This window comes from Pantoea sp. ARC270 (assembly GCF_003236725.1).
In the GTDB taxonomy this organism is placed as follows: Bacteria; Pseudomonadota; Gammaproteobacteria; order Enterobacterales; family Enterobacteriaceae; genus Pantoea; species Pantoea anthophila.
Genome location: NZ_PUGA01000002.1, coordinates 1 through 111,377, shown reverse-complemented (window position 1 = coordinate 111,377; position 111,377 = coordinate 1). Strand labels below are relative to the sequence as shown.

Annotated in this window: 113 protein-coding genes, 1 tRNA gene, 1 other RNA gene, 3 pseudogenes and 1 other annotated feature (1 of these 119 running past the window's edge); of the genes and pseudogenes, 52 read left to right on the top strand and 66 right to left on the bottom strand. The window is 56.9% G+C overall.

Annotated elements, in window-relative coordinates; genetic code table 11:
• From mrdB to lipA, 6 genes are all read left to right on the top strand, one after another.
• A protein-coding gene (gene mrdB, locus CKF42_RS02075) for a peptidoglycan glycosyltransferase MrdB (protein WP_033736585.1) crosses the window boundary here: on the top strand, positions 1-45 show its 3' end. Its footprint begins 1,068 nt before the window's first position; the window shows 45 of its 1,113 coding nt (coding positions 1,069-1,113); the start codon falls outside the window, past its left edge; the stop codon is at positions 43-45.
• A 10-nt stretch (positions 46-55) separates the two neighbouring features.
• A complete protein-coding gene (gene rlpA / locus CKF42_RS02070) occupies positions 56-1,144 on the top strand; it encodes an endolytic peptidoglycan transglycosylase RlpA (RefSeq protein ID WP_046101408.1) in 1,089 nt (362 codons plus the stop codon).
• A 132-nt stretch (positions 1,145-1,276) separates the two neighbouring features.
• Entirely contained in the window at positions 1,277-2,488 is a 1,212-nt protein-coding gene (gene dacA, locus CKF42_RS02065) for a D-alanyl-D-alanine carboxypeptidase DacA (RefSeq protein ID WP_009091510.1), read from the top strand.
• A gap of 100 nt (positions 2,489-2,588) precedes the next feature.
• Complete coding sequence (gene ybeD, locus CKF42_RS02060) at positions 2,589-2,852, top strand: DUF493 family protein YbeD (protein WP_009091513.1); 264 nt, start codon at positions 2,589-2,591, stop codon at positions 2,850-2,852.
• Between the two features lie 77 nt (positions 2,853-2,929).
• On the top strand, positions 2,930-3,589 hold the full coding sequence (gene lipB, locus CKF42_RS02055; protein ID WP_111207371.1) for a lipoyl(octanoyl) transferase LipB: 660 nt from the start codon (positions 2,930-2,932) through the stop codon (positions 3,587-3,589).
• A 169-nt stretch (positions 3,590-3,758) separates the two neighbouring features.
• On the top strand, positions 3,759-4,724 hold the full coding sequence (gene lipA, locus CKF42_RS02050) for a lipoyl synthase (RefSeq protein ID WP_009091517.1): 966 nt from the start codon (positions 3,759-3,761) through the stop codon (positions 4,722-4,724).
• A gap of 107 nt (positions 4,725-4,831) precedes the next feature.
• On the opposite strand, the gene tatE is transcribed toward lipA, so the two are convergent.
• The 4 genes from tatE to cspE form a co-directional block, all read right to left on the bottom strand.
• The gene (gene tatE, locus CKF42_RS02045) at positions 4,832-5,035 is read right to left on the bottom strand and encodes a twin-arginine translocase subunit TatE (RefSeq protein WP_009091518.1); all 204 of its coding nucleotides are present in this window, start codon (positions 5,033-5,035) and stop codon (positions 4,832-4,834) included.
• A gap of 136 nt (positions 5,036-5,171) precedes the next feature.
• A complete protein-coding gene (locus CKF42_RS02040) occupies positions 5,172-5,966 on the bottom strand; it encodes a deaminated glutathione amidase (RefSeq protein ID WP_111207377.1) in 795 nt (264 codons plus the stop codon).
• Positions 5,967-6,264: 298 nt separating this feature from the next.
• Positions 6,265-6,693: a GNAT family N-acetyltransferase gene (locus CKF42_RS02035; protein ID WP_111207370.1), complete on the bottom strand. Its 429-nt coding sequence runs from the start codon at positions 6,691-6,693 to the stop codon at positions 6,265-6,267.
• 228 nt (positions 6,694-6,921) lie between these two features.
• Positions 6,922-7,131 carry a transcription antiterminator/RNA stability regulator CspE gene (gene cspE, locus CKF42_RS02030; RefSeq protein ID WP_006118399.1) on the bottom strand — a complete coding sequence of 70 codons (210 nt, stop codon included), beginning with the start codon at positions 7,129-7,131 and terminating at the stop codon, positions 6,922-6,924.
• Between the two features lie 1,302 nt (positions 7,132-8,433).
• On the opposite strand from cspE, the gene CKF42_RS02020 reads away from it, so the two are divergent.
• A complete protein-coding gene (locus tag CKF42_RS02020) occupies positions 8,434-8,679 on the top strand; it encodes a hypothetical protein (RefSeq protein ID WP_009091526.1) in 246 nt (81 codons plus the stop codon).
• Positions 8,680-8,796: 117 nt separating this feature from the next.
• Here the strand turns inward: CKF42_RS02020 and gntT are convergent, their stop codons facing one another.
• Positions 8,797-10,113, bottom strand: a complete 1,317-nt coding sequence (gene gntT / locus CKF42_RS02015; protein ID WP_009091528.1) for a gluconate transporter — start codon at positions 10,111-10,113, stop codon at positions 8,797-8,799.
• 290 nt (positions 10,114-10,403) lie between these two features.
• Here gntT and CKF42_RS02010 point away from each other — a divergent pair, with 290 nt between their 5' ends.
• Positions 10,404-11,552, top strand: coding sequence for an iron-containing alcohol dehydrogenase (locus CKF42_RS02010; RefSeq protein WP_111207376.1), 1,149 nt, complete (start codon positions 10,404-10,406; stop codon positions 11,550-11,552).
• 54 nt (positions 11,553-11,606) lie between these two features.
• Here CKF42_RS02010 and CKF42_RS02005 read toward each other — a convergent pair whose 3' ends face one another.
• The 4 genes from CKF42_RS02005 to CKF42_RS01990 all read right to left on the bottom strand — a co-directional run bounded on the left by CKF42_RS02005 (position 11,607) and on the right by CKF42_RS01990 (position 15,869).
• The gene (locus CKF42_RS02005; RefSeq protein ID WP_111207369.1) at positions 11,607-12,443 is read right to left on the bottom strand and encodes a Cof-type HAD-IIB family hydrolase; all 837 of its coding nucleotides are present in this window, start codon (positions 12,441-12,443) and stop codon (positions 11,607-11,609) included.
• Between the two features lie 102 nt (positions 12,444-12,545).
• A complete protein-coding gene (locus CKF42_RS02000; protein ID WP_111207368.1) occupies positions 12,546-13,037 on the bottom strand; it encodes an RcnB family protein in 492 nt (163 codons plus the stop codon).
• 247 nt (positions 13,038-13,284) lie between these two features.
• Complete coding sequence (locus CKF42_RS01995; RefSeq protein WP_111207367.1) at positions 13,285-14,382, bottom strand: ABC transporter substrate-binding protein; 1,098 nt, start codon at positions 14,380-14,382, stop codon at positions 13,285-13,287.
• 200 nt (positions 14,383-14,582) lie between these two features.
• Complete coding sequence (locus tag CKF42_RS01990; RefSeq protein WP_046101403.1) at positions 14,583-15,869, bottom strand: HAAAP family serine/threonine permease; 1,287 nt, start codon at positions 15,867-15,869, stop codon at positions 14,583-14,585.
• A gap of 364 nt (positions 15,870-16,233) precedes the next feature.
• Here CKF42_RS01990 and CKF42_RS01985 point away from each other — a divergent pair, with 364 nt between their 5' ends.
• A complete protein-coding gene (locus CKF42_RS01985; protein WP_111207366.1) occupies positions 16,234-16,824 on the top strand; it encodes a hypothetical protein in 591 nt (196 codons plus the stop codon).
• 149 nt (positions 16,825-16,973) lie between these two features.
• Complete coding sequence (locus CKF42_RS01980; protein ID WP_046101401.1) at positions 16,974-18,167, top strand: zinc-dependent alcohol dehydrogenase; 1,194 nt, start codon at positions 16,974-16,976, stop codon at positions 18,165-18,167.
• Between the two features lie 69 nt (positions 18,168-18,236).
• On the opposite strand, the gene CKF42_RS01975 is transcribed toward CKF42_RS01980, so the two are convergent.
• Together CKF42_RS01975 and CKF42_RS01970 are read right to left on the bottom strand one after the other, a co-directional pair.
• Positions 18,237-18,443, bottom strand: a complete 207-nt coding sequence (locus CKF42_RS01975) for a hypothetical protein (RefSeq protein ID WP_072052702.1) — start codon at positions 18,441-18,443, stop codon at positions 18,237-18,239.
• Between the two features lie 139 nt (positions 18,444-18,582).
• Positions 18,583-19,275, bottom strand: a complete 693-nt coding sequence (locus tag CKF42_RS01970) for a DUF421 domain-containing protein (protein WP_046101399.1) — start codon at positions 19,273-19,275, stop codon at positions 18,583-18,585.
• 603 nt (positions 19,276-19,878) lie between these two features.
• Here CKF42_RS01970 and CKF42_RS01965 point away from each other — a divergent pair.
• Positions 19,879-23,640, top strand: coding sequence for an NAD(P)-binding protein (locus CKF42_RS01965; protein WP_111207365.1), 3,762 nt, complete (start codon positions 19,879-19,881; stop codon positions 23,638-23,640).
• 14 nt (positions 23,641-23,654) lie between these two features.
• On the opposite strand, the gene CKF42_RS01960 is transcribed toward CKF42_RS01965, so the two are convergent.
• Positions 23,655-23,984: a hypothetical protein gene (locus tag CKF42_RS01960; RefSeq protein WP_009091543.1), complete on the bottom strand. Its 330-nt coding sequence runs from the start codon at positions 23,982-23,984 to the stop codon at positions 23,655-23,657.
• A 352-nt stretch (positions 23,985-24,336) separates the two neighbouring features.
• Between CKF42_RS01960 and CKF42_RS01955 the strand changes: the two genes are divergently transcribed.
• Positions 24,337-25,563: an AI-2E family transporter gene (locus CKF42_RS01955; RefSeq protein WP_009091545.1), complete on the top strand. Its 1,227-nt coding sequence runs from the start codon at positions 24,337-24,339 to the stop codon at positions 25,561-25,563.
• Between the two features lie 295 nt (positions 25,564-25,858).
• Here CKF42_RS01955 and CKF42_RS01950 read toward each other — a convergent pair whose 3' ends face one another.
• The 3 genes from CKF42_RS01950 to CKF42_RS01940 form a co-directional block, all read right to left on the bottom strand.
• Positions 25,859-26,176, bottom strand: a complete 318-nt coding sequence (locus CKF42_RS01950) for a hypothetical protein (RefSeq protein ID WP_111207364.1) — start codon at positions 26,174-26,176, stop codon at positions 25,859-25,861.
• Between the two features lie 138 nt (positions 26,177-26,314).
• Entirely contained in the window at positions 26,315-26,740 is a 426-nt protein-coding gene (locus CKF42_RS01945; RefSeq protein ID WP_046101396.1) for a DUF4186 domain-containing protein, read from the bottom strand.
• Between the two features lie 12 nt (positions 26,741-26,752).
• Complete coding sequence (locus tag CKF42_RS01940; protein ID WP_009091548.1) at positions 26,753-27,025, bottom strand: cupin domain-containing protein; 273 nt, start codon at positions 27,023-27,025, stop codon at positions 26,753-26,755.
• Between the two features lie 170 nt (positions 27,026-27,195).
• On the opposite strand from CKF42_RS01940, the gene CKF42_RS01935 reads away from it, so the two are divergent.
• Entirely contained in the window at positions 27,196-28,092 is an 897-nt protein-coding gene (locus CKF42_RS01935) for a lipid kinase (RefSeq protein ID WP_111207363.1), read from the top strand.
• Between the two features lie 19 nt (positions 28,093-28,111).
• On the opposite strand, the gene CKF42_RS01930 is transcribed toward CKF42_RS01935, so the two are convergent.
• From CKF42_RS01930 to CKF42_RS01895, 8 genes are all read right to left on the bottom strand, one after another.
• Positions 28,112-28,345, bottom strand: a complete 234-nt coding sequence (locus CKF42_RS01930; RefSeq protein ID WP_009091549.1) for a hypothetical protein — start codon at positions 28,343-28,345, stop codon at positions 28,112-28,114.
• Between the two features lie 175 nt (positions 28,346-28,520).
• On the bottom strand, positions 28,521-28,970 hold the full coding sequence (locus tag CKF42_RS01925; protein WP_009091550.1) for a DUF421 domain-containing protein: 450 nt from the start codon (positions 28,968-28,970) through the stop codon (positions 28,521-28,523).
• Positions 28,971-28,982: 12 nt separating this feature from the next.
• On the bottom strand, positions 28,983-29,498 hold the full coding sequence (locus tag CKF42_RS01920; RefSeq protein ID WP_111207362.1) for a hypothetical protein: 516 nt from the start codon (positions 29,496-29,498) through the stop codon (positions 28,983-28,985).
• A gap of 59 nt (positions 29,499-29,557) precedes the next feature.
• A complete protein-coding gene (locus tag CKF42_RS01915; RefSeq protein ID WP_111207361.1) occupies positions 29,558-30,493 on the bottom strand; it encodes a cytochrome d ubiquinol oxidase subunit II in 936 nt (311 codons plus the stop codon).
• Between the two features lie 9 nt (positions 30,494-30,502).
• Entirely contained in the window at positions 30,503-31,867 is a 1,365-nt protein-coding gene (locus CKF42_RS01910) for a cytochrome ubiquinol oxidase subunit I (RefSeq protein WP_111207360.1), read from the bottom strand.
• Positions 31,868-32,226: 359 nt separating this feature from the next.
• The gene (locus CKF42_RS01905) at positions 32,227-33,192 is read right to left on the bottom strand and encodes a magnesium and cobalt transport protein CorA (RefSeq protein ID WP_009091558.1); all 966 of its coding nucleotides are present in this window, start codon (positions 33,190-33,192) and stop codon (positions 32,227-32,229) included.
• A gap of 103 nt (positions 33,193-33,295) precedes the next feature.
• Positions 33,296-34,315: a DUF481 domain-containing protein gene (locus CKF42_RS01900; protein WP_058956336.1), complete on the bottom strand. Its 1,020-nt coding sequence runs from the start codon at positions 34,313-34,315 to the stop codon at positions 33,296-33,298.
• A gap of 104 nt (positions 34,316-34,419) precedes the next feature.
• Positions 34,420-35,016, bottom strand: a complete 597-nt coding sequence (locus tag CKF42_RS01895) for a DUF1349 domain-containing protein (protein ID WP_111207359.1) — start codon at positions 35,014-35,016, stop codon at positions 34,420-34,422.
• Positions 35,017-35,211: 195 nt separating this feature from the next.
• Between CKF42_RS01895 and CKF42_RS01890 the strand changes: the two genes are divergently transcribed.
• Complete coding sequence (locus CKF42_RS01890) at positions 35,212-35,448, top strand: DUF2171 domain-containing protein (protein ID WP_003854080.1); 237 nt, start codon at positions 35,212-35,214, stop codon at positions 35,446-35,448.
• Positions 35,449-35,581: 133 nt separating this feature from the next.
• Here CKF42_RS01890 and ddpX read toward each other — a convergent pair whose 3' ends face one another.
• Positions 35,582-36,169, bottom strand: a complete 588-nt coding sequence (gene ddpX, locus CKF42_RS01885; protein ID WP_111207358.1) for a D-alanyl-D-alanine dipeptidase — start codon at positions 36,167-36,169, stop codon at positions 35,582-35,584.
• Positions 36,170-37,040: 871 nt separating this feature from the next.
• Between ddpX and CKF42_RS01875 the strand changes: the two genes are divergently transcribed.
• Entirely contained in the window at positions 37,041-37,256 is a 216-nt protein-coding gene (locus CKF42_RS01875) for a SymE family type I addiction module toxin (RefSeq protein WP_111207356.1), read from the top strand.
• 70 nt (positions 37,257-37,326) lie between these two features.
• Here the strand turns inward: CKF42_RS01875 and CKF42_RS21025 are convergent, their stop codons facing one another.
• Entirely contained in the window at positions 37,327-37,575 is a 249-nt protein-coding gene (locus CKF42_RS21025; RefSeq protein ID WP_140028199.1) for a hypothetical protein, read from the bottom strand.
• A gap of 450 nt (positions 37,576-38,025) precedes the next feature.
• On the opposite strand from CKF42_RS21025, the pseudogene CKF42_RS01870 reads away from it, so the two are divergent.
• From CKF42_RS01870 to CKF42_RS01850, 5 genes and pseudogenes are all read left to right on the top strand, one after another.
• A pseudogene (locus tag CKF42_RS01870) lies at positions 38,026-38,268 on the top strand (tyrosine-type recombinase/integrase); the annotation flags it as partial.
• Between the two features lie 252 nt (positions 38,269-38,520).
• Complete coding sequence (locus CKF42_RS01865; RefSeq protein WP_111207355.1) at positions 38,521-39,324, top strand: DUF3289 family protein; 804 nt, start codon at positions 38,521-38,523, stop codon at positions 39,322-39,324.
• Positions 39,317-39,769 carry a DUF943 family protein gene (locus tag CKF42_RS01860; RefSeq protein WP_111207354.1) on the top strand — a complete coding sequence of 151 codons (453 nt, stop codon included), beginning with the start codon at positions 39,317-39,319 and terminating at the stop codon, positions 39,767-39,769. The genes CKF42_RS01865 and CKF42_RS01860 overlap by 8 nt, the downstream gene beginning before the upstream one ends.
• Positions 39,770-39,947: 178 nt before the next feature.
• Positions 39,948-40,232: pseudogene (locus tag CKF42_RS01855) on the top strand (glycoside hydrolase family 19 protein); the annotation flags it as partial.
• Between the two features lie 254 nt (positions 40,233-40,486).
• Positions 40,487-40,750: pseudogene (locus tag CKF42_RS01850) on the top strand (tyrosine-type recombinase/integrase); the annotation flags it as partial.
• A gap of 15 nt (positions 40,751-40,765) precedes the next feature.
• Here the strand turns inward: CKF42_RS01850 and CKF42_RS01845 are convergent.
• Positions 40,766-40,842, bottom strand: a tRNA-Arg gene (locus tag CKF42_RS01845).
• A 94-nt stretch (positions 40,843-40,936) separates the two neighbouring features.
• A complete protein-coding gene (locus CKF42_RS01840; RefSeq protein WP_111207352.1) occupies positions 40,937-41,440 on the bottom strand; it encodes a DUF1198 family protein in 504 nt (167 codons plus the stop codon).
• A 173-nt stretch (positions 41,441-41,613) separates the two neighbouring features.
• Between CKF42_RS01840 and folD the strand changes: the two genes are divergently transcribed.
• Entirely contained in the window at positions 41,614-42,480 is an 867-nt protein-coding gene (gene folD / locus CKF42_RS01835) for a bifunctional methylenetetrahydrofolate dehydrogenase/methenyltetrahydrofolate cyclohydrolase FolD (protein ID WP_009091578.1), read from the top strand.
• The gene (ybcJ, locus tag CKF42_RS01830; RefSeq protein WP_111207351.1) at positions 42,481-42,693 is read left to right on the top strand and encodes a ribosome-associated protein YbcJ; all 213 of its coding nucleotides are present in this window, start codon (positions 42,481-42,483) and stop codon (positions 42,691-42,693) included.
• 27 nt (positions 42,694-42,720) lie between these two features.
• Here the strand turns inward: ybcJ and CKF42_RS01825 are convergent, their stop codons facing one another.
• Both CKF42_RS01825 and cysS read right to left on the bottom strand, forming a co-directional pair.
• Entirely contained in the window at positions 42,721-43,827 is a 1,107-nt protein-coding gene (locus CKF42_RS01825; RefSeq protein WP_111207350.1) for an AAA family ATPase, read from the bottom strand.
• A 33-nt stretch (positions 43,828-43,860) separates the two neighbouring features.
• The gene (cysS, locus tag CKF42_RS01820; protein WP_046101382.1) at positions 43,861-45,246 is read right to left on the bottom strand and encodes a cysteine--tRNA ligase; all 1,386 of its coding nucleotides are present in this window, start codon (positions 45,244-45,246) and stop codon (positions 43,861-43,863) included.
• Between the two features lie 212 nt (positions 45,247-45,458).
• Here cysS and ppiB point away from each other — a divergent pair, with 212 nt between their 5' ends.
• The 4 genes from ppiB to purK all read left to right on the top strand — a co-directional run bounded on the left by ppiB (position 45,459) and on the right by purK (position 48,367).
• The gene (ppiB, locus tag CKF42_RS01815; protein WP_009091583.1) at positions 45,459-45,953 is read left to right on the top strand and encodes a peptidylprolyl isomerase B; all 495 of its coding nucleotides are present in this window, start codon (positions 45,459-45,461) and stop codon (positions 45,951-45,953) included.
• Entirely contained in the window at positions 45,953-46,669 is a 717-nt protein-coding gene (gene lpxH, locus CKF42_RS01810) for a UDP-2,3-diacylglucosamine diphosphatase (RefSeq protein ID WP_009091586.1), read from the top strand. The genes ppiB and lpxH overlap by 1 nt, the downstream gene beginning before the upstream one ends.
• A 130-nt stretch (positions 46,670-46,799) precedes the next feature.
• The gene (gene purE / locus CKF42_RS01805) at positions 46,800-47,306 is read left to right on the top strand and encodes a 5-(carboxyamino)imidazole ribonucleotide mutase (protein WP_111207349.1); all 507 of its coding nucleotides are present in this window, start codon (positions 46,800-46,802) and stop codon (positions 47,304-47,306) included.
• The gene (gene purK / locus CKF42_RS01800) at positions 47,303-48,367 is read left to right on the top strand and encodes a 5-(carboxyamino)imidazole ribonucleotide synthase (RefSeq protein WP_111207348.1); all 1,065 of its coding nucleotides are present in this window, start codon (positions 47,303-47,305) and stop codon (positions 48,365-48,367) included. The genes purE and purK overlap by 4 nt, the downstream gene beginning before the upstream one ends.
• A 78-nt stretch (positions 48,368-48,445) precedes the next feature.
• Here purK and CKF42_RS01795 read toward each other — a convergent pair whose 3' ends face one another.
• Positions 48,446-50,737 carry an ABC transporter permease gene (locus tag CKF42_RS01795; RefSeq protein ID WP_111207347.1) on the bottom strand — a complete coding sequence of 764 codons (2,292 nt, stop codon included), beginning with the start codon at positions 50,735-50,737 and terminating at the stop codon, positions 48,446-48,448.
• On the bottom strand, positions 50,734-51,420 hold the full coding sequence (ybbA, locus tag CKF42_RS01790; RefSeq protein WP_009091595.1) for a putative ABC transporter ATP-binding protein YbbA: 687 nt from the start codon (positions 51,418-51,420) through the stop codon (positions 50,734-50,736). The genes CKF42_RS01795 and ybbA overlap by 4 nt, the downstream gene beginning before the upstream one ends.
• On the opposite strand from ybbA, the gene tesA reads away from it, so the two are divergent.
• The 5 genes from tesA (at position 51,388) to CKF42_RS01765 (ending at position 55,173) form a co-directional block, all read left to right on the top strand.
• Positions 51,388-52,014, top strand: coding sequence for a multifunctional acyl-CoA thioesterase I/protease I/lysophospholipase L1 (tesA, locus tag CKF42_RS01785; RefSeq protein WP_146239913.1), 627 nt, complete (start codon positions 51,388-51,390; stop codon positions 52,012-52,014). The genes ybbA and tesA overlap by 33 nt on opposite strands.
• A gap of 30 nt (positions 52,015-52,044) precedes the next feature.
• Entirely contained in the window at positions 52,045-52,818 is a 774-nt protein-coding gene (locus tag CKF42_RS01780; RefSeq protein WP_111207375.1) for an SDR family oxidoreductase, read from the top strand.
• A gap of 79 nt (positions 52,819-52,897) precedes the next feature.
• Positions 52,898-53,755, top strand: a complete 858-nt coding sequence (locus CKF42_RS01775) for a co-chaperone YbbN (RefSeq protein WP_058956350.1) — start codon at positions 52,898-52,900, stop codon at positions 53,753-53,755.
• Between the two features lie 57 nt (positions 53,756-53,812).
• Positions 53,813-54,727, top strand: coding sequence for an SPFH domain-containing protein (locus CKF42_RS01770; protein ID WP_009091604.1), 915 nt, complete (start codon positions 53,813-53,815; stop codon positions 54,725-54,727).
• Entirely contained in the window at positions 54,727-55,173 is a 447-nt protein-coding gene (locus CKF42_RS01765) for an NfeD family protein (protein WP_111207345.1), read from the top strand. The genes CKF42_RS01770 and CKF42_RS01765 overlap by 1 nt, the downstream gene beginning before the upstream one ends.
• Here CKF42_RS01765 and cueR read toward each other — a convergent pair.
• The gene (gene cueR, locus CKF42_RS01760) at positions 55,161-55,565 is read right to left on the bottom strand and encodes a Cu(I)-responsive transcriptional regulator (protein ID WP_009091609.1); all 405 of its coding nucleotides are present in this window, start codon (positions 55,563-55,565) and stop codon (positions 55,161-55,163) included. The two genes, CKF42_RS01765 and cueR, sit on opposite strands and share 13 nt — an antisense overlap.
• Before the next feature lie 97 nt (positions 55,566-55,662).
• Between cueR and copA the strand changes: the two genes are divergently transcribed.
• The 3 genes from copA (at position 55,663) to ybaK (ending at position 59,706) form a co-directional block, all read left to right on the top strand.
• Positions 55,663-58,176 (top strand): copper-exporting P-type ATPase CopA, encoded by a 2,514-nt coding sequence (gene copA / locus CKF42_RS01755; protein ID WP_111207344.1) that lies wholly within the window; start codon positions 55,663-55,665, stop codon positions 58,174-58,176.
• Between the two features lie 71 nt (positions 58,177-58,247).
• The gene (locus CKF42_RS01750) at positions 58,248-59,051 is read left to right on the top strand and encodes a TraB/GumN family protein (RefSeq protein WP_111207343.1); all 804 of its coding nucleotides are present in this window, start codon (positions 58,248-58,250) and stop codon (positions 59,049-59,051) included.
• A gap of 175 nt (positions 59,052-59,226) precedes the next feature.
• Complete coding sequence (ybaK, locus tag CKF42_RS01745; protein ID WP_111207342.1) at positions 59,227-59,706, top strand: Cys-tRNA(Pro)/Cys-tRNA(Cys) deacylase YbaK; 480 nt, start codon at positions 59,227-59,229, stop codon at positions 59,704-59,706.
• Here ybaK and CKF42_RS01740 read toward each other — a convergent pair.
• Positions 59,703-60,572 carry a LysR family transcriptional regulator gene (locus tag CKF42_RS01740; protein ID WP_009091617.1) on the bottom strand — a complete coding sequence of 290 codons (870 nt, stop codon included), beginning with the start codon at positions 60,570-60,572 and terminating at the stop codon, positions 59,703-59,705. The genes ybaK and CKF42_RS01740 overlap by 4 nt on opposite strands.
• Positions 60,573-60,661: 89 nt before the next feature.
• On the opposite strand from CKF42_RS01740, the gene CKF42_RS01735 reads away from it, so the two are divergent.
• Complete coding sequence (locus tag CKF42_RS01735) at positions 60,662-61,093, top strand: multidrug/biocide efflux PACE transporter (protein WP_009091619.1); 432 nt, start codon at positions 60,662-60,664, stop codon at positions 61,091-61,093.
• Positions 61,094-61,127: 34 nt separating this feature from the next.
• Here CKF42_RS01735 and ushA read toward each other — a convergent pair whose 3' ends face one another.
• Complete coding sequence (gene ushA, locus CKF42_RS01730; RefSeq protein WP_111207341.1) at positions 61,128-62,900, bottom strand: bifunctional UDP-sugar hydrolase/5'-nucleotidase UshA; 1,773 nt, start codon at positions 62,898-62,900, stop codon at positions 61,128-61,130.
• Positions 62,901-63,405: 505 nt separating this feature from the next.
• Here ushA and ybaL point away from each other — a divergent pair.
• Positions 63,406-65,100, top strand: coding sequence for a YbaL family putative K(+) efflux transporter (gene ybaL, locus CKF42_RS01725; protein ID WP_009091623.1), 1,695 nt, complete (start codon positions 63,406-63,408; stop codon positions 65,098-65,100).
• Positions 65,101-65,381: 281 nt separating this feature from the next.
• Here ybaL and CKF42_RS01720 read toward each other — a convergent pair whose 3' ends face one another.
• The 4 genes from CKF42_RS01720 to CKF42_RS01705 form a co-directional block, all read right to left on the bottom strand.
• Complete coding sequence (locus CKF42_RS01720; protein WP_058956354.1) at positions 65,382-66,683, bottom strand: inosine/guanosine kinase; 1,302 nt, start codon at positions 66,681-66,683, stop codon at positions 65,382-65,384.
• A 57-nt stretch (positions 66,684-66,740) separates the two neighbouring features.
• On the bottom strand, positions 66,741-67,700 hold the full coding sequence (gene hemH / locus CKF42_RS01715; RefSeq protein ID WP_058956355.1) for a ferrochelatase: 960 nt from the start codon (positions 67,698-67,700) through the stop codon (positions 66,741-66,743).
• 113 nt (positions 67,701-67,813) lie between these two features.
• Positions 67,814-68,458, bottom strand: a complete 645-nt coding sequence (gene adk, locus CKF42_RS01710; RefSeq protein WP_111207340.1) for an adenylate kinase — start codon at positions 68,456-68,458, stop codon at positions 67,814-67,816.
• A 113-nt stretch (positions 68,459-68,571) separates the two neighbouring features.
• Positions 68,572-69,447 (bottom strand): DUF6024 family protein, encoded by an 876-nt coding sequence (locus CKF42_RS01705; protein ID WP_111207339.1) that lies wholly within the window; start codon positions 69,445-69,447, stop codon positions 68,572-68,574.
• Positions 69,448-69,634: 187 nt separating this feature from the next.
• Between CKF42_RS01705 and CKF42_RS01700 the strand changes: the two genes are divergently transcribed.
• Positions 69,635-70,504: a LysR substrate-binding domain-containing protein gene (locus CKF42_RS01700; RefSeq protein ID WP_009091634.1), complete on the top strand. Its 870-nt coding sequence runs from the start codon at positions 69,635-69,637 to the stop codon at positions 70,502-70,504.
• Positions 70,505-70,784: 280 nt separating this feature from the next.
• Here the strand turns inward: CKF42_RS01700 and htpG are convergent, their stop codons facing one another.
• The 6 genes from htpG to CKF42_RS01670 all read right to left on the bottom strand — a co-directional run bounded on the left by htpG (position 70,785) and on the right by CKF42_RS01670 (position 77,062).
• Positions 70,785-72,659 carry a molecular chaperone HtpG gene (htpG, locus tag CKF42_RS01695; protein ID WP_033736390.1) on the bottom strand — a complete coding sequence of 625 codons (1,875 nt, stop codon included), beginning with the start codon at positions 72,657-72,659 and terminating at the stop codon, positions 70,785-70,787.
• Between the two features lie 97 nt (positions 72,660-72,756).
• Entirely contained in the window at positions 72,757-73,362 is a 606-nt protein-coding gene (gene recR / locus CKF42_RS01690; RefSeq protein ID WP_046101370.1) for a recombination mediator RecR, read from the bottom strand.
• Positions 73,362-73,694 (bottom strand): YbaB/EbfC family nucleoid-associated protein, encoded by a 333-nt coding sequence (locus tag CKF42_RS01685; RefSeq protein WP_009091641.1) that lies wholly within the window; start codon positions 73,692-73,694, stop codon positions 73,362-73,364. The genes recR and CKF42_RS01685 overlap by 1 nt, the downstream gene beginning before the upstream one ends.
• A 55-nt stretch (positions 73,695-73,749) precedes the next feature.
• Entirely contained in the window at positions 73,750-75,819 is a 2,070-nt protein-coding gene (dnaX, locus tag CKF42_RS01680; RefSeq protein ID WP_111207338.1) for a DNA polymerase III subunit gamma/tau, read from the bottom strand.
• Positions 74,347-74,408 (bottom strand) — a sequence feature (DnaX frameshifting element). (Overlaps the previous gene by 62 nt.)
• Before the next feature lie 157 nt (positions 75,820-75,976).
• Positions 75,977-76,528: an adenine phosphoribosyltransferase gene (gene apt, locus CKF42_RS01675; RefSeq protein WP_009091646.1), complete on the bottom strand. Its 552-nt coding sequence runs from the start codon at positions 76,526-76,528 to the stop codon at positions 75,977-75,979.
• A 144-nt stretch (positions 76,529-76,672) separates the two neighbouring features.
• Positions 76,673-77,062: a DUF454 family protein gene (locus CKF42_RS01670; RefSeq protein ID WP_009091649.1), complete on the bottom strand. Its 390-nt coding sequence runs from the start codon at positions 77,060-77,062 to the stop codon at positions 76,673-76,675.
• 57 nt (positions 77,063-77,119) lie between these two features.
• Between CKF42_RS01670 and priC the strand changes: the two genes are divergently transcribed.
• From priC to rsmS, 3 genes are read left to right on the top strand one after another with little or no spacing between them, the layout of a single operon-like run.
• On the top strand, positions 77,120-77,641 hold the full coding sequence (gene priC, locus CKF42_RS01665) for a primosomal replication protein PriC (RefSeq protein WP_111207337.1): 522 nt from the start codon (positions 77,120-77,122) through the stop codon (positions 77,639-77,641).
• A 57-nt stretch (positions 77,642-77,698) separates the two neighbouring features.
• Positions 77,699-77,944 carry a GlsB/YeaQ/YmgE family stress response membrane protein gene (locus CKF42_RS01660; RefSeq protein ID WP_046101367.1) on the top strand — a complete coding sequence of 82 codons (246 nt, stop codon included), beginning with the start codon at positions 77,699-77,701 and terminating at the stop codon, positions 77,942-77,944.
• 8 nt (positions 77,945-77,952) lie between these two features.
• Positions 77,953-78,105 (top strand): pleiotropic regulatory protein RsmS, encoded by a 153-nt coding sequence (gene rsmS / locus CKF42_RS01655; protein WP_009091656.1) that lies wholly within the window; start codon positions 77,953-77,955, stop codon positions 78,103-78,105.
• On the opposite strand, the gene acrR is transcribed toward rsmS, so the two are convergent.
• On the bottom strand, positions 78,102-78,740 hold the full coding sequence (gene acrR, locus CKF42_RS01650; protein WP_009091658.1) for a multidrug efflux transporter transcriptional repressor AcrR: 639 nt from the start codon (positions 78,738-78,740) through the stop codon (positions 78,102-78,104). The two genes, rsmS and acrR, sit on opposite strands and share 4 nt — an antisense overlap.
• Before the next feature lie 142 nt (positions 78,741-78,882).
• On the opposite strand from acrR, the gene CKF42_RS01645 reads away from it, so the two are divergent.
• From CKF42_RS01645 to ykgO, 4 genes are all read left to right on the top strand, one after another.
• Positions 78,883-80,076 carry an efflux RND transporter periplasmic adaptor subunit gene (locus CKF42_RS01645; RefSeq protein ID WP_111207336.1) on the top strand — a complete coding sequence of 398 codons (1,194 nt, stop codon included), beginning with the start codon at positions 78,883-78,885 and terminating at the stop codon, positions 80,074-80,076.
• Positions 80,077-80,092: 16 nt separating this feature from the next.
• Positions 80,093-83,248, top strand: coding sequence for a multidrug efflux RND transporter permease subunit AcrB (locus tag CKF42_RS01640; RefSeq protein ID WP_058956359.1), 3,156 nt, complete (start codon positions 80,093-80,095; stop codon positions 83,246-83,248).
• Positions 83,249-83,403: 155 nt separating this feature from the next.
• Positions 83,404-83,658, top strand: a complete 255-nt coding sequence (locus tag CKF42_RS01635; RefSeq protein WP_009091662.1) for a type B 50S ribosomal protein L31 — start codon at positions 83,404-83,406, stop codon at positions 83,656-83,658.
• A gap of 11 nt (positions 83,659-83,669) precedes the next feature.
• Complete coding sequence (ykgO, locus tag CKF42_RS01630) at positions 83,670-83,810, top strand: type B 50S ribosomal protein L36 (protein ID WP_009091664.1); 141 nt, start codon at positions 83,670-83,672, stop codon at positions 83,808-83,810.
• Positions 83,811-83,855: 45 nt separating this feature from the next.
• Here ykgO and CKF42_RS01625 read toward each other — a convergent pair whose 3' ends face one another.
• The 3 genes from CKF42_RS01625 to CKF42_RS01615 are packed head-to-tail and all read right to left on the bottom strand — an operon-like array spanning position 83,856 to position 86,254.
• Positions 83,856-84,734 carry a metal ABC transporter substrate-binding protein gene (locus CKF42_RS01625; RefSeq protein WP_111207335.1) on the bottom strand — a complete coding sequence of 293 codons (879 nt, stop codon included), beginning with the start codon at positions 84,732-84,734 and terminating at the stop codon, positions 83,856-83,858.
• Between the two features lie 15 nt (positions 84,735-84,749).
• The gene (locus tag CKF42_RS01620; protein ID WP_009091667.1) at positions 84,750-85,589 is read right to left on the bottom strand and encodes a metal ABC transporter permease; all 840 of its coding nucleotides are present in this window, start codon (positions 85,587-85,589) and stop codon (positions 84,750-84,752) included.
• Complete coding sequence (locus CKF42_RS01615) at positions 85,586-86,254, bottom strand: metal ABC transporter ATP-binding protein (protein WP_111207334.1); 669 nt, start codon at positions 86,252-86,254, stop codon at positions 85,586-85,588. Before CKF42_RS01615 ends, CKF42_RS01620 begins: the two co-directional genes overlap by 4 nt.
• Positions 86,255-86,593: 339 nt before the next feature.
• On the opposite strand from CKF42_RS01615, the gene CKF42_RS01610 reads away from it, so the two are divergent.
• The 3 genes from CKF42_RS01610 (at position 86,594) to CKF42_RS01600 (ending at position 87,712) form a co-directional block, all read left to right on the top strand.
• Positions 86,594-86,947: a hypothetical protein gene (locus CKF42_RS01610; RefSeq protein WP_111207333.1), complete on the top strand. Its 354-nt coding sequence runs from the start codon at positions 86,594-86,596 to the stop codon at positions 86,945-86,947.
• A gap of 147 nt (positions 86,948-87,094) precedes the next feature.
• Positions 87,095-87,472 carry an Hha toxicity modulator TomB gene (gene tomB, locus CKF42_RS01605; RefSeq protein ID WP_046101364.1) on the top strand — a complete coding sequence of 126 codons (378 nt, stop codon included), beginning with the start codon at positions 87,095-87,097 and terminating at the stop codon, positions 87,470-87,472.
• A gap of 24 nt (positions 87,473-87,496) precedes the next feature.
• The gene (locus tag CKF42_RS01600; RefSeq protein WP_003850458.1) at positions 87,497-87,712 is read left to right on the top strand and encodes an HHA domain-containing protein; all 216 of its coding nucleotides are present in this window, start codon (positions 87,497-87,499) and stop codon (positions 87,710-87,712) included.
• A gap of 139 nt (positions 87,713-87,851) precedes the next feature.
• On the opposite strand, the gene ffs is transcribed toward CKF42_RS01600, so the two are convergent.
• Positions 87,852-87,948, bottom strand: an RNA gene (ffs, locus tag CKF42_RS01595) — signal recognition particle sRNA small type.
• Positions 87,949-88,123: 175 nt separating this feature from the next.
• On the opposite strand from ffs, the gene CKF42_RS01590 reads away from it, so the two are divergent.
• The gene (locus CKF42_RS01590) at positions 88,124-88,441 is read left to right on the top strand and encodes an MGMT family protein (RefSeq protein ID WP_111207332.1); all 318 of its coding nucleotides are present in this window, start codon (positions 88,124-88,126) and stop codon (positions 88,439-88,441) included.
• A gap of 33 nt (positions 88,442-88,474) precedes the next feature.
• Here the strand turns inward: CKF42_RS01590 and CKF42_RS01585 are convergent, their stop codons facing one another.
• Entirely contained in the window at positions 88,475-89,032 is a 558-nt protein-coding gene (locus tag CKF42_RS01585) for a YbaY family lipoprotein (protein ID WP_058956361.1), read from the bottom strand.
• A 190-nt stretch (positions 89,033-89,222) separates the two neighbouring features.
• Between CKF42_RS01585 and tesB the strand changes: the two genes are divergently transcribed.
• Positions 89,223-90,086, top strand: a complete 864-nt coding sequence (gene tesB / locus CKF42_RS01580) for an acyl-CoA thioesterase II (protein ID WP_111207331.1) — start codon at positions 89,223-89,225, stop codon at positions 90,084-90,086.
• A gap of 49 nt (positions 90,087-90,135) precedes the next feature.
• Here the strand turns inward: tesB and amtB are convergent, their stop codons facing one another.
• From amtB to CKF42_RS01555, 5 genes are all read right to left on the bottom strand, one after another.
• Positions 90,136-91,422, bottom strand: a complete 1,287-nt coding sequence (gene amtB, locus CKF42_RS01575) for an ammonium transporter AmtB (RefSeq protein ID WP_009091680.1) — start codon at positions 91,420-91,422, stop codon at positions 90,136-90,138.
• A gap of 34 nt (positions 91,423-91,456) precedes the next feature.
• Positions 91,457-91,795, bottom strand: a complete 339-nt coding sequence (gene glnK / locus CKF42_RS01570; protein ID WP_003850469.1) for a P-II family nitrogen regulator — start codon at positions 91,793-91,795, stop codon at positions 91,457-91,459.
• A 258-nt stretch (positions 91,796-92,053) separates the two neighbouring features.
• Positions 92,054-93,829 (bottom strand): SmdB family multidrug efflux ABC transporter permease/ATP-binding protein, encoded by a 1,776-nt coding sequence (locus CKF42_RS01565; RefSeq protein WP_111207330.1) that lies wholly within the window; start codon positions 93,827-93,829, stop codon positions 92,054-92,056.
• On the bottom strand, positions 93,822-95,591 hold the full coding sequence (locus CKF42_RS01560) for a SmdA family multidrug ABC transporter permease/ATP-binding protein (RefSeq protein ID WP_046102021.1): 1,770 nt from the start codon (positions 95,589-95,591) through the stop codon (positions 93,822-93,824). The genes CKF42_RS01565 and CKF42_RS01560 overlap by 8 nt, the downstream gene beginning before the upstream one ends.
• Before the next feature lie 16 nt (positions 95,592-95,607).
• Positions 95,608-96,078, bottom strand: coding sequence for an Lrp/AsnC family transcriptional regulator (locus CKF42_RS01555; RefSeq protein WP_111207329.1), 471 nt, complete (start codon positions 96,076-96,078; stop codon positions 95,608-95,610).
• 116 nt (positions 96,079-96,194) lie between these two features.
• On the opposite strand from CKF42_RS01555, the gene CKF42_RS01550 reads away from it, so the two are divergent.
• A complete protein-coding gene (locus tag CKF42_RS01550; RefSeq protein ID WP_009091687.1) occupies positions 96,195-97,229 on the top strand; it encodes a PLP-dependent cysteine synthase family protein in 1,035 nt (344 codons plus the stop codon).
• Between the two features lie 34 nt (positions 97,230-97,263).
• On the opposite strand, the gene cof is transcribed toward CKF42_RS01550, so the two are convergent.
• A complete protein-coding gene (gene cof / locus CKF42_RS01545; protein WP_058956364.1) occupies positions 97,264-98,085 on the bottom strand; it encodes an HMP-PP phosphatase in 822 nt (273 codons plus the stop codon).
• A gap of 93 nt (positions 98,086-98,178) precedes the next feature.
• Between cof and CKF42_RS01540 the strand changes: the two genes are divergently transcribed.
• A complete protein-coding gene (locus CKF42_RS01540) occupies positions 98,179-99,897 on the top strand; it encodes an SgrR family transcriptional regulator (RefSeq protein WP_111207328.1) in 1,719 nt (572 codons plus the stop codon).
• A 41-nt stretch (positions 99,898-99,938) separates the two neighbouring features.
• Complete coding sequence (gene queC / locus CKF42_RS01535; RefSeq protein ID WP_111207327.1) at positions 99,939-100,634, top strand: 7-cyano-7-deazaguanine synthase QueC; 696 nt, start codon at positions 99,939-99,941, stop codon at positions 100,632-100,634.
• A 47-nt stretch (positions 100,635-100,681) separates the two neighbouring features.
• On the opposite strand, the gene CKF42_RS01530 is transcribed toward queC, so the two are convergent.
• The 10 genes from CKF42_RS01530 to CKF42_RS21300 form a co-directional block, all read right to left on the bottom strand.
• On the bottom strand, positions 100,682-101,080 hold the full coding sequence (locus CKF42_RS01530; protein ID WP_009091695.1) for a thioesterase family protein: 399 nt from the start codon (positions 101,078-101,080) through the stop codon (positions 100,682-100,684).
• 97 nt (positions 101,081-101,177) lie between these two features.
• The gene (locus tag CKF42_RS01525) at positions 101,178-101,531 is read right to left on the bottom strand and encodes a helix-hairpin-helix domain-containing protein (protein ID WP_111207325.1); all 354 of its coding nucleotides are present in this window, start codon (positions 101,529-101,531) and stop codon (positions 101,178-101,180) included.
• Between the two features lie 140 nt (positions 101,532-101,671).
• Positions 101,672-103,540 carry a peptidylprolyl isomerase gene (ppiD, locus tag CKF42_RS01520; RefSeq protein ID WP_111207324.1) on the bottom strand — a complete coding sequence of 623 codons (1,869 nt, stop codon included), beginning with the start codon at positions 103,538-103,540 and terminating at the stop codon, positions 101,672-101,674.
• 247 nt (positions 103,541-103,787) lie between these two features.
• On the bottom strand, positions 103,788-104,060 hold the full coding sequence (gene hupB, locus CKF42_RS01515; protein WP_009091701.1) for a nucleoid-associated protein HU-beta: 273 nt from the start codon (positions 104,058-104,060) through the stop codon (positions 103,788-103,790).
• 215 nt (positions 104,061-104,275) lie between these two features.
• Positions 104,276-106,630: an endopeptidase La gene (gene lon / locus CKF42_RS01510; RefSeq protein WP_046101355.1), complete on the bottom strand. Its 2,355-nt coding sequence runs from the start codon at positions 106,628-106,630 to the stop codon at positions 104,276-104,278.
• Between the two features lie 186 nt (positions 106,631-106,816).
• Complete coding sequence (gene clpX, locus CKF42_RS01505; protein ID WP_009091705.1) at positions 106,817-108,088, bottom strand: ATP-dependent protease ATP-binding subunit ClpX; 1,272 nt, start codon at positions 108,086-108,088, stop codon at positions 106,817-106,819.
• Between the two features lie 134 nt (positions 108,089-108,222).
• Positions 108,223-108,846, bottom strand: coding sequence for an ATP-dependent Clp endopeptidase proteolytic subunit ClpP (clpP, locus tag CKF42_RS01500; RefSeq protein ID WP_009091707.1), 624 nt, complete (start codon positions 108,844-108,846; stop codon positions 108,223-108,225).
• Positions 108,847-109,181: 335 nt separating this feature from the next.
• Complete coding sequence (tig, locus tag CKF42_RS01495; protein WP_009091709.1) at positions 109,182-110,486, bottom strand: trigger factor; 1,305 nt, start codon at positions 110,484-110,486, stop codon at positions 109,182-109,184.
• 293 nt (positions 110,487-110,779) lie between these two features.
• Positions 110,780-111,094 (bottom strand): transcriptional regulator BolA, encoded by a 315-nt coding sequence (gene bolA / locus CKF42_RS01490; RefSeq protein WP_008924895.1) that lies wholly within the window; start codon positions 111,092-111,094, stop codon positions 110,780-110,782.
• Between the two features lie 95 nt (positions 111,095-111,189).
• The coding region (locus tag CKF42_RS21300) for a hypothetical protein (protein WP_233501016.1) at positions 111,190-111,377 on the bottom strand (188 nt) is incomplete at its 5' end.

Genomic DNA, 111,377 nt, shown 5'->3' with positions numbered 1-111,377 from the left:
ATGTCGATCCACACTCACCGAAAAATGTTATCTAAAAGTGTCTAAGAGGCTGCAGATGCGTAAGGAATGGCTTGGCGTTGCACTGGCATCACTGGTTCTGGCGGCCTGTACCACGCCGGAACCCCAAAATACGGCGCCGCCGCAACCGGCATACAATGGACCGGTGGTAGAGATTCCGGGCGTTGAGCCACGTTATGAGCCGGTTAATCCGGGCACCAGCCAGGATTACAGCGTCAACGGCAAAAATTATCGCATCGTTAAAGATCCCTCCAACTTCAGTGAAGTCGGTCTGGCCACCTGGTACGGTGAAGAAGCGCAGGGCAACCGCACCGCCATCGGTGAAACCTACGATCCCGATGCGCTGACAGCAGCCCACCCTACCCTGCCGCTGCCGAGCTATGTGCGCGTCACCAATATCGCCAACGGTCGTCAGATTGTGGTGCGGGTGAACGATCGCGGTCCTTATACGCCGGGTCGTATTATCGATCTCTCCCGCGCCGCCGGTGACCGCCTGAATATCTCGAACAATTCGCGGGTGCGGGTCGACTTTATCAAGGTCGCGCCTGACGGCTCACTCTCTGGTCCTGGCACCATCGGCACCGTCGTGGCGAAACAGAGTTACGCCCTGCCCGCCCGTCCGGACCTGAGTGGTGGCGCCGTCATGAATGGCGGCAGCGCAGCGGCTGCTCAGCCGCCAGCGCAGAATGTGGACGCTATCAGTAACAGCACGCTGCAGAGCAGTGACAGCATGGGTGCACCGGTGCAGAGCAGCGGCTTTCTTGGCGCGCCCCAGCCTTTAGCGAGCGGCGTGCTGGAAGGCAGTGAACCGCCCGCTGCCGCCGTTGCCGCACCGGCAGCGGTTGCTGCTCCCGCCGCCGCCAGCGCCGCGCCTGCGGCCAGCCGGGGAACCGCAGCGGGCTATGTCGTGCAGGTCGGCGCGCTGAACGATCCGGCGCGTGCACAGCAGATGATGAAAAGCCTGAGCCAGCGTTATGGTGTGCCCGGGAAAGTTGAAGACGCAGGCAACAATGTTTATCGCGTGCAGCTTGGCGGGTACGCTACCCGCGCCGAAGCCGCCGCGCTGCAACAGCGCCTGAGCAGTGAAGGCCAGACCGCTTCATTTATTACTAATACGCGTCGCTGATCCGTTTGTCAGACCGCTGCACGTTACGTCTGCTAACAACCCAATCATTTCACCCCATGCCAGCGCCCCTGGCATTGGGTATGATAAGTGACTTTTTTAAACCTCAAACTCACGGATGTTGTAGTCCTACACATGAACACGCTGAAATCCTCTCGTTTGCTGAAACGCCTGACAGTGGGATCACTGATCGCTTTCTCCCTCAGCCATGCTGCTATCGCTGATGACGTCAATCTCAAGACCATGATTCCGGGCGTACCGGACATTGATGCCGAAGCGTATGTCCTTATCGACTACAACTCGGGCAAAGTGCTGGCGGAGAAAAATGCCGATGCACGCCGCGATCCTGCCAGTCTGACCAAGATGATGACCAGCTACGTCATCGGTCAGGCCGTGAAAGCCGGTAAAATTCATCAGGACGATATGGTCACCATCGGTCAGGATGCCTGGGCCACCGGTAACCCGGTGTTTAAAGGCTCCTCGCTGATGTTCCTGAAGCCAGGCGACCGCGTACCGGTTTCTCAGCTGACCCGTGGGATTGTGCTGCAGTCCGGTAACGACGCCTGTGTAGCGATGGCTGACTATGTTGCCGGCAGCCAGGACGCGTTCGTTAATCTGATGAACAACTACGTCAAAGCGCTTGGCCTGCAGAATACCCACTTCGGCACGGTGCATGGTCTGGACGCTGAAGGTCAGTACAGCTCCGCGCGCGACATGGCGCTGATCGGTCAGGCGCTGATCCGCGATGTGCCGGAAGAGTACGCCATCTATAAAGAGAAAGAGTTCACCTTCAACAATATCCGTCAGATGAACCGTAACGGTCTGCTGTGGGATACTAACCTGAATGTGGATGGGATCAAAACCGGTCACACCAACTCGGCAGGTTTTAACCTGGTGGCATCTGCGACAGAAGGCCAGATGCGCCTGATTTCTGCCGTCATGGGCGGGCACACCTTTAAAGGCCGTGAAACGGAGAGCAAGAAACTGCTGACCTGGGGCTTCCGTTTCTTTGAAACCGTCGCGCCGCTGAAAGCAGGTAAAGAGTTCGCCTCTGAGCCGGTCTGGTTCGGCGATAATGACCGCGTGCAGCTGGGTGTGGAAAAAGATGCCTACCTGACCATTCCACGTGGCCGTATGAAAGATCTGAAGGCAAGCTATGTGCTGAACAACACAGAACTGCATGCCCCGCTGAAGAAAAACCAGGTCGTCGGCAGCATCAACTTCCAGCTGGATGGCAAAACCATCGAACAGCGTCCGCTGGTGGTACTGAATGAAATTTCCGAAGGCGGTTTCTTTGGCCGTATCGTTGATTACATCAAGCTGATGTTCCATCACTGGTTCGGTTAAGCGTGACGGGTGATTGAAAAATCACCCTTCCGCCCCCATTACACGATATTATGATGCTCCCGCTCAGGCGGGAGCCTGTTTTTTATGCACCGGAGTTAATATGAAAACCAAACTGAATGAGCTGCTCGAATTTCCTACCCCGTTTACCTACAAAGTAATGGGTCTGGCGCAACCGGAGCTGGTTGATCAAGTGGTTGAAGTGGTGCAACGTCATGCGCCCGGCGACTACAGTCCTGAAGTTAAGCCGAGCAGCAAAGGCAACTATCACTCGGTTAACATCACCATCAACGCGACCCACATCGAACAGGTTGAGCGCCTGTACGAAGAGCTGGGCAAGATCGAAATTGTGCGGATGGTGCTGTAATTTACGGGTCGGCAAGGCGCCTGTGCCTGACGGTTTGCCGACATTATCCAGCGATTCTTCTTTAGCGGATTCTCGTTTTGTCAGTTGAAACCCTTCTCGTCCGTCAGTCCGGTCTGCGCGACTGGCAATCTGTCTCCGATGCCATGCACCACTATACCGACCAGCGCGATGAACAGAGTCGCGACGAAATCTGGCTGGTCGAACATCCGCCGGTCTTTACCCAGGGCCAGGCAGGAAAAGCGGAACATCTGCTGATGCCGGGAGAGATTCCGGTGGTGCAGAGCGACCGCGGTGGCCAGGTGACCTATCACGGTCCGGGACAGCAGGTGATGTATGTCCTGATCGATGTCAGACGCCGTAAGCTTGGCGTCCGCCAGCTGGTTACGATTCTGGAAGAGACGGTGATTGCCACCCTGGCGGAATCTGGCGTCAGCGCCCGCGCGCGTGCCGATGCCCCTGGCGTCTACGTGGGTGATGAAAAGATCTGCTCACTGGGATTACGCATCCGCAAAGGCTGCTCGTTTCACGGTCTGGCGCTGAATGTGGCGATGGATCTCTCCCCCTTTCTGCGGATTAACCCCTGCGGCTACGCCGGCATGAGCATGACTCAGTTAAGTCATTTCCGGCCGGGCGTTACGACAGAACAGGTTCGTTCACCGCTGGTCAGCGCGTTTGCGCGGCTGGCCGGTTACGACCATGTTGAGTGGACCACGGATGATCTGCCGGTTCAGCCTTAGCGCTGAATGCGAATTTACAAATATGTAACTTTTCCGCGCTGACGGTGGCTGCTTCCCGGGCGCTGAGATGATATAATTTTTGCACTTTTTTCAAATAAAGTTGAAAGCACCCTTCCCGGTTTGAATGGGAACGCTTTCAAATCGCAATCCGACCGGAACCTGCTGATTTATGAGTAAACCAATTCAGATGGAACGCGGCGTCAAATATCGTGACGCAGACAAAATGGCGCTGATCCCGGTGAAAACCGTGGCTGTTGAACGGCAGGAGATGTTGCGTAAGCCGGAATGGATGAAAATCAAGCTGCCAGCTGACTCCAGTCGTATTCAGGGCATCAAAGCGGCGATGCGTAAAAATGGACTGCACTCGGTCTGTGAAGAGGCCTCGTGCCCTAACCTCGCCGAATGCTTTAACCACGGCACCGCCACCTTTATGATCCTGGGCGCAATCTGTACCCGCCGCTGTCCGTTCTGCGATGTGGCCCATGGGCGTCCCAACGCGCCTGATGCCGGTGAGCCCGCGAAGCTGGCGCAGACCATCGCCGACATGGGACTGCGTTACGTCGTGATCACCTCGGTTGACCGTGACGATTTGCGTGACGGTGGCGCTCAGCATTTTGCCGACTGCATCAGCGCGATTCGCGAAAAAAATCCGACGATCAAAATTGAGACGCTGGTGCCGGACTTCCGTGGCCGTATGGATCGCGCGCTGGAGATCCTCACCGCGACGCCACCGGATGTGTTCAACCACAACCTGGAAAACGTACCGCGCGTCTATCGTCAGGTTCGTCCCGGCGCTAACTACGAGTGGTCGCTGAAGCTGCTGGAGCGTTTCAAAGAAGCGCACCCGGATGTCCCGACCAAATCAGGTCTGATGGTGGGTCTGGGCGAAACGAATGCCGAAATCATTGAAGTGATGCGCGATCTGCGTCGCCACGGCGTCACCATGCTGACGCTGGGTCAGTATCTGCAGCCGAGCCGTCACCATCTGCCGGTTCAGCGTTACGTCAGCCCGGCCGAATTTGATGAGATGAAAGAAGAAGCGATGGCGATGGGCTTCACGCATGCGGCATGTGGTCCGTTTGTCCGCTCTTCCTATCATGCCGATATGCAGGCGAAAGGGATGGAAGTGAAGTAATTCCCGCTTTGCTGCTGCATAAAAACAAAAAACCAGACTGCTGACAGTCTGGTTTTTTTATGTGTGCCTGAAATAAAAAGTAACAGTTATTTGCTGCAAATAACCGATTAATCTTTATGAACGACGCGTTCTGCAGGCACGTCTTCAGCCGTATTTCGGGTTGCACTGGTATCTTCATCTTTCATGGCTTTCTTGAAGCCCTTGATTGCGGAGCCCAGATCGCCACCCAGCGAGCGCAACTTGTTGGTACCAAAAAGCAGTACGATAAGCGCACCGATAATCAGCAGCTTGGCAATACTGATACCTTCCATATTTAACCTTTCAACTTTATCGAATAACGGTGACTGTTATTTACGCGCAGATTGCCTGTCACCACAAGCAGAATCTGTAACAGAGTAAGATCTGACACCCTTCCCGTCAGCGTATCCGGCTCAGGCTCTGTATGTTTCACTCTCCGTCGAGTTCAGGCCGGGCAAAACGCCGGTTCTCCAGCACCGGCAGTACCTGACGGGCATAGGCAAGACGTTCGGGATCGAGGTCGGCAAACAGCAGTGCGGGCGCTTCCGCCGCGTTTGCTACCGCGACCCCCATCGGGTCCACCACCAGACTGTTGCCGATATTCCGTGGACCACACTCGCCCGCCGCCACCATATAGCAGGTGTTTTCCAGCGCACGGGCGCGGGTCAGCAGTTCCCAGTGCATCTCTTTCAGCGGGCCTTTCACCCAGGCGGCAGGCAGCACCAGGACGTCGGCACCGTCCAGCGCCAGCCGCCGCGCCATCTCCGGAAACCGCACGTCATAGCAGGTCATTAAGCCCACCTTCATACCGGCCACCTCAATCAGCGGAGGAATGACCCGGCCGGGATTGACCCGCTGCGACTCCTGCATCGTGAAAGCATCATAGAGATGCAGTTTTTCATAAACGGCGATGATCTCACCCTGTCGGAAGGCAACCAGCACGTTAAGCGCTTTCTGCGCGCCGTCGGGAACATGCAGACAGAGGATCGTCGTCAGGGCACGCTCTTTGCTGGCTGCCAGCAGCTGGCTCAGGAAAGGGCCATCCAGCGGCTGCGCCGCTTTCAGCACGATATCGGGATCGTTAATGTCCCGCGCCAGCACGCCTTCCGGCAGGACCAGCAGATCGGCTCCCCCTTCCGCCGCCCGCTGCATCAGATCCAGACAGACAGCGGCGTTTTCCTGCCATTCACGACCAACGGCAAACTGCCCCAGTGCCACTCTCATCATTGTTCTTCTCCTGCTGTCGCCGTCAACAGCCTTCCGGCGCCCCTGTCAGAGGGATTCGCTCAGGCTGTCCCTGTTCACTGCCCTCATTGATCAACGCCGCGTCTGCGGTCGGGCTGAGGGAGCATCGTAACCTGAACACACCGGGAAAGTCTGCCGGAGAGAGCCTGTCAGCTCAGACGGGCGCCTGAAGGATGTGCGCAGGGCAACCGTTTCTGCTGCCTGTCTGGCGCGGAGAAAGCAGAAAGCACTGACCACCGGCCGCTCTCCTGCGGGAGGCTCACCCGCCGGCTGAAAATTAACTCGCCAGGGATTTAATATGATAACGGGGTGATTCGGCAAAGCCTTCACGGCCGTAGAAGAGATTCGCTTTCAGGCGCGACTGGTGGCAATGCACCTCCATGCGATCGCAGCCACGACGCGCGGCCAGCGCCTCAGCATGCTGAAGCAGCTGCTGCCCAATCCCTTTGCTGCGCTCGCCTTCGGCAATGCAGAAGTAGCTGATGCGGGCAAAGTCACCGGCCAGCGCCAGCTGTGGAATGAAATGCAGGGAAAGGAACCCCAGCACCTGGTTATCCTGTTCCGCCACTAAGAGTGCTTCACTGGGATCGCTGCATAACTGCGCCAGGCGCTGCTCAATAAAACCTTCGGTGCCGCCGTAGCCTAATTCGCTGAGCAACGCACTCAGCGCAAAACTGTCTTTTAACTCTGCCTGCCGTATATTCATCCTGCCTCCTCACCCACCGGGATCTGTCACTCTGTTATAACGCGTTGCCCGCAAAAAAGCGGCACTTCAGCTTGTTATAAATATGTTACGAGGATTTATTGTGAAGCGTCGCGCAGTTTGTGCGGCAGACGAGCCAGCAGCGCAGGATCGACAGGAGAAGGTGATGCGCAGATGACAGGCATAAAAAAACCCGCCATCAGGCGGGTTTTTAGAATTCTGACTGTTAACTTACAGGCTGATAACGTTAGCAGCAGATGGGCCTTTAGCACCGTCGGTGATTTCAAACTCAACGCGCTGACCTTCAGCCAGAGTTTTGAAGCCGTTGCTCTGGATTGCAGAGAAGTGTACGAATACATCTTTGCTGCCATCTTCAGGAGTAATGAAACCGAATCCTTTAGATTCATTAAACCACTTAACGTTACCTTTGATCTTAGACATCTATATTACCTTTACATGAAAAATGGACACTAAACTGTGTCGGCATCTAGTACAGCAATTGCGGAGGGATTTGTCCAGCACGATTTGATGAAAAAGTGATAAATATCGACTTTCTGTGCATCCATCACACTTTCCTGCTTTCCGACTTGCGAAATCGGTTTCAGCAGCTAGCGAACGCCTTTCCTCTTCTTCGCGCTAACACGCTGGAAAGTCATGCCTTTTTTGAATTTCAACTTAACAGGCGCTGTGGCTGAAAAAGAAAAATCTTATTGAGACCCGTTCCTGCTCTCTCTGACGATATGGCGCGTAAAAACGCCCTTTTTTTCTCTGCCCGGTCAGCCAGGAGTCTGACGCTGGTGCAATTTTCAGGCGGCTGAAAGCCATAGCAGGATAAAAAATCACTTATTGCAAAAAATTTGCGATTAGTTCACCGCCAGTTCGCCTTTCTTTCCGACAAAATTGAGCCTGCCGTGCCGTTTATCCGCGCCAGGACAGGCCATCTGCGGGCGTTTTAGCCAATAGATGACAATCTTTGATCATGATCAATGAAGTGGTTTTTACAGGCCGGATTCGCATTTGGCAGCAAACATTCATGCTCATAAGACACTACTTTTCTCATCGCAGTCCGGAATAATATTGCATAGCAATAGATTAAGTCTGCTTAACCGGTCAGGGAACGCGATCAGCACAGTGTCAGTCCAAAGGAGGTCATACGCAGGATGGTGATGAAAATACGCTGTAGTCAGTGTGGAAGCGCCCGGTTCGTTTTTGCTGATTACAAAGAGGGCCAGCGCACCTTTCATGGTGCCTGTTGCGCATGCTGTCGAAAACAGCTGGGCTCGCGGGATCTACTGCCGAATACGCCAATGGACCCGATTACACAGTGTCTGTTGGCCAGCCAGAAAACGTTTCGGGCACCTGATTAGGTGCCCGCTGTCGCAGAATCTTTAACAGAAATCAGAAAATCAGTTTGAACACCCCTGTCAGGGTCAGTAAGCCTACGATAAAAATGATCGCGATAATCCACAGAATAATTTTCATTTCCTTTTCCCTCGCTGGTTAAACAGGTTTCCTGTAAGCAGTATAGTCAGAAAATCAGGCTCTGCCGCTTCACTAAGTCGTTAACCGGTCACAGGTTCATCAACTTTTGCTTTTATTTGCATTCTGAGAGTGCGATCGCAACCCCGTCTTTTACCCGCCCTCTTTCTTCGTTTTACAGACGACTCCTGGCTAAAATTCAGGCGGCAAGGCAGATCTCAATCTCAATAGTGAGGAGATTGACATGAGTTGTGAGGAGATCGTATGAGCACGATTAATACCAGTATGGGCCGCTACAGCCTTAAGGCTAAAAACAGCGGTAACCACATCAAAGGTTCTTTCGCCATCAACGATGAGGGCGGCACTCAGCTCACGATGCAGGAGTTTGAAGAGCACTACCTTGATGATGTGGTGAATAATGTCATCTATCCCGTCACTGGCGGCAACCGCGAAATTGCGCGTGCGCTTCGGGAACAGATGGTGAAAGCCGGTTTTGAAGCGCCTCATTAAGCGGGCAGCGTTAACTGTTATCACCCATGGGCCGCATAGCGCGGCCCTCTTTATGAGCACCAGCCTCTTTCAGAGAGCCAGCAGAGGGCCGCTGGCAGGCGGTGCCAGCGGCAGGGATCAGATTACCCAGGAGAGCAGCAGACAGCCCACCAAGCCGCACACGGAGATAATGGTTTCCAGCGCCGACCAGGAGCGAATGGTCTCACCTATCGTCAGGTTGAAATACTCCTTGAACAGCCAGAAGCCAGGGTCATTAACGTGAGAGAAGATGACGCTGCCGGATCCTACGGCGATCACCATCAGTTCCGGGCTGGCACCACTGGTGACAATCAGCGGGGCCACAATGCCACCTGCGGTAATCGCCGCCACCGTTGCCGAACCCAGCGCGATACGCAGCACCGCCGCAATAGACCAGGCCATAAAGATGGGTGACAGCTGAGTCGAGTGCATCATGCTGGCGATATATTTATCCACGCCGCTGTCGACCAGTACCTGCTTAAAGGCCCCGCCGCCACCGATGATCAGCAACATCATAGCGATGATTTTGATCGAGTCGGTCAGGGTATCCATTACCTGTTCCATTGAGCGGCCGCGGTTAAGGCCAAACGTGAAGATGGCAATCAGTACGGCAATCAGGGTGGCCATGACCGGGTCGCCAAAGAACTCGGCATACGGCAGCAGCACATGCCCTTTTGGCAACAGCATCTCTGCCACCGCGCGCAGGGCCATCAGCACCACCGGCACCAGGGCCGTCCAGACGCTGACCCCAAAGCTGGGCATTTCTGCTTCGGTGAAGGTTTTCGGGTTATAGAGTCCCTGCGGAATCGGTTTGTCGATGCCCTTCAGGAAGCGGGCGTAAACCGGGCCCGCCAGAATCACCGTAGGAATACCCAGCAGGGTGCCAAACAGCAGCGTTTTGCCCATGTCAGCATTGAACAGCGTGGCGATGGCGGTCGGGCCTGGATGCGGTGGCAGAAAGCCATGCGTAACGGACAGTGCAGCCGCCATCGGCACGCCGACATAGAGCAGCGGCACGCGCGCCGACGCCGCCACGCTGAACACCAGCGGCAGCATCAGCACAAAGCCAACTTCATAAAACAGCGCAAATCCGACGATAAAACCGGTCAGCACCAGCGCCCACTGAATGTGCTTTGTGCCAAATTTTTCGATCAGCGTGGTCGCGATACGCTGCGCACCGCCGCAGTCGGCCAGCAGTTTACCCAGCATGGCACCAAAGCCCATGATCAGCGCCAGGCTGCCGAGCGTGCCGCCGACACCCGCTTTAATAGACGTAATTACTTTATTGACCGGCATGCCCTGCATCACGCCGACAGCCAGCGCCACCAGGATCAGCGCGATAAATCCATTAAGCTTAAAGCGAATCATCAGCAGCAGCAGTAACGCGACGCCGATCGCCACATAGAGTAATGGCATAGGTTTTCTCCACCTTGCGCACTGAATGGAATCCAGTGTCGGTTGTTATCATGATCCCCTGAGGGCTGCAAAACAGTGCGCCTGTAAGAATTTTATACATCCGGACAAACGCTGTTACCGATAACATGTTAAGGGTAACATCCGCAGTAAAGCACCACCCCGCCGGGGTGAATTTCTGTTTTGCGAAGATGATCAACTTTTTACCGGGACGTTATCAGAAAGTTTGCCAGTGCCGGCGGCGCGCTTTTCGTTACACTCAGATTTTAGTGAAATGTAAAAAGGATGCGCTGGTGAGTGTGAACCTGAGTGAGCTGTACAGTAATCGACGAACCCTCTTTGGCCGCGGCAGCCTCGATAAACTGGTGCCGCTGCTGGCCGCCCGGTCACAGCCTACGCTGCTGTTTTGCGGGCAATCCTTTCTGCAGGGCGCGGCGTATGAGCGGATTAAAGCTGACCTGAACGCGCAGATTATCGGCTATGAAATTGTCAGCCATGAAGCCTCTCCTGCTGAGATTGATGGCTGGGTGGCACGCTGGCGGGGTCATGTGGATCGGGTGGTGGCCATCGGCGGGGGCAGCGTGCTGGATGCGGCTAAAGCGTTCAGCGCGATGATGCAACATCCGTTGTCGACGGCCCGCTATCTGGAAAAGGTGGGCGACAGCACGGTTCAGCCAGTCACGTTACCGCTGATTGCCATTCCGACGACGGCGGGGACCGGCAGTGAAGTGACGCAGAATGCGGTGGTGACCGACCAGCGCGATATTCAGATCAAAGCCTCACTGCGCCACCCGGTTTTTGTCCCGGAAGTGGCTATTCTCGATCCCGATCTGCTGAAGGGGGCACCTGACCACGTGCTGGCGACCTGCGGGATCGATGCCTTTACCCACCTGTTTGAAGCCTACCTCTCCGCGAAAGGGAATCTTTTCACTCAACAGCTGGCCGTGACCGGCCTGCGTCAGTTTATCCAGGCCTGGCCGGCGCTGAACAGTGAAGAGAGTGCGGGCGATGCGGCAAGAGAGTCGATGATGATGGCATCGTGGCTGGGGGGAGTTGCGCTGAGCAGCGCCGGTCTGGGGGTCATCCACGGTATTGCAGGCGAACTGGGCGCGATAAAACCGTTTCACCACGGCGAAGTGTGCGGGCGGCTGTTGTTCCCCTTCCTGGATCTGCTGGCCGACAGCGATCATCCGCTGCAGCAGACACTGATGTCAGCGTTACATGGGCAGCTTTTCAGTGAAGCCACCGACTCACCCGCGCAGTTCCTCAAAACGTGGCTGCAGCAGCAGGCGATTCTGCCGTTCTGGCAGGAGGGGCCCACGCTGACGGGCGAAGAGGTGAAGTGGATTCTGGCGCGCGCCAACAGCAAAAATTCGCTGGTGAATTACAGCCGCGAACAGATGGAGACGATGATCGCCCAGGCCTGGCGCATCACGGCGTGAAGAGAGGCGGGCCAGATGACCCGCCTCTGCCCTTCCGAAAACCGCGTCTGCCCGTTACGCGGGCAGATTTGCGAATGGCCCCTCACCGGCCAGCATCTGCTCAATCACCTGCAGCACGCCCTCTTCGTTATTAGCAGGGGCAGCATAGCGTGCTGCCTGCTTCACCCGCTGTGGCGCGTTGGCCATGGCAAAACTGAAACCAGACTGCTTAAGCATCTCCAGATCGTTGCCGCCATCACCAAACGCCAGCACCTGGTCGTGTGTGATGCCCCAGCGCGTGGCGAGCAGATCCAGTCCATGCGCTTTATGATTGCCCGGCACAATCAGGTCAACGGAGCCGTGTCCGCTTGAGGTTGCGGCCACACGACCATGATGCAGCCGCTCGATATCCGCCATCAGCGGCTCGATAGCGTCGTCAGAGAGATTCAGTGCGAACTTGAACAACCGATCATGCTGCACCTCATCCAGATGCTGAATCGGCTTCAGGCGATGACAGTAGTGACGCATCTTTTTCAGCCAGCTCTCTTCCATGCCGTCAAAGTAGTACGCACTTTCGCGTCCACACAGCAGATAACGCAGGCCGGGATAGTTGCCGTTTTGCAGGGTGTTGATGACCGCTTCGACATCGCGGCGGTCAAAGGCGCCGCAGAACAGCTCCTCATCATGGTCGATAATCCATGCGCCGTTTTCCGCCACAAAGGCGATATCGCTGGCGACCTCCGGAAAGAAGGATTTGAGCTGGTAGTACTGATTACCGCTGGCCACGACAAATTTGATGTCGCGGGCGGTGAGTTGCTGGTAGCAGGCGAGAAACCGGGATCGATTGTACTGCTTGTTGTCGTCCAGAAAAGTGCCATCCATATCAACCGCAACCATCTTAACCGTCGTCATCATGACTCCTTACACAGGGAGAATGTCAGTGTGGAGTCTCAGGATAGACGCTGGCGGCGCAAAACGGAAAGAAAGCGGGATGGCCGCCGCCATCCCGTGGGATCAATTCAGTGCGTTGTTCAGCAGCAGTGAGGTAATAATGCCGGTTGCCGCCGCAATCAGCACATAGTTGCCGTTGATGTCTGCCCAGTGTTCCCCCTGCGGAGGTTCAGGCAGTCCGCGCGCATCCCAGTCGTCAACGCGGTAACGGTCGTCACAATAGGCTCGCGGGATCGCATGGCCACGGCGAAACTCATGTCCCTGCCAGGCGAATGCGTCGCGCGGCTCATATCGCCCTCTGTTGTGACGGAAGCGCTCGTCATCATGACGCGCATGTTCAATCTCATGGCGTTCCCGCTCCTCATGACGATGGCGGTCGTCGCGGTCACGATCCGGATGCGGGCCGGGCCCCCACGCATCCGGGCCAGGGCCATCATTCTGATGCGACACCGGCGGGCGGTGCGGATCGCCGCGATCGTCTGCCAGCGTGGTCTGAGAAAAGAGTGTGCTGCATGTCAAAAGTGAAGCGATAAGCGTTAATGTTGTTTTTTTCATGGTACTGCCTCCGAAAATAACGGCTGTCAGGCACCGTTGATCGGCATCATGGCAATAATCCTGTATGGCAACATCTGTATAATTCTTAAAAACCGCCAATTTACAGACCATTACGCGTAATTATCACTTTCTTAACACTAAAGACCGCCCTGCCCGCTGGCTGACCGGCGCATCAGACAAAACGCCGATCGCCGCTGCCAGCGAAAACGTGTGTCAGGGTACGAAACCGCACCCTGACAGGGGCCGGTTATGGCGTACTGAGGATCACGGGCGCGTCAGGTAATCCTGTAAAGTGCGTCACGATGTGGTGGTAATCCGCCGTGGGGTCGAGGTCACGGAACTGTTGCGGATAGAGATCTTTCGCCAGAATTTCCATCCCGATAATGTTGTAGGGATGATTGTAGAAGTGATGGTAAACGCCATAGACGCGCTGCTCTCTGACCGGGGCGATCTGCGCCAGCCCCGTGCGGCTCTGTAAGCGCTTAAAGGTCGCGGTCACCTCGGTCTGATTCGCGCCATAACCAAACGGCAGCACATTGCTGTTCGGCCGCTTTGAGCCGGTCATGATGTAGACATCCGGCTTCATGGCAATGATCTTCTCCAGCGAAACAAAGCCGGAACTGCCGGGCAGCAGTGCAGAGCCAATATTTTTGCCGCCGACCGCTTCCACCAGCGCGCCCCAGCCGTTGTGTCCGTGGGTAAAGCAGCAGTTGTCGCTGTTACCGGCAATCGGCTCGACAAAAACCGTCGGCTTGTGCGGAACCTGGGCGATCTTCTCCTGAAGCGCCTGCCAGCGCTGCTGATAAAAATCGGCGTAGTCTTTTGCTTCAGCTTCACGGTTCAGCACCGTGCCGAGCACGCTCACGCTCTTCAGGGTGTTCTCTTTCGGATGCAGCTCATCATCGAGGAACAGCACCGGGATGTGCAGATTTTTCAGGGTGGCCAGCACGCCTGATTGTGTCAGCGCGGGTTTGGCGCGCAACTGCGCAATCATCAAATCGGGCTGCTTCGCCAGCACGCTCTCCAGGTTGACCTGGCCCTGATCGTTAAAGCCCATATCCACAATTGAGGTCGCCTGAGGCCAGCGCTGCTTCAGCAGATCCCAGGTCTGGGTGTCCTGCTTTTTCGGCAGATTGTTCCAGGCCACAACCCGCTGAAACGGATTCTGTCGATCCAGCAGTGCCAGCGTCATGACGTCGCGGCCATCCTGCAGAATCACATGCTGAGGCTCTTTCTGCAGCGTAATTTTCTGTCCATCCATATCGGTCACGGTGACCGGATAAGTGGTGGCCGCGCAGGCGGTCGACAGCAAAAGTGTGGTGGCAGCAGCCATCCCGATCTTCATGTTCATCCTGTCCTTTAAAGGAATAATAATTATTCGCGTTAACTCTACCATGTCACTCTGTAACAACTGTAACCATTGCTAACCAGATACTTCAGTCGGGCAGGAGACAGGGGATGAACCGGATTCGGACGCGCGGGAGGCGTGTATGACAGGGGGGAACGGCAGGTGCCTCCTGGAGGAGGCACCTGCCGTGGGCAGGATTACTTCACCAGCGAATAGAAAATAGCGGAGATGGCAATCACTCCGATCAGCACCACAAACAGGTTGCTGATTTTTCCGCTGTACTGACGCATTGCCGGGACTTTCTGAATGGCATACATCGGCATCAGGAACAGGATCATGGCAATGACCGGCCCGCCCAGCGTCTCAATCATGCCGAGAATATTCGGGTCCAGCGTTGCCACCAGCCAGGTTGTCAGCAGCATAAAGAGTGACGTCAGGCGATTCAGTCTGGCCGGCGCGATCGCTTTACCGCGACTGCGCAGCGCTTTATTAACCATGCCGTTGAACCCTTCGCGCGCGCCTAGGTAGTGACCCAGGAACGATTTGGTGATCGCCACCACCGCGATCAGCGGGCCCAGCCAGGCAATCATCGGCACCTGAAAGTGGTTCGCCAGATAGGAGAGAATCGTGATGTTCTGCGCCTTGGCCGCATGCAGATCCTCAGGCGACAGGCTCAGCACGCAACTGAAGACAAAGAACATCACTGTCACCACCATCATCAGGTGTGAGCAGGCCAGAATGCGCGAGCACTTTTTCTCAGCGGCGTCGCCATACTCTTCGCGCTTCGCCAGCGCAAAGGAGGAGATAATGGGAGAGTGGTTAAAGGAGAAGACCATCACCGGGATCGCCAGCCACAGCGTCATCCACAGGCTGCTGCCTGCAGGCTGAACGGTCAGCGTGGAGAGCGCCGCGCCGTGCCAGTGTGGGATCAGATAGCAGGCCATCAGCATCAGCACCGCGACAAAGGGGTAGACCAGCACGCTCATCGCTTTGACAATCATCTTCTCGCCAAAGCGCACAATGGTCATCAGCCCGACAATCAGCAGCAGCGACAGCAGCGCGCGCGGCGGTGGCACCAGCCCCAGCTGATTCACCATCAGACTCTCGACCGTATTGGTAATCGCAACGCTGTACATCAGCAGAATCGGGTAGATAGCGAAGAAATAGAGCAGCGTAATCAGCTTGCCCGCCCCGACGCCGAAATGCTCCTCAACAACCTCGGTGATATCACCGGCCGGATTTTTGCCGGAGAGGACAAAGCGGGTCAGCGCGCGGTGCGCATAAAAGGTCAGCGGAAACGCCAGTATCGCCATAATGATCAGCGGGATGAGGCCGCCGACGCCCGCATTAATCGGCAGGAACAGGACGCCCGCGCCAATCGCAGTGCCGTATAAACCCAGCATCCACATGGTGTCGGTTTTACGCCATCCCGTATCGACGTCACTTTCAAGCGCGCCCAGCGTGCCAGTTTGCGTGGTTTTCATCAGATATTCCGTGTTAAAAGCGCCAGTACCCTGGACCGCTGAAAGAGGTGTCGTTCCCTGCTTTCCGGCCCGGTCGCAGCGGAACCTGCGCGCGTGATGCTGCCAGCGCACATGCACAGGTAATCGTTTGCGTGCGCCACTTTTTACACTACCTGACGATAAAAGTTCAAGCCGCACCGATAAACGCGCACAGATTGCTGAAATAACCGTCAGGTTGTGCAGAGTGACTGCGGGGCAGATCATGCCATCTTTAAGGCCGCTTTACCGCACTAAAAAAGGTGATCCCTGTAACGATTAAGCGTAACGGACTACGCTTTAACTCTGACGGGTCGCGAAGGTGGCGACGCAAACACGGGAGAAGAGAATGAAAATTGCCTGTCTGGGCTGGGGATCGTTAATCTGGAAAACCGGCGCGCTGCCGGTCGCCAGTGAGTGGCATCATGATGGTCCCGCCGTACCGGTGGAATTTGTGCGCATCAGTGATGGCGGTGAGCTCTCCACAGCGATCTGCCTGAATGCCAGTCCGGTGCCGGTGTGCTGGGCCTGGCTGAATACCGCTTCACTGGAGCGAGCCTGCCAGGCGCTGCGGCTTCGTGAAGCCATTCCGGACAACCGCGTCGATGGCGTCGGGATGATCACGGTGACAGATAACGCCACAGGCCCGCTGGCGGCGTGGGCGCAGGCCAGAGGGATTGAAGGTCTCATCTGGACTGATTTGCCCGCCCGCATGGCCGGTGTCGAAGGCCAGATACCGACGCTGAGTCAGGCGCGGCACTATCTGCAGCAGCTGAGCGGTGAAACGCGGGAACACGCTTTCCGCTACATTGAACAGGTGCCGGCGCAAATCGACACGGCTTATCGTCGCACCTTTGCCGATCTGATGCGGTGGCAGCCCGATGCGCCCCTCGTCACGGTTGCGGACACCCGGACACCCCCTCCCTGCCAGCCCGGCTGAGACGGGGCTTTCTCCTGCACCGCTCTGCTTACTCTTCTGAGGGTGACTACACTTCACGCAGGCTAAGGCTCAGATATCGCAACACTTCCCCGCGAGTGGTCACGGCTCACGGTCTGACCGCCCTTCCCTTATCAGCAGGAGATGAACAGATGAAAGCATTAACCTACCACGGCCCGCATAAAGTCAGCGTGGATAACGTCCCCGATCCCGGCCTGGAAGCCGCAGATGACATTATTCTGCGTGTGACCGCCACGGCCATTTGTGGTTCAGACCTCCACCTCTATCGCGGCAAAATTCCCGGCACCGGCCATGGTGATATCTTTGGCCATGAGTTTATGGGCGAAGTGGTTGAGACAGGCAGTGCGGTCACGGCCGTCGCCAAAGGCGATCGGGTGGTCATCCCGTTCGTTATCGCCTGTGGCGACTGCTTTTTCTGCCTGCTTAATCAGTATGCCGCCTGTGAGAACACCAACAGCGGCCGGGGTGCCATCCTGAACCGCAAAAATATTACTCCGCCGGCCGCGCTGTTTGGCTTCAGCAAACTTTACGGTGGCGTGCCCGGCGGACAGGCTGAGTATGTCCGGGTGCCTAAAGCCAACACCGGCCCGTTTAAAGTGCCGCCGGTGCTGTCGGATGAGAAAGTGCTGTTCCTCTCCGATATCCTGCCGACCGCCTGGCAGGCGGTAAAAAATGCCGAGGTCAGACCCGGTTCCAGCCTGGCTATTTTCGGTGCCGGGCCGGTGGGGCTGCTCAGCGCCGCCTGCGCCCGCCAGCAGGGGGCGGAACAGATCTACATGATCGACCACAACAGCTACCGCTTAAACTTTGCCCGTGAACGCTATGGCGTTATCCCGATTAACTTCGATGAAATTGATGACCCGGCAGGCTGGATCATCGAACAGAGCGCCGGCAATCGCGGAGTGGATGCGGTGATTGACGCCGTGGGCTTTGAGGCGAAAGGCAGCCTGACGGAAACCGTACTCAGCAACCTCAAACTGGAGGGCAGCAGCGGTAAAGCGTTGCGCCAGTGTATTGCGGCGGTGCGGCGTGGCGGTATCGTCAGCGTGCCGGGCGTTTATGCCGGTTTTATTCACGGCTTCCTGTTTGGTGACGCCTTCGACAAAGGGCTGACCTTTAAGATGGGACAGACCCACGTTCACGCCTACCTGCCTGACCTGCTTAAGCTGATTGAACAGGGCCACCTGACACCGGAAGAGATTGTGACCCATCATCTGCCGCTGGAGGATGCGGCCCGCGGCTACGATATTTTCAACAAACGGGAAGAGGAGTGCCGCAAGGTGATTCTGGTGCCTGGCCTGTCACCCACGCAGGCCACCCTGTAACCTGCGGGTCTGACGCGTTCAGATTCGGCTCTCTGGTGCCCCGGCAGCGTGCTCTGCCGGGGCGTTATCTTAAAACGGCCTGCGTTGCAGAGTGCTCCGCCCCTCCCGTCCCTCCAGCAGATGTTCATCCGGACTATCCGCCGTATCCACCTGGCTCCCCTGTTCCAGCAGTCGCGCGCTGCGTGAATGGGGATGACTTTCGCTGATCACCTGTTGTGAAAACGCGCCAAACGATAACAGTAAAAAGAGTAACCCACTGGCCAGCCTCACTTTCATACGCACACCTCTTTGATAACGGTGACGCTATGCTGCCCGAAGCGTTTTCATTTTCTGTCAGTAACAGGCAAAGTTATGTGGTAACCGGGAACAAGCTGCAACGCGTTTAGCTGCGGTTCAGCTTCCCAAGCTGAGGCCATCAGTGCAACCGGCGCACGGTCAGCGCCACAGACCAGCGCTGGCGCTGGCAGCGCGGACAGACCGCCTGCTGCTCTGCCTCAATGGTCCGGGTCTGGCCGCAATGGGTGCAGGCATAAAGCCCGCTCGTCGGGACCGTGCTGTAATCCTGCCGGTGCGCGGGAGGCAGCACGCTTAACCCGGCGCGCATCGCATCGTCGTCATAGAAATAGAGGCTGAGCTGGCCATCGACCTCCACCAGCGCCAGGCGGATCTGCCCCAGATGTTCCACGCCGCTCTGCCGCAACTCCATATAGAACTCATCTTCGGAAATATTCAGCCGATCCAGACTTTCCAGCACATACAGCCCGTCTTTAATCAGGGTAATCACATCCCCCTGAATCAGTCGTGAAAAGCGCGGACTGAGCGCCGTCAGCCAGGTGGTCAGACGGTAGAGCGACAGCAGAACCACAAACACCATAATGACCGGCAGCACCGGCACATCATCATAAAACGTCACGTCACCCGAGGCGGAACCCAGCGTCAGGATCACCACCAGTTCAAACAGAGACAGCTGACGCACGCCGCGCCGCCCGGAGACTTTGAGAAAGGTAAATACCACCAGATAAGCGATCAGGACACGCGCCACCACCTCAAACAAAAAGGTGGCGGGCTGATCGTTGAGCAAAAAACGGTGCCAGTCGAATGAGAACATAGTCTGCTAAACATCCTGTTTTAAAGGGGGCGTCTCTTCGCCGCCGCCGATTGATTGGCCCGCAGATCCAGGCCAGCGATACGTCAAGCTTGTCGCCTGTTCGCCAAAAGGCAAGCGAAGCTGTAAGCCTGAAGCGGGCGAGTCTGACCGTTCTGCAGGCTGCGGAAAAGGTTAACAAAGCTGAAAAAGGGACAGCCTCGCCTCACGCTGCGCTTATTTTGCTGGCGACTGAAACGGAAGCAAAAATTTCCTGTTTCTGGCTGGCTGCTTTTTGCCGCTTCGTTTTTTCTTTTTACTTCAATAATTTGCCAAGAACATTACCCAGCCTATACTTTCCAGTAAGGCTTCCACCTCATCACTTAACATTCAGAGAAGCCACTCTTTTTCCTGCCGATAGCGCTGTCTGTAAAACCTGCTATCTCACTCATCCATTTTGCAACAGGTGCTGATGCCTGCCATTCAGCGTCTGTGGCTTATGGCAGGGATCGCCCGTTCGTTGAGAGTGGCCCGACCGGCCAGTCTGCTTTGCATACCCATAACGCCCTGACCCGTTTCACGACGGCGCGTCAGCGGGAAGCGTGTTGCTTTTTTTCGGGAGATGCCATGACGCCTTTTTCCAGTTTCTGGCAGGCGGGTTACGAAGGGGCCGATCATATCAATCCTGCCGGTCTTGCGCTGTCGATGAACGATCTGAATCAGCATCAGAGCCGTGCAGCAGCGGATTATGCCGCCCTGGCCCCCTTTTCTCTTCGCACGGTGCGTGAAAGCGTGGGCTGGCGGCTGTGCGAACGCGATGGACGCTATGACTTCTCGACCGTCGCAGCGCGGATGATGGCCGCACGTGAGCAGGGTATTCAGCTCAGCTGGACACTCTGTCACTACGGCTGGCCCGCTGACGTCACGCTGTTCAGTGACGACTTTGTCAGCCGGTTTGCCGCCTTCTGCGGCGCCCTGGCCCGCTTTCTCGCCCCCTGGTATTCGTCTGCGCCGGTCTATTCACCGATGAATGAGATCTCTTTCCTCAGCTGGGGCATCTCCGTCGGGGTTTTCCCCTGTGAGGCGATCCCTGAACCCGATCGGGCGGATGCCGCCAAGCGTCAGCTGGTGCGGGCTACGCTGGCGGCCTGTGATGCGATCTGGCAGGCGGATCCGCGCGCCCGCCTGCTGCACTGCGATCCGCTGATCCATATCGTGCCCGATCCCGCCGATCCCGACAGCGACGGGCTGGCACGCGCCCTGTGTGACACCCAGTACCAGGCGTGGGACATGCTGAGCGGCAGACGTGATCCGGAGCTGGGCGGCGCGCCCCGCTATCTCGATCTGGTGGGCGTCAACTATTACCACGACAACCAGTGGGAGCAGGGTTCGAACCAGCGACTCTGGTGGCATCTGGGCGACAGCCGCCGCCTGCCGCTGCATCAGATGCTGCAGCAGGTCTGGCAGCGTTATCAGCGGCCGCTGCTGCTGGCAGAAACCAGCCATGTCGGCAGCGGACGCGGCGCCTGGATCGGTGAGATCGCCGCCCAGGTGGCGCAGGCGCAGCTGGCGGGCGTGGAGATGCTCGGCATCTGCCTTTATCCGATTATTGATCGTCCCCTCTGGGAGGAGACCACCTTCTGGACCCGCAGCGGGTTATGGGATTTGGACCTGTCAGGGCCCGATCCTTACGCCCGCCAGTTACAGCAGCCTTATGCCGACGCCCTGCGCCAGGCGCAACGCTTTTTGCAGCACATCGTCCCTTCCTCATCCCCCTGTCAGGAGTCTGTCATGAACAAACCCGCTCTTATCGTTTTCAGTCATTTACGCTGGGGCTTTGTTTTCCAGCGCCCGCAGCAGCTTCTGACCCGCCTGGCACAGCACTATCGCGTGCTGTTCGTCGAGGAGCCGGTCTGGCAGGCGGGACCACCTGGCCTGCATCGGAGTTCGCCCGCAGCGAATATCACCGTGATCCAGCCGCATACCCCCCACGACGCGCCCGGTTTTCACGACAGCCAGATTGCCCCACTGCTGCTGCTGCTCGCCCCGCTGCTGGAGGAGGATGAGGAGCCGCTGATCTGGTTCTATACCCCCATGGCCCTGCCGCTGCTCACCCCTTTCAAACCCCGGCTGGTGATCTACGACTGCATGGATGAGCTCTCCGCCTTCCACAACGCCCCGCGCCAGCTGCAACAGCGCGAATCGGCGCTGATGACCCGCGCCGATCTGGTGTTCACCGGCGGCTCCAGCCTCTATGAAGCAAAGCGCGATAAACATCATCAGGTTTACTGCTTCCCCAGCAGCGTGGATGCCGTCCACTTTGAGCAGGCACGCGATCGCAGTAACCATCATCCGCTTCAGGATGCGATCCCGGCAAAGCGGCTTGGCTATTACGGCGTACTGGATGAGCGTATCGATCTGCCGCTGATTGCCGCGCTGGCGGACAGCCATCCGGAGTGGCAGATCATCATGGTCGGGCCGGTGGTGAAAATCGATCCCGCCAGCCTGCCGCAGCGCGACAATATTCACTGGCTCGGTCAGCAGCCTTATCAGGCGCTGCCGCAGTTCCTGGCGGGCTGGGATGTCTGCCTGATGCCTTTTGCCATTAACGCCTCGACGCGCTTCATCTCGCCCACCAAAGTGCTGGAGTATATGGCGGCACAGCTGCCGATTGTCAGTACCGCCATCGTGGACGTGGCGCGGCATTACGCTGAAGAAGTGGCGGTGGCAGAGACCCCTGCCGCCTTTATTGCCGCCTGTGAAGAGGCGATGACCCTCAGTGCGGCTGAGCGACTGGCGCTGGCGGGCCGCATGCAGGTAAGAGTGGACGCGACCTCCTGGGATCGCACGGCAGAACAGATACAGGCCCTGATCCAGCAGGCTCTGACGCATCCGCAGCCTGCCGGTGAACCGGTCACGCCAGCCAGTGCCCAGGCGAACGTGACGCCGTTAACCCCGGCGATGCTGGAGAGCGAAGCGGTGCCCTGCCTGATTGTCGGTGCCGGGCCAACCGGACTGAGCGCCGGTTATCACTATGGTGAAGGCGCGGTGGTGCTGGAGAAAAATGCCACGCCGGGCGGCTGGTGCCGCTCCATCGACGATCGGGGTTTTACCTTCGACTATGCCGGTCACATTATGTTTTCGCAGGACCCCTATGTCCTGCAGCTCTACGAGATGCTGCTCGGCGACAATCTGCACTGGCAGGCGCGTGAGGCCTGGGTCTGGAATGACGGCATCTATACCCGCTATCCCTTCCAGTCGGCGCTGCACGGTCTGCCGGTTGAGGTCGTAAAAGAGTGCGTACTGGGCGCCATTGAGGCGCGCTATGGCGAAACGGCCGCGCCCGCGGTGCCGCTGGATCGGGCGCGGGCGCGACGGGACTGCTGTGCCGATGGCGCGATAGCGGATGAGGGCAGCCTGGCCGGTGAAGTGGAAGGCGAAGAGGATTTTCAGCACTTTATCCTGCGCACCTGGGGGAAAGGGATCGCACGTCACTTTGCCCTGCCCTATAACCAGAAACTGTGGAAAGTGCCGCTGACTGAGATGGAGACCTCATGGCTGGGCGGACGCGTGCCGCTGCCCGACCTGGCGCAGATTATCGATGGCGCACTGCAGCCGCTGGCAAAACCGGTGGGGCCTAACGCCCGCTTCGGCTATCCGCTGCGCGGTGGCTTCCAGGCGCTGATGTCCGGCTTTCTGCCGCACCTGAAGTGCAAACTGGAAACGGATGCCACCCTGAGCCGGATTTATCCGCAGGCGCATGTCGCGCTGCTGGCGGATGGACGCCACTACCGCTATGAGCAGTTGATCAGCACCATGCCGCTGCCGGAACTGATTAAACTGATGGGCGATGAGGCCCCGGAGAATGTGCAGCGGGCGGCACAGCAGCTGCAGTTTGTCTCGGTGCGCTGCGTGAACCTGGGCATCGGCCGGGCTGACCTGACTGAAAAACACTGGATTTACTATCCGGGCGACACGCTGTTTCACCGCATCTTTGTGCAGGGCAATGCCAGCCCGCACTGCAATCCCCCCGGCGGGTTCGGCTTAACCTGTGAAATCACCTACAACGCCGCCCATCCGCTGCCGCTGGCGGGCGATGCGCTGATTGAACGCTGCCGTCAGGATTGCATCCGGGTCGGGATGATCAGCGAGAGCGATCCGCTGCTCTGCGCCTCAGAGGTCGATATGCCCTACGCCTACGTCATCTACGACCATGCGCGTAGTGCGAACGTGGCGCTGATCCGGCAGTGGCTGCTGACGCAGGATATCCATCTGTCAGGCCGCTACAGTGAGTGGGAATATTACAATTCCGACCACGCTTTCCTCGCCGGTAAGCGCGCCGCCGAAAATGTCCGGCTGCAGCATGTCAGCGAGCGGACGCGCGGCTGACCAGACGCAGCCAGCTACGCAAGAGGCTGGCTGCACTTCGCGGCTTTCAGCGACTGCAACTGGCTGACGCGCCGCGCCACCTTCTGGCTGGCATTGTATTTTGCAATGCCATTGCCCAGGCCAAAATCGCCGACGAAGCCCAGCACGGTCAGGGCGTCAAACCGACCGGTCTGCTCAATATCGCTCTGTACGCCGTGCGCTTTCACCAGCTCCTGATCCAGCGCGCCACAACTGAGCATCGCCGTCTCTTCCGGCGTCACCGCCGTGGCCTGCGGATAGTGCTTGGTGGCACAGCCTGTCAGCGACAGCGCCAGCAGCGCCGCCAGAATTATCCTGTTATGCATTTTTCATCGCCCGATGTTCACCTCATTAACCGGGTTATCGGCAGATTCCGCCGCGATCATGAGTGACTGACCTACCAATAATGGTTGAAACCGCTACGCTAAGGTAGGATCCCGCGCGTGATGGTCAGTTGCCGTGCGTGACTGTCCGGGCGCGACGCCGTGAACGCACATCCGCCGTTCCCCGCTTCTGCCCTGAATTTCAACGCGTTAGCCTGCATGAAGCTGCCACCGGCAGCGTTTAAAGAGTAAAGCCTGATCGATATTCAGTGATGAGCGGTCAGTGCAAGCGAAGCCAGACACGGAAAATTCGTGCTTCGGGTTTATCAGAGTATGTTCCAGATGAGGTTTTTCCATGCGTTTTAAAGGATTGAACATCGGATTTTTCATTTTGATTCTGGCGATCGCCACGTTCGCCTTTTTTGAGGTGCTTTCGCCCTATTTCTCGCCGATTTTATGGGCGGCAATTCTGGCGGTCATTTTCCATCCGCTGAAAAGTTATCTGCGGGGCCGGCTGGGGGAACGCAATGGCCTGGCCGCACTGCTCACCCTGCTCTGCATCTGTCTGATTGTGTTTACGCCGCTGGCCATTATCGCCTCATCGCTGGTGGTCGAGACCAATGCGGTCTATCACAAGCTGCAGACCAACTCGGCGCAGTTCCCGGCGGTTTTCGCCGACCTGCTGCAGCATCTGCCGCGCTGGGCAAAACACTATCTGGCTGAAAATAATCTCGATACCGCCGGAGAGATTCAGCAGAAGCTCTCCTCGTTTGCCCTCAAAGGCGGCCAGTATCTGGCAGGCAGCGCATTCATCATCGGCAGGGGCACCTTCAGCTTTACCGTCGGTTTTGGCGTGATGCTCTATCTGCTGTTCTTCCTGCTGAAAGATGGCTCCTATCTGGTGCATCTGATCCTGGAAGCGCTGCCGCTTTCGACCTACGTCAAGCATCATCTGCTGGTGAAGTTTGCCGCGGTGGCGCGTGCGACGGTCAAAGGCACGGTTGTGGTCGGCATCGTGCAGGGTATTCTCGGCGGGCTGGCCTTCTGGTTCACCGGCATTGACGGCAGCCTGCTGTGGGGGGCGCTGATGGCGTTCCTCTCCCTGATCCCGGCCGTCGGCTCCGCCATTATCTGGGTGCCTGCAGCGGTCTTCTTCTTCGCCACCGGTGCCGTGTGGAAAGGCCTCTTCCTGGTCGGTTTCTTCGTGGTAATTGTGGGGCTGGTGGATAACATCCTGCGTCCGCTGCTGGTCGGTAAAGACACCAAAATGCCTGACTACCTGATCCTGATCGCCACGCTGGGCGGGATGGAGATTTATGGCATCAACGGTTTTGTTATCGGTCCGGTGATTGCGGCGCTGTTCATCGCCTGCTGGAACCTGCTCTCCGGTCGCGATAATCGCGAGAACATCGAAGTCATCGACGAAGAGGTGATCGAAGAGGGCAAGAAACAGTCTGAGACCGCCGCTGAGGCCGCGGCAGAAGCCGCCGCCGTTGCGGCCGAAGCAGCGGCTGACGCGGAGATGAAAGTCTCAGCCTTAGCGGCGGCGGAGAAAGAAAAAGCCGCCGCCAGCAAAGCCTGATTTTCTCTGGAAATAAAAAACCCACCTTTCGGTGGGTTTTCAGAGGCTACAAAATTTAAGACCCGGTTAATCAGGCAGCAATGAAAACGCGCAACGCGTCGGGAACAGGGTCAGAAGAGGAAAGCGTCCCGCGCCAGGGACGGTGCGGGCCGAGCGGCCATGGATGGCATAAGCGACTTTCCGATCTGCCCCTGCTCCCGGGGCAGGCTCAATATCAAAGCAATCTGCCCTGGCATTGCAGCCATAAAAAAACCCACCTTTCGGTGGGTTCTTTTTTATCTGAAATGGCAGCGAATCAGTTGGTCGCTTTGTTTTTCAGATCTTCAGCGCCCTGCTTGGTTTTATCCCAGCCTTTCTCGGCACCTTCTTTCGTTTTGTGCCAGCCCTTCTGGGTGCCTTCGCTGATTTTGCTGCCGGTGGTGTGGCTCTTGCCTTCCGCCGCGTGCTCAGATTTCAGCTTCAGCTCTTCGCCCTTATTCTGCGCATGATGCAGTTTTTCTTTAGCGGTATCCGCGCCTTTGTGCGCTTCCGCAACGGTGTTATCGGTAGTGGTAGCAGCAAATACCGGCGAGGCCAGCAAAATAGCAGACAGTGCAATAATTGATTTCTTCATAATTCCCTCTGTATTCATTGTTGCCGTGTAGGTTTTAATCCTGGCATAGCGATTCCAGGAAAGATTTAAGAATAAACCAGGAATGAAAAAGGGCCAGTTTTCACCAGAAAATTCCCTCCGGGGCAGCCTGATCGTCCGTTACCAGAGCGCGAGCTGCGGATCGTCATCCGGCTTCGTCGTCTTTCTTACCACCCGCGCGGGCGGCGCGGGACGCTGCATCTGATCGCTGATCCACTGCAACAGCACTGACACCACATAGGCCTGCTGCTCTGCGCTCAGGGGCTGCTGCTGAGCAATATTGTGCCATTTGCTCAGACAGCCACGACAGCAGGTCGCGGTGGCGTGCTGGGCGATAAACACCGGATGACCGCGCATCGGCGTCTGTTTGCCATCACGCGCGGGCCGGGCAGGCGCCAGCCGCTGTGCAACAAACTCGGCGGCATGCTCACGCAACACCGGCTCGCCTTTACTCAGCGCATAATCATACTCCGCGCGCCCCAGTCGAAAGCGCTGGCGGAATGGCGAGCGCGCCAGGCGGGCAAAGAGATCGTCAGAAACCGTCATACTGCCCGCCCGTCACTCATATTTCCGGCCCGCCAGGTAGCGCACGCCCTGCGGCCCGAACGCCTCACGATGCAGCTCATTCGGCTGCAGGTGAAACGTCTCTCCCGGATGGTAAGTGGTCTCGCCCTGTTCTGTACTGATGGTGATATCACCACTGAGGATCAGGGCCAGTGCTTCGAAGGGATGGACATGATTGTCGAGCTCGGTGGCGGGCGCACGTTCCACCAGCAGTGGCTCGTCAAACCCCTCTCCGGCTAATCGTTTTCTGAATTCATCTTCTGTCATTGTCACTCCTCGATATGGAACCGACCCTGGTAGTGTAGACGATTTTTATCGCCATTTATGGCACGCCGGTGGTTACGTAAAGTAGCGCAAGCAGGGTTGTTCACCGCGCATACCGATGCTGTACTTTCCGCCTCGTGCCAGCCATTTTGACATCAGGATGACGGAAAAATATGTCTCACCCTCTGAAAACCGCCCTGCTGCTGATCAATCCGCGTTCGCGTAAAGGCCGCGCGGCGGCCAGCCGGGCCAGGACGCTGCTGACTCAGGCGGGTATCACCCTGCTGCAACCGGCTGAGGAGGAGAGCCGCAGCTACTGCGAACTCATCGCGGCTTATGCCCATCGCATTGATGCGGTGATCGTTGGCGGGGGCGACGGCACGCTTAACGCCGCCGCGCCGGGCGTGATGCAGACCGGCCTGCCGTTAGGGATCCTGCCGCTGGGCACCGCCAACGACTTTGCCCGGACGCTCGGCATCCCCGCCACGCTGGAGCAGGCGGTGCAGATTATCACTGACGGGCAGCTGCGCGCAGTCGATCTGGGGGAGGTGAATCAGCATCTGTTCCTCAACGTCTCCAGCATCGGCTTTTCCGCCGAGCTGGCGCGCAATCTCACCGCAGAATCGAAAAAACGCTGGGGGGTCGGCGGTTATGCTCTGGCGGCGTTGCGGCTGCTGCGTCAGAGCCGTCCGTTCAGCGCCACCCTGATCCATGAGGAGCAGCGCACGCCCATCCGGACCGTTCAGGTTTCCGTGGGCAACGGCCGTTTTTATGGCGGAGGGATGACGGTCGAAGCGCACGCCGCACCCGACGACGGGCTGCTGGACGTTTACAGCCTGGAGGTCCGGCACAGCTGGCAGCTGATTGCGCTGCTGCCCTTTCTGCGACGGGGTACGCAGGGTCGCTGGCGCAACGTGCGCACCTTCAGCACGACGGCGCTCACCATCGAAACGCGCCGCCCCCACTACATCAATGCAGACGGCGAGATTATCGGACAGACGCCCGCACATTTCCGCCTGATCGCAGGGGCCATACAGGTTTATGCCCCTGCCGATCCGACAGCGGAATAGCGGATATCACATCACGGGGTTAATGCTGAGTGCCGTTCTTTTCGGCGTCGTTGATCTGCGTGGTGAGGGTGCTGACCAGCTCTTTCGCCATCTCGATGGTCAGGCCGAAAAACAGCGACTCCTGCGCCGATCGCGCGCGCGGGACCTGAGGATCGAGATAGCTGAACTGCAGCACCAGCGCGGCGTGCCCGCTTAACGGGCCGATGTGCCAGCCGGTGACCGGATAGAACGTAAAACGGTTAAAATCATTCACTATATACCTGACTTGTTAAGCATAACGCTGATTGAGTGTCAGGCCAGCTCAGAAAATAAAACACGGTTCGGTTACTCAGCCTGGCGCAGATCGGCTGAATAGCAAGCGAAGCGAGATTCACCCTGCACGCCAGGCGTGGCATCCGCAGCCCGGCGAACCCTGCCGTCAGAGGCGGTCAGCTGTCCGCGCGGGGGATAACCGAAATATGTCCGTTGACCTCCAGCACGGCATATTTAATCTGATCAAACCGTTCCAGTCCCGGTCCGGAACGCGCCGCCTCCAGCACATCGTCAGGATCAATCCCGGTCATCTTCATGCGTTCGGTCAGCAGGTTGCCGTTTTCCACCAGAATCACCGGACCGCCATCGATTGCCTGCTCCACCACCGGAAAGCGGCTTTTCAGTTTTCCCAGTACGATGTCGATCGTCACCAGCGTGATAATCGTCAGCGCCGCGCCCGTCACCGAAAAATCATCGCCCAGCAGCGCCTGCTGCGTGGCTTCGCTGATAATCAGCAGCAGAATCAGATCGAAAGAGGTCATCTGCAACAGCGTGCGTCTGCCCGCAATTTTGAACACCACCATCAGAACCAGGTAGATCGCTGCAGCGCGTAAAACCGTTTCCATAAAGTGCCTCTGTCAGGGATAGATCCATTGGGTAAATCGGGCCGGTGCGTGATCATCGCCCTGAATCGTGACGTGAATCAGGCCCGCATCGCGTGGCTGCAGGCCGAGCCAGATTGCGTGATCCGCCCCGGTGTCACCGCTGGAAAAGGTCAGCCGCAGATCGCTGCCGATCGTCACGGCTTCCAGCGGCTGCGGCTGCAGCGTCTGGATCTGCAGATTATTCAGCGCGCCGCCGCCAATCGTGATCGTGAAGCGATCGCCGGCGGGTGCGTTGTAGCCAATCCGCATATCCATATTGCTTTCGGTCCGGCCGAACCGTTCATATTCAACCTGAAGTGTGCCGTCTGGCGACCGGCTATGACCCTCGCTCAGTACCCCTTTAGAAAAGAGGCCGCACGCCCCCAGAATCACCAGCAGAATTAACAGATACTCCCCTGCCCGCTGAATCAGCCATTCACGCCGTACCCAGCGAAGATCTTCTTTTATCGGGTAGTCCCGACTCACAATGCGATCTCTTTTCACTCTCATTCCCTCTGGTAAGCGTACCCGCCTCTGCAGCACGCTGCCTGAAGCATAGCGGACGGGCATTATTTCGCGCGGCGCTCAACCCAGAACGACCAGCTGTGGTAGAGCAGCGTGAGCGGCATCGCAATCACCGCTCCCACCAGCACAAAACCCTGCGTGACCGGTGAAGCGGCGCTGTCGCTGAGCGTAAACTGATAGGGCACCAGCCACGGATAGAGGCCACACAATACGCCGCTAAAGAGTGCGCTAATCAGCATCAGCGTCAGAATGAGTTGCAGTAGCGGCCTGGCGCGCCACAAGGCCACCGGCAGGGCGATCCAGAGCAATACTATCGCGCCTGCCGCGATCCTGCCCGGCGGTCGCTGCCAGCTCTGCCGCCAGAGATCGGCATTGAGATAGAGGTCGGCCAGAAAAATAACCAGCGCCAGCAGCCACCACAGCCAGCTCAGTGCCGCCGCCAGCGGCTGTACCCGATCACCAATGCGCCAGCCAATCCAGCAGCAGGCCAGCAGCGAATTGATCGCGATCAGGCCTGCGCCGCTGAGCAGCGGCACCAGACTCAGCCCATCCGGCAGGCCGGTCTGCGGCTGAGCGCTGATGATCATGCCGGCACACCAGCCCTGAATAAAGGTCGCCAGCGCGGAGCTGCCCGCCATGAGGCGATCCAGCCAGCGACGCAGGCGGGGAGAACTCTGAGCGCGATACTCCAGTGCCATCGCCCGCACCAGCAGCGCCAGCAGCATGGCAAACAGCGGGACACTCAGCTGACTGAACAGCAGCGCATAGACCGGCGGAAACAGCGCCAGCAGCCCACCCGCCGCCAGCACCAGCCAGGTTTCATTCGCATCCCACACCGGCAGAATGCTGTGCGTCATCAGTTCACGCTGTTCATCATCGTGAAACCAGCAGAAAAGCATCCCCACGCCCAGATCCGTGCCATCCAGTAGCAGGTAGAGCAGCAGAGAGAAAGAGATAATCAGCGCAGAGAGATCGGCCATGGCACTCTCCTAATAGGGCGTTTTCAGCGCAATCACCACCGGTTCTCCCGATGGCATCTCACCCTTAACCCGGCGCAGCAGATAGCGTAAGCCGAGGGCGAAGGTCAGCGCATAGATCAGCAGCACCGCCACGAAGATGCCCAGCGTGCTGCTGAGTGACAGCGGCGAGACGCTTTGTGCGGTGCGTAACAGGCCATAGACCGTCCACGGCTGACGCCCGACTTCGGTCACGACCCAGCCTGACAGCAGGGCAATAAAGCCCGCCGGTGAGAGCCATGTCAGCCAGCGCAGAAAGCGCCCCGACGTGGTCAGCCCTCCCCGCCAGCGCTGCAGATTTGCCGCCAGCGTGGTCGCCAGGATAATCATCCCCAGCCCCACCATCAGGCGAAAAGCGAAAAAGACCGGGAGCACCGGGGGGATGTCATCCGCAGGAAATTCGCTCAGGCTTTTAATGTGGCCGGAGAGGTTGTGGCGCAGATAGAGCGATCCGAGTGCGGGCAGAGTGACCTCCAGAACGTTGCGCTGTGCCTGCTGGTCTGGCAGCGCAAACAGCCGCAGAGGCTCCCCCTCCCCGGGAGCTGGCTGGTGCCAGCTGCCTTCCATCGCAGCCAGTTTAGCGGGCTGGTAGTCACGGGTGTTTTCACCGTGCAGATCGCCGAGAACGATCTGCAGTGGCACGGCAAACAGCAGCAACGTCAGCGCGCTGTTGAGCATCAGACGCGAAGCCGCCTCCCCGCTGAAATGGCGAAGTCGCCACGCCGCCACGCCCGCGATCATCACCGCCACGGCAATCAGCGACCCGACCACCATATGGCTGAAGCGCCACAGAAAGGAGGGAGCCTGCAGAAGCGACCGCCAGCTGTCCGCCAGAAAAACTCCGTTCGGATCCCGCGTAAAGCCGACCGGCGTCTGCATCCATGAGTTAGCGGCCAGAATCCAGAAGGCGCTGAGCAGCGCGCCGAACGCCACCAGACAGGTTACGGCAAAATGCACGCCGGGCCGGATTTTGTTGAAGCCGAACAGCATCACTCCGGTCAGGGCCGATTCGAGAAAAAACGCGACCAGCACCTCATAGAACATTAACGGCCCAATCACGCCGCCGGCCTGCTGTGAAAAGCGCGCCCAGTGCGTGCCGAACTGAAACTCCATGACGACGCCGGAGGCGGCACCTATCGCCACCGTCAGGGAAAAGAGCGTCAGCCAGAAGTGCAGCGCATCCCGTGCAGCCTGCTGCTTTCCCCACAGCCAGCGCGCCTCAAACCACACCAGAAAGGGGGCCAGTCCCAGCGTCAGCGCCGCCAGCGTAATATGCATGCCCATGGTCAGCGCAAACTGCGTCCGGGCAATTGCCAGCACCCAGTCGCTGTCATTCATGGCAGTATCGTCCCGAAGCCTCAGATCCGCCGGAGTGCGTGACGGATGAGGAGAGACACGCCGCCGCAAGCCGTTCTTTCATCTGAATCTCTCCTGATCTTATTGCCTCTCATCAGCGTCAGGCTTATTTCGCCAGACGGTAAGTCGCCTCTCGTTTTGTCAGTTTATCGTAGTGAAGAAATAAAAATTCAGCCAGCATCGACCGGGAAGGAATAACAGCACGTGCAGAACCACATTAATTGCCATCCGGCGAACAGCGATAAAAAAGATATTATCGTCGTACCGGATGCGCTGCGCGTAAATAACGAAAATAAGCATTAAGCGAGGCGGAGAATTAATTCGTCCGCCTCTGGATTGCCCTACAGCCAGCCGGAGCGACGCAGCCTGGCCCACAATCCGCCGCAGGCCAGCAGCGTCAGACCGACAGCCAGCGGATAGCCATAATGCGACTTCAGCTCCGGCATATGTTCGAAGTTCATGCCATACATGCTGAACACCACGGTCGGGATCACCAGGATGGCGCCCCACCCCGCCAGCTTTTTTACCACCTCATTCTGCTGCACCGTCACCAGCGCCAGATTGACCTGCATGGCACTGGTGAGCATCTCGCGCATATCTTCCGCATCGGTCACCACATGGCGGGCGTGATCCTGCACGTCCCGGATATAGGCGCGCAGCGGGCGCGGGATCAGATCCTCATGCAGGTGAATAAGCTGGTTGCAGATCTCCTCCAGCGGCAGTGCCGCATTGCGCAGCTTCAGCAGCTGCCGCCGCACAGTATAGACCGCCTGTACCGATCGGCGGTCAAATTCGCTGGTGAAGAGATCGTTCTCCATCTGCCCGACGCGTTCGTTCAGCGAGGTGGAGAGTTCGGCATAACGGTCGACAATAAAATCGAGCAGGCAGTAGAGCGGATAACCCGGCCCCAGTTTCAGCAGCGCCGGATTTTCAGCCGCCCGTTCGCGCACCGGACTGTAGCTCTCCGAGGCACCGTGACGGATGCTGATCAGGAAATTTTTTCCGACAAAGAAATGGGTTTCGCCCAGTTCACAGCTGTCATCTTTCGCACGCACCGTTTTCACCACGATAAACAGCGACTCGCCATAATGTTCGATCTTGGGCCGCTGGTGCGCATTCAGCGCATCTTCAACGGCCAGTTCGTGGAGTCCGAACTCTTCTTTGATCTTTGCCATAAACGCCGCGTCTGGCTGCCACAGGCCGAGCCAGATAAACGCCTCCGGCTCTTTAATCACGTCGCTGATATCCTCAACGTCTATCTCTTCGCCCGCGCATCCCGGACGATACACCCTGCTGCTTACGATCATCTTTTGTGTTCCCGTTGTGACAATAGAAGCAGCTTAGCCAATCCCGCGCCCGTAACCGGATAAAAACCGTAAGGATTTGCTGCAACAGTGTGTCGTCAGCGGGTTACCACTTCAGGCCTAATCCGGTGGAGAAGATCCCTTCGTTCAGGGTATCAGGAATGCCGCTGACCAGATTACGATGGTAGCCAACATGCAGGGTCGACCAGGAGGTCAGGCTGTAGCGCAGGCCAACTTCCGCATCCAGCATGAATACGCCGTCGTCATCCAGCGAATGACCGACATCACCGTTGCTGTAGAGCGTGACCGATTTGCCCAGCAGATAGCGCTGATAGTTCCAGCGCAGCGAGCCGCCAAAGTGGCGCTCCTCCCGATCATCGCTGTAACCATACTCAAAGGCGCCACCCAGCAGGGAGAGTGAGAAGCTGCTGAGTTCGGTGTCCCACAGCTGATAGCCGGGACCGGTGCCAATCAGTGCCTGGCGTGACAGATTCTCCACCCAGTCGCGCTTATAGGTGGCGCGTGCCTGCCAGAAGAACTGCTCCCGGAACAGATAGTCAACGGCGTAGCGCAGGCTGTAGTTGTCAGTGTTGACACTCGCGTTTTCCTGCTCGCGATTGTAGGTTGCGCCAATATCATGCCGCCATTTTCCCTGGTTCAGCTTGGTGTTGAGCGCAAAACTGTAGTCGTCCGTTTTGGTAGAGGCCTTTTTGACCTTCATACCGGCGTCGATGTTGCCGGTCCAGGCGAGCTGATCGCTGCGGACTTTGGCTTTCATAAACTCATCGATGCGCCTGACGGAGACCTGCTGCTCCTGCTCGTCGCGCTCCACCCAGACGTAGCCGGGGTCAGAGGAGGAGAGCCGCACCTGATAATGTTCACCGGTTTTTTTGTTTTCAACATTCACCGGATTGTCGCTGGCGAGGGTGCTGACCGCATTCCAGTCCAGCGTGACCGTGCCGGCGTAATGCGTCTCTATCGCCAGCTTGCCATCGCTCAGGTAACGGATGGTGCCGGTGAGCCGGTCGCCATTATTCAGCCAGACGGTATCCGCGGCGGCCTGCTGAGCCCATCCGGCGCAGCAGCTGATAACCAGCAGTGTGGTAAACGAGGTGGCACAGCGCATAGCTTTCCCTGAAAAGGCGTCGTCCTGCATGGACGACGCGTCACCGCAAATTCTGACCTGACAATTAAGCCGATTCCGCGACGATATGCAATGTGCCGCCCCGGTTATGACAGGTCGTGCAGCTCTTTACTGAGAGGAGGCCCCAGCCTGAAGTCGGAAAAACGGATCGCCAGCCCCTGTCGCTCCGGCGAGCAGCCCATCACGCCGACAAAACGCCGCGCCTGACCGGGCCAGGGACAGAGCCGCAACAGTGGCCAGGTCAGGCCGTCGGTGGAGTACTGGATTCGCAATGCCGCCTTTTCCAGCGTGGCGCGCATCCAGAACTGACGCGCATCACCGGGGAAAACACCGGTAGACCAGTCAGAAAACTCGCGCGTGACCACGCTGCCGATTGCAGGCTGGTCATCGTTAAACTCAATGCCTGCTTTAACCCAGTGCGTTTCACTGTCCTGAATAAACAGACCGGCCTGGTCATAAAGCTGGCTGAAGTCCGCCCTCACCTGCACCTGAACGGTAAAGTCGTGTTCCACCCAGAAGCCAAATGCATGGCCGCTGTGCCGTTCGAAGCCGTACCAGGTACGCTGCCAGAAATCGCTGTTTAACGCGGTTTCAAACTGCAATGTTTCACCATCCAGACTGTGCACCGGCGGCTGATTAATCCAGACGCCGCCCTCGGCCGTTATTGAACTGACTGCTCTCATGGTCACTCCTTTCAGTAAGGTAAAACGCCTGCAGGCTGGCCTGCAGCGAGGTCATCGGTCTGATCATCATCGCCATCAGGGCCAGTCAGCTTAACTATTTCATTTTGTTAATCGCCTGGCTAAAACGGCATTTAACAGCCAGGCTTGTTTTGTCTGACGGCAACTGAACTCATTAAATATAAGGATTAAGCCACCATGGTAGATAAATCAGAAATTTTAGATCACGCTCAGGTTGTTGATGTTAACGGTGAACATGTCGGTATCGTCGACCATTTCGAAGGTGACGACAAAATTAAGCTGGCGAAAAGCGATCCGGAAGCGGGCGGCAAACACCACATTATTCCTTTCAGCTGGGTGAAAGAGGTTGACGATAATAAAGTCATCCTTTCTAAAGCCAAAGCTGACGTTGAAAGCGAGTGGCAGTCTGCATAATATCGTCGCCGTGGCTTCCGCCACGGCGTATTTATTTCACGTCCCTGTTTGTGCGCCCTGCCCCGCCCGTTCTCTCTATCCCTTTAAATTTATTACTGCATAAACTTTTCGCCGCTAATAAAACCTGCGTCCTTTACGAAGACAGGCTGATATTTTCCATTCGCGTTGTTGCATAGCAGCCGAATACCCCTTCGATGAGTGGATAGCGCCCGGCATCGGGCAGTTCAAAATGCCACCATTCAGTTGCAATGCCGGTAAACCCACCTCCCAGCATGATGGCATTGAGCAGCAGCCGGTTGCGCTGCGCCTGCACGGCTACCGCAGGATGATAAGGATGGGAGTGCTCGCTCATCTCATCAAAGCCGGTGCCCATATCCATTATCTCGCCGCGCTCGTCGATCAGCGTCACATCCACCGCCGTGCCCCGGCTGTGATTAGAGCCGAGCGCCAGGGGAACAACATAGTCTGGATTCGGGCACGCCTGCCAGAGGATCGCCTGCGCTTCAGGAGGCCGGTACGCGTCGAGAATGAGCAGCGTATAGCCCGCGACCTCTGCAATATCGATACTTTTCGCCAGCGCTTTTGCCGCATCTACGTGCAGCAGACAGCGCGCGTCGCGGTAGATTGGCTGCCCGGTGAGGTTGTCGGCGGTGGCGTATTTGAGATCGATGGCCAACCGGGGTAAGGCGTCAGCGATGTCTGTCAGATGGTTATTTTCCATGGTGGTGAGTTCCCTATTTATGCGCTGTGTCAGGCTAGCCATGAACGGTGATGTTGCGGGGTATCATGGCACTGCGGCAGGGGGAAGGAAAGTGTGTGATGAGGCGTGCTGTGGCAGCGTGATTACTCAGTGTTGTGGCTGGCATATTTAAGGCTTCGCAATAGCTTCAGGATTCACCCACTCAATAGTGTCGACTCCGGTGTATGATGGGGATGCATACTGCCGCATTGATGTTCATCATTTCACAAAGGGTGTCTCGCAATGAAAATAGGGATATTTATGGCAATCCTTTTCGTTTCCTGGGTTCTTATACCCGAAGGATTCATCAGCTCGTTGATTGCAGGCCAGATTAATGGTGATGGTGAAAGTGCTATGGATAGCTTCGGATTCACAGTGATTCTTCTAAAGGTGCTTTTTTGTGTGCTGCTTGCCTTCACTGGCATCTGGTTATATCACAAAGCTAAACGACGCAGTCTGTAAAAAGCGCGTCATCGGCAGCCATCAGAAATCCCGCTGAGCCTCAGGCGTAACCATAAAGACAAAAACAGGATGAGTGTAAGGAGCAGCAACATTTTTGAGAAGGACTGAAGGCGAATAACACAGATTCATAATATGAATTTCCGCCCAGAACAGATATTACAGATCACATCAAAAATAAGAGATAAGCAAAATGTGAAGCGGAAAGAATTCATTTTTTCAGAGAGGCATCGCAACATTATGTTTAAGTTTCAGCAAGTTTACCGGGCAGAAGTTGTATATTTAAACAGGTAATAACAGAACGGGAAGCGCGAAAAGAGAGATTTTTGCGCGGCTGAAGCGGGCGGCAACCCGCAGCAGCCGCTGACCATAAGCAACTAAGAAGGAGTTGATCATGGCTGACACGCATCATAAGTCAGAGACACGCACATCCACAACCGCCGCCAGCGAATCGCGGGCGCATTATTACAAGGTGGGATACCGACCCAACAGGGGCCAGCCGAACCCGCTGCCACAGCTCACCATCAAGGGGCGCTGGCTGGAAGCGCTGGGCTTTACCACCGGGCAAAAGATCGAGGTAATCACCGGGCCGGGACGGTTAATCATCTAGCTGGCGACTGAACGGTAACTGGCTGACACATAATGTAAAATCCCGGCAATAAGGCCGTGATTTACGTACATCACTCAGGATTTGAAGGCGAGGACGGTTTCTCTTTCGACATAAGACATTGTCCCACGCCAATAATCACCCCACATCCAATTGATATTTCAGCTGCTCTGACTAAGTCATTTCGATAAAAATCAAAATCACCTGATAAAAAATAGGATGCCAGAGATATAAATATTCGACCACCTACAAGAATAATGAAAAGGCCCACTACCCATGAAGAAATCAATAATAATAAGAGTTTAATTTTCTTATTTTGCATCACTCTTTTCTCCAGTTGCTGCTGAACTTTTTCAGCCAGGTTCTGTGCGGAACTTCCAGGATATTCAGAACCAGCAGATTCAGCTACTGCTCCTTTATTTTAGGTATAGAAAGTCTGGTAAGCCTGCCCGCTGATGTCCCCAGCCGTTGGCTTTTTACCCGGATTCGCCTTCCGCCTCTGCCGTCTTCATCTGCCCCGGCGTGACATCCTTCACCCGTTCGTTCGCGGCCTTCGTCGCGGCTATCTGCCTCTCTTTCCGTGTTATGTCCGCCGCCCGGTTACTGATTTTACCTATCAGCTGCGTCTCACGCAGCCGGTTCTGCTCACGCTACTTGTCAAATAGCGGCGACAGAGTCTGGTTCGCGTGCTCTGCGGCTCAGCGCGTCCCCACTCACCCGCCACCTTCGTCACCGAGCTGTCGCTGCTCATAACCGCCCCATCCAGTTGCGTGTGAAAGACTTCCGCTTATATACCCTGAGGCACACCTAGGCGAACTGCTTAATCCAGTCTGGCGTTCCGCTGTCCGCGCTGCAGGAAATAGGCGGATGGGAAAGCATCGAAATGGTGCGTCGATATGCTCATCTGGCACCTAACCATCTGACTGAACATGCGCGCAAAGTTGACTCACTTTTGGAGGATAACAACACAAATATGACACAAGGAAAAAATCAGGTAGGGTGGAATCTGGCGTAAGCCACTGAAATCGATGCAGGATTATAACTTGCGAGCCAGTCATCTGTTGCATATGTGATTTTTTCATTTAAATTTGTGATCTGCCTCCAAATATGACTCTTTAGAAAATGACTATTCTCATGGCTAAAGTTCATCACTGCATGATCGTGTGGGCGTCGATGACTCTGAACAGAGTTAAGAAAATTCTCAACCTACCTTACAAACAGAAAATGTATAATACTTAATCATTTGAATAAAAGGGATTGATTTTAAATGAAAGGAATCGACAAAAAACTGATCATCTTCACTACAAAAAAAAGATTTAATGACAGAAATGCTGATGACATGCAAAGTGGCGATATGGATGTTAATTTACTGAGAAAGCATTATCATCTCGGGCAAGTTTCAACTTTCATCGATTGGACTACTTTTGGCCCATCCTATCAGCATCCTGCTACTCACTCTATACAGCCGGTCAGTAGAGAAAAAGCTATTGCGATATTATATGATGAGCTACGATCTCAGTCCTATGCTTTTTCTTTCCGAGGACCATACCAAGGCTTGATTATAAATCTTTTCAATCACATGGAACGTAGTAATGGAAATGATTTTCAACATCCTTTTATGAACAATGCCTACAGAAATCTCATATTGAGTGACAACTCTATCGATAGCACATTATCCATAATTAAAAGCACTATCGAGCAATTTGATTTTAATAAGTCACAATTGACGAAAGAGCATTTTTCAAATGTGTTGTCTAAAAGTCGCCTACCTAAATACACAAGATGGAAAGATTTCGTCAATGGAATGGGCATTACTATTCACGATATAAACAGCACAGAAATCTCTATAGAAAGCCTGACCTTTCAGGGCAATAAATATAGTGCGACTGTCAAATACAGAGCACAAGATCATTTTGGCTTAGATAAAGAAGATATCTTAAAAGTTAAATTTAACTCTATTGCTTTCTTTAGAATATGGTTCGTTCTACAGAGAGCAAAGCATTTTTCTCAGAAGCCATTTTTCACAAATTTTGAGGCTACTATAACATTGACAGGAGAAAACAATGTTTAAATACAAAAGGATTAGCGTAGTTGTGATTTTTTTAATAACAGCATACTGCTTATGGATTGCTACAAAGCCAGCCAAAATAGTCAGAGTTGATAATGGTGCAGTTTTTGTAGAACATCTACCAATGACTACTGAAGGAAAACTAAACTGGTGGTTGAAAAATAAAGATTCACTTCAGAAAAAATATCATATTATCAGCACTCCTGATAATTACACAGTTATCGTCATGAATTTCGGCGGTTATGAACAATTACCAAAAGGAACCAGAGATGGTTCAATTGATGACTATACCTGCTTTGATGATAGTAATGGCGAGAATAAGAAATGTGTTTATAACAGCATAGCAATTATTGTTAGAGGAAGCCTTAATAGTAAAAGCTATATTAATATAGACGAGCATACATACACCTTAACGCCAGATGGTAAATTAAAAGCTGAAGAGAAATAATAAAGATGAAACAGGCTTAACTTTCCTCTTTTTCAGCTTTTATCGTCACAGGGTTAAACTTAGTTTTCATCAACCTTTTCATGCGTTGAAACAGACAGTTTCCCTGCACTCATTGTAAGAGCCAGATACAAGAACAGGCCGCAATGTCGGCAACAAGTTTCCGGGAGATGGATCTGAATATATTGTCCGTGGGGTGCTGCATCTTACAGGCAGGGAAAATTATGACCGCTACGGCAAAATTCTACATAAGGATTTGGTCAATCATCCAGATTCCGTTGCCGTTTATCCGGACATTGCAGTCAGAACAGCGTGCGAGTTCTGGGTCTCACGGTTCGTTAATCCACGTGCGGATAAAGACGATTTGAAAGCCGTTACACTGCTTGTTGATGGTGGCCTGAATGGCTTTACTCAAAGGCATCTGGCGTTGGATCGTATTAAAAAGGAAATGGGGATTGCTCAATGAAAAACATTAAAGCTGCTGTCATTCTATCGGGATAACGATGACAGAATCTCTATTGATAAAAAAGTTACCCCGCTGGCAAAGATTAAGAATCCGCAAGGCGGCACCCGAAAATTAGACGCTCTTGAAATTTGGGGATATATCTATAAAGGTAAATACCGTATGCACTTTATGTATTATTTGGACGTGGATTGTACGCTGATGGGTGAAGAAATACTGGAGTTTGCGAACCTGTAAGATTCACATCACCCCAGAATATCGGTCTGAAAGCGGCAGGGATTGAAGACTTCCATTTGCATGACCTGAGGCACACCTGGGCGAACTGATTAATCCAGTCTGGCGTTCCGCTGTGAGCGCTGCAGGAAATGGGAGGCTGGAAGAGTATCAAAATGGTACAGCGATACGCTCACCTTGCACCTAACCACTTAACGGAGCATGCACAGCAAATTGATGCGATTTTTGGCAGTCGTGTCCCACATCTGTCCCATGTGGAAAATCAGGTAGTCGGAGGAGGGGGGTAAGTCATTGAATTTATTTGGCACGCCCTACAGGATTCGAACCTGTGACCTACGGCTTAGAAGGCCGGTGCTCTATCCAGCTGAGCTAAGGGCGCATGGAGATGGCACGGATTATACGTCGGGTAGCGGGTACGTCAACGTTTTTGCCGCTTCCCGGCTGCGAAGTGCTGCTGTAATGACCAATTGGCGTCAGTGACGCTTGCGCCATTCGCTGAGCGACACGAGTTTACTGCTGCCGGTGAATTCTCCTTCCAGCTCAATCCCTTGTGATGTGAAACGCGCATTGTATTGCTCACGAAGTGCGTGCAGCTCCCGGCTATCTGGCTCCAGCTGTCGCAGAAAGCCCAGCGCGAGCAGCAGCTGCTGGCGGCTGATAAGCGGTGGAAAACCGGCATGCCTGAGAATCGCATGCCAGCGCTGGCTGTTCTCTTCGCTGCCGTCAACAATCAACACCTGCCAGATCAGCAGTACCGCTGCACCATTATGCAGATGCGTTTCATTGTCGCTGCTGAGGTAGTCGGTAAACTCTTTCGCCGCCTCTTTGCCCATCATAGCGATCATCGACTCCACCTGTACCGGAGGCAGACGCAGCCGTTTGCTGAGCCGCTGGGCGGCGTGGCGTGAGCCAGCGGTGAGCAGCTGAAATCCAGCGACAAATACCACCGCCAGCGTAGCAAGCATTATCCAAATCATGACTTCGTCCCCGGGTTGTCCTGCCGATATCATACGCATGCAGGCTGGCTCTCGTCGCGACGAAAAAGCCGGAAGGCGCATACACGGCTGAAACTGTGACTGACAGCAGCCCGCGCTTCTGACAAAATAGCCCCCTTCCCCGATTCAACACAACACAGTGGATTTCCTCTCTGATGGCAGCAAAAATTATTGACGGTAAAACGATTGCGCAGCAGGTGCGCGTTGAGGTTGCGGAAAAAGTGAAGCAGCGCCTGGCGGCCGGAAAACGCGCCCCGGGCCTGGCTGTCGTGCTGGTGGGTGAAAACCCGGCCTCGCAAATCTATGTGGCCAGCAAACGCCGTGCCTGTGAAGAGGTCGGATTCCACTCGCGCTCTTACGATCTGCCCGCCACCACCCGCGAAGATGAGCTGCTGGCGCTGATCGATACGCTCAATCAGGATGACGATATTGATGGCATCCTGGTTCAGCTGCCGCTGCCAGCGGGCATCGATAACGTGAAGGTGCTGGAGCGCATCACGCCTGATAAAGATGTCGATGGATTCCACCCTTACAACGTGGGTCGCCTGTGTCAGCGCGCGCCCACGCTGCGTCCCTGCACGCCGCGCGGTATCATCACGCTGCTGGAGCGCTACAACATCGACACCTACGGCCTGAATGCCGTGGTGGTCGGCGCGTCCAACATCGTCGGTCGCCCGATGAGCATGGAACTGCTGCTGGCGGGTTGCACCACAACCGTCACCCACCGTTTTACTAAAGATCTGCGTCACCACATTGAACACGCCGATCTGCTGGTGGTCGCGGTGGGCAAACCCAACTTTATTCCGGGTGACTGGATTAAACCCGGCGCGATTGTCATCGACGTGGGGATCAACCGTCTTGAGAGCGGCAAAGTTGTGGGCGACGTTGATTTTGAGAGCGCATCAGCACGCGCCTCCTACATCACGCCGGTGCCGGGCGGTGTGGGCCCAATGACCGTCGCAACACTGATTCAAAACACGCTGCAGGCGTGTGAAGAGTTTCACGATAAAGAGGTAGATTAAATGGCAACGTTTTCACTGGGAAAATTCCCGCATGTCGATCTGTGTGACCTGCTGAAGCTGGAAGGCTGGGTTCAGAGCGGCGCACAGGCGAAAGTCGTGATTGCCGACGGTGAAGTGAAGGTCGATGGGGCGGTGGAAACCCGTAAGCGCTGTAAAATCGTAGCCGGTCAGACCGTTGAGTTCGCGGGTTACCGCATTACAGTGGTCGCGTAATCTTCAGGCGTCCCTGCGGGGACGCTGTTACAGCAACGCCTCTCCCCTGATCCTCGTCTCCCCTTCCCGCTGTTCCAGTGCAATATGATTCACTGCCGTATGCTGCGCAATCAGCGTCGCGAGACGCGGTGAGTGGCTGGTGATCCAGAGCTGACTGAACTGACTGGCTTCGGCAATCAGACGGGCCAGAGCAGGCAACAGATCTTCATGCAAACTGTTTTCCGGCTCATTCAGCGCCATAAAGGCGGGAGGACGCGGGCTGAGCAGTGCCACAACCAGACAAAGAAAACGTAGGGTGCCGTCAGAAAACTCCGCGCTCTCCAGCGGACGCAGAATGCCCTGACGGGACATCAGCATCTGAAAACGACCGTTCTGTACGTCCACATCAAACTGGCTGTCGGGAAACGCCTGCGCCATCACCTCAAACAGCAGTTCTGAATGCCCGCGTTCCACAATGGTCGCCCAGGCCGCCGCCAGATTACTGCCGTCATGGCTCAGCACCGGCGCACGCACCCCAATCTGCGGTGCCCGGATGGGTGACCCTGGCCAGACGGCAAACTCATGATAGAAACGCCACTGCTGCAGACGTTCGCGCAGCTGCGAAAGCTCCGGATAGCGATGCGGTTCACCGAGCTGACCAAACAGCGACTCTTCCGGATGCAGCACCGCCGGATACGCGATGCGCTCTCCCTCCACGTTATGCAGAAAGGCGGTCTGATTTTCACGCTGCATAATGCAGGCGGAAGGACGGCGCTGCTGACCGCTGAGCCAGAGCCGCTCCGCCTTCACCAGCGGATCGAGATTGAACAGGCTGGTTACCAGCGGTTCAGGAAAGCCAATCTCCAGCTGATAATCCATGTCATCCATCACCACGGCCAGTTCCAGCCGCTTTGGATCGTGGCGGCGATCGCCACGACGCAGACCGCCAGCCCACATCGCTTTCTGAATGCCGCCCTCCTCCGCCAGCGCGAGTGCCAGACGACCGCTGGCCGCCTCATGCAGTAGCCGTACTGCTTTATAGAGGTTGGATTTACCGCAGCCGTTAGGGCCGCTCACCACATTGAGCTGCTGCAGTGACAGCGTCAGCTTACGGACTGAACGGAAGCCACGGATCTCAATTTGTTCAATCGTCATAATAAAAAAGGGCGATTGCTCGCCCTCTCCGGTTTATTTTCGACGCCAGCTGGAGCCCTGAGGCCCATCCTCGACAATCACGCCCAGCGCGTTCAGTTTGTCGCGGGCGATATCCGCTTCCGCCCAGGCTTTGGCCGCGCGCGCATCGGCTCGGGCTTTCACCCAATGCTCAATCTCGGCAACCTCTTCATCATTCACCTGCGCGCCGCTCTGCAGGAACAGCTCCGGATCCTGCTGCAGAATGCCCAGCACTTTGGCCAGCTCACGCAGCTTCGACGCCAGCCCATGCGCTGAGGCGCCCTCTTCGCTTTTCAGGCGGTTCACTTCACGCGCCATATCAAACAGCACCGAGTAGGCTTCCGGGGTATTGAAGTCATCATCCATTGCGCTGCGGAAACGCGCTTCAAACGCTTCACCGCCGCTGGCTGGCACGCTGCTGTCGGTGTGGCGCAGCGCCGTATAGAGACGCTCCAGCGCCGCACGCGCCTGATTGAGGTTATCTTCGCCGTAGTTGAGCTGGCTGCGATAGTGACCGGACATCAGGAAGTAACGCACCGTCTCCGCGTCATAGTGCTGCAGCACATCACGTACGGTGAAGAAGTTGCCGAGTGACTTAGACATTTTCTCACGGTCAACCATCACCATGCCGGAGTGCATCCAGTAGTTAACGTACGGACCGTCATGGGCACAGCCCGACTGGGCAATTTCATTTTCATGGTGCGGGAACATCAAATCGGAGCCGCCGCCGTGAATATCGAAATGGCTGCCCAGCTGTTTGCAGTTCATGGCCGAGCACTCGATGTGCCAGCCAGGACGACCGTTGCCCCACGGTGATGACCAGGCCGGTTCATCCGCTTTAGACATCTTCCACAGCACGAAATCCATCGGGTTGCGCTTCACGTCAGCGACTTCAACCCGTGCGCCTGCCTGCAGCTGTTCCAGATCCTGGCGTGACAGCGCGCCGTAGTCAGGATCGCTCAGCACATCAAACATCACGTCGCCGTTATCCGCCACATAGGCGTGACCACGGGCGATCAGCGTCTCCACCAGCGCAATGATTTCCGGGATGTGGCGGGTCGCACGCGGCTCCTGATCCGGCGGCAGAATCCCCAGCGCGGCGAAGTCATTGTGCATCTCGCCAATCATGCGGTTGGTCAGGGTTTCGATGCTCTCGCCGTTTTCATTGGCGCGTTTGATGATTTTGTCATCAATATCTGTAATATTGCGCACATAATTAAGCTGATAACCCAGATAGCGCAGATAGCGCGCCACCACGTCAAACGCCACGAACGTCCGCCCATGACCAATGTGACAGAGGTCATACACCGTGATGCCGCAAACATACATGCCGATTTTCCCGGCATGAATGGGTTTGAATTCCTCTTTCTGTCGACTCAGGGTGTTATAAATCTTAAGCATTGAACGGTTCCGTTTTCGCGTGTGGTTGACACTTTTAAGTATCCAGACATTGTGCCGTATTTTTATCGCTCGCGCGACGCAAAGCAAGCCAACTGCGCCGTGCTGCTGACGCGTCATTGGAAATTATGATATAAGAACGGTCGACAAAAAGGGGGACGCCATCCGACAGAGCGACCCCGGCTACTGATCACAACCTTTACAGGACGACAAAAATGGTAACTTTCCAGACGAACCATGGCGATATCGTAATCAAAACCTTCGATGATAAAGCGCCAGCAACCGTACAGAACTTCCTGGATTACTGCCGTGAAGGTTTTTACGACAACACCATTTTTCACCGCGTAATCAACGGCTTTATGATTCAGGGCGGCGGCTTTGAGCCGGGCATGAAACAGAAAGCGACCAAAGACGAAATCAAAAACGAAGCGAACAACGGCCTGAAAAACACTAAAGGTACGCTGGCTATGGCTCGCACCTCTGCGCCGCATTCCGCGACTGCACAGTTTTTCATCAACGTGGCTGACAACGACTTCCTGAACTTCCGTGACGAAAGCGTTCAGGGCTGGGGCTACTGTGTATTCGCTGAAGTGGTTGAAGGCATGGATGTGGTCGAGAAGATCAAAGCGGTCTCAACCGGTCGCAGCGGCATGCATCAGGATGTACCGAAAGATGACGTCGTTATCCAGAAAGTGACCGTCAGCGAGTAATGTCGCGCACGCTGTTTATCGCAGATCTCCATCTGTGTCAGGAAGAACCGGCGATTACCGCCGGTTTTCTGCATTTTTTACAGCGCGAAGCGCCCCACTGCGACGCGCTCTATATTCTCGGCGATCTGTTTGAGGCCTGGATTGGCGACGACGATCCCAATCCTCTGCATCAGCAGGTGGCCAGCGCCCTGCGCGCCCTGCCGGTTCCGGTTTACTTTATTCACGGCAATCGCGACTTCCTTGTGGGCCGACGCTTCGCGCGCGCCAGCGGGATGACGCTGCTGCCCGAAGAACAGGTGCTGACGCTGTATGGCCATCGCCTGCTGATCATGCACGGCGATACGCTCTGTACCGATGACGCCGGTTATCTGCGCTTTCGCGCCAAAGTGCACAATCCGTGGATTCAGCGGCTGTTTCTGGCCCTGCCGTTGTGGGTCCGCAAACGCATTGCTGCCCGGATGCGCGCCGACAGTAAACAGGCTAATCAGCACAAATCACAGAGCATCATGGATGTGAATCAGGATGCGGTGGTCGCGACGATGCAGCGCCATCAGGTGCCGCTGCTGATCCACGGGCACACCCATCGTCCGGCGATTCATACGCTGACCCTGCAGAGCGAGACGGCGCAACGCGCGGTACTCGGCGCCTGGCACAGCCGCGGCTCCATGATCCAGCTTGACGCTGCTGGCATTCAGCTTATCGATTTCGACTTTTAACCGGCGGGTAAATCCCCGACATCAGCCCGACGCAACCGTTTTCCTTGCGCCCTTCTCATGCTATTCTCTGTGCCCTTCAAAACCTGTCCGCCCGGCCAGGTCTGTTTGTTCATTCACAGGAGTTGACCGCATGTCATCCAACGCCCCGGCCCGCATCGCCATTGTCATGGGTTCCAGAAGTGACTGGGCCACCATGCAGTTCGCCGCTGAGATCCTTACCAGCCTGGACGTCCCATTTCATGTCGAAGTGGTCTCTGCGCACCGCACCCCGGATAAACTGTTCAGCTTCGCCGAAACGGCAGCCGAAAACGGTTTTCAGGTGATCATTGCCGGCGCAGGTGGCGCGGCACATCTGCCGGGTATGCTGGCGGCCAAAACCCTGGTGCCGGTACTGGGTGTACCGGTGCAGAGCGCGGCACTGAGCGGCGTGGATAGCCTCTACTCGATTGTTCAGATGCCGCGCGGTATTCCGGTCGGTACGCTGGCAATTGGCAAAGCGGGCGCAGCCAATGCCGCCCTGCTGGCAGCGCAGATTCTGGCCCTGCATGACGGCGCGCTGGCGTCACGTCTCGATCACTGGCGGCAGAGCCAGACCGATGAGGTGCTGAACCATCCCGATCCGCGGGTGGATGCATGAAGCCGGTCTGCGTTCTGGGCAACGGCCAGTTAGGCCGTATGCTGCGTCAGGCCGGTGAACCGCTGGGCATTGCGGTCTATCCGGTGGGTCTGGACGCCGATCCTGCCGCGCTTCCTATCGCCGACAGCGTGATCACCGCCGAAATCGAGCGCTGGCCGGAAACGGCGCTGACGCGGGAGCTGGCCCGTCATCCGGCCTTTGTGAATCGCGATATTTTTCCACGTCTGGCCGACCGCCTGACGCAGAAACAGCTGCTGGATGAGCTGGGGCTCGCCACCGCGCCGTGGCAGTTGCTGGCGAATAAAAGCGAATGGCCGGCGGTGTTTAACTCGCTGGGCGAACTGGCCATTGTAAAACGCCGCACCGGGGGTTACGACGGGCGCGGTCAGTGGCGTCTGCGCGCCGGTGAGACGCACACCCTGCCGGAGGAGTGCTACGGTGATTGCATCGTCGAGCAGGGCATTAACTTTTCCGGTGAAGTCTCCCTGGTAGGCGCACGCGGCCACGATGGCAACGTTGTGTTCTATCCGCTGACGCATAACCTGCATCAGGACGGCATTCTGCGCACCAGCGTGGCGCGGCCGCAGGCGGATCAGGCGCAGCAACAGCAGGCCGAGGCGATGCTGAGTGCGATCATGCAGGCGCTGAATTACGTGGGCGTGATGGCGATGGAGTGTTTTGTTACGCCAGCCGGACTGCTGATCAACGAGCTGGCCCCGCGTGTGCATAACAGCGGCCACTGGACGCAGAACGGCGCGTCAGTCAGCCAGTTTGAGCTGCATCTGCGTGCCATTCTGGGTCTGCCCCTGCCGCAGCCGGTGGTGTTTGCCCCGTCGGTGATGGTCAATCTGATCGGCACTGCGGTGAACCTCAGCTGGCTGCAGCAGCCGCTGGTGCATCTGCACTGGTATGACAAAGAGGTACGTCCGGGCCGTAAGGTGGGCCATCTCAATCTGACCGACAGCGATGCAGAACGGCTTAAGGCCGCGCTTGATGCGCTGGTACCGCAGTTACCGGCAGAGTACGCCAGCGGCATCGCCTGGGCCGTTGAAAAACTGTAGTTCCCCGTTACCCGCTCGCGGGTGCGGTCCGGATGAAGCTTAAAGGGCGGCCTGGTGCCGCCTTTAAGCCATTATCCCTTACGCCGCATCAAACTTCCTGAACAGCGCCTTTCCTTTCAGTAACCGGATCCCCAGCCAGCCGCCGCACAGCGATAACAGCAGGGCACCGCACAACGGCAACGCCAGCCACAGTGTCCAGTCCGGCTGCCAGGGGAAGTCGAAAATCTTACGCTGCAATCCCCACAGCGCCGCCTCCGCGCCTATGGCCGCCGCCACACCTGAAACTACCCCCAGCAGTGCAAACTCACACCACAGCGTGGTGCGCAGCAGTCGCCTGCCGGCTCCCAGCGTGCGATAGACCACCAGCTCCTGACGACGCTGGCGCATACCGACCTGAATCTGCGCCAGCAGCAGCAGGATGCCGCAGGCGGTGACCAGCACCACCATAATCTCCAGCGCCTGACTGACCTGCGTCAGCACCTGACCGACCTGCCGCATAATGCTGCCGATATCCAGCAGGCTCAGCGTCGGAAAGGCCCGGTTAAGCGCGGCCAGCAGGGCAGGATCGGACGCCATGCGGAAGCTGGTGAGCCAGGTCTGAGGCTGGCTGTCGAGCGCCCCTGGTGGAAAGATAAAGAAGAAGTTTGGCTTCAGGCTCTCCCAGTCCACTTTGCGCAGACTGCTGATGCGGGCGCTGAAGGTCTGCGTATCGCCTTCAAACGTCAGGGTATCACCCAGCTTCAGGCCCAGCCTGTCCGCCAGTTCCACTTCCATCGATACTTCACCCGCGCCAGGCGGCCAGCTGCCGGCCACCAGCGGATTGTGATCCGGGCGCTCCGCCAGGGCCGTCAGGTTAAGTTCACGGTTGAGAGCGTTATCCCGTTCGGGGTCGGCAGGTTTGCCATTAAGTCCGGTGAGCCGCACCCGTGCAATCGGATAAAAGGTTTCGGGCCTGATCTGGTGCGACTGCAGGAAATCGCGCACCTGCGGCACCTGATCGGCCGTCATATTCAGCAGGAAGAAGTTCGGGCTGTCCGCCGGTAGCTGCTGCTGCCAGCGATCCAGCAGATCGCCGCGCATCACCAGCAGCAGCGCCAGCAGCATAAATGAGAACGAAAAAGCCGCGAGCTGGCTCAGCGTCATGCCGGGCTGGCGCAACAACCGGTTGATAGCCAGCCGTAACGCCAGATTGCGCACCACCAGCCGGCGCAGCAGCAGCAGGGTTCCCCAGCCGAGCAGGGCCAGCAGTGCCGCCAGCACCACCACGCCTGCCAGCAGCGCCCAGAGCATTTTACTGCCGCCGACCAGCAGAGCGAGCAGCGCAACGACCACGCCGCTCATCAGCGGAATGTAGATTTTCAGCGGCCAGAGGCTGGCGGCGGGTAAGCTGGCGGGCAGGACCGGTTTCAGCATCGCCATCAGCATCGCTTCCACGCCCTGCCCCACCAGGCCACCGGCTATCGCTGCCAGCAGCAGCACTGCCAGCCACTGACCGATAATCAGGCGCTGCAATGCGCCCTGCGTAGCGCCCAGGGTTTTCAGCACCGCCACCAGATCGTAGCGGCTGCGACAGTAGTGACTCATGGCGACCGCCACGGCGGCTATCGCCAGCATCAGCGTCAGCAGCGCCGAGAGCAGCAGAAACTGCTGCGCCCGCTGCATGGATCGCCCCAGCGCATCTTCGGAATTGTCGACGCTGATCCAGCGCTGGTCCGTTTTCAGCTGCGGTTCAATCCAGCGGTCATAGCGGGCCAGCGCTTCAGGATTACCCAGAAACTTATAGCGCCAGGTCAGGCGACTCCCGGGCTGAATTGCACCGGTTTTTGCGGCATCGGCCAGGTTAATCAGCAGACGCGGCGCCATTTCAAAGGGGTTGAAGCCACCATCCGGCTCCTGGATCAGCTCCCCGGTTATCCGCAGCCGGGTGTCCCCCACGTCCAGCATATCGCCCACTTTCAGATTCAGCAGCGCCATCAGACGCGGCGCGGCCAGGGCGGTGCCCGCCTGCGGTTTCAGCCCCGGCGGGGCTGTCTGCAGCGTGCCAGCCATCGGATAGCGATCGTCTACCGCTTTCACGGCGGCGAGCTGAGGCGACTCACCGGCAAAGGTCATCGTCATAAAGGTCAGCTGACGGCTGACCGTCAGACCGCTCTGCTGCGCTTTCTCCAGCCAGGCTTCCGGTGCCGCATCTGTGCTGCGCAGCGTGCGGTCACCCGCCATAAAATCACGGCTCTGCTGATTCAGCCCTTTTTCCATCCGATCGCTGATCGATCCCAGTGCCAGCACGCAGGCTACCGCCAGCGTCAGGGCCAGCCAGACAATCAGCAGCGAGGGCGACCGCCACTCGCGCCAGAACCAGCGCCAGATCATTGCTCCTCCCACAATTTACCGTCACGCAGCCGGAGACGACGGTCGCAGCGCGCCGCCAGTTGCTCATCATGTGTCACCAGAATCAGGGTGGTGGCAAAGTCACGGTTAAGGGAAAAAAGCAGATCGGCGATGCGATCGCCGGTTTTGCGGTCGAGATTGCCGGTCGGCTCATCGGCAAACAGCAGACCCGGCCGCCCACTGAAGGCGCGTGCCAGCGCGACCCGCTGCTGTTCGCCGCCGGAAAGCTGAGCCGGCAGATGGTGCAGACGTTCCCCCAGCCCCAGCAGCGTCAGAAGTTCACGCGCCTGTTCACGGCTCTGACGGTCACTGTCGCCACGCAGCAGCGAGGGCAGCTGCACGTTCTCCAGCGCGTTGAGGGTTGGCACCAGCATAAAAGACTGAAAAACAAAGCCGACCTGCCGGGCGCGCAGGGCCGCTCGCTGCTCTTCGTTCATCTGGTGCAGCGGCTGCCCCAGCAGATGGACTTCGCCGCTGCTGCCATCATCCAGCCCCGCCAGAATGCCCAGCAGCGTTGACTTACCGGAACCTGACTCGCCTATCAGCGCAATGGTCTCAGCTGGTTTGACAACCAGCTCAACTCCGGTAAGGATGGTTAACTGATGCTCTCCCTGACCGACGGACTTAGTAAGATGATGAACTTCAACAATGTTTTCCGCTGGCATTATCCCTTCCTGTTATTGGTTCTTCTGCTGGTGTCGCGGTTTGCGGCTGCCGATACCCTGATGGTGCTGGGCGACAGCCTGAGTGCGGGCTATCGTATGTCCGCCACGTCCGCCTGGCCCAGCCTGCTTAACAAGCAGTGGCAGCAGCAGCCTGAAGTCATCAACGCCAGTATCAGTGGTGATACCTCTGCTCAGGGGCTGGCGCGTCTGCCCGCGCTATTAAAACAGCATCAGCCGCAATGGGTGTTAATCGAATTGGGCGGTAACGATGGCCTGCGTGGTTTCCCGCCCGCGACCATTACGCAGACGCTGAGTAAAGTGATCGAAGATGTCAAAGCCGCCAATGCGAAACCGCTGCTGATGCAGATTCGCCTGCCGGCCAACTATGGTCGCCGCTACACCGAGGCGTTCAGCGGCATCTACCCGGGATTAGCGCAGCAACACAATATTCCGCTGGTGCCCTTCTTCATGGAGCAGGTCTATCTGAAACCTGAATGGATGCAGCAGGACGGCATCCACCCCAATCCCGATGCCCAGCCTTTTATCGCCCGGTTCATGGCAAAAGAGCTGGCCCCCTTAGTTAAGCAGCCGTAGCGCGCCTGGATGCACAAAAAGGGTAAAGAAATGCAAAAAACCATCCTGATTACAGGTTGTTCCAGTGGCATCGGCCTGGTCGCTGCACAGGATCTGCTGGCGCGCGGCTATCGGGTGATCGCCGCCTGTCGCAAAGCAGACGATGTCGCGCGCATGAGTTCGCTGGGCTTTACCGGGCTTCAGCTGGATCTTGACGATCCGCAGAGCGTGGATCAGGCCGCAGAAAAGGTCATTGCACTCTGCGATAACCGTCTGTACGCGCTGTTTAACAACGCCGGCTTTGGCCTCTATGGCCCGCTTCGGACGCTGACCCGCCAGCAGCTGGAACAGCAGTTTTCCAGCAACTTTTTCGGTGTCCATCAGCTGACGCTGCGGCTGTTACCCGCGCTGCAGGCCAGCGGCGATGGACGCATTGTTAACACCAGTTCGGTGCTGGGACTGATCTCGACCCCCGGACGCGGGGCGTATGCCGCCAGTAAATATGCACTGGAAGCCTGGAGCGATGCGCTGCGGCTGGAAGTACGCAGCAGCGGCATCCGGGTCAGCCTGATTGAACCCGGCCCGATCCAGACCCGCTTTACCGACAACGTGACGCAGGGCGAACAGCACAATCCGGTGCGCAATCCCGGCATCGCGGCCCGCTTTACCCTGCCACCGGAAGCCATTCTGCCGAAACTTCGTCACGCACTCGAGAGTCAGCATCCCCGTTTACGCTATCCGGTGACCCTGGTCGCACACGTGATGAGCCTGCTGAAACGGTTGCTGCCTGGCTGGATGCTGGATCGCATTTTGCGCAGCCATTAATCAGCCGCAGGCATTAGCGCTTGAAGCCGGGCCCGTTGGCCCCATATTCTTAGAACACTTTTTGCAAAGAGACTTCTCCATGTCACCACATGCTTCGATCATCGACATCAACGAATCTAACCTGCAGCAGACCCTTGAGCAGTCGATGCAGCTGCCGGTGCTGTTCTACTTCTGGTCTGAGCGCAGCCAGCACTGCCTGGAACTGACGCCGCTGCTGGAGCGGCTGGCGCAGGAGTATGCGGGTCAGTTTATTCTCGCCCGACTGGATTGCGACAGAGAGCAGCGCGTGGCGGCGCAGTTTGGTCTGCGCTCTATCCCGACCGTCTACCTGTTCCAGGATGGTCAGCCGGTCGACGGTTTCCAGGGTCCGCAGCCGGAAGAGGCGATCCGCGCCCTGCTGGAAAAAGTCCTGCCGCGCGAAGAAGAGCTGAAAGCCCAGCAGGCGATGGCGCTGATGCAGGAAGGGAAACCGCTGGAAGCGCTGCCGCTGCTGAAAGAGGCGTGGCAGTTAAGCAAACAGTCCAGCGAAATCGGCTTCCTGCTGGCGGACGTGCTGATTACGCTGAACCGCAGCGATGAAGCGGAAGCGGTGCTGAAAGTGGTGCCGTTGCAGGATCAGGATACCCGTTATCAGAGCCTGATGGCGCAGATCGATCTGCTGAAACAGGCGGCGGACACGCCGGAGATCCAGCAGCTGCAATCCCAGCTGGAAGCGGAGCCGGCTAACGCCGGGCTGGCTGCTAAACTTGCGTTACAGCTGCATCAGGTGGGCCGGAATGAAGAGGCGCTGGAACTGCTGTTCAGCTTCCTGAAATCCGATCTGAATGCGGCGGATGGCCAGGCGCGTAAAATGCTGCAGGAGATTCTGGCTGCGCTGGGCACCGGCGATGCACTTGCCGCGCGCTACCGTCGTCAGCTCTACTCCCTGCTTTACTGACCGGCAGACCCCGGGCCGAAGCGACTCGGCCCGTTATTCTGACAATGCGGAGGTTGTATGATAACAGTAATTCCTGCCCTGATTGTGCTGGCACTGGTGGCTGTCTGGGCGACAGTCAAGGTCGTGCCACAAGGTTTTCAATGGACGGTTGAACGTTTTGGCCGTTACACCCGCACCCTGCAACCCGGACTGAGCCTGGTGGTGCCGTTCATGGATCGTGTCGGTCGCAGGATCAACATGATGGAACAGGTGCTGGATATCCCCTCCCAGGAGATCATCTCCAAAGACAATGCTAACGTCACCATCGATGCGGTCTGCTTTATTCAGGTCGTTGACCCGGCGCGCGCCGCCTATGAGGTCAGCAATCTTGAGCAGGCGATTCTGAATCTCACCATGACTAACATGCGCACCGTGCTGGGCAGCATGGAGCTGGATGAAATGCTCTCTCAGCGCGACAGCATTAACACCCGCCTGCTGCACATTGTGGATGAAGCGACCAATCCGTGGGGCGTCAAGATTACCCGTATAGAGATCCGCGATGTCCGTCCACCGCAGGAGCTGGTTGGCGCGATGAATGCGCAGATGAAAGCGGAGCGCACCAAACGCGCTGATATTCTGACCGCCGAAGGGGTGCGTCAGGCGGCTATCCTGCGGGCTGAAGGGGATAAGCAGTCGCAAATCCTCAAAGCCGAAGGGGAACGGACCTCGGCCTTCCTGCAGGCTGAAGCGCGTGAGCGTCAGGCGGAAGCGGAAGCCAACGCCACGAAAATGGTCTCTGAAGCGATCGCCGCGGGCGACATTCAGGCCATCAACTATTTCGTCGCGCAGAAATATACCGATGCACTGCAGAAAATCGGCGAAGGGAATAACAGCAAAGTGGTGATGATGCCGCTGGATGCCAGCAGCCTGCTCGGTTCGATTGCGGGCATCGGCGAACTGCTGAAGGAAACCCGCACTGAGTCGAAACGCTGATGCTGGTCGATATCATTGCGCACCCGCACTGGTTCTGGCTGACGCTGGGAGGGTTGCTGCTGGCGGCGGAGATGCTGGGCACCAGCGGTTATCTGCTCTGGATCGGGCTGGCGGCGGTGCTGGTCGGTGTCTTTGAATGGTTTGTTCCGCTCAGCTGGACGGCACAGGGGGCAACATTTGCTGTGCTGACGCTGGTCTGCGTCTTCTTATGGTATCGCTGGATGCGTCACCGCGAAGCGCATCAGGTTCCGAATGCGCTGAATCAGCGGGGGCGTCAGATGATCGGGTCGACGCTGACGCTGGATACTGCCTTGCAGAATCGTACCGGACACGTGCGCATCGGAGACAGCAGCTGGCGGGTGGAGGCCGATCGGGATCTGCCGGCGGGCACCCCGGTGATCGTAGTCGGCATTGAAGGCATTACGCTGCGTGTTCAGCCACGCTGAGCGCAGCACCCGGCCAGATTGTTGATAATCGGGCATTCGGCGCTCTCATCGCCCGGACAGGCGTCTGCCAGTGCCAGCAGACGAGCCCGCATCGCGTGCAGCTCTTCAATGTGCGCGGCTATTTCTTCGGCTTTCTGCAGGGTTCGGGCTTTGACATCGGCACTGTGGCGCGAGGGATTATTAAACAGCGCCACCAGCTCACGGCACTCATCCAGCGTGAAACCCACCTGCCGCGCCTGACGTAACAGGTTCAGCTCATCAAGGTGGTGTCCGCTGTAGCTGCGGTAACCATTTTCACTGCGCACTGGCGGCGTGACCACCCCCTTCTCTTCGTAAAAACGGATCGCCTTGCTGGTCAGCCCGGTCTTTTTCGCCACATCGCTGATGTTCATTTTCGTCCCCTTGACCTTCCCCTTGATGGAAGGTTTATGCTTAAGCATGAATCGAAACTGGCTTAACGGTCAAATATGTTCACCTGAGGAGCTGATTATGTCACATACCCTTTCCCTGGCCCTGGACGGCTTGTCCTGTGGACACTGTGTCAAACGCGTGAAAGAGGCACTGGAACAGCGCGACGACGTCGACCACGCGGAGGTCACGCTGCAGGAAGCCCAGGTTTCCGGTCATGCGGAGGCCGCTGCGCTGATCGCCACCGTGGAGCAGGCAGGCTATCACGCGACGCTAAAACCGGCGGACACCTTCCCAAAGTCTGAACCGTTGACAGCATCGGAGCCGCCGCCGGAGGCGCTGACAACGGATAATGCCTCGCATCCGGCAGAAAAAACCGCTCCCACTCATGTGCTGCTGATCGACGGGATGAGCTGCGCCAGCTGTGTCAGCCGGGTAGAAAAAGCACTGCAGCAGGTTGCCGGCGTCACTCAGGCGCGGGTCAATCTCGGTGAACGCAGCGCGCTGGTGCTGGGTGATGCTGATCCGCAGTCGCTGGTGGCCGCTGTCGATGCCGCAGGCTATGGCGCGCAGGTGGTTGATGATGAACAGGAGCGGCGCGAAAAGCAGCAGCAGAGCGCCCGCAGCGCGATGCGCCGCTTTAGCTGGCAGGCGGCTGTCGCGCTGGCCTTTGGCGTGCCCCTGATGATCTGGGGCATGGTGGGCGACAACATGATGCTCACCGACAGCAACCACCGCCTCTGGCTGACGCTGGGCTGCCTGACCCTGCTGATCATGGTGCTTACCGGCAGCCATTTTTACCGCAGTGCCTGGCGCAGTCTGTGCAACGGCAGTGCCACCATGGATACGCTGGTGGCACTCGGCACCAGTGCGGCCTGGATCTACTCTTTCAGTGTAGTGCTCTGGCCGGGCTTCTTCCCGCCGCAGGCCCGCCATCTCTATTTTGAAGCCAGCGTCATGATTCTGGGCCTGATCAACCTGGGCCATGCCCTGGAGCAGCGCGCACGTCAGCGCTCGTCAGAAGCGCTGGAACGCCTGCTCGATCTGACCCCGGCTCAGGCGCGCCAGGTCGGCGAACAGGGTGACCAGCTGATACCGGTCAGCGCGGTGCAGCCCGGCATGCGTCTGCGTCTGGTCACTGGCGACCGGGTGCCGGTCGATGGCGACATTGCCAGCGGTGAAGGCTGGTTTGATGAGGCGATGCTGACCGGCGAAGCGGTGCCACAAAGTAAAAGCCCGGGTGCGGCGATTTTTGCCGGTACCCTGGTGCAGGATGGATCGGTGGAATTCGTCGCGAAAGCCACCGGCGAGCAGACGACCCTGTCGCGCATTATCCGGCTGGTGCGGCAGGCACAGAGCAGCAAACCCGACGTGGGCCGGCTGGCCGATCGCATCTCTGCCATCTTTGTGCCGGTGGTGGTGGTGATTGCGCTTCTCAGCGCTGCCGTGTGGTATCTGTTCGGGCCACAGCCGCAGATTGCCTACACGCTGGTGATTGCGACGACGGTGCTGATTATCGCCTGCCCCTGCGCACTGGGACTGGCGACGCCGATGTCGATCATTGCCGGTGTGGGTCGCGCCGCCGAACTGGGCGTGCTGGTTCGTGACGCCGATGCGCTGCAACGCGCCAGCCAGATCGACACTCTGGTATTTGATAAAACCGGCACCCTGACCGCGGGTACGCCGCAGGTCAGCGATGTTCAGGCCTGGGGCACAGCCAGCCGGGAATCGGTGATCGCAGCGGCCGCCGCGCTGGAGTTTACCTCCGGGCATCCGCTGGCCAAAGCGATTGTGGCTGAAGCGAAACTGACTCAGCCTCCTGCCGTTGCGCAATTTCGTACAATACGCGGCAAAGGTGTCAGCGGCATACTGGATGGCAGAACGCTGCTGCTGGGTAATGCGGCACTGATGCAGGAGAACGGCGTCGATTGCCGGATAGCGGAAGCAGAGATTGTGCGCCTGACGCAGCAGGGCGCCACCCCTGTGTTGCTGGCTGAACAGGGTGAGCTGGTCGGATTAATCGCGCTGCGCGACAGGCTGCGACCGGAAAGCCGGGCCGCCCTCCAGCGACTGCATCAGCAGGGTTATCGTCTGATGATGCTGACCGGGGACCACGAGACGACCGCGCGCGCCATTGCTGCCGAAGCGGGCATTGACGAGGTCATTGCAGGCGTGCTGCCGGAAGGCAAAGCGGCAGCGATTACCCAGTTACAGCAGCAGGGGCATCGCGTGGCGATGGTCGGAGACGGTATCAATGACGCGCCCGCGCTGGCGCAGGCCGACGTGGGTATTGCCATGGGGGGCGGCAGTGATGTGGCTGTCGAAACCGCAGGGATTACCCTGATGCGCGCTGACCTTAACAGCGTGGCGGATGCGCTAGCCCTCTCATCGGCGACACTGCGCAATATCCGGCAGAACCTCTTCGGAGCCTTTGTTTATAACAGCATCGGTATTCCGGTGGCGGCAGGCGTGCTCTATCCGCTGACCGGCACGCTGCTCAGTCCGATTGTGGCCGGTGCGGCGATGGCGCTCTCCTCGATTACGGTGGTCAGCAATGCCAATCGCCTGCTGCGTTACCGGCCACCGCGCCCGTGATCGTTGTTCCGGCGCTGTTTTTCCCTCGCTGAAGTCGCTAGCATGGGGTTTTACATCGCAAAGGACCGGGAATGACAGGCAACCTCTGGCGCTCACTGCGCGGCTTTATCGGCCAGCTTTTCCCCGCCAGTTACCGCTGGCCGGCAATGGATGTCCGGCTTGGCGACCGTCAGCTGCATCTGGTTGGCAGCATCCACATGGGGACCCGCGACATGCAGCCGCTGCCCGCCCGCCTGTTGCGTCAGCTGCAGCAGGCTGATGCGCTGATCGTGGAAGCGGATATTACCCAGGGCGGCTCACCCTTTGATCACGCTGGCGATCGCCCTGCCCTCGCCTCCCGGCTCGATGACCAGGCGATGCAGAGGCTCAGCGCACTCTGTCAGGAGATGAGCCTGACACTGAGCCAGTTTGATCATCTGCCTGCGTGGCAGGTGGCGCTGATGTTACAGGCACAGCAGGCGCAGAGGCTGGGATTACGGCCAGATTACGGCATTGATTATCAGCTGTTGCAGGCCGCGAAAGGTCTGAACAAACCGGTGATTGAGCTGGAGGGCGCCGATGCGCAGATCGCCCTGCTGGCCGCGCTGCCCGATGACGGTATGGCCCTGTTACAGGATACGCTGCTGCACTGGCACACCAATGCCCGGCTGCTGCAGATGATGGTGAGCTGGTGGCTCGATACGCCACCCCGTCAGCCAGATATCACCCTGCCCTCCACCTTCAGCCAGACGCTGAACGATACCCTGATCGGTCAGCGTAATGCGCAGTGGTGTAAAAGCCTGCAGAGTCTGGCGGCGGGCAACTATGTGGTGGCGGTGGGGGCGCTGCACCTCTATGGCGAAGATAACCTGCCTGAGATGCTGAAGAGGCCCTGAAAAAAAAGAGAGCCGATAAGATTATCGGCTCGTCAAAGAGGAATTTGTTTATGATTTTGGTTATCGCTCAGCAACCGAATTGCTGGCGCGCGGCCAATTTTCACTCAAAGAACAAAATTCCGCCACCTTTTTCCATCATTAAGCGTAATAAGATTTTTCTGAGTAAGGAACCCGTATGACGCCCGCCGTAAAATTGCTGGAAAAACAGAAGGTCAGTTTTACCCTGCATCCCTATGAGCATGACAGCAACGAAACCCATTTTGGTGACGAAGCGGTGCGCAAACTCAATCTGGATGCGCGCCAGGTCTATAAAACGCTGCTGGTCGCCCTTAACGGCGAGGCGAAGCAGCTGGCGGTGGCGATTACGCCGGTTTCGACGCAGCTGGATCTGAAGAAGGTGGCAAAGGCGCTGGGCGCAAAAAAAGCGGATATGGCCGACCCACAGCTGGCACAACGGGTCACCGGCTATCTGGTGGGGGGGATCAGCCCGCTGGGACAGAAAAAGCGGCTGCCTACCGTCATCGATCACTCCGCCAGCGCGTTCAGCGCCATGTTTATCTCCGGCGGCAAACGGGGGCTGGATATCGAACTGGCACCCGGCGATCTTTCACGACTGCTGGATGCGCCGTTTGCGGATATTGCCCGCCACGATTAAACCCGTGGCTGAGCGCAGAGCTGGTCGATCATCCAGCGCCCCGCCGGACCGGGTGGCGTGCGGCGTGACCAGACCACCTCAACAGCGATATGCTGCGGCCAGCCCGGCAGCGACAGCTCTTTCAACACACCATGCCCGAATTGTTTCACCAGCCAGCGCGGCAGAATCGTCCAGCCAAATCCCTGTTCCGCCATCTCCAGCAGTAACAGATAGGTCGGTGCAGACCAGATACGTCCCATCGGTTTCGGCTGGTGCGCTTCAACCCAGGTGTTAAGCCGCAGATGCCGAACCGGCTCCAGCTGGCTTTCGCTGAGGATCTCCGCCTGAGCCAGTGGGTGATCGCGATGTAAAAAGATGGCCATCTGTGCTTCAACCTGCAGTCGCGCCACCGCGATATCCACCGGCAGATTGGGTTGCGCCCGCACGACGCCCAGATGGACCCGCCCGGCCTGCAGCAGGTCCAGCACATCCTCATCTTCCGCAATCATGCACTCCAGTTCCAGCTCCGGGTAGCGGGCATCAAGCTGTTTCAGCAGCTGTTCATGATGATCGGTTTGCCAGAAATCGGACATGGCAAAACTGAGCCGGGGCTCAACCCCCTGCGACAGGCGTATCGCCAGCGCATCCAGCCGTTCACTGGCGGCCAGAATCTGCTGAACCTGAGGCAGCACGCGGTGCCCCTGTTCCGTCAGGATGGGCTGACGACCAGCCCGGTCAAACAGCGCAAAACCGAGATCGTCTTCTAAACTGGCCACCGCTGCACTGATGGTGGACTGGCTTTTGCCCAGCGCGCGCGCAGCTGCAGAAAAGGAGCCGCTCGCCACCGTCTGCATAAAAGCCTCAAGGGATTCCGGGGAGTATCGCATTCGTTCCATCGCTTTTTCCGATAGGTGTTCATTTTATCTTAGCATCCTGCGATGGGAAAATGCGCCGCATGATTGAAGGAGATAACACAATGCGTACCCGCTCACTTAAAGAACGTATTCTTCATGCCGTCTGTTTTGAGACGCTGGCGATTCTGACCGTTTCGCCGCTGGCGGCCTGGGTGATGAATAAGCCGCTGTTTCAGATGGGATCGCTGGCGATTATGCTTTCAACCGCGGCGATGCTGTGGAACATGATCTACAACGCCGGGTTTGATCGGATCTATGCGCCGGGCGAGAAACGCGGGCCTGTCGTGCGTGCCGTTCATGCGCTGGGATTTGAAGGTGGCTTTATCCTGATCGGTCTGCCGATTGCCGCCCTGATGCTGGATATTACCCTGTGGCAGGCGTTTCTGGTGGAAGTGGCCTTTTTCCTCTTCTTCCTGCCGTTTACCCTCGCTTATAACTGGGGCTGGGACCAGCTGCGCGCCCGCTGGATCAGGCGTCGCCACTGCCGGGCATGAGAAAATCGGGAGGCGCAGACGCCTCCCGGTGCGTTCAATGCGTGCGGGCTGTTTCGCTCCCCCACGGCCAGATCCACGCCAGAATCATTTTCGGGTAGTTACGCTTACGCGCTTTTTCGGCCGCCTCATCCCGCGCCCGGATCTGCTCATCGGTCAGATGTACGATCTGGCCTTTGGGCTGATAGTCACTGGCTTTAAGCGGCGAATGGGCGTGAATCCACTCACGCAGTACCTGCGCATCCACCGCTCCGCTGTTGCGATAGCCCGCGTGGTTATCCAGACGCGGATAACCGTCGCCGCCTGCCGCATTGAAGCTGTTGGTCGCCATACGATAGTGCTGCGTCTCCTGCAGCGGCTTGCCGTTGATCATGACGTCGCTGACCTGCTTTCCATCCGCGGTCAGGCTGATCCCGGCAAACTGGGCGTAGCCCCCCGTGTCCGGCTGAATATTGGCAACCACATCCAGATATTTTTTAATCTCCGCGCCGGTCAGGCTGACAGAGACCACCTGATTGCCAAACGGCTGAACCTGCAGCAGATCCCGCCAGCTGAGTTTGCCCGATTTCAGCGAGGTGCGAATGCCACCGCCGCTCATCACGGCAAAATCCGCCTGCGTGTGCGCCATCTGGGCGCGCAGAATCAGCTGGCCGAGGTTGGTCTGCTCAAAGCGAACCTGCTCTTTTTCACCGCTGAAGTCGCCGTCGGCGCTGCCGACATTGACGGTTAACTTCGCCTCCGCCCGCTTCTGGAACGGCATCAGCAGTTTCATCATCGCACTGTTTTTAGGGATCTCCTCCTGCCAGGTGAGCCAGGTTTCGCTGCCATCGGCATTTTTCACCCGGTGTTTAAGATTCACCGGCACCAGCTGATACGCCTCCAGCGCCACCTGACCGTTGCGGAAGGTAAAATCGCCGCGTCCGACATATCTGCCCCACTTGTCGGCCTGCATAATCCAGATGCCATTTTGCTTATCAGGCTGGCATGGCTGGCCAGGCTGATAATTTTTCACGCTGACGTTCTCTTTTTCCATACAGACGGCGTCATGCGAATGACCGCCGACAATCAGATTGATTGTCCCGGCGGGCAGGCTGCGCGCCAGGGTGACATCGTCAATGCCGTTGCTGCCATGGTCGCCATCGTCATAGTGACCAAGATGGGTCAGCGCGATAATCACATCCGGCTTTTCTGTGGCGCGCAGTTCGGCCACCGCCTTCACGGCTTCAGCAATCGGATCGCGGAAGTCGGTATCTTTAAGTCCTTCAGGGTTAGCCAGCTTCGCCGTGTCAGGCGTGATCAGCCCGACAACCGCGATTTTCAGTCCGAGACGGTTAAAGACCGCCCAGGGTTTAAACATCCGCTGACCGGTGCTTTTCTGATAGACGTTGGCAGCCAGCAGCGGGAAGCGCGCCCACTTCTCCTGCTTGCGCAGCACCGCAATCGGCTTATCAAACTCATGATTGCCCAGCGCCATGGCGTCATAACCAATCAGGTTCATCGCCCGAAAATCAGGTTCTGCATCCAGTTCGTCAGACTCCGGTACCCCGGTGTTCACATCCCCGGCGGAGAGGATCAGTGCGCCGCCGCCTCTGGCCTGCACGTCATAGCGCATCGTGTCCATCAGCGTTTTCTGTGCCGCCAGACCATACTCGCCCTGTTCATTGAACCAGAAATGGCCATGCTCATCGTTTGTGTGCAGCACGCTGAAGCGATAGCTGCGGTCGGCCTGGGCGGCCTGTGAAAACAGCGGAAACAGCGCCACCAGCAGCGCGACGCCCGCCCCTGTCCATCTTGAAAACACCACTGACATTCTCCTTAATTTTCCCCTGGCCCGAATTCCCGGCCGCATTGCCCCACTGTGTCGCACATTCTCCCGGCGAACTCAAGGCCAATGCGCATTACGCCAGCTGCACCGGTCCGCGCAATGCCGCCAGCAGAACCGGGGGCAGGCACCGTATCGCAGGCTCCCTGTCTGCCAGCGTCACCTCAACCGGCAGTTTGCTCTATTGTTAACTGATTGTTTACTCCTGCAAAAAGAGGGGCTGACGGGTTTTAGCCGCTCTGAGAGGCCATTTACCGGCTATTTGCGTCAGACTCCCGGCATTTACTCATGGTAATTTTTATTTATCCTGCTCTGGCTGAACCGCAAACTCAGCCAGTATTGCCGATAATGAGCAGAAATGGCCTTCCGATTGTGTAATTAGCTTTTTTTCCGGTTTTTTTACGCTATTCCCGCAAATTGCTCAGCGGAAGGTGTGATTTTACATTAAACTCGTTTGTTACAAGCGGATACATTTGCATACAAGGAGACAGGCATGCATCACACCACCCCGTTGATCACTACCATTGTCGGAGCGCTGGTTCTGGCATTTCTCCTTGGGATGCTGGCGAATCGCCTGCGTATCTCCCCGCTGGTCGGTTACCTGATGGCCGGCGTGCTGGCCGGCCCCTTTACCCCCGGTTTCGTTGCCGATACCAACCTGGCCCCTGAACTGGCTGAACTCGGCGTTATCCTGCTGATGTTCGGTGTCGGCCTGCACTTCTCAATGAAAGATCTCATGTCGGTAAAGTCGATCGCCATTCCCGGTGCCATCGCGCAGATCGCCGTCGCGACCTTACTGGGAATGGGATTGTCCTGGACGCTGGGCTGGTCATGGATGACCGGCCTGGTCTTTGGCCTCTGCCTCTCTACCGCCAGTACCGTGGTGTTGCTGCGCGCGCTAGAGGAGCGACAGCTGATCGATAGCCAGCGCGGGCAGATTGCGATTGGCTGGCTGATTGTTGAAGATCTGGTGATGGTGCTGACGCTGGTGCTGCTGCCTGCGATTGCCGGCATGATGGAACAGGGCAACGCCAGCGCCGGCCTGCTGGCCTGGGATCTGCTGTGGACCATCGGCAAAGTGGCGGCCTTTATGGTGCTGATGATGGTCGTGGGACGCCGGGCTGTGCCCTGGATCCTCGCCCGCAGTGCGGCGACCGGTTCACGTGAACTTTTTACCCTGGCCGTGTTAGCCCTGGCGCTGGGTATCGCGTTTGGCGCGGTTGAATTTTTCGATGTCTCGTTTGCGCTGGGTGCGTTTTTCGCCGGTATGGTGCTCAACGAGTCCGAACTGAGCCACCGCGCGGCACGCGATACCCTGCCGCTGCGCGATGCCTTTGCGGTGCTGTTCTTCGTCTCGGTGGGGATGCTGTTTGACCCTTCCATTCTGGTAACGCAGCCGCTGGCCGTGCTGGGTGCTCTGGTGATTATTGTGGTCGGCAAGTCAGTCGCCGCCTGGCTGCTGGTGTCACTGCTCGGCCATTCGCGTCGCACGGCGCTGACCATTTCGGTCAGTCTGGCGCAGATCGGTGAGTTCGCCTTTATCCTGGCGGGTCTGGGTATCTCACTCGGCCTGCTCAGCGATGAGGGGCGCAACCTGGTGCTGGCCGCCGCTATTCTGTCGATTATGCTCAACCCGATTCTGTTTACCCTGCTGGAGCGTTTTCTGGCGAAAACCGAAACCATGGAAGAGCAGACGCTGGAAGAGGCCATCGAAGAAGAGAAGCAGATTCCGGTCGATTTCTGCAATCACGCGGTGATTGTTGGTTATGGCCGGGTGGGCAGCCTGATTGGTCAGAAGCTGCTGGAGGCGAATGTGCCACTGGTGGTGGTTGAAAACTCCCGTCCGCGGGTCGAAGCGCTGCGCGAGCAGGGTATCAAAGCGGTGCTGGGCAACGCGGCCCGCGCTGAAACCATGGAACTGGCACGACTGGACTGCGCCCGCTGGCTGTTACTCACGATCCCGAATGGCTATGAGGCGGGTGAAGTGGTCACCGCCGCGCGTGAAAAACACCAGAACATTGAGATTATCGCCCGCGCCCACTACGACGATGAAGTGGAATACATCATGGAACGCGGGGCATCCCGCGTCGTGATGGGTGAGCGTGAGATCGCCAGCAGCATGCTGCAGATCCTGCAGGATGAGATGACGCAGGGCGAGGATTTACAGCCCTGTGATGTAGTGCGCTGAAGCCTGTTTAACAAGTCCCGGCAAATTACTGACATATCCCATTCAGGGTGAATTTTACAGCAACGAATAAACTCAACGCGCAGAGAACATGGTCAGAGGAGGAAAGCGTCCCGCACCAAGGATGGTGCGGGCCGAGCGGCCAGGGATGGCTTAAGCGACTTTCCGATCTGACCGTGTTCCCTAAGCAGGCCCGATCTCACCGCTAAACGAGCCAGACGCTGACAGTCATTTAAGGCCCTGCTGTTCAGAAGGGCCTTTTTTATATCCTGTCGCGACCCGCTTTACCGATCCCAGTAGGACTCTTCCAGGCTGTCCTCGCGTTCCGGCAGTCCGCGGGTTAAACGCGGCGAATGCTGGTTCAGCACCTGATAGCTGACACGGTTGGCGTACTTACACACCTGCGCCAGCGACGAGTAGGTCAGATAAGGACGTGCATGTTTACTGGAGTTGGGCACATTCAGACTGTGATAGGTGTTGGCGGTAATATCATGCAGTAACGCCGCCAGCGCCCCATCCCCCGCGCCATTGGTGTTCATGATCTTCTCCGGGCCGCCCATATAAGGCGCGATGTGCGAGAAGACACGCAGCGGCTGCTGGCAATCCTGCTGGCGCATCACCCGGCTGAACTCATACTGATTGAACTCCGCAATCGCGCCAGGCAGCAGCGGATGGTTGGTTTTGCGTTTGAACTCTTCCTCGGTGTACCCCGCCATATAGAGCCCGATTGGGCCAGCGGTACAGAGCACCAGATCCACCCACTCCAGCGCCATATCCGCGGCGAGCAGCGGATCGGACTCCCCGGTCAGTGCCAGCGCTTCCTCTTCATTCATCGCCACGATGCTGACATGGTCACGCAGGAAGTCACGCCAGAACTGAGGGTTGTCGCCAATCACATGTTTGGTGCCCAGCGTCAGCACCACCGGCACATGATGGCGTTTGGCATACTCAATCGCGCGCAGCGTCGCCTGCGGCATCGGCTCACCCTCGGCACAGCGCACCAGATAGGAGGTGAGAACCAGCGCCGAGGCCCCGGCAATTACGTCTTCCGGCACACTATCCGGATGAAGCTGATTCATCTGACCGGGGCTGATAGCAAAGGTGCGCTCGCCATGCTCGCCAATCAGCGTGAAGCAGCGACCGATCGCGCCATCCACTCCCTGAAGGAAGTTGAGATCTACCCGGCTTGAGGTGTTGCAGAGATAGCGATAGGCGTAGCCGCCAATCTGGATGTTGTTACACATCACGCCCAGCAGGACCGAGCGATCATCGGCCAGCACCGAAAAGTTATGCAGCGTGTTACCGATGGTGCCACCGGCAAACTGATGGGTGATGAGCCCGTCACGCATCAGCTCGCTGTACAGCGCTTCCGCGACATCATTGTCGATGACCAGTGAGTGCCCGGCACTCAGGCCGTATCGTGACAGAAAAGCATCATCGACTTTTGCTTCGATATCCACCAGCGTCTGGTCGATACCCACCACCCAGCTGCCCGCATCAACGTCGGTCTGAGTCGGCTGTAACAGGGGATCGCGTGCGCTGACGGGAAAGTAGTGTTTAGATTTGCGTTTGCCGGGAAATTTCATCGGGAGTGCCGTCTGGAAAAACAGGCGGAGAATGATATCACACTCTCCGCCTCTGCTTTAACGACGTGCGTTGACCAGTTGCACCATCATGTCGATGTGCGCGTCATCGGCGTTCAGTGCGGGAATGTACTCAAACTTTTCGCCGCCGGCGTGCATGAAGATTTCGCAGTTTTCACCACTGATCTCCTCCAGCGTCTCCAGGCAGTCTGACGAGAAGCCCGGGCTCATCACCTGAACATGTTTAATCCCCTTCGCAGGCAGGCTTTCCATCGTTTTGTCGGTGTAGGGCATCAGCCAGGGCTCACGGCCAAAACGCGACTGGAAGGTCATCATGTACTGATCCTCACGCAGGCCGAGCGCTTTCACCAGGGCCGCTGTGGTATCCGCGCAGCGCTGCGGATAGTCATCACCTTCGTTGGCAAAGCGCTGCGGAATGCCGTGGAAGGATAACACCAGCAGATCGGGCTGGCCGTGCCGCGCAAAGGATTGCTCGACAGAGGCTTTCAGCGCGGCGATATAGGCCGGATGCTCGGCGTAGTCGCGGATAAACTGCACCTCAGGCAATGAGCGATACGCTCTGAAGACGCTGGTCAGGCCATCCCACACCGCCGCCACGGTGGAGCAGGAGAATTGCGGATAGAGCGGCAGCACAATCAGGCGGGTCACGCCCTGCGCCATCAGCTTATCCACGGCGCTTTTCAGGCTGGGATTGCCGTAGCTCATACCCAGTTCAACCGGCATATCGACGCGGGCCGCCAGGGCGTCGCGCTGACGCTGGCTATAGACCAGCAACGGCGATCCCCCTTCCATCCAGACCGAAGCGTAGAGCTTCGATACACGCGGTGAGCGAAACGGCAGAATGACGGCATTGAGAACCGGCCACCAGAGCCAGCGCGGCGCATCGACCACGCGAGGATCGCTTAAAAACTGTTTCAGATAACGTTTAACAGCAGGTGTGGTAGGGGCGTCTGGCGTACCTAAATTAACCAGTAACACGCCGGGCTTATCTTGCCTCATTGGAGTTCCTTGATAACAACGGGGATGCGTGAAAACAGGGAAATTGTAGCGGAATTAGTGGGAGGTAAAAGCAATTACTGCAAAAGGGGCCGGTAATCCCGGCCCCGGTGAGCTTAGCCCAGAATCTTAGCCAGCTCAGCACTCACTTCGGACACCTTACGGGTGCCGTCGATTTTGTGATAGGCGGTGTTGCCCGCTTCCGCTTCTTTGCTGTAGTAAGCAATCAGCGGCGCGGTCATCTCATGGTATTCCACCAGACGCTTACGCACGGTCTCTTCCTGATCGTCTTTGCGCGTGGTGAGCTCTTCACCAGTCACATCATCTTTGCCTTCCACTTTCGGTGGATTGAAGGTGACGTGATAGACGCGGCCTGACGGCGCATGCACGCGACGACCCACGATACGTTCGACGATCAGTTCGTCCGGTACAGCGAACTCCAGCACGTGATCAACGGTGATCCCGGCTTCTTTCATTGCATCCGCCTGAGGAATGGTGCGCGGGAAACCGTCCAGCAGGAAACCTTTTTTGCAATCTTCCTGGGTGATACGCTCTTTAACCAGCGCAATCACCAGCTCATCGGTCACCAGTTTGCCAGCATCCATGATGGCTTTCGCCTGGTTGCCCAACTCGCTGCCTGCTTTCACTGCTGCACGCAACATGTCGCCAGTGGAGATCTGCGGAATGCCGTACTTCTCCATGATGAATTGGGCCTGAGTCCCCTTACCTGCGCCCGGAGCTCCGAGCAGAATAATACGCATTGCGTAAATCCCCTTGCGAATCGCATTGATCTATCTTGAAGGCGAAGAACATACCATTATGATCCGCTCATCACAAGGAAGGGCGCGGATCGCTCAGGGCTACTTTACTGGCTTTATGGCGCGAAACCAGACCCGGCTGGTCTGCCTGACGCTTTTTCAGATTTCATGCCGGTGCCGAGCAAATACTGCAGCCGGCGGCTCAGATAATGGGTCATATTCACGCTTTTTTTACCGCTGCCGCGCACGTTGGCATTCAGCTGCAGCCGCGCCTGCTGCGGCCACTTCACCACGTCATCGGCGTCCGACAGCCTGGCGAACAGCGGTGCCGGGAGCGTAAAGCTGGCAAAGGGCAGACCGGGCTGATGGCTGGAGTTGAGCGACAGCGGCCCTGAAAGTGAAAGCGCATCGACGGTGGCGGCATTGTAAGGCCGCCACTGCGGATCGTTGAGGCGATGCAGCGCCTCGTCGATGGCGGGCAGCGTCAGCCCCTGTTCAAACAGACGCAGTTCACTGCGTACCAGGGTGCTGAAGTCGTGCGTTCTTAGCGCCACCAGCACCAGATCGCCGCAGATCTCCGCATGCCTGTCCAGTCGGGTCACAAACAGACGGGCTTCGTCGATCAGTTTGTGATGCAGCACGCTGGCGAAGCTCTCGCTCGCTTCCGTCACGCCGTGGCGCTGGCACTCCCGCAGCGGGCGCACCCGGCCATCCGGTAAATCGACGTGCGGCACCAGCGTGATGTTACCGGCGATCAGGGGGATCGCGGGCAGAACGCTGAGTTCGGTAACCGGATAGTGTGAGGCGTAGCGGGTCTGATTGCGCGTCTGCTCCTGGCGCAGAAACAGCTGAGAGAGCAGCACCTGAGCCACATGCAGTGAGGGGGTAAAGAAGAGGTCAAACTGCTCAAGTTTATAATAACGTGACAGCGCCAGGCGCAACCGATGACGCGCCTCTTCAGACGTTTCATAGGATAAAGGGCCGTTTGCCATGGCAGTCTCGCTTGAATAATAGTGTGGCGTGAACGCAGGTGAAGCCAGGCGGAATAGCTGTGGAAAATCACAGATATAAGGATGAGTCAACCCGCCAGAATTTGTCCTGTAGAGTAGGCCAATGCGGCTGGACTTTAAAATGATATAAATTGACAATCCCTGTTAGATTTTTGCACAGGGGATAAGGATGAACGGACTGCCGCCACTGAGAGCGCTGCACTATTTCCATCAGGCAGCCTTGCACAGCAGCTTCAGCGTGGCGGCTGAACATCTGCACGTCACGCACAGTGCCATCAGCCATCAGATTCGCCAGCTGGAGAGCTGGATGGGCAAACCGCTGTTTGTCCGCACCAATGGCCGCGTAAAGCTGACGGCACATGGCGACCGGCTGCTGCTGAGCTGTCAGCAGGCATTCAGTGAATTACGCAGCAGCTGTGAAAATATCCGCACCGGCCTGCTTCAGCAGATTCGCATCTCCTGTGCCCCCAGTTTTTTATCGCAATGGCTGATCCCCCGCATCTCCAGCTTCTATCAGCGCTATCCGGAGATTGAGGTTCACTTTCAGCCGCTGGCTCAGGTTCCTCAACTGCGCAGCGAGCATGTGGATGTGCTGATCCTCAGCCATAGCGAGTCACCTGAACCCGATATTGACGCGATGCTGGTGAGCGAGGATGAGATCGGACCGCTCTGCGCCCCGCATTTCGCTTCACAGCTGCGGGTGGGCGAAGATTTATCGGCAATGCCGTTGCTGCATGCGGATACCCGTCTCCACGCCTGGTCAGAGTGGGCCTCAAAGGCAGGGGTCAGCGGCCGTTTCAGCAGCGGTAAGCACTTTGAGACGCTGACGCTGGCTATTCAGGCGGCACGCAGTGGTCTGGGCGTGCTGATGGCGCCGCGTCTGCTGGTTCGCCGGGAGCTGGAGGAGGGATCGCTGATCGCCCCACTCGGCTTTGTTCCCACCGATCGGGCAACATGGATGATGACGAAGCAGAGTCGCCGTGACGACAGCGAGATCACCCTATTTCGGGACTGGCTGCGGGATGCCGCACAGCCATAAAAAAAGCCGGTGATGATCACCGGCTTGATGTTGTTGACTCTGCTCTGAACTGCCCTGCTCGGCTCTGCTGTCAGATCGAGTTAGCACAGGGAACACGGTCAGATCGGAAAGACGCAAAAGCCGTCATCCCTGACACGCTCGACCCGCGCCATCCCTGGCGCGGGACGCTTTCCTCTTCTGACCGTGTCCCCTGCGCAGCGGGTGCAGGCGTTGCGGTCAGAATCATCCTGCTTTGGCTTTATCAGCCGACTGAGACCGGTGAAAATAGCGGTCTGAGGGTTTAAGCCGTCAGCAGCTGATTCATGCGACGGATAAACTGGTTTGGATCGTCCAGCGTGCCGCGCTCTGCCAGCAGTGCCTGATCCAGCAGCAGCTCAACCCACTCACCGAAGCGTGCTTCATCCTGAGTATCGGCAACACGTTTCACCAGCGGGTGATCCGGGTTGATTTCGAACAGGTACTTCACTTCCGGCACCTCTTGTCCGGCCGCAGCAAACAGCTTCGCCATCTGCGTGGTCATCTCGTTGGCGTCGGTCGTGACAATGGCGGGTGTGTCGGTCAGACGGTGAGTCAGACGTACTTCTTTCACGCGTTCACCCAGCAGATTTTTCACCCGCTCAACAAACGGCTCCAGCGCTTTTTCCGCCTCTTTCTGCTCTTCGGTCTCTTCATCGGCCAGCTTGCTCAGCGACTCGTCCGCTTTGCTCACTGACTGGAAGGTTTTCCCGTCAAACTCGGTGAGGTAGCTCATCATCCATTCGTCGATGCGATCGGAGAGCAGCAGCACCTCAATGCCTTTTTTGCGGAACAGCTCCAGATGCGGGCTGCTCTTGGCAGCGGCATAGCTGTCAGCAGTGATGTAGTAAATCTTCTCCTGACCTTCCACCATGCGGCTGACGTAATCTTCCAGCGAAACGGTCTGTGCCGCGCCGTCGCTCTGGGTAGTCGCGAAACGCAGCAGCTTCGCGATCGCTTCCTGATTCGCGTGATCTTCTGCCGGGCCCTCTTTCAGCACCAGACCGAACTCTTTCCAGAAGGTCTGATACTTCTCACTGTCATCTTTCGCCAGTTTTTCCAGCATCTGCAGGGTACGTTTGGTCAGCGCACCGCGCAGGCTCTGCGTGACGCGGCTGTCCTGCAGGATCTCACGGGAGACGTTCAGCGGCAGATCGCTGGAGTCAATCAGGCCACGTACAAAGCGCAGGTAGTTCGGCATAAACTGCTCAGCGTCATCCATGATAAAGACGCGCTGCACATAGAGTTTCAGGCCATGCTTCTGATCGCGGTTCCACATATCGAACGGCGCGCGCGCCGGAATGTAGAGCAGGCTGGTATATTCCTGCTTACCTTCCACCCGATTGTGGCTCCACGCGACCGGATCGCTGAAGTCGTGGGCGATGTGCTTGTAGAACTCGTTGTACTCTTCATCGCTGATGTCAGATTTGTTGCGGGTCCACAGCGCCTGGGCTTTGTTGATCTTCTCCCAGTGCGTCGTGTCGCTCTCTTCATCTTTGCTTTCGATCTCAACCGGCAGCGCGATGTGATCGGAGTACTTGCTGATGATGTTGCGAACGCGCCAGACATCCAGGAACTCATCTTCGCCTTCGCGCAGATGCAGGGTGATCTCGGTGCCGCGGTCGGCTTTCTCAATCTCCGCCAGGGTATATTCACCCTCGCCTGCTGACTCCCAGAAAACCCCTTCATCGGCTGAGGCGCCCGCGGCACGGGTGCGCACGGTCACTTTATCCGCCACAATAAAAGCGGAGTAGAAGCCCACACCAAACTGACCGATCAGCTGGCTGTCTTTCGCCTGGTCAGAACCCAGGGATTCAAGGAAAGATTTGGTGCCTGATTTGGCGATAGTCCCGAGGTTCTCAATCACCTCATCACGACGCATACCGATACCGTTGTCGCTCAGCGTCAGGGTACGGTTGTCCTTATCAACAGAGAGACGAACGTGCAGCTCGCCATCACCTTCATACAGGCTGGAATCTGACAGGGCGCGGAAGCGCAGTTTGTCTGCCGCATCCGAGGCGTTGGAGATCAGCTCACGCAGGAAAATCTCTTTGTTTGAATAGAGAGAATGGATCATCAGGTGCAGAAGTTGTTTTACTTCCGACTGAAAGCCACGGGTCTCTTGTCCTTTCATGGTCATTGCTACCTCAACAAAACAGGTTGAACAAACGTTGAGGTTGATGTGGGGATGACGGGGGGATTTTCAAGCCGGTGTCTGTCACAACACCGGCAAGTGATTAAAATTTAAACTTCTGGCGACCCGCCAGTGAATGGGAGAGCGTGGTGCCATCGACCATCTCCAGCTCACCGCCCACCGGCACGCCGTGCGCGATTCGGCTGGCGCTGACGCCATACTGGCCACAAAGCTCCGCGATATAGTTCGCGGTCGCCTCACCTTCCACCGTCGGGTTGGTGGCGAGGATCACTTCCTGCAGGGTTTCACTCTCCAGACGCTGCTCCAGACGATCCAGACCGATGTCGGCCGGACCGATCCCGTCGAGCGGCGAGAGATGGCCCATCAGGACAAAGTAGCGACCGCCAAACTGGCCGGTCTGCTCAATGGCGTGGATATCCGCCGGGCTTTCCACCACGCAAATCTGACCGTTCTGCTGACGCCGTGGGTTGGCGCAGATCGTGCAGATTTCCTGCTCGGTGAAGGTGCGGCAATCGGCACAGTGACCAATTTCCGACATCGCCCGGGTCAGCGCCTGTGCCAGCCGCATGCCCCCGCTGCGATCGCGCTGCAGCAGCTGAAACGCCATGCGCTGAGCCGACTTCGGCCCCACGCCGGGCAGACAGCGCAGCGACTCCATCAATGATTCAAGCAGTGGGCTGGTTTGCATCAGAATGGCATCTTAAAGCCTGGCGGCAGCTGCATGCCTGAAGAGACAGAAGCCATCTTCTCTTTCTGGGTTTCGTCAATGCGACGTGCAGCATCGTTGAACGCTGCCGCAACCAGATCTTCCAGCATGTCTTTGTCATCTTCCAGCAGGCTGGGATCGATTTCCACGCGACGGCAGTTGTGCGCGCCGTTAATGGTGACTTTTACCAGGCCAGCACCGGACTCACCGGTCACTTCAAGCGCGGCGATCTCTTCCTGAACTTTGGCCATTTTGTCCTGCATCTGCTGGGCCTGTTTCATCAGGTTGCCCAATCCGCCTTTACCACCAAACATAGTTTTCTCTCTCAGCTAAGGCTACAACGCTATCGTGACGATAGCAGCAGCGTGTTCAAACAGGTCGGATACTCTCCTCATCCAGATCGGCATCGAAAAATCGCTGTAGCGTCTGGATGTGGGTATCACAGGTGATCGACTGACGCGCCTGCGCCAGTTTCTCTTCGTAAATGGCCTGACGCCACTCCAGTGGCGTCAACACCGATGAATTATCGTCTTCAACTACCGAGAGTTCAACTCTCTGCCCGGCGTGCTGACTCAGCGCCTCGCTTAACACCTGCTGCGCCGACGCTGAATTAAGATGCCGCTGGCTGCTGCGCAGATGCAGGCAGACGCCGCTTTCGGTCACCTCTTTCCACGCGTTTAAGGCCAGCTGCTGAACCAGCTTCGGCAGCGGCAGGAGAGCGATTTCTGCGGCCCAGGGATCGCGCTGCTGCGCCTCTTCCGCCAGACGCGCCGCCAGCTCAGGGGTTTTCTCATGCTCCAGCGCAGAACGCAAGGCCTTTGGCGTCGCCACCGGCTCCGCCACTTCCTCCGTCTGATTTACCGCCTTCCAGCGGTACGCTTCCTCTTTTACCGGCGCGGCAGGCTCGCGATCGCGGATCCGCTGCTGACTGCGCTCGGTAACGGAAGCCAGCCGCTCCAGCGCGGAGTTGGCCGGCCGCGCACCTGGCGCCGCCGGCTCACTCTTTTTTGGTTTGTTCGCTCCCTGACGCAGCAACTGAGTGCGCGCCTGCAGGAGCTGGCTGGTGGAACTCGACAGCGCGCTGTCCGGTGCGGCATCGGGCGGCGGCGAACGCGGTGGCTCCGCGTCGGGTGCCGCCATCTGTGGCTGCGCGGCAACCGGCTGCGGGGTTACGGCTGGCTGCGGCTGTGGCTGTGCCGTCTGCGGCGGTGTCGCAGCGGCCGGTGACGGCGTGGCTGGTTGTCGGGCGGCTGGTGCCGCTGATGTCGATCCCGCAGCCGATCGCTGTGCCGGGGCTACTGGTGACATCTGCTCGGTTAATGCGGGACGCGCAATGGGTTCCGCCACCGCGGCTTTCGGATGAAACGCCAGTGCACGCAGCAGCGTCATCTCCACCCCCATGCGGCGGTCGGGCGCAATCGGCAGATCCTTGCGCCCCATCAGCAGGGTCTGATAGTAGAGCTGCAGATCGGCGGGCGGCACCACCCGGGCCAGTTCCCGCAAACGAAGCGCGCTGCTCTCGTCATCATCGTTGAGTGAGGCGGGCAGCAGTTGCACCATCGCAATCTGATGCAGCAGGCGCAGCATTTCTACCAGCAGCGCCTCCCACTCGACGCCGCGAGACGCCGCCTGACTCAGCAGGTTCATCACCTGCTGACCGTCACCCTCGACCAGCGCCTCCAGCAGCCCCAGCGGCTGCTCATCATCCAGCGTGCCAAGCATGACGCTGACCGTGCTGCTGGTCACCGCCCCCTGCCCCATGGCAATGGCCTGGTCAGTGAGGCTCAGCGCATCGCGCATACTGCCATCGGCAGCCCGTGCCAGGAGTTGCAGCGCACGGTTTTCACTCTCAATCTGCTCCTGCTTCAGGACATGCTCAAGCTGCTGACGGATTTGATCGACATCCAGCGCCTTGAGGTGAAACTGCAGACAGCGCGAGAGGATGGTCACCGGCAGTTTCTGCGGATCGGTCGTGGCCAGTAAAAACTTAACGTGTGAAGGCGGCTCTTCCAGCGTCTTTAACAGCGCATTGAAGCTGTGACGCGACAGCATGTGCACTTCATCGATCAGATAGACTTTGAAGCGGCCACGCGCCGGGGCGTATTGCACGTTGTCGAGCAGATCGCGGGTGTCTTCAACTTTGGTGCGTGATGCGGCGTCAATCTCGATCAGATCGACAAAGCGGCCCTGCTCGATTTCCCGGCAGTTGTCACACTGACCACAGGGGGTCGCGGTGATACCGGTTTCGCAGTTAAGGCCTTTGGCCAGCAGACGCGCAATGGTGGTTTTCCCGACGCCGCGGGTGCCGGAGAAGAGATAAGCATGATGGATGCGTCCCAGAGACAATCCATTCGCCAGCGCGGTCAGAACATGTTCCTGACCGACAACATCAGCAAAAGCCTGGGGACGCCATTTTCGCGCAAGTACCTGATAGCTCATGTGGATTCGACGAAGTTGGATGGAAAGATGAGCGCAGACGCTCTGCAACCCCTGTATAAGATTGCAGTAGTCTATCAGCTACGCTTTTGCCTGGCACTCGTTATCTTGACGCCAGGGGCGTGACGGCCTCGCGCGGGAGCAAGGCCGGAAGAGTGGCTTAGTGGCCGGGGAATTTAACCAGGCTGTAGCTCTCAACGCCCAGGGCAGTCAGACGCGATTCACCGGTCAGGTCGAACAGATTGATGATGAACGCCGCGTCTTTCACTTCACCGCCTGCACGACGAATCAGTTTCACTGTCGCTTCGATCGTGCCGCCGGTTGCCAGCAGGTCATCGACCACCAGCACCACGTCGCCAGGCTGAATGGCATCTTTGTGCAGTTCCAGCTGATCGGTGCCGTACTCCAGCTCATAGGCTTCGCTGTAGGTTTCACGAGGCAGTTTGCCCGGCTTACGCACCGGCACAAAACCGACGCCGAGGCCCAGCGCCACCGGTGCGCCAAACAGGAAACCGCGCGCTTCCGTGCCGACCACTTTGGTGATGCCTTTATTACGGTAACGCTCAACCAGCAGCGCAATCGACGCGGCATAGGCTTTGGGATCTTCCAGCAGGCTGGTGACATCGCGGAACAGGATGCCTGGCTTAGGATAATCGGGGATGCTTTTGATGCTGTTTTTAATGAATTCAAGCTGCTGCGCAGTGTCGGTCATGATGATACGCCTGGTAAAAAATTCTGTTTCGCGCAGCTTCAAAAGCGCTAATACCTGGTAAAAGGCTCAGCGGAAGTTAATTCACAAAGGGAAGCCACGCACGAAGACGCCCAAATCTAAGCAAATGACCGGCTAATTGCAACTTTATCCGGGTGGGGGCGGTGCGTCCGCTGTTTCTGCCACCACCGGAATCCGCCACATAAACAGCAGCAGTGCGGCCAGCATGATCAGCAGCATGACGCGAACCCAGACCTGGTGCACCAGAAACAGGGAGAGGCTAAAGGTCGCCACGATCAGACAGATGGCACGCACTTTGGCACCCGGCGGCATGGCGCGATGCTGCTGCCAGTGGCGCAGATAGCGGCCAAAAGGCGATTTCCACAGCAGCCAGTGATGAAAGCGCGGCGAGGAGCGGGCGAAACACCAGGCTGCCAGCAGCATGAATGGCGTGGTAGGTAATAAAGGTAATACAATGCCCAGCGTTCCCAGCACAATGGCCAGCCAGCCGAGGGTTAATAACAGAATGCGTTGCATAAATGCCGCCCAGCTCTTTCTTCATCTGCTTACGTTAGCACAGTTGAGCGTGCCGCGATGAGGGCGATCGCCATACAGCAGCGATTGCAGCAGCTTATTCTCACCCTGCGTGAGACCCTGGCACGTCACCCGGACGGCGTCTGCCGCCTGCCACGTTTTGACAGTCAGCTGTTCCACACCAAAGGCACCCGGCTGGCAGACTATCTGCAGGAAGTGGAGCTGAATTTCGCCCGGCTGTGCGACAGCAGCCAGGATCTGGTTCGCAGCCGCTGGCTGGCGGAACGCCTGGTCGATCAGATTGCGGCTCTGCAACGTGAGGTGAGTACCCAGCAGTTGCGTCTGCGACGTGAACAGCCGGTGCAGGGACCCGCTCCGACAAAATATCAGGAGTACCGTGAATTTGAGCGGCGTCTGCTGGCGATGATCGATCAGCGTGAGCAGCGTCTGGCCCTGGCGGAAACCCTGATGATTCAGCAGCAGCTGAAGCAGGAGCTGGAAACGTTAGAGGGTCGGCTGGCTCGCTGCCGTCAGGCGATTCGCTCGGTGGAGTGGGCGGCCTCACTGCGCGGCAGCGAATAAAACGCAGCGCGACAAAAGCGCTTCTATACTGGGTGTGATTCTGCGCGGAGAAGAACAATGGGCTTATTCACCTGGCTGTTATGTGGGCTGCTGCTGGGGTTGCTGAAACGTCTGCTGCTGCCGGGACGCCCTGGCGGGCTGGTGGCCACCCTGACACTGTCGATGATCGGCGCCCTGATTGGCGGCTATATTGCGACATACTTTGAACTGGGTTCACTGGCCACGGTGCACATCGGCGCGCTGGGGATGGCCATTGCAGGTGCGCTGCTGATGTTGCTGGTCGTGGCCCGATTACGTATATAGGAGAAGCGATGTCACTGGAAAATGCTCCTGACGACGTCAAACTGGCCGTCGATCTGATTCAGCTGCTGGAAGAGCATCAACTGCCGGTGGAGACGGTGCTCTCAGCGCTGGCCATGGTGCAGCGCGACTTCGAGAACAAACGCGACCGTCAGCCCGATTAATGGCGGGCGGTCAGCGTCGGGCTGAGGCACAGCATATCGATGAAGGCATTTACCAGCGTCGGCGCGTCGGCGGCTAAATCAAAGCTCTCTGGCGCGAACAGCCAGCTTTCCATCATGCCGTTGACATACCCACGCAGAATAATGGCGGCCTGCCGCGTGCTGAGCGTGCCCGGAAGCTGTTCCGCTTCAATACACTGACGCAGGACATCTTCGATTTTGTCGTAGCACTCCAGCAACAGGCTCTGCTGCATACTCTTCATCGCCGACATTTCGCCAACAAATTCGCATTTGTGGAAAATGATCTCCATCAAGGCGCGGCGCTGAGGATCCTTTGCTGTCGCTTCAAAGATATAGACCAGCATTGCACGCAACACAGAGAGTGGATCACCAGGGTATTTTGTCTGATACTCAAGTTCCACATCATCCAGACCGGCATCACAACGAAGCCATATTTCATGTAAGAGATCGGCTTTATTTTTGAAGTGCCAGTAGATTGCCCCGCGCGTCACACTGGCAGCGGTTGCAATATCGGCCAGAGACGTGGCTGAGACGCCCTGCTGCGAAAACAGAACAAGGGCGGCATCAAGAATTTGATGCCGCGTTTCAAGTGCTTGCGCTTTGGTTTTTCGTGCCATAGGGGGCTTTTTTTACAAACGGGTAAGTTTACATACATTTGTGAATGTATGTACCATAGCACGACCTGCGACTTGACACAGCAATGGGTTTTTCAGTTTGTGATCCATTGACCAATTGATATCGGACACTAGAGGTTTATTTATGAATAAAATCAGAGGATTATCGCCTCTGGCGGCCGTCCTGATGCTATCAGGCAGCTTTTTGTTAACAGGATGTGACAACAATAAATCCGAACAAGCCGCCCAGCAACCGCCAGAAGTGGGTGTCGTGACCCTGAAAACTGAACCCCTGAAAATTTCGACTGAACTTCCAGGCCGTACCTCAGCCTATCGCGTGGCTGAAGTGCGTCCGCAGGTTTCCGGTATCATTCTCAAGCGTAACTTTATTGAAGGCAGTGATATCAAAGCCGGTCAGTCTCTCTATCAGATCGACCCGGCCACCTATATGGCTGCTTATGACAGCGCGAAAGGCGATTTAACCCAGGCACAGGCCAACGCCCGTATTGCTCAGCTGACCGTTAAGCGTTACAAGCCACTGCTCGGCACGAAATATATCAGTCAGCAGGATTACGACACGGCGGTTGCCACGGCTGCGCAGAATGACGCAGCGGTCCAGGTGGCAAAAGCCAACGTGGAAACGGCCCGTATTAATCTGGCCTACACCAAAGTCACCTCCCCTATCAGTGGCCGCATCGGCAAATCGTCAGTCACCGAGGGTGCGCTGGTACAAAGCGCCCAGACCACCGCGCTGGCGACCGTGCAACAGCTTGACCCGATGTATGTCGATGTGACCCAGTCGAGCGAAGATTTCATGCGCTTACGTTCAGAGCTGGAGTCAGGTCAGCTGAAGCAGACCGATGGTAAAGCCAGCGTGACCCTGCTGATGCAGAACGGCAACACTTTTGCGCAGAAGGGAACACTGGAGTTTTCTGACGTCACCGTCGATGAGACCACCGGCTCCATCACCCTGCGTGCCATTGTCCCGAACCCGGACCATACCCTGTTACCGGGCATGTTTGTGCGCGCGCGTCTGGAGGAAGGGACCAATCCGAATGCGTTGCTGGTTCCACAGCAGGCGGTCACCCGCACGCCAACAGGCCAGGCGACGGTCATGGTGGTCGGCGCAGACAACAAAGTTGAATCGCGTCAGGTCACAACCTCACAGGCGATTGGCGACAAATGGTTAGTCACCGACGGCGTTAAAGCGGGTGAACGTGTGATCAGCACAGGTCTGCAGCGAGCCAAGCCGGGCGCACAGGTTACCCCACAAGAAGTCTCAGACGATGCGAAAGCGGCACCCGATTCTAAGCCGCAGTCTGACAAGTCATCGTCATAACAGGAGCCGTTGATTCATGGCTAAGTTCTTTATCGATCGCCCCATCTTTGCGTGGGTGCTCGCCATCATCATCATGCTGGCCGGTGCGCTGTCGATTCTCAAACTCCCGATCGAGCAATATCCCAATGTTGCGCCGCCGGCGATTGAGATTCAGGCCTCTTACCCTGGTGCGGATGCGAAAACGCTGCAGGACACGGTGACCCAGGTCATTGAGCAAAATATGAACGGTATCGATGGACTGATGTATATGTCCTCGAGCAGTGACTCATCCGGTACCCTGACCCTGACCATCTCCTTTGAGTCAGGCACGGATGCAGACATCGCGCAGGTTCAGGTGCAGAACAAACTGCAGCTGGCGATGCCACTGCTGCCGCAGGAAGTTCAGCAACAGGGGATTCAGGTTAAAAAATCCTCCAGCAGCTTCCTGATGGTTGCCGGCTTCATCAGCGACGATGACAATATGACTCAGAATGATATTTCTGATTATATTTCCTCGACCATTAAAGATCCGCTGAGCCGCACCAAAGGTGTCGGTGATACCCAGGTGTTTGGTGCGCAGTATGCGATGCGTATCTGGATGGACCCGCACAAGCTCAATAACTACAACCTGACGCCGGTTGACGTGATCAGCGCGCTGAACACGCAGAACGCCCAGGTTGCCGCCGGTCAGTTAGGCGGGACACCGCCGGTGCCGGGACAGCAGCTTAACGCCTCTATCATTGCGCAGACCCGCCTGACCTCGACCGAGGAGTTCGGCAAAATCCTGCTGAAAGTGAATGAGGATGGTTCACAGGTTCGCCTGCGTGACGTAGCAAAAATCGAGCTCGGTGCAGAAAACTACGAGATCATTGCCCGTTATAATGGCCGGCCCGCGTCCGGTATCGGTATCAAACTGGCAACCGGCGCCAACGCCCTGGATACCGCGAATGCGGTGAAAGCGGAACTGGCGAAGATGCAGTCCACCTTCCCGGCCGGAATGAAAGTGGTTTATCCGTATGACACCACCCCATTCGTTAAGATCTCGATTTTCGAAGTGGTGAAAACGCTGGCTGAAGCCATCGTGCTGGTGTTCCTGGTCATGTACCTGTTTCTGCAGAACTTCCGCGCGACGCTGATTCCGACTATCGCCGTGCCGGTGGTGTTGCTCGGCACCTTCGCCATCATCAGCATTTTTGGCTACTCGATAAACACCCTGACACTGTTCGGGATGGTGCTGGCTATCGGCCTGCTGGTGGATGACGCCATCGTGGTGGTAGAGAACGTTGAGCGCGTGATGCAGGAAGAGGGCTTGCCGCCAAAAGAGGCGACCAGGCGTTCTATGGAGCAGATTCAGGGGGCGCTGGTCGGTATCGCGCTGGTGCTGGCCGCGGTATTTATCCCGATGGCGTTCTTTGGTGGTTCGACCGGTGTGATTTACCGCCAGTTCTCGATCACCATTGTGTCAGCCATGGCGCTGTCGGTGCTGGTTGCCCTGATTCTGACCCCGGCACTCTGCGCCACCATACTGAAGCCGGTGAAAAAAGACGGTCACGGTAAAACGACCGGCTTCTTCGGCTGGTTTAACCGGATGTTCGACAAAAGTACCAATCACTATGTCGACAGCGTTGGCCACATCATTCGCAGCACCGGCCGTTATATGGTGATCTACCTGGTCATCGTGGTCGGCATGGCGTATCTGTTCATGCGTCTGCCCTCTTCATTCTTACCGGAAGAGGACCAGGGGTTACTGCTGGCTCAGGCGCAGCTGCCTGCGGGTGCTACGCAGGAACGCACCCAGAAAGTGCTGGATCAGGTCACCGACTACTTCCTGACGCAGGAGAAAGACACGGTTAAATCGGTGTTTACCGTTAACGGCTTCGGCTTTGCCGGTCGCGGACAGAACACCGGTATTGCTTTCGTCAGCCTCAAGCCGTGGGATGAGCGAACCGGCAGCGACATGAAGGTACCGGCGATTGCCGGGCGTGCGATGAAGGCGCTGGGTGCCATCAAAGATGCGATGGTCATCCCCTTCAACCTGCCAGCCATTATCGAACTGGGTAACGCCACCGGCTTCGACTTTGAGCTGATTGACCAGGCCAACCTGGGCCACGAGAAACTGACCGAAGCGCGTAATCAGCTGTTCGGCATGATTGCCCAGCATCCTGACACCCTGGTGGGTGTGCGTCCTAACGGTCTGGAAGATACGCCGCAGTACAAGCTGATCATCGATCAGGAGAAAGCACAGGCGCTGGGCGTATCGTTAAGCGATATCAACACCACGCTGGCGGCCTCCTGGGGCGGCTCCTACGTCAATGACTTCATCGACCGTGGTCGCGTGAAGAAAGTTTACGTCATGGGTAAAGCGGACTCCCGTATGCTGCCGGATGATATCGGCAAATGGTATGTGCGCAACAGCAACGGAACGATGGTGCCTTTCTCCGCCTTCTCGACGGCGAAGTGGCAGTATGGTTCACCGCGTCTTGAGCGTTACAACGGTCTGCCTGCGATGGAAATCCTGGGTCAGGCTGCGCCAGGTAAGAGCTCCGGTGCCGCCATGGATCTGATGGAGCAGCTGGCGGAGAAACTGCCTGCGGGTATCGGCTATGACTGGACGGGCATGTCTTACCAGGAACGTCTGTCGGGCAACCAGGCGCCTGCGCTCTATGCCATCTCGCTGATTGTGGTCTTCCTGTGTCTCGCCGCCCTGTATGAGAGCTGGTCGATTCCGTTCGCGGTTATGCTGGTGGTTCCGCTGGGGGTTATCGGTGCGCTGATCTTCACCACCCTGCGTGGCCTGAGTAACGACGTCTACTTTGTGGTGGGGTTACTGACAACCATTGGCCTCTCGGCGAAGAACGCCATCCTTATCGTCGAATTTGCTAAAGATTTGATGGATAAAGAGGGCAAAGGCCTGGTGGAATCGTCGCTGGAAGCCTGTCGTATGCGTCTGCGTCCGATCCTGATGACGTCACTGGCGTTTATTCTCGGGGTACTGCCGCTGGCGATCAGTACCGGTGCCGGTTCCGGTTCGCAGAACGCCGTGGGTACTGGCGTTATCGGCGGCATGGTTACCGCGACCGCGCTGGCTATCTTCTTTGTTCCGGTGTTCTTCGTTGTGGTTCGCCGCCGCTTCAGTAAGCACAAAGAGGAACCGCGCAGCGCTGAGCCGGTTGAGCACAACCAGACCCACTAAGCAGTAACACCTCTAAGGCCGCGCAAGCGGCCTTTTTTTTACCCTTCAGTTTCGCCCTCCTCTCCCCCTCGCCTTTCTGCCATCAGCAGACGTTGCATTCCGTTCCGTGGCGGCGCATAATATTGTTATATTATAACATTACACAGGTGTGCATTATGAAAGCAAATATCCATCCTCACTATCGCCCGGTGGTCTTCCATGACACCTCAGCTGACGTTTACTACAAGATCGGCTCAACCATTAAAACCGACCGCACCGTAGAGTTTGAAGGTGAAACGCTGCCCTACGTCACGCTGGATGTGTCGTCGGCTTCACACGTTTTCTACACCGGTAAACAGAAAGATTTCGCTAAAGAGGGCAGCACCGCGCGCTTTAACCAGCGCTTCGGGCGCTTCCTGGGTCGTAAATAGAGGAGAGGGTCATGCAGGTATTAAGCTCGCTGCGTTCCGCAAAAAATCGCCATCGGGATTGCAGGGTGGTCCGTCGCAAGGGGCGTATTTACGTCATCTGCAAAACGAATCCGCGCTTTAAAGCCGTACAGGGAAGAAAGAAGAAACGCTAGTGTGTGTCGTGATGACTGGCCGGGCTTGCCCGGCCTTTTTTATGCTTACTGCATGCTCTTCAGCATGGCGTTCACGTTGTGCTTAAAGGCAGCCTGATAGGTCGGTGCCGGACCAGAAGCCGGGGACAACGCTTCCGGATAGAGCTCACCGCCCGGCTCCGCTCCCGTAGCGCTGGCGATCTGTTTAACCAGACGCGGATCGGTCTGGTTCTCAATGAAATAGCGGGTGATGTGCTGCTGTTTCAGCTGAGTGATCAGATCACCGACGTTACTGGCACTCGCTTCAGCTTCGGTAGAGAACCCGACGGGCGCCAGGAACGTCACGCCATAGCGCTGGCTAAAGTAGCCAAAGGCATCATGGCTGGTCAGCACCTTCCGCTTCTCCACAGGAATTTTATCAAACGCCGTCTTTGCCCAGCTATCCAGCGCCTGTAACTGCTGAATGTAATTCTGTCCGCGCTGACGGATCGCCGCAGCATCCTCGGGGTCGGCTTTGACCAGCGCATTCATCACGTTGGTCGCATAGATCACGCCGTTCTGCATGCTGTTCCAGGCGTGCGGATCGGTGATGGTTTTGCCCTCCTCTTCCATGCTGCGCGTGGTGACACCCGCAGAGGCGACTACCGGCTGACCGTGATAACCGGAAGCGCTGACCAGGCGGTCCATCCACCCTTCCAGTCCCAGCCCGCTGACAAAGACCAGATCCGCTTTTGCCAGCGCCTGGCTGTCCTGCGGCGTCGGTTCAAACGTATGGGGATCGCCATCCGGCCCTACCAGACTTTTTACCTTCACATGATCGCCTCCCACCTGGCTGACGATGTCTGCCAGCACGGTAAAGCTGGCGACAACGTCTACGGTTTTTGCCATCGCCAGCGGCGTGGCGAACAGCGCAGCGAGCGCCAGACTAACCGGTAATTTTTTCATAGATACCCCTTGAGATTAATGGCGGCGTAAAATTCCGCCGCACGGTCCTGTCAGAATCGAGAGAAAGAAGAGCATGGCGGCGCTCAGCACCACGGCGGGGCCAGCCGGCAGCGAGAAGTGCCAGGAGAGCATCAGGCCCGCCAGCGCAGAGAGGGTTGCCATGAAGATGGCGATGGCCAGCATCGCCGCAAGATGACGGCTCCAGAAACGGGCGCTGGCAGCGGGTAACATCATTAAACCCACCGACATCAGCGTGCCCAGCACCTGAAAGCCCGCGACCAGGTTCAGCACCACCAGCATTAAAAACAGGCCATGCACCAGCGGCGCGCTCCATTTCCCCTGCGCCCGCAGAAAGTCACCGTCAAAGGCATCGATGACCAGCGGGCGATAGATCACCGCCAGCATGATCAGCGTAAAGGCCGCGATACCCCCGACCAGCAACAGCGCCGCGTTATCGACCGCCAGCAGCGAGCCAAACAGAACGTGCAGCAGATCCACGCTTGAGCCGCGCAGTGAAACCAGCGTGACGCCCAGCGCCAGTGATCCAAGATAGAACCCGGCAAAGCTGGCATCCTCTTTCAATGGCGTGTAGCGACTGACTGCGCCAGAGAGCAGCGCGACCGCCAGCCCGGCAATCAGGCCGCCGATACCCATGGCCACCAGTGAGAGGCCGGAGATCAGATAGCCAATGGCCGCACCCGGCAGCACCGCATGGGATAAGGCGTCACCAATCAGGCTCATGCGACGCAGCGAGAGGAACACGCCGAGTGGCGTGGCACTGACGGCGAGCGCCAGGCAGGCCACCAGCGCTCGCCGCATAAAGCCAAATTCGATAAAAGGCTGAATCAGGGTCACGAGGCTCGACTCCGTGCCAGGACATCGGACCGGAAGGTATCGCTGAGATGATGTTCATCCATCGACAGGACGTTACTGAAGTAACGCGCCACCAGCGGGCGGTCATGCAGCACCACCAGCAGAGAGGTGCCTGCCTGCTGCTGCTGCTCCAGAATCGACATCAGCAGGGTAACCGTCTGGCTGTCTATGCCGTTAAAGGGTTCATCCAGCAGCCAGAGCGCGCTGCGCTGCAGCATCAGCCGGGCAAACAGGACGCGCTGAAGCTGCCCGCCCGAGAGGGTGGCCGGTTGCGCATCCGCATAATCGCTCATCTGAACCGCCTCCAGCGCCTGCCCGATTTCCCGCCGCAGTGACCGGTTAATGCCGCCAAACCAGCCGCAGCGTGGCCAGCAACCCATGGAAACCAGTTCGAAGACCGTCAGCGGAAAGCGGGTCTCAAGTTCGGTGCGCTGTGGCAGCCAGCCGATATCCCGGCGTGCCACCTGCAGTTCGCAGCGTCCGCTTACCGGCGGCAGTAAGCCCGCAATGGTTTTCAGCAGGGTCGATTTCCCGCTGCCGTTTGCGCCGACCAGCGCAGTCATGGAGCCTGCTGCGAGCTGACCCGTGATCGCCGGGGTGACCCCCTCTCCCTGGTAGCCTGCACGCAGTGCGTAAAATCGGATCATGCGCTGATCCCCCAATATATCGCGACAGCCAGCAGCGCGATGATCAGCAGGGCGACGCCCAGCCGTCCGCCCAGCGACATAAGTAATCCACTCTGACGCATCAGTTCACCAATATGTTATAACATAACAATAAGAATACCGGATGCAGCCTGCGGTTCAAGAGCGGAATGTGTTTCAAAAGGTATCGGGAGTCCGGCGGCCCCGGGGGCGTTTAAGCCACACCCGCCGCACCGCTTTGCTGGCAAAACTCAGAAAATGACAGTTTTGTGCTTTACTGGCTTGCAAACCTGTTGCGTAAAACCAATGATAGGTTTATTAACGGTTAGGAGTAGACAAGATATGCTGTCACGGATTGAATGTGATATTGCGATAGGTGAAACAGACTGCGCAAAAATAGCTGAAGTTGTTCAGCGGAATATTCTCAAAATATCAGATTTGCTGACAGGGGATTTACGCTGGTACGCTCAGAATGCGCAGTTAGTACCAGACAGTTTAAAAATAGTTTCCGTTGAATACCTGGATCTGAATAGTTTTAAATTACTTTACGATTTTCAGTGGAATTTATTTAGTCCCTGTCAGGATCTGAATGAAACGGTGCCCCAAACGGAGCGGGTAAATTTTTACATTAAGCCCGGTGCGCTTGAGTTTGATGTGATAGACAACCAGCAACCCTCTCCGGGTGATGAATTGTAATATTTAGTAATTGAGATGAGCAGAACTAATGGTTTTACACTATCTTTAACGTATCCCGTTTAATAACCACCTGAAAGATCGCTTCCTGGCCGCTTTATCCGAACTCGCCGCCCTGCGGCAACTGTGCAAGCTATGGAGGGGAAAAAGATGGACGAATACTCACCAAAACGGCATGATATTGCCCAGCTGAAATACCTGTGTGAGAGCCTGTTTGACGACAGCATGGCAACATTGACTGACAGCCATCATGGCTGGGTAAATGATCCCACTTCTGAAAGCAATCTGCACCTGAACGATCTGATTGAACATATCGCTTCGTTCACCATGAATTACAAAATTAAACACGTTGAAGATGAAGCGCTGATTTCGCAAATCGATGAATATCTTGATGATACTTTTATGTTATTCAGTAACTACGGTATCAATAATCCTGATCTTCAGCGGTGGCAACGTTCAGCAAAACGCTTATTTAATCTGTTCACTGAAGAGTGCGCTTTTCTCCAGCAACCGAGCCATTCATTATAGTACAGACGTGAGAACGCTTTATTTATGAACAAAACACTGACAAAAACTGATTATTTGATGCGACTGCGTCGCTGTCGCTCCCTGGATACCCTGGAGCGGGTGATCGAAAAGAATAAGTATGAATTACCGGAAGATGAATTAGCGGTATTCTATTCGGCAGCTGACCATCGTCTGGCCGAGCTGACGATGAATAAGCTCTACGATAAAGTACCGGGTTCGGTCTGGAAGTTTGTCCGCTAATCTGCTCACCTGCATCTGACGGCATTGTCCCCACATTAAGTACCGGATATTCCTGCCTGCCGGCAAAGGATCGGCCCAGGCGGGTTTTGCCTGTCTGTCACACTGGGGAAGAAGTTCAGGGGGGGGAAAGTGGTGGGGGCCCTGCCAGCTACATCCCGGCACACGCATCACCTGCTACGGCTGCTTCCTTCCGGATCTGACCGAGTTCACAAGCTAGCATTGCGGGAGAACCAACAGGGCCCCCATTGACAAGCCCTCTTTACGAGAGCGGGGGCATTATCTGGGAAGGGGCTGGCAATTGCAAGCGTCGTCGGGACAACCGTTGTTTTCTTGAACAACCGCCGCGTTGATGCTTTCACCATCGCCTCTGCATGATAAAGTTAACCCTCTTTTTCCTGACGAAATAAGCACATGAATCAGCCTGACACTTTCCAGCAACGCATCTGGCAAATTGTTGCCGCGATTCCATCCGGGTGTGTCACGACCTATGGCGATGTGGCACGACTGGCCGGTTCGCCGCGTGCGGCACGTCAGGTCGGCGGTGTGCTGAGCCGGTTACCCGAGGGAACCACCCTCCCCTGGCATCGTGTCGTCAATCGTCACGGCATGATTTCGCTTCAGGGCGATCAGCTGATACGACAGCGGGATGCACTGGAAGCAGAAGGGATTGTGGTGAGTGATGCCGGTGAGCTGGATCTTGAAACGTATCGCTGGCGATTCGATGGCTGAAAAACGGGGCGGCTCTGCCGCCCCGTTTGCACATTACAGACGGGTGGGTGCAGGCACCGCCGCAGAAGGCGTGACCTGAGTCGGTGATGTCGAAGGCACGGTGGTCGCTGCGCCTGGCTGGGTTGGCATCGCCATTGAAGGCACCGGTACCAGCAGCAGTTCGGCTTTGGTGCCGCCCTGATTGATGACCGGTTTTACGCTGTCAGTGACAAAGGCCAGCTTGCCGTCGATCGCGATGGCGGCGCTTAACAGAATGCGTGCATTTGGCTGGATGTCAGCCGGGTTAAACGGCAGCACAAACTGGAACGGCGCCTGTTTGCCTTCCGTCCGCACCACGCGCTGTGACAGCACTTTTGACGGGGCGTCGGCAACAGACGCATCTGACAGCGTCACGGTTAATACCGCATCCGGCGGCAGCGCGATGCGCTGGCGAATAAAGACTGAACCGCTGACGTTAGGCTGCGCAATCGCCGCCGTCTGTCCGGCTACCGCAGAACCCAACGTTGGTGTTGGCACAGGTTTACTCTTGTCGGCACAGCCCGCAACAGCAACCGCCATAACTACCCCACTGAACACATGCCACAGTTTCATTGATGTCGTCTCCATTTGATCAAAATGATTGTCGGCAGCGAATCCTGCTTACAGCGTTTCACTCGCCGTATGTCCTTAATGTTGGCACAAAAATGAAATTTTGCCTGGCACAGGCAAAGCGGAAAGTCTGATTGACGTTAACTGGTCCGATCTTTCACACTGAGCAGGTCACTATATTGAGGAACGCGCCATGAGTCAGGCACTGCAAAATCTGCTGAATTTATTAAATCTGGAAAAACTGGAAGAAGGTTTATATCGCGGCCAGAGTGAAGATCTTGGCCTGCGCCAGGTGTTTGGCGGTCAGGTGGTGGGTCAGGCGCTCTATGCCGCAAAGCAAACCGTCGCGACCGATCGGACGATTCACTCCTTTCACAGCTACTTTCTGCGGCCCGGCGACAGCCAGAAAGCGATTATCTACGACGTCGAAACCCTGCGTGACGGCAAAAGTTTCAGCGCCCGCCGGGTCAGTGCCATACAGAATGGTCAGCCCATTTTTTATATGACCGCCTCATTCCAGTCACCGGAAAGTGGCTTTGAGCATCAGAATGCGATGCCACAGGTGGCAGGACCGGAAAATCTGGTCACGGAACAGGCGATGGCGCAGAAGATGGCGCACATGCTGCCGGAAAAACTGCGGGAGATATTTATCGCGGAACGTCCGCTGGAGATCCGCCCGGTGCAGATTCACAATCCGCTGCGCGGGCATGTGGACAAGCCTGAGCGGCAGGTCTGGATCCGCGCCAACGGTCCGCTGCCTGACGATCTGCGCATCCATCAGTATCTGCTCGGCTATGCGTCGGATCTCAATTTCCTGCCGGTTGCGCTGCAGCCACACGGCAAAGGCTTTTTAGAGGCGGATATGCAGGTCGCCACGATCGATCACTCGATGTGGTTCCATCGTCCGTTCGACTTCAGCGAGTGGCTGCTCTACAGCGTGGTAAGTACTTCAGCGTCAGGTGCCAGGGGGTTCGTACGGGGTGAGTTCTACAATCAGCAGGGGGCGCTGGTCGCCTCTACGGTGCAGGAAGGGGTGATGCGCCAGCGAAGCGAATAAAAAAAGGGGCGATAGCTCGCCCCTTTTTCACTGCTTATACTCTCACGCATTACTGGTTGTAAGCGTTCTCGCCGTGGCTGTTAACATCCAGACCTTCGCGTTCGTGCTCTTCCGGTACGCGCAGACCGACAATCAGATCGGCCAGTTTGAAGCCGATGAAGGCCACCACGCCAGACCAGACGATTGTGACGCCGACGCTGAAGAGCTGAACCCAGACCTGATGGCCCATGGTTACACCCTGCGCATAACCGACGCCGCCCAGTGAAGAGGAGGCAAACACGCCCGTCAGGATACAGCCAACAATCCCGCAGACGCCGTGCACGCCGAACACATCGCAGGGGTCGTCCACACGCAGCCATTTCTTCAGAGAGGTCACACCCCACAGACCCGCCAGTCCGCCAACCAGACCGATAATCAGTGCACCACCGACGCCAACATAACCACAGGCTGGGGTAATCGCGACCAGTCCGGCGATAAAGCCTGAACAGGCGCCCAGCAGAGAAGGCTTACCGCGCACCGCCCATTCGCCAAAGGTCCATGAGAGTACGGCACCCGCCGTTGCCACAACGGTGTTCAGGAACGCCAGTGCGGCAATTTCGTTTGCTGCTGAGGCAGAACCGGCGTTGAAGCCGAACCAGCCTACATAGAGGATCGCGGTGCCGGTGAAGACCATCGGCAGATTATGAGGTTTGAAAGCTTCTTTACCAAAGCCGGCACGTTTGCCAACCAGATACGCGCCCACCAGACCCGCTACCGCGGCGTTGATATGCACGACGGTACCGCCGGCGAAGTCCAGCGCGCCATCCTGCGCCAGGAAACCGCCTGCCCATACCATATGCGCGATAGGCAGGTAAGCCAGCGTCAGCCAGACACCGACGAAGATCAGTACGGCTGAGAAACGGATGCGTTCTGCAATGGCACCCACAATCAGGCCCACGGTGATACAGGCAAATGAGGCCTGGAATGCAACGTGGATATACTGATAGAAACTGCCCATTACCGCGGTCAGCTGGATATTCTTCAGCATGGCCCAGCCAAATCCGCCAAAGAAGGCGTTACCTTCGCTGAACGCCAGTGAATAGCCATAGACCATCCACAGTACGCACACCAGCGAGAAAGTGACGGCCACCTGCGTCAGCATCGACAGCACGTTCTTACCGCGAATCAGACCGCCGTAAAACAGCGCAATCCCTGGAATTGACATAAACAGCACCAGCGCGGTGCAAATCATCATAAATGCGTTGTCAGCCTTGTCCGCAACGGCAGGCGCAGCCATCGCGAGCGATGGTAACAGTGCCAGGCTGGTCAGGCCCAGCTTAGTCAGAACTTTATTCATTTTTATTCCATCCCATCACAATACTGAGTCGTAATTACAGAGCGGCTTCGTCGGTCTCGCCGGTACGAATACGAATGACGCGCTGCAGTTCAGCCACGAAAATTTTACCGTCGCCAATTTTTCCGGTGTAAGCCGCTTTACTGATGACATCCACAACTTCGTCCAGCTGATCGTCGGCAATAGCGATATCAATTTTGACTTTCGGCAGGAAGTTCACGCTGTACTCTGCGCCCCGATAGAGCTCGGCGTGCCCCTTCTGGCGGCCAAACCCTTTCACTTCGGAGACGGTCAGTCCCTGAATGCCGATAGAGGACAAAGCTTCACGCACATCCTCCAGCTTGAATGGCTTAATTACGACGGTAACCAGCTTCATTGGATCCCCTCCAGCGAGTAAATAGGTAACGTTTACGGACACACAGGGAGATAAGCAAAGGCTGTGCCAGTTAGCAAAAGCGGTGATAATCAGTGGGTCAGGCGGGATGGAGCAAGGAGGGGCTCTGCAGTGGCTCTGAAAAGGGGGAAAAGGAGAAAGCCGGTCAGCGCATCGGGATGCACTCCTTTGGTGCTTCAGGCGTCAAAGGAGTGCATTTATACAGATTAGTCCGATAAAACTGCGCAAAAAAGGTGCAGGTCAGGCTTCCGCGGTGGCAGGCACGCCCGACGCGAGATCATCTCCGGCCTGCTGAAGCTGATACATCTGCCAGTAGCGGCCCTGCATCGCCAGCAGTTGCTGGTGCGTGCCCTGCTCGACCACCCGGCCGCGATGGAGGACCAGGATTTTGTCGGCGTCGATAATGGTGGAGAGACGGTGAGCAATTACCACCAGCGTGCTGTGCTGACGCAGTCTGGCCAGCGTCTGCTGAATCGCCTGTTCCGTGCCGGAGTCAATATTAGCCGTGGCTTCGTCCAGAATCAGTATCTGCGGCAGATCGACCAGCACCCGCGCCAGCGCCAGCAGCTGCTTCTGCCCGACCGACAGGTTATTCCCCTGCTCACCCAGCCGGGTGTGAATCCCCTCCGGCAGAGCCTGCGCCAGGGGCGCCAGCCGGACCTGTTCCAGCACCGTCCAGACCGCCTCTTCGCTGATATCACGGCCCAGCCGGACATTGGCCAGCAGCGTATCCGCCAGCACCACCGGGTCCTGCTGCACCATGGCGATCCCGTGTCGCAGCACGCTATGGCTCAGATCCCCAATCGGCCGGTCATCAATGCGGATTTCACCGCGCGTCACCGGGTAGTAGCCCATTAGCAGATTTGCCAGTGTGCTTTTGCCGCTGCCGGTATGTCCGACCAGCGCCACAAATTCGCGCGGCGCCACCTCAAGATTGATGTCACTGAGCACATCGCGGTTTTCACGGTAGGCGAAACTCAGATTGTTCAGCGAAATGCGGCCGGAAGCCAGCGGCTGCTGACTTTCGCCATACTGCTGCTGCGCGGCATCCATGAGTTCGAAGATGCGCTCACCGGAGACCACCGCCTGCTGCAACATCGACTGCTGTGTGGTGAGCTCAATCAGCGGCTCATTCAGGCGTCCCAGATAGGTGATGAAGGCATAAAGCACACCGACTTCAAATACGCCAGGCACGGAGAAGCTGAACAGAACCAGCAGCCCGCACAGCACCATCGCGGAAAAGAGGCTCAGCAACGGGCGCAGTAGAAAGCCGTCGAGACGCAGCGTTTCCATCCGCGCCAGGTAGTGAGAGCGACTGGCCTCGCCCATCCGCTCGCCGAAGCGGGCCTGCTGACGAAACTGCTGGATCACGCTCATGCCGCTGATCACTTCGTTAAAGCCGTTGTTGATGTCGGCCAGATAACCGCGAACCCGGCGGGCAATTGGTGTACTGAAGCGCTGATAGATCACCATCACCATCAGCACCAGCGGGAAGATCATCATCGCCACCAGCGCCATGCGCCAGTCAAGGCTGAACATCGCCACCATCATGGCCCCGACCAGCGCGGCACTGCGCAGCACGGTTGAGACCACCGTGACGTAGAGATCGCGGATGACTTCGGTGTCGTTGGTCACGCGTGAAATAATCTGACCGACCGGCTGGGTATCGAAGGCGCTCAGCGGCTGACAGAGCGCGGCATTCATCACATCGCTGCGTAACCGCTGCACCACGCCGATCGCCGCCCGGTTGAATAACAGCGCCTGCCAGTAGTGGAGCGCGGCGGCCAGTAGCTGAAGCAGAATGAAACTGACCAGCAGGCCGGCGACCAGCCCCCAGGGCATCTGATGTTTCGCCACCAGATTGTCGATAAAGTAGCTGACCAGCACCGGTCCGGTCACTTCAGCAGCGGCCGCGATCCAGAGCAGGCCGACGGCCAGCGACAGGGATTTACGCCAGGGCTTACCGTAGCTCAGCAGGCGCTTCAGGGTAGGCCACAAGCGGGCAGACTTAGCCATGCGGCACTCCTTTCTCATTTTCATCATCATCCAGTGCGGCTTCCAGCTGCTGATAACGGAACATATCCCGATACCAGCCGGGCGTTCCGCTCAGCGTATCGTGGTCGCCGCGCTGGGCGACGCTGCCCTGCTGCATCACCAGAATTTCACTGGCTTCCGTCAGCGCCGATAAGCGGTGCGCGCTGATAATCAGCGTGCGTCCCTCTCCCCAGATGCGCAGGTTATGCAGAATTTCATGTTCGGTTCGGCCATCCACCGCAGAAAGCGCGTCATCCAGAATCAGGATTTCGGCATTCAGCAGCAGAGCCCGGGCAATGGAAAGGCGCTGCTTCTGTCCCCCGGAGAGCATCACACCCCGCTCCCCGACTTCCGTTTCATAACCCTGTGGCAGACGCAGGATATCGTCATGCACGCAGGCGAGCCTGGCGGCCTGTTCGATCTCCTGCCGGGTCGCGCCCGGTTTCCCCAGCGCAATGTTATTAGCCACGCTGTCAGAGAAGAGGAACGGCGTCTGGCTGACCACCGCCAGACGGCTGCGCCAGCTGTCGAGCCGCAGCTGCGGCAGCGGGATCTGGTGGTAGCGGATATCCCCCTGCTGAATGTCAAAGTGGCGCTGAATCAGGCTGAGCAGCGTGCTTTTGCCGCTGCCGGTCGGGCCGCACAGTCCCAGCATCTGACCGGGTTTCAGCTGAAAGCGGACATCGCTTAACACCGGCGCCGTGCTGGCCGGATAGTGAAAAGCTCGAATCGCCACCTGAAGCGTTCCGGGGTCAGGCGGCAGCGTTTTGTCACCATCTTCCACCGCCGGTGCTTCCGCCAGCAGCGCGCCGATGCGGCTCCATGCGGCACTGCCGCGTTCGACAATATTAAACATCCAGGCCAGCGCCAGCATGGGCCAGATCATCAGGCCGAGATACATCACGAAGCTGGTGAGCTGACCCAGCGTCATCTGATCATGCCACACCAGCCAGCTGCCGCCGCCAATCGCCAGCAGGTTTGAAAAGCCGATGGCGATATAGATAGTGGGATCGAAACGGGCATCAACCCGCGCTACGCGCAGGTTTTTCTCACCGGTGTCGCGGGCGATAGCGGAAAACTGCTGTGACTGATGCTGCTCAAGCCCAAAGGCTTTGATCATGCGGATGCTGGTCAGGCTCTCCTGCGTCTGGTCGTTAAGGCTGGAAAAGGCTGCCTGAGCCAGCTTAAAGCGATCGTGCAGTTGATTACCGTAACGATGGATGACGATCGCCATCACCGGCATCGGCACCAGCGAGAGCAGCGTCAGCTGCCAGCTGATCTGGGTGCTCATCACCAGCAGCACGCCACAGCCCATAACCAGCGAGTCCACCAGCGTCAGCACCCCTTCCCCGGCAGCAAACACCACCCGATCCACGTCGTTAGTGGCGCGCGCAATCAGGTCACCCGTGCGATGGCGCAGATAAAATGCCGGTTGCTGACGACTCAGCTGACGATAAAAATCTTCACGCAGCTCGACCGCCAGCTGGTAGGAGGCGCCAAACAGCAGCACGCGCCAGACATAGCGCAGCAGATAGACCACGACCGCCGTTGCCAACATGACCCCAATCCACATCATGATGCGACCGGTACTCATGGTGTCGCCTGTCACGCCGTCAACAATGATCCCCACCACATGCGGCGGCAGCAACTGCAGAACAGCAATAACAATCAGCAGGATGACCGCGCCCAGATAGCGTCGCCACTCCCGCAAAAAATACCAACTTAACTGACTGAATAATCGCACAGCGCTGTTCTCAATCTCAGGCCCCCAGAGGGGCAACGGGTAAAGCCGTGGTGTATTTAATCTCTTCCATGGCGAAGCTGGAGGTCACATCGATCAGGCCGGGCACGCCGTTGACTAATCGCTTATAGAAAGCATCATAGCTTTTCATGTCGGCCACCTGAATGCGCAGTAGGTAGTCATACTCGCCTGCCATGCGGTAAAAGGCCATCACCTCCGGCATGCTATTGACCACCGAGACAAAGGCCTGATACCAGTCACGGCTGTGCTGCCGGGTTTTAACAAACATAAACGCCGTCAGTGACAGGCCGATTTTGTCACCGTCCAGTAACGCCACCCGCGCGCGAATAATGCCATCATCTTCCAGTTTTTTCAGTCGCTTCCAGCAGGGCGTGGTCGTGAGGTTGACGGCATCTGCCAGCGCCTGCAGCGACAGCGTGCAGTCCTGCTGCAGCAGCGCAAGCAGCTTAAGGTCAGTTTTGTCTAACATTCGCGTCTCCGGGAGAATCATTTTCTCCATTAACGCGATTTTAGCGGTAATTTTGCAATCTCTTTTTCCTGCACGTGCCATAAAATAGCCGGACTGTTTATAACCGGATGACTGAGATGCAGACCTGCTGGATTCGCCACGCTATCAACGAAATTAACGCCGATTTTCAGCGATCGGCCGAGACGCATCTGATCCGTTTCGATCTGGCGGATTTTCCCGGCATCTGGTTCTACCTGAAAGATGAGAGTACCCATCCCAGCGGCAGCCTGAAGCATCGCCTGGCGCGCTCCCTGTTTCTTTATGGCCTCTCTAACGGCTGGATTAAACAGGATACGCCGATTATTGAAGCCTCGTCAGGCAGCACGGCTGTTTCTGAGGCCTACTTCGCACGGCTGCTGGGACTGCCCTTTATTGCGGTGATGCCAGCCAGTACAGCAAAACGGAAAATTGAGCAGATCGCCTTTTATGGCGGGCGGTGTCATTTTGTCGAGGATCCCTGCCAGCTCTACGCGGAATCTGAGCGGCTGGCGCGTGAACTGAACGGCCACTTTATGGATCAGTTTACCTATGCTGAGCGTGCAACCGACTGGCGCGGCAATAACAACATCGCGGAGAGCATTTTTCGTCAGATGCAGCATGAACCCTATCCGATCCCTCATACGGTGATTATGAGTGCGGGCACCGGCGGCACCTCCGCCACACTGGGGCGCTATATCCGCTATCAGGGACTCGAAACGAAACTGCTGGTGGTCGATCCCCAGCACTCGGTGTTTTTCGATTACTGGCAGCAGCGTGATGCCACCCTGACCAGCACCCGTGGCAGCCTGATCGAGGGGATTGGCCGTCCGCGGGTCGAGCCATCATTTATGCCCGATGTGATCGACGAAATGATCAAAGTGCCGGACGGCGCAACGCTGGCCGCGATGCTGAAACTGGAAAAGATTCTGGGACGCAAGCCGGGTGCCTCTACCGGCACCAACTTCTGGGGCATGATGCAGGTGGCGAAACGCTTACGGGCGGCAAATCAGTCAGGCGCGCTGGTCACGCTGTTATGTGACAGTGGCGAACGCTATCCCGACAGCTACTATCAGCCGGAATGGGTGGCAAAACATATCGGTGACATCACGCCGTGGCAGCGCGAGCTGGCGTAAAAAACCGGACTTCCTGTCCGGTTCACGGCAATCCTCAGCATTCGGGGGAATACGCGAGGTGGGGTGTCGCCAGCCAGTGATTTAAATAATGGGACACCGCCTGTGTCCCGCAATGCCCTAACACCGGCAGATGCGGAAGCGCCCTCTTTAACTGCGCCATCGCATTGCCCATGATGAAACCCTGCCCGGCCTGAGCCAGCATCTCGCGATCGTTCATCGCATCCCCGAACGCCATACACTCCGCCATGGTCAGGGAGAGGTGGTCACACAGCAGCGCCAGCGCGCTGCCCTTGTTGCAGTTTGCGGGCAACACTTCAAGACAATCCTCCGCAGAGAAACAGATGTTGACCTGATCGCCCAGCACGGCATCCAGCTGCGTTTTAAGCTGACACAGGTGCTGATGCCGATCGATGAAGCAGATTTTTGTTACCTGATGCGCGGGCAACGTTTTAAGGTCGCACAGCTGATAGCCAAATCCGCTCATCTGATGCGCCACCAGCAGTTCAGGCTGCGGCCGGTCGGTAAACCAGCCCTGGTCGTTAAAGATGTGCATCGTGGCAGTCGTCTCCCAGTGACGATGGATCACCTCTTCGGCGACGGCAGAAGGCAGATCGCATCCAAACAGCCGCGTACCCTGCCGGTCATGTATGCGGGTGCCATTCCCCGTGATAAGCCAGGCGGGCAGAATCATTTTTTCCCGCAGAATCTGCATCTCCAGCAGATGGCGGCCCGTCGCCAGCGCGAGATGAAGACCCCGTGAATGTAACGCCTGAAGACTCTCCAGTGTCTGCTGTCCCAGCTGGTGATCCGGCAACAGCAATGTGCCATCCATATCGAACGCGGCTAAACGCATCATGACTCTCCTCCTGCTGAAAAGTTGAGTCCCACTATTGCCTGTTAATTACGGAACTAATAGTGAATACTTTTAAAAAATTGTTCCGGGTTTACGATGCGCGAACTTCACCGTATTCATCAGTTTCAGCGCCTGTGGCAGCAGAGTCAGGGGGCGCCTCAGCAGACCTGCGTGGCGGAGATGGCCCGTCACTGCATCTGCAGCGAGCGTCATCTGCGCACGCTGCTGTCACACTGGCAGCAGGCGGGCTGGCTCAGCTGGCGGGGTGAAGCGGGCCGGGGTAAACAGGGCCTGGTCACTTTTCTGCGCACGCCTGAAGCGTTACGCCAGCAGCTGCTGCAACGGCAGCTCGATACCGGCGCGGCGGCAGACGCCTTGCAGCTGCTGGATCTGCCGCCGGAGCGGCTGATGACTCTGCTGCGCCCGATGATGGGGGGACAGTGGCAGAACGATACGCCGGTGCTGCGCATCCCCTACTATCGCCCGATGGAGAGCACAGCGCCGCATCAGATTACCGGTCGGGCTGAACAGCATCTGGTGCGCCAGATCTACTCCGGCCTGACCCGCTTTGAGCAGGATGCACCGGTCGGCGATCTGGCTCATCACTGGCAGCACGATGAAACGGGATGTCACTGGCTATTCTGGTTACGGCCTCAGCTGAGGTGGCACAACGACGAGCCGGTTCAGGCGGAGCAACTGGTGTCGCAGTTTCGTCAGCTGTTGCAGGAACCGCGCGTCGCACTGCTGCTGGCCGACGTGGAGAGCGTGGAAGCGCCGCATCCGCTGGCCCTGCGTTTTGTGCTGCGGCAACCTGATTTCTGGCTACCGCACCGGCTGGCGCATCTGCTGTGCCTGCTGCCCCATCCCGATCATCCCGCCATCGGCAGCGGTCCGTGGAAACTGCGTCACTTCAGCCCTGAACTGGTCAGGATGGAGAGTCATGCGCAGTGGCATCTGCAGCGTCCGCTGTTGCAGGCGGTGGAGTACTGGATTACGCCACAACTGTTCGACCCCCGCCTGGGCAGCAGCTGTCGTCATCCGGTGCAGATCGCCATCGGCGATGCCGCCGAGCTTAAGACGCTGCAACCGGTCAGCAACAGCATCAGTCTCGGTTTCTGCTATCTGCTCTGCCGCCCGCGTGACGGATTTACTGCCGAACAGGCGCACAGCGTTTTCCATCTGATCCAGCAAAGCGGCATCGTCAGCCGGCTGCCTCTTGATGAAGGCTTAATTACGCCCAGCAACGAACTGTTGCCTGGCTGGCCGGTGCCGCCGATCGAGGCGATGCCAGGCCCCCTGCCCGCCACGCTGACACTCCACTATCAGCTGCCGGTTGAGCTGCATCAGATGGCGCAGGCGTTATGTGAATTACTCAGGCAGCACGGCTGTCATCTCCAGGTGTTTTTTCATCCGGTCAAAAGCTGGCAAACCATTCATCAGCTTGATGAGGCCGACCTGGTGATGGGCGATCGACTGATTGGCGATGCCCCGGTGTTTACACTGGCGACCTGGCTGGCACTGGACCCGCTGTGGCGGCCTCTGTCAGCGACCCCGCAGGGCAAAGCGGTACAGAGACAGCTGCTGGCTATCCAGCAGATTGCTGACGGTGAGGCCCGCTCCCGCGCGCTGCATCAGCTTTATCATCAGCTGATGGCGGACGGCATCCTGCTGCCGCTGTTCAACTATCGCTACCAAATCTACGCGCCGCCCGGCGTCGAAGGGATTGAACTCAATACGCTGGGCTGGTTCGATTTCAGCCGCGCATGGATTCCGCCGCCGATTGATCCGCCGTGCAGCTGTTCAGCGGCGGAATGAGGCATTACCATAAGCGCAAAATTACTTATCAGGGAAATGCCATGAAACGCGCTGTTGTTGTTTTCAGCGGTGGACAAGATTCCACAACCTGCCTGGTTCAGGCTTTAGCACTTTATGATGAGGTGCACTGCGTCACCTTCGATTACGGACAACGCCATCGGGAAGAGATTGAGGTGGCCCGGGATCTGGCTATCAGGCTGGGTGCGCGCGCGCACAAAGTGCTGGATGTCACCATGCTGAACGAACTCGCCGTCAGCAGCCTGACGCGCGATAGCATTCCGGTACCCGCCTACAATCCTGACGCCACCGGATTACCGAGTACCTTTGTGCCGGGTCGCAATATTCTCTTTCTGACGCTGGCCTCGGTTTATGCCTATCAGGTAGAGGCCGAAGCGGTGATCACGGGCGTCTGCGAAACCGATTTTTCCGGCTATCCCGATTGCCGCGATGAGTTTGTTAAAGCCATGAACCAGGCGGTCACGCTTGGCATGGCGCGCACTCTCCGCTTCGAGACGCCGCTGATGTGGCTCAATAAGGCGGAAACCTGGGCGCTGGCGGACTACTGGCAGCAACTGCCGCTGATTCGCGAAGAGACGCTGACCTGCTATAACGGCGTGAAAGGTGACGGCTGCGGTGAGTGTGCAGCCTGTCATTTACGGGCCAACGGCTTAAAGGGTTATCTCAACGATCGTGCGGGCGTGATGGCCGCAATGAAAGCAAAGAGCGGCCTTAACTGAGGCCGACAGTGATGGCGGCAGCGATCGGGTTTGCCGCCTTTTTTCTCTCATGCCATCAGGCGCATCAGTCGCTCCCGCAACGCCCCTTCCAGGGTGACCGCCTTCTGGGTGCGCAAATCGATGCAGACAAAGGTCAGCGCAGCATCGGCAACCACTGTCTCCTGGCCTGCCAGCAGCACCCGCTGTGCGATGACGCCACTCCTGCCATTTAACTGCGTAATCTCACTGTCGATGGTGAGTACGTCGCCCAGTACGGCCGGGCGACGGTAGTTGATGTTAATATTGACCACCACAAACGCCAGTTTCTGCTCCTGCAGCCAGTGGAATGCTTCAGCCTCTTCCAGCCATTGCCAGCGCGCCTCCTCAAGAAATTCAAGATAACGCGCATTGTTAACGTGCTGATAGACATCCAGATGGTAGCCGCGCACTTTTATGGTGGTCTGCATGGTCATGCTCTCCTGCTTTGGGTGAACTGGTTGGACCTGTTCACTGTAGCAGAGCCGCCGGTTCAGCGCGGGTTATGCATCACAGATGCGTGTTGCCTCACAATTTCAGCCGGCCTGCATTACGTTCTATCAGCGCATTCCCGATCCCCGGCACTTCGCTGAGTTGCTGGATCGCGCTGAACGGTCCGTACTGTTCGCGATAGCTGACAATGGCCTGGGCCTTTTTCAGCCCCACGCCGTTCATCACGGCAGAGAGCTGTTCGGCCGTCGCATTGTTGATGCTGACCTGACCCGGCTGAGCAACGTCGCTGATCGCTTTTTCCGGGGCAGGCAATGCGTTCTGGCTGATGGACGTGCTGGCAGGATCGGGGGCCGCAGCGACGCTGCTGTGGCAGAACGCGCCGCCCAGCGCGAGTGAGAGATAGAGGGCAACGACTTCATGTTTAGCCATGCTGTGTTTCTCCTTGTGTGTAAACAGCAGCGACAGAGTGTCACGACAGTACACAAGGCACAAAAGCGGGATTTCAGAAATGGAAAAGGCCGCGAATGCGGCCTTGGGTTATTACAGTGATTTCGCGGTTTCTGCGAGGCTTACTGCATTTGTGCGGCTGCGCCGTACTTGATTTTTGCCTCTTTGCGCAGATTTTGCAGTAACGCTTCAAAGGCCAGTTGGGCATTGTTCTGCGTGACACCTTTGACCATTTCATCAATCTGCGCCTGTGGCATGGTGCCGGTTTTCACCTTATCCACGGCCACCAGCACTACGTTGCCCTGCATATCTTCACTCACGCCCCATGATGGTTTGTTATCCGCAGGCTGAGGCAGATTAAAGGCAGCCTGTGCCACCGGATCCTGTACGTTGCGATCGACCGTTTTACTGGCGCTCAGCGTCAGGCCTGCTGCGGTCAGCGCATCCTGCTTACCGGCTTTAAGCGCATCCAGCAGTTTGTCCGCCTGGGCTTTCGCCTGCTGCGTCGCTTTATCATGCTTCAGCGTGTCGGTGATCTGCGCCTTAACCTGATCCAGCGGTTTTACCGCTTCCGGTTTGTGATCGCTGATACGCAGCACAAAGGCGCGGTCGCCATCCACGCTGATGATATCGGAGTTATTACCCGGCGCACCGTTCTGTCCCACCAGGCCACCGTTAAAGATAGCCTGCTTCACCGGATCAAAGTTAAGCGCGTCTGGCAGTGAATCCTGACTGAACCAGCCGGTCTCCTGCGCCTTCAGACCGGAAGCCTGCTCGGCACCCGCCAGTGACTCATTATCGTTGCTCGCCGCTTCGCTGACTTTCTGCTGCAGTTTGTAGAAGGCATCAACGCCCTTCTCCTGCTTCACTTTCGCGGCAATCGCGCTGTGAACGTCAGCCAGCGGCTTAACCTGCTCTGCCTGGATATCGTCAAGACGCACGACCAGGAAGCCCACTGACGATTTGATCACGCCCGACATCTGGCCTTTCTCTGTCAGGCCCGCATTTTTCAGCTCATCCGGTGTGGTAGACGGTTCCAGCCAGCCCATGTCGCCGCCCTTACGCGCGGAGATAGGGTCAATGGATTTGGCTTTTGCCACGTCCGCGAAAGAGGCGCCCGCTTTCAGCTGAGCCAGAACGGCATTAGCATCCGCTTCCGTTTTGGTCTGGATAACGCTGTAGCGGGTACGCTGTGGCTGCGTGTAGTCCGCTTTATGCTGATCGTACCAGGCCTGAATATCCGCCTCGCTGGCATCCTGCTGCATGCTGGCGGCATCCATCAGGATGTAGCTGACGCGGAACTGCTCTGGTGCCATAAAGCTGCTTTTATGCTGCTGATAATACTGGCTGATTTCGTCATCGGTGACGGTCTGTTTCGCCGCCAGCGCGTTCACATCCAGCGTCGCCTGACGGATATCACGCTGCTGTGACACCAGGTCCACCAGCCGGCTCGCTTCGCCTTTCAGCGTGAAGTCGGTATTGGCAACGGCATTGATCAGCTGTTGATTGGAGAGCTGTTTACGCAGCGCTTCAGCATACTGGTCAGCACTGAACCCCATGCTGCCGATCAGATTGAGGTATTTCGCATTATCGAATTTACCGTTGGTCTGAAAAGCCTGCTGGTTGAAGATAGCCTGTTTGACCTGATCGTCACTGATGCTGAGGTGGAGATCTTTGATATAGCTGTCAAGCAGCGCCCGGTCGATTAACTGAGACAGCGCCTGCTGACGCATCTGCTGCATGTAACCGTCGTTGCTGGCCAGCTGAGAGAACTGGTCACCCAGCATCTGCTGCTGACGACTGCGTTCGCTGTTGAACGCCTGCTCCAGCTGCGCGCGGCTAATCTCCTGACCGTTTACTTTGGCCGCATAGTCGTTATTGCCGCCAATCAGATAGTTGCCAACGCCCGTCAGCACAAAGGAGAGGATAATCAGCCCCAAAATAATCTTGAGCACGACATGGTTCGACGCCGCGCGTAAATTGTCCATCATGGTATGGCAACACTCCGCTGTAGTGTGAATGTAAAGCCCGGTCGCCCTTCGCCTCTGGCTGGCGACTCACGCAACTGCTGGCTTAGCTGGCAGTCTCAATCCGGTCCAGGTCCATCTAACGGCCCGATTTTCACCGATTAAAACAAAAAAGGCACATCTCATTGATGTGCCCGTATGTTACATGAGAACGCGTTCATCGTCCTCTCATCCACTGAAGAAAATGCGTCAATGAATCTGTTCGTTATTCTTAATTGACTGCGTCTTTCAAGGCTTTACCGGCACGGAAACCTGGCACTTTACCGGCCGGGATCGTGATCTCTTTACCGGTTTGCGGGTTGCGGCCAGTACGCGCAGCACGGTCACGTACAGAAAAAGTACCGAAACCGACCAGAGCCACTTCATCACCGTCTTTCAGCGCATCAGAAACAGAGCCCATAAATGCATCTAAAACACGTCCCGCTGCCGCTTTAGAAATGTCAGCATCAGCAGCAATTTTGTCGATCAATTGTGACTTATTCACTCTCTTCATCCCCTCTTTTATTATTTCACATCGTACCCCGGCTTCCCGCCGGGTACGAACGCGCAGCAAGTTATATCAAGCCTGTGGAGCCGAAACAACGGAATTTCTCTGAGAACGTCATGCCGGCAGCCACCTAAATTAGCGGCACAAAAAAAAGCTGGCAAGCGTCAATTGCCTTGCCAGCTTCGCTTTTTAACGGTTTATGCCGCTAATCACTATTTTGCTGTTGCGACCTGCATACCGTATGGCGCATTTTCCAGTGCCAGATTCAGCACCTCTTCAATGCGTTTCACCGGATGAATCGCCAGATCGGCAATCACGTTCTGAGGAATATCTTCCAGATCACGCTTGTTGTCGTCCGGGATCAGTACGGTTTTGATGCCACCACGGTGTGCGGCCAGCAGTTTCTCTTTCAGGCCGCCAATCGGCAGCACCTGACCACGCAGGGTGATCTCACCGGTCATTGCCACATCGGCGCGCACCGGGTTACCGGTCAGACAGGAGACCAGCGCGGTGCACATGGCGATACCGGCACTTGGGCCATCTTTTGGCGTCGCGCCTTCCGGAACGTGAACGTGAATATCACGTTTTTCGTAGAAGTCACCATTGATGCCCAGCTTCTCGGCACGGGCACGCACCACGGTCAGCGCAGCCTGAATCGACTCCTGCATCACTTCACCCAGCGACCCCGTATAAGTCAGCTTGCCTTTACCCGGCACACAGGCGGTTTCGATGGTCAGCAGATCGCCGCCCACTTCGGTCCACGCCAGTCCGGTCACCTGACCGACACGGTTTTCGCTGTCAGCACGGCCATAGTCGAAGCGCTGAACGCCCAGGAAATCCTTGAGGTTCTCGCCATCGATGGTGATGTGCTTTTTCGTCTTGTCCATCAGCAGTGACTTCACCGCTTTACGGCACAATTTCGACAGCTCACGCTCAAGGCTACGCACCCCGGCTTCGCGGGTGTAGTAGCGAATGATGCCGATGATGGCGCTGTCTTCAACCGTGATCTCACTGGCCTTCAGGGCGTTACGCTCAATCTGCTTCGGCAGCAGATGCTGCTTAGCGATGTTCAGTTTTTCATCTTCGGTGTAACCCGACAGACGAATCACTTCCATACGGTCAAGCAGCGGAGCCGGAATGTTCATGGAGTTTGACGTGGCCACGAACATCACATCGGAAAGGTCATAGTCGACTTCCAGGTAGTGATCGTTGAACGCAATGTTCTGTTCCGGATCGAGGACTTCCAGCAGCGCCGACGCCGGATCGCCACGCATGTCCGAGGACATCTTGTCGATTTCATCCAGCAGGAACAGCGGGTTTTTCACCCCGACTTTTGCCATTTTCTGAATGAGTTTACCCGGCATTGAGCCGATGTAAGTCCGACGGTGACCACGGATTTCCGCTTCGTCACGCACGCCACCCAGTGCCATACGCACATATTTACGTCCGGTCGCTTTGGCGATCGACTGACCGAGGGACGTTTTACCTACCCCTGGCGGTCCGACCAGGCAGAGAATCGGCCCTTTGATTTTGCTGACGCGACTCTGAACCGCAAGATACTCGAGAATACGATCCTTCACGCGCTCCAGGCCGTAGTGATCAGTATCCAGTGTCTCCTGCGCTTTACGCAGATCTTTCTTCACTTTGCTGCGCGCGTTCCACGGAACCTGTACCATCCAGTCGATGTAGCCACGCACCACGGTCGCTTCCGCCGACATCGGAGACATCATTTTCAGCTTCTGCAGCTCAGCTTCGGCTTTCTCGCGCGCCTCTTCCGGCATTTTTGCCGCGTCGATTTTGCGTTTTAACGCTTCATATTCGTCCGGCGCGTCATCCATCTCGCCCAGCTCTTTCTGAATAGCCTTCATCTGCTCATTCAGATAGTACTCGCGCTGGCTCTTCTCCATCTGCTTCTTAACACGGTTGCGAATACGCTTCTCAACCTGCAGCAGATCGATTTCAGATTCCATCATCGCCATCAGATATTCCAGACGTTCGTTAACGTCGGACATCTCCAGCACAGACTGTTTGTCTGCCAGTTTCAGTGGCATATGTGCAGCAACGGTGTCGGCAAGGCGCGCCGCATCGTCAATATTGTTCAGTGAGGTCAGCACCTCAGGTGGGATCTTTTTATTCAGTTTGATGTAGCCTTCAAACTGGTTGATCGCCGTGCGCACCAGCACTTCCTGCTCGCGCTCTTCAATTTCCGGCGAAACCAGGTATTCAGCTTGTGCCACAAAATGGTCACCGTTATCGGCCAGCGTCGTGATATGGGCGCGCTGTAAACCTTCGACCAGAACTTTGACGGTGCCATCCGGCAGTTTCAGCATTTGCAATACTGATGCCACGGTCCCTACTGAAAAGAGATCGTTAATGCCAGGTTCATCCGTTGAAGCCTCTTTCTGTGCGACCAGCATGATTTTTTTATCATGATCCATTGCGGCTTCAAGGCACCGAATTGATTTTTCCCGGCCAACAAACAACGGAATTACCATGTGCGGATAAACCACCACGTCGCGCAGCGGCAACACGGGGATTTCAATGCGTTCAGAACGCTCAGGATTCATAGAGCTCTCTCTTTGTTTAATGTCCGCCAGGTGATGGGAACCGCATCAGGCAGGTATGCAGTTAAACCCACAGGTATCTGAGTATATGGGGATGATTGTCTGACATTCAACGTCACAGAGGCGAGAAAAGCAAAAGGGGAAACATTTTCCCCTTTTTTAAGATAACAATGTGGACGATCTGTTTAATTATTCGCCAGATGCCTGCGCTTCGTGCTTACCGTAAATCAGCATCGGTTCAGACTGACCGTCAATAACTGACTCATCAATCACTACTTTTTCGACGTCATCCATAGAAGGCAGGTCATACATCGTTTCCAGTAACGCGCCTTCAACGATCGAACGCAGACCACGTGCACCGGTTTTACGTGACATCGCTTTTTTCGCGATAGCGGTTAACGCCTCGTCACGGAACTCCAGCTCAACGCCTTCCAGGTTGAACAGCGCCTGGTACTGTTTGGTCAGGGCATTCTTCGGCTCACGCAGAATCTGAATCAGGGCTTCTTCACTCAGCTCGCTCAGGGTCGCCACAACAGGCAGACGACCGATGAACTCAGGGATCAGACCAAATTTGATTAAATCTTCAGGTTCACACTGTGAAAGCAGTTCGCCTTCGCTGGCTTTCTGCGATTTCCCTTTCACGGTTGCGCCGAAGCCGATACCGGATCCGGTTTCAACACGCTGCGAGATCACTTTGTCCAGACCGGCGAATGCGCCGCCACAGATAAAGAGAATTTTAGAGGTATCAACCTGCAAAAATTCCTGCTGAGGATGCTTACGTCCGCCCTGCGGTGGAACCGCGGCTACAGTACCTTCAATCAGCTTCAGCAGCGCCTGCTGAACACCTTCGCCTGACACGTCACGGGTAATCGACGGGTTGTCAGACTTACGTGAAATTTTATCGATTTCATCGATGTAGACGATGCCGCGCTGCGCTTTCTGCACGTCATAGTCACACTTCTGCAGCAGCTTCTGGATGATGTTTTCGACATCTTCACCCACGTAACCCGCTTCAGTCAGCGTGGTTGCGTCAGCCATGGTGAACGGTACATCCAGCAGGCGCGCCAGCGTCTCAGCCAGCAGCGTTTTACCACTACCGGTCGGACCAATCAGCAGAATGTTACTTTTGCCCAGCTCAATACCGTTGCTGGTATCGCCATTGCGCAGACGTTTGTAGTGGTTGTAAACCGCAACCGCCAGCACTTTCTTCGCTCTCTCCTGACCGATGACATAATCATCAAGGTGATGGCGAATTTCATGTGGGGTTGGCAACGCACTGCGTTCACGATGCGGGGCAACTTCTTTGATCTCTTCGCGAATGATGTCGTTGCACAGGTCAACACACTCATCGCAGATATACACTGACGGCCCGGCAATCAGCTTTCGCACTTCATGCTGGCTTTTGCCGCAAAAAGAGCAGTACAGCAACTTTCCTGAACCGTCTTTGCGCTTATCTGTCATCAGTTAACCTCTTCTTGTTCTCAGGCCGTACCTGCGTACGGCGCAGGCCGTGCAGTGACGGCCGAAATTCATTCAACCCGTAATAGTACCGTTGTCCTGTTAACTATAGACCAGGGACAAGGGTAAGTCGGGTCTTATTGGCGATGCGTCAGAATTGAATCGACTAAGCCATACTCTACCGCTTCACTGGCAGAGAGGAAACGGTCACGCTCGGTGTCGCGCTCAATTTCTTCCAGCGATTTACCGGTGTGCTCAGCCATCAGCTCATTCATACGCTGTTTCACCTTCAGGATCTCGCGCGCATGGATTTCGATGTCTGACGCCTGGCCCTGATAGCCGCCCAGCGGCTGGTGGATCATGACGCGTGAGTTTGGCAGGCAGAAACGTTTACCTTTGGTCCCCGCGGTCAGCAGGAAAGCGCCCATGGAACAGGCCTGGCCCATACAGATGGTGCTGACGTCCGGCTTGATGAACTTCATGGTGTCGTAAATCGACATGCCAGCCGTGATCACGCCGCCCGGTGAGTTAATGTAGAGATAGATATCTTTTTCCGGGTTTTCCGCTTCCAGAAACAGCATCTGCGCGACGATCAGATTCGCCATATGGTCTTCGACCTGGCCGGTCAGGAAGATCACACGCTCTTTCAGCAGACGGGAGTAAATGTCGTAAGAACGCTCACCACGCGAAGTCTGTTCAACAACCATTGGCACCAGCGCATTGTGCGGTGCAGTATATTCACGATCGCCACTGTATGACATTACCGTCTCCTGGATAAATTTCATTGGCAACATTCTGTACCGATTCTACGAAAGACGCGCGGGAAACTCCACGCCACGTCTCTTTCCGACACCTTCAGGACGGTTAATCAGCCAGCCTCACTCTTCTTCCTGCATACTCCCTATATCTGGGGATAGTGCACGCCTGTTTCAAGCATAACAATCTTTTCCCTGTTCGCTAACCCGGAAAAAGCGATGCGTGAATAATTTGCTGGTTAATTAAGCAAATAGAGGGGAAGAATCGCGTGCTGCGCGTCAAAACAAAAAAGCCCGCGACTTTTCAGTCGCGGGCTTAGCACATACCGTTAAAGGTCTGATCAGGCCTGAGCGGTCTGGTTCATCAGATCCTGGAAGTTGGTCTCTTTCTCGGTCACTTTCGCTTTCGCCAGGACCGCTTCAACCGCCTGCTCTTCCAGCGCAACGTTGCGCATGTTGTTCATCAGCTCGTTATTCTTGCTGTAGAACTCGATCACTTCCTGCGGATCTTCATACGCAGAAGCCATCTCTTCGATCATGGTGTTAACGCGTGCTTCATCCGCTTTCAGCTCATGGGTACGAATCACTTCGCCCAGCAGCAGGCCGACAACAACACGGCGTTTCGCCTGCTCTTCGAACAGTTCACGAGGCAGTTCCAGCGCCTGCTGCTCATTGCCACCAAAACGCTGTGCAGCCTGACGACGCAGAACGTCGATTTCGCTATCAACCAGCGCAGCAGGAACGTCGATTTCGTTAGCCGCAACCAGACCGTCGATCGCCTGAGATTTGATGCGGTTACGGATAGCGCCTTTCAGCTCGCGATCCATGTTCTTACGGACTTCAGTGCGCAGACCGGCAACAGAACCATCTTCAACGCCGAAACGTTTGATGAACTCTTCAGTCAGTTCTGGCAGCTCGCGCGTTTCAACTTTCTTCAGCACGATCTCGAACTTCGCGTCTTTCCCTTTCAGGGTTTCTGCGTGGTAGTCGTCCGGGAATTTCACGTCAATGGTGAACGTCTCGCCCGCTTTGTGACCCACGATGCCTTCTTCAAAGCCTGGGATCATGCGGCCCTGGCCCATGGCCAGAACGAAATCAGAGGCTTTGCCGCCTTCAAACTCTTCGCCGTCAACGGAACCGTTGAAGTCGAGGGTCGCGCGATCTTCTGCACCGGCTGCTGCGTCGCTTTCAATCCAGTTAGCCTGCTGCTTGCGCAGGGTATCCAGCATGGTGTCAACGTCAGCATCGGTAACTTCAACCAGAGGTTTTTCGACTTCGATGTTTTCCAGGCCTTTCAGCTCAACTTCCGGATACACTTCGAACTCAACCGCGTAGGTGAAATCCTGACCTTCTTTGTACTCGCCTGGCACGTAGTTAGGTGCGCCAGCCGGGTTGATTTTTTCTTTGATGATGGCGTCAACGAAGTTGCGCGTCATCAGCTCGCCCAGCACGTCCTGGCGGACAGAAGCGCCGTAACGCTGTGCGACGATGTTCATCGGCACTTTGCCTTTACGGAAACCATCGATGCGAACTTTCCTGGCAACGTCAACCAGTTCTTTTTTTACTGCGCTTTCGATGCTGTCAGCAGCGACAGTAATCGTAATGCGACGGCCCAGGCCCTGAGTGGTTTCTACAGAAACTTGCATCTTGTTACCTCAAAAAATCACGTGCTCGGTCAACTTCAGACACCACACATCGTGAAATGCGCCGTATCCAACAACCGGGACGGCTTCCGTGAAGAGAACCTGATCCCTGTTACCAGAAGCGTCCCGAAGACATTCCGGAAAAATAGACGCAGCATTATAGCGGCATCGCTGGAATGAGTCGAGGATGGTAACTCACCACTTTTCAGCAGCTTTGCTGCTTTTTTGAGCCAGGGATCGCGTTTTTCGCTAAATAAACGAAAAAACGGCCCGCAGGCCGTTTCAGAGAAGGGAGATCAGGCGAGGGTTCCGGCCCCACGACAGTTCGGCGAAGCCAGCACGGTATCCTGCAATCCTTCCCACTCTTTCAGTGTGTAGGTGTGCAGGGCTAAGGCATGGACGCTGCCGGCGAGTTCTGCCGCCAGTTCGCCATAAATCAGACGGTGACGCGCCAGAAAGCGCTGGCCTGCAAAGCAGTCGCTGACAATGACCACTTTGAAGTGACTTTCGGAACCGGCAGGCACATTATGCCGGTAACTTTCGTCATGCACTTCCAGATGAGCTGGCTGAAATGCCACACGCAGCTTTTCTTCTATTTGTTCGCGGATCATGGCTATTACTCCTCAATGGCGAGCGCGGTGCCCCATCTCATTCAATCTTAGTCGCTTTTACTGCGCTTACCCGTCAGCCGACACGAAATATTCGCTCAGGCGTCGGCCAGCTTCCGGCGCGCATCATAACGCAGCTGAAACGAACAGCAAACAGACCCGCCAGTGACCCCGCGCAAAACATCTTCAGAGACAATTTCCCCTGGCGCAGGGCTTTTTTCACTGCCGGGCAATGCTATGATGAACGCCATTTTTGCAAACCAACCCCCTGACACCAACGAGAAAA

What these genes read in the sequence shown, in the direction of transcription:
- CKF42_RS01935 (WP_111207363.1), top strand. Translation starts at nt 27,196, where the DNA reads ATGTCTCACCCTCTGAAAACCGCCCTGCTGCTGATCAATCCGCGTTCG.
- ybbA (WP_009091595.1), bottom strand. Translation starts at nt 51,420, where the DNA reads ATGCCAGCGGAAAACATTGTTGAAGTTCATCATCTTACTAAGTCCGTC.
- ddpX (WP_111207358.1), bottom strand. Translation starts at nt 36,169, where the DNA reads ATGGAAAATAACCATCTGACAGACATCGCTGACGCCTTACCCCGGTTG.
- lpxH (WP_009091586.1), top strand. Translation starts at nt 45,953, where the DNA reads ATGTCGCGCACGCTGTTTATCGCAGATCTCCATCTGTGTCAGGAAGAA.
- clpP (WP_009091707.1), bottom strand. Translation starts at nt 108,846, where the DNA reads ATGTCATACAGTGGCGATCGTGAATATACTGCACCGCACAATGCGCTG.
- tomB (WP_046101364.1), top strand. Translation starts at nt 87,095, where the DNA reads ATGGACGAATACTCACCAAAACGGCATGATATTGCCCAGCTGAAATAC.
- copA (WP_111207344.1), top strand. Translation starts at nt 55,663, where the DNA reads ATGTCACATACCCTTTCCCTGGCCCTGGACGGCTTGTCCTGTGGACAC.
- CKF42_RS01740 (WP_009091617.1), bottom strand. Translation starts at nt 60,572, where the DNA reads ATGCGATACTCCCCGGAATCCCTTGAGGCTTTTATGCAGACGGTGGCG.
- CKF42_RS01945 (WP_046101396.1), bottom strand. Translation starts at nt 26,740, where the DNA reads ATGACGGTTTCTGACGATCTCTTTGCCCGCCTGGCGCGCTCGCCATTC.
- CKF42_RS01965 (WP_111207365.1), top strand. Translation starts at nt 19,879, where the DNA reads ATGACGCCTTTTTCCAGTTTCTGGCAGGCGGGTTACGAAGGGGCCGAT.
- CKF42_RS01735 (WP_009091619.1), top strand. Translation starts at nt 60,662, where the DNA reads ATGCGTACCCGCTCACTTAAAGAACGTATTCTTCATGCCGTCTGTTTT.
- glnK (WP_003850469.1), bottom strand. Translation starts at nt 91,795, where the DNA reads ATGAAGCTGGTTACCGTCGTAATTAAGCCATTCAAGCTGGAGGATGTG.
- rlpA (WP_046101408.1), top strand. Translation starts at nt 56, where the DNA reads ATGCGTAAGGAATGGCTTGGCGTTGCACTGGCATCACTGGTTCTGGCG.
- CKF42_RS02040 (WP_111207377.1), bottom strand. Translation starts at nt 5,966, where the DNA reads ATGAGAGTGGCACTGGGGCAGTTTGCCGTTGGTCGTGAATGGCAGGAA.
- ppiB (WP_009091583.1), top strand. Translation starts at nt 45,459, where the DNA reads ATGGTAACTTTCCAGACGAACCATGGCGATATCGTAATCAAAACCTTC.
- purK (WP_111207348.1), top strand. Translation starts at nt 47,303, where the DNA reads ATGAAGCCGGTCTGCGTTCTGGGCAACGGCCAGTTAGGCCGTATGCTG.
- ppiD (WP_111207324.1), bottom strand. Translation starts at nt 103,540, where the DNA reads ATGATGGACAATTTACGCGCGGCGTCGAACCATGTCGTGCTCAAGATT.
- CKF42_RS01860 (WP_111207354.1), top strand. Translation starts at nt 39,317, where the DNA reads ATGTTTAAATACAAAAGGATTAGCGTAGTTGTGATTTTTTTAATAACA.
- lipA (WP_009091517.1), top strand. Translation starts at nt 3,759, where the DNA reads ATGAGTAAACCAATTCAGATGGAACGCGGCGTCAAATATCGTGACGCA.
- CKF42_RS02000 (WP_111207368.1), bottom strand. Translation starts at nt 13,037, where the DNA reads ATGAAAAAAACAACATTAACGCTTATCGCTTCACTTTTGACATGCAGC.
- CKF42_RS01775 (WP_058956350.1), top strand. Translation starts at nt 52,898, where the DNA reads ATGTCACCACATGCTTCGATCATCGACATCAACGAATCTAACCTGCAG.
- dnaX (WP_111207338.1), bottom strand. Translation starts at nt 75,819, where the DNA reads ATGAGCTATCAGGTACTTGCGCGAAAATGGCGTCCCCAGGCTTTTGCT.
- CKF42_RS01950 (WP_111207364.1), bottom strand. Translation starts at nt 26,176, where the DNA reads ATGAAGAAATCAATTATTGCACTGTCTGCTATTTTGCTGGCCTCGCCG.
- amtB (WP_009091680.1), bottom strand. Translation starts at nt 91,422, where the DNA reads ATGAATAAAGTTCTGACTAAGCTGGGCCTGACCAGCCTGGCACTGTTA.
- CKF42_RS01770 (WP_009091604.1), top strand. Translation starts at nt 53,813, where the DNA reads ATGATAACAGTAATTCCTGCCCTGATTGTGCTGGCACTGGTGGCTGTC.
- CKF42_RS01865 (WP_111207355.1), top strand. Translation starts at nt 38,521, where the DNA reads ATGAAAGGAATCGACAAAAAACTGATCATCTTCACTACAAAAAAAAGA.
- CKF42_RS01525 (WP_111207325.1), bottom strand. Translation starts at nt 101,531, where the DNA reads ATGGCTAAACATGAAGTCGTTGCCCTCTATCTCTCACTCGCGCTGGGC.
- CKF42_RS01970 (WP_046101399.1), bottom strand. Translation starts at nt 19,275, where the DNA reads ATGTTCTCATTCGACTGGCACCGTTTTTTGCTCAACGATCAGCCCGCC.
- cspE (WP_006118399.1), bottom strand. Translation starts at nt 7,131, where the DNA reads ATGTCTAAGATCAAAGGTAACGTTAAGTGGTTTAATGAATCTAAAGGA.
- ushA (WP_111207341.1), bottom strand. Translation starts at nt 62,900, where the DNA reads ATGTCAGTGGTGTTTTCAAGATGGACAGGGGCGGGCGTCGCGCTGCTG.
- purE (WP_111207349.1), top strand. Translation starts at nt 46,800, where the DNA reads ATGTCATCCAACGCCCCGGCCCGCATCGCCATTGTCATGGGTTCCAGA.
- clpX (WP_009091705.1), bottom strand. Translation starts at nt 108,088, where the DNA reads ATGACAGATAAGCGCAAAGACGGTTCAGGAAAGTTGCTGTACTGCTCT.
- CKF42_RS01915 (WP_111207361.1), bottom strand. Translation starts at nt 30,493, where the DNA reads ATGGCCGATCTCTCTGCGCTGATTATCTCTTTCTCTCTGCTGCTCTAC.
- CKF42_RS01910 (WP_111207360.1), bottom strand. Translation starts at nt 31,867, where the DNA reads ATGAATGACAGCGACTGGGTGCTGGCAATTGCCCGGACGCAGTTTGCG.
- apt (WP_009091646.1), bottom strand. Translation starts at nt 76,528, where the DNA reads ATGACCGACACTGCGCAGCAGCTTGAATTCATTAAAAACAGCATCAAA.
- CKF42_RS21025 (WP_140028199.1), bottom strand. Translation starts at nt 37,575, where the DNA reads ATGCAAAATAAGAAAATTAAACTCTTATTATTATTGATTTCTTCATGG.
- lon (WP_046101355.1), bottom strand. Translation starts at nt 106,630, where the DNA reads ATGAATCCTGAGCGTTCTGAACGCATTGAAATCCCCGTGTTGCCGCTG.
- CKF42_RS01685 (WP_009091641.1), bottom strand. Translation starts at nt 73,694, where the DNA reads ATGTTTGGTGGTAAAGGCGGATTGGGCAACCTGATGAAACAGGCCCAG.
- CKF42_RS01920 (WP_111207362.1), bottom strand. Translation starts at nt 29,498, where the DNA reads ATGAGAGTGAAAAGAGATCGCATTGTGAGTCGGGACTACCCGATAAAA.
- folD (WP_009091578.1), top strand. Translation starts at nt 41,614, where the DNA reads ATGGCAGCAAAAATTATTGACGGTAAAACGATTGCGCAGCAGGTGCGC.
- CKF42_RS01995 (WP_111207367.1), bottom strand. Translation starts at nt 14,382, where the DNA reads ATGAAGATCGGGATGGCTGCTGCCACCACACTTTTGCTGTCGACCGCC.
- CKF42_RS01600 (WP_003850458.1), top strand. Translation starts at nt 87,497, where the DNA reads ATGAACAAAACACTGACAAAAACTGATTATTTGATGCGACTGCGTCGC.
- queC (WP_111207327.1), top strand. Translation starts at nt 99,939, where the DNA reads ATGAAACGCGCTGTTGTTGTTTTCAGCGGTGGACAAGATTCCACAACC.
- CKF42_RS01825 (WP_111207350.1), bottom strand. Translation starts at nt 43,827, where the DNA reads ATGACGATTGAACAAATTGAGATCCGTGGCTTCCGTTCAGTCCGTAAG.
- bolA (WP_008924895.1), bottom strand. Translation starts at nt 111,094, where the DNA reads ATGATCCGCGAACAAATAGAAGAAAAGCTGCGTGTGGCATTTCAGCCA.
- CKF42_RS01670 (WP_009091649.1), bottom strand. Translation starts at nt 77,062, where the DNA reads ATGCAACGCATTCTGTTATTAACCCTCGGCTGGCTGGCCATTGTGCTG.
- CKF42_RS01940 (WP_009091548.1), bottom strand. Translation starts at nt 27,025, where the DNA reads ATGACAGAAGATGAATTCAGAAAACGATTAGCCGGAGAGGGGTTTGAC.
- CKF42_RS02020 (WP_009091526.1), top strand. Translation starts at nt 8,434, where the DNA reads ATGAGCACGATTAATACCAGTATGGGCCGCTACAGCCTTAAGGCTAAA.
- CKF42_RS01660 (WP_046101367.1), top strand. Translation starts at nt 77,699, where the DNA reads ATGGGCTTATTCACCTGGCTGTTATGTGGGCTGCTGCTGGGGTTGCTG.
- cueR (WP_009091609.1), bottom strand. Translation starts at nt 55,565, where the DNA reads ATGAACATCAGCGATGTGGCGAAAAAGACCGGGCTGACCAGCAAGGCG.
- CKF42_RS01590 (WP_111207332.1), top strand. Translation starts at nt 88,124, where the DNA reads ATGAATCAGCCTGACACTTTCCAGCAACGCATCTGGCAAATTGTTGCC.
- CKF42_RS01905 (WP_009091558.1), bottom strand. Translation starts at nt 33,192, where the DNA reads ATGATCGTAAGCAGCAGGGTGTATCGTCCGGGATGCGCGGGCGAAGAG.
- CKF42_RS02035 (WP_111207370.1), bottom strand. Translation starts at nt 6,693, where the DNA reads ATGAATATACGGCAGGCAGAGTTAAAAGACAGTTTTGCGCTGAGTGCG.
- priC (WP_111207337.1), top strand. Translation starts at nt 77,120, where the DNA reads ATGAGGGCGATCGCCATACAGCAGCGATTGCAGCAGCTTATTCTCACC.
- acrR (WP_009091658.1), bottom strand. Translation starts at nt 78,740, where the DNA reads ATGGCACGAAAAACCAAAGCGCAAGCACTTGAAACGCGGCATCAAATT.
- htpG (WP_033736390.1), bottom strand. Translation starts at nt 72,659, where the DNA reads ATGACCATGAAAGGACAAGAGACCCGTGGCTTTCAGTCGGAAGTAAAA.
- CKF42_RS01900 (WP_058956336.1), bottom strand. Translation starts at nt 34,315, where the DNA reads ATGCGCTGTGCCACCTCGTTTACCACACTGCTGGTTATCAGCTGCTGC.
- adk (WP_111207340.1), bottom strand. Translation starts at nt 68,458, where the DNA reads ATGCGTATTATTCTGCTCGGAGCTCCGGGCGCAGGTAAGGGGACTCAG.
- tesA (WP_146239913.1), top strand. Translation starts at nt 51,388, where the DNA reads ATGATGAACTTCAACAATGTTTTCCGCTGGCATTATCCCTTCCTGTTA.
- ybaK (WP_111207342.1), top strand. Translation starts at nt 59,227, where the DNA reads ATGACGCCCGCCGTAAAATTGCTGGAAAAACAGAAGGTCAGTTTTACC.
- CKF42_RS01795 (WP_111207347.1), bottom strand. Translation starts at nt 50,737, where the DNA reads ATGATCTGGCGCTGGTTCTGGCGCGAGTGGCGGTCGCCCTCGCTGCTG.
- hemH (WP_058956355.1), bottom strand. Translation starts at nt 67,700, where the DNA reads ATGAGGCAAGATAAGCCCGGCGTGTTACTGGTTAATTTAGGTACGCCA.
- CKF42_RS01720 (WP_058956354.1), bottom strand. Translation starts at nt 66,683, where the DNA reads ATGAAATTTCCCGGCAAACGCAAATCTAAACACTACTTTCCCGTCAGC.
- CKF42_RS01610 (WP_111207333.1), top strand. Translation starts at nt 86,594, where the DNA reads ATGCTGTCACGGATTGAATGTGATATTGCGATAGGTGAAACAGACTGC.
- CKF42_RS01750 (WP_111207343.1), top strand. Translation starts at nt 58,248, where the DNA reads ATGACAGGCAACCTCTGGCGCTCACTGCGCGGCTTTATCGGCCAGCTT.
- cof (WP_058956364.1), bottom strand. Translation starts at nt 98,085, where the DNA reads ATGATGCGTTTAGCCGCGTTCGATATGGATGGCACATTGCTGTTGCCG.
- CKF42_RS01635 (WP_009091662.1), top strand. Translation starts at nt 83,404, where the DNA reads ATGAAAGCAAATATCCATCCTCACTATCGCCCGGTGGTCTTCCATGAC.
- CKF42_RS01550 (WP_009091687.1), top strand. Translation starts at nt 96,195, where the DNA reads ATGCAGACCTGCTGGATTCGCCACGCTATCAACGAAATTAACGCCGAT.
- CKF42_RS01765 (WP_111207345.1), top strand. Translation starts at nt 54,727, where the DNA reads ATGCTGGTCGATATCATTGCGCACCCGCACTGGTTCTGGCTGACGCTG.
- ybaL (WP_009091623.1), top strand. Translation starts at nt 63,406, where the DNA reads ATGCATCACACCACCCCGTTGATCACTACCATTGTCGGAGCGCTGGTT.
- CKF42_RS01895 (WP_111207359.1), bottom strand. Translation starts at nt 35,016, where the DNA reads ATGAGAGCAGTCAGTTCAATAACGGCCGAGGGCGGCGTCTGGATTAAT.
- tesB (WP_111207331.1), top strand. Translation starts at nt 89,223, where the DNA reads ATGAGTCAGGCACTGCAAAATCTGCTGAATTTATTAAATCTGGAAAAA.
- CKF42_RS01960 (WP_009091543.1), bottom strand. Translation starts at nt 23,984, where the DNA reads ATGCATAACAGGATAATTCTGGCGGCGCTGCTGGCGCTGTCGCTGACA.
- ybcJ (WP_111207351.1), top strand. Translation starts at nt 42,481, where the DNA reads ATGGCAACGTTTTCACTGGGAAAATTCCCGCATGTCGATCTGTGTGAC.
- CKF42_RS01530 (WP_009091695.1), bottom strand. Translation starts at nt 101,080, where the DNA reads ATGCAGACCACCATAAAAGTGCGCGGCTACCATCTGGATGTCTATCAG.
- cysS (WP_046101382.1), bottom strand. Translation starts at nt 45,246, where the DNA reads ATGCTTAAGATTTATAACACCCTGAGTCGACAGAAAGAGGAATTCAAA.
- CKF42_RS01645 (WP_111207336.1), top strand. Translation starts at nt 78,883, where the DNA reads ATGAATAAAATCAGAGGATTATCGCCTCTGGCGGCCGTCCTGATGCTA.
- CKF42_RS01990 (WP_046101403.1), bottom strand. Translation starts at nt 15,869, where the DNA reads ATGAAAACCACGCAAACTGGCACGCTGGGCGCGCTTGAAAGTGACGTC.
- tatE (WP_009091518.1), bottom strand. Translation starts at nt 5,035, where the DNA reads ATGGAAGGTATCAGTATTGCCAAGCTGCTGATTATCGGTGCGCTTATC.
- CKF42_RS01875 (WP_111207356.1), top strand. Translation starts at nt 37,041, where the DNA reads ATGGCTGACACGCATCATAAGTCAGAGACACGCACATCCACAACCGCC.
- CKF42_RS01625 (WP_111207335.1), bottom strand. Translation starts at nt 84,734, where the DNA reads ATGAAAAAATTACCGGTTAGTCTGGCGCTCGCTGCGCTGTTCGCCACG.
- CKF42_RS01780 (WP_111207375.1), top strand. Translation starts at nt 52,045, where the DNA reads ATGCAAAAAACCATCCTGATTACAGGTTGTTCCAGTGGCATCGGCCTG.
- CKF42_RS01540 (WP_111207328.1), top strand. Translation starts at nt 98,179, where the DNA reads ATGCGCGAACTTCACCGTATTCATCAGTTTCAGCGCCTGTGGCAGCAG.
- recR (WP_046101370.1), bottom strand. Translation starts at nt 73,362, where the DNA reads ATGCAAACCAGCCCACTGCTTGAATCATTGATGGAGTCGCTGCGCTGT.
- CKF42_RS01975 (WP_072052702.1), bottom strand. Translation starts at nt 18,443, where the DNA reads ATGAAAGTGAGGCTGGCCAGTGGGTTACTCTTTTTACTGTTATCGTTT.
- CKF42_RS01615 (WP_111207334.1), bottom strand. Translation starts at nt 86,254, where the DNA reads ATGATCCGATTTTACGCACTGCGTGCAGGCTACCAGGGAGAGGGGGTC.
- CKF42_RS01980 (WP_046101401.1), top strand. Translation starts at nt 16,974, where the DNA reads ATGAAAGCATTAACCTACCACGGCCCGCATAAAGTCAGCGTGGATAAC.
- ykgO (WP_009091664.1), top strand. Translation starts at nt 83,670, where the DNA reads ATGCAGGTATTAAGCTCGCTGCGTTCCGCAAAAAATCGCCATCGGGAT.
- CKF42_RS01840 (WP_111207352.1), bottom strand. Translation starts at nt 41,440, where the DNA reads ATGATTTGGATAATGCTTGCTACGCTGGCGGTGGTATTTGTCGCTGGA.
- CKF42_RS01955 (WP_009091545.1), top strand. Translation starts at nt 24,337, where the DNA reads ATGCGTTTTAAAGGATTGAACATCGGATTTTTCATTTTGATTCTGGCG.
- CKF42_RS01985 (WP_111207366.1), top strand. Translation starts at nt 16,234, where the DNA reads ATGAAAATTGCCTGTCTGGGCTGGGGATCGTTAATCTGGAAAACCGGC.
- tig (WP_009091709.1), bottom strand. Translation starts at nt 110,486, where the DNA reads ATGCAAGTTTCTGTAGAAACCACTCAGGGCCTGGGCCGTCGCATTACG.
- CKF42_RS01705 (WP_111207339.1), bottom strand. Translation starts at nt 69,447, where the DNA reads ATGGCAAACGGCCCTTTATCCTATGAAACGTCTGAAGAGGCGCGTCAT.
- dacA (WP_009091510.1), top strand. Translation starts at nt 1,277, where the DNA reads ATGAACACGCTGAAATCCTCTCGTTTGCTGAAACGCCTGACAGTGGGA.
- CKF42_RS01700 (WP_009091634.1), top strand. Translation starts at nt 69,635, where the DNA reads ATGAACGGACTGCCGCCACTGAGAGCGCTGCACTATTTCCATCAGGCA.
- gntT (WP_009091528.1), bottom strand. Translation starts at nt 10,113, where the DNA reads ATGCCATTACTCTATGTGGCGATCGGCGTCGCGTTACTGCTGCTGCTG.
- rsmS (WP_009091656.1), top strand. Translation starts at nt 77,953, where the DNA reads ATGTCACTGGAAAATGCTCCTGACGACGTCAAACTGGCCGTCGATCTG.
- CKF42_RS01585 (WP_058956361.1), bottom strand. Translation starts at nt 89,032, where the DNA reads ATGAAACTGTGGCATGTGTTCAGTGGGGTAGTTATGGCGGTTGCTGTT.
- CKF42_RS01890 (WP_003854080.1), top strand. Translation starts at nt 35,212, where the DNA reads ATGGTAGATAAATCAGAAATTTTAGATCACGCTCAGGTTGTTGATGTT.
- CKF42_RS01565 (WP_111207330.1), bottom strand. Translation starts at nt 93,829, where the DNA reads ATGGCTAAGTCTGCCCGCTTGTGGCCTACCCTGAAGCGCCTGCTGAGC.
- CKF42_RS01640 (WP_058956359.1), top strand. Translation starts at nt 80,093, where the DNA reads ATGGCTAAGTTCTTTATCGATCGCCCCATCTTTGCGTGGGTGCTCGCC.
- CKF42_RS01555 (WP_111207329.1), bottom strand. Translation starts at nt 96,078, where the DNA reads ATGTTAGACAAAACTGACCTTAAGCTGCTTGCGCTGCTGCAGCAGGAC.
- ybeD (WP_009091513.1), top strand. Translation starts at nt 2,589, where the DNA reads ATGAAAACCAAACTGAATGAGCTGCTCGAATTTCCTACCCCGTTTACC.
- CKF42_RS01925 (WP_009091550.1), bottom strand. Translation starts at nt 28,970, where the DNA reads ATGGAAACGGTTTTACGCGCTGCAGCGATCTACCTGGTTCTGATGGTG.
- CKF42_RS02005 (WP_111207369.1), bottom strand. Translation starts at nt 12,443, where the DNA reads ATGACGACGGTTAAGATGGTTGCGGTTGATATGGATGGCACTTTTCTG.